Raw genomic sequence first — 105,402 nt, forward strand, 5'->3', positions numbered from 1 at the left:
GCCGACGGGGATGTGCGGGCCGACGGGGATGTGCGGGCCGACGGCGGTTCGCGGTCCGTCGAGGGTACGCAGGCGGACACCCCTCGGCGCCGCATCGGCCGGCCGCTCGCCCACCCACCCGAGGAAGAACGCTCGATGATGATTCGGGCGGCGTACCGGGTGCTGGCCCGCGCGGATTCGGGCTCCGTCACCGTCAGCGAGATCCTCACCGAGGCGCAGCTGTCGACCCGGGCGTTCTACCGGCACTTCACGTCGAAGGACCAGCTCCTGCTGGCGATGTTCGAAGAGGAGAGCGAACGGGCCACGGCCCAGCTCACGCAGCGGTTGGCCAGCACACCCGATCCGTACACGGCGGTCGGCGCCTGGATCCGCTTCCACATCCAGCTNGCCTTCGAACCCCGGCGGCATCGCCGGACCCTCGTCATGCAGACGCTCGAGCTTCACCGCGTCGCCGGCTATGCCGAGGCGCTCGCGCGGCATCAGGAGCTGAACAGGGCTCCGCTGGTCCGGGCCCTCGAGGCCGGCGCCGCGGCGGGCATCTTCCGGCACACCCGGCCGACCACCGATTCGATCATGATCCAGGACATTGTGAACAATGTCCTCCTGCGGCGTCGCGACGGGATCGAGACCAATGACGGCGAAACCGTCAGGGCCACGATCCACGAGTTCCTGAGCCGGGCCATCGGCGTGCAGCACCGGCCCGATCCCGGAAAGGACGCGACCTAACCAGGACGATCGAGAGGCGGACCCATGAAGTTCGGCGTGCAACACGGCATCGGTGACCCGCGGTGGCGGCCCGAGGTGCTGGACCAGCGGAACATCACCCCGTGGGTGCGGGCGGTCGAGGAGAGCGGGTGGTCCGGCATCGCCTTCACCGATCACCCGGCCCCGTCCACGAAATGGACGCACGCCGGCGGCGAGGGCAGTTCCGAACCTTTCTCGTCCCTGGCCTTCTGCGCCGCGCTGACCGAGGACATCACGTTGATCACACTGGTCACCGTGCTGCCCTACCGTAATCCGTTATTCACCGCGCACCAGATCCGCACGCTGGACCGGCTCAGCGGCGGGCGGCTCGTCGTCGGCGTCGGCACCGGCTATCTGCGCGGTGAGTTCCGCGCCTCCGGCGCCGATTTCGACCGACGGCGCGAGCTGTTCGACGAGGCGCTGGAGATCCTCACGGCGGACACCGACATCGAGGAGATCTCCCACCGGGGAATCGGCTTCGAGACGTCCGGCACCGCGCTGCGGCCGCCGTCGATCCAACGACCGCACCCGCCGCTGTGGGTGCACGCGAACAGCAGGTGGGGCCTGGAGCGGGCGGCCCGCTTCGGCGGCGGCGCCCTGTTCACCCTCACCACCGAGACGCTGGCCGGCACCATCCGCACCGCCCACGTGCCCGATGCGGCCGCCGTCGGCGAGCGCATCGACAGGCTGCGCGACGCCACGACCGCCGCGGGCCGCGACCCGCAGGAGGTCACCGTCGTCCTCGGCGGGGTCCTGTCCCTGATCGACGTCCGGCAGGGCTGGAACACCGAGCAGGTCCGGGCCGAGGTCGCCGCCTACGAGCGTCTCGGCGTGGACTGGCTCATCTTCAACGTGATCGGCGACGATCCCGGGGCGTCCGAGGAGACGGTGCGCCGCTTCGGCGAGGAAATCATCCTCGCCAAGGACTGACCGCCTACGAGCGGCTAGCCGGTGACCCAGTAGTCGGCGTCGTCGGCGGAGCCCTGGAGCGCGTCGGACGACGGGCGCGGGCGGGGGGCCGCGCCGACCAGCCGCATCCGGGCCGACCGGTGGTTACGCCGGCCGGCCCCCACTTCCCCGGAACCGGGCCCCCAGGCCGGCACGGCCCGCAGGACACGCGGCGGGGCCGCGGCGATCACGGCGTCGGCGAATGCGGCGAGNTGCGCCGGGCGGTGCCGGTTGCCCGCCGCCGCCCGGGCGGCAGCGGCGGCGGGCTGGGCGGCGCGACCGGAACGGTGCGGGCCGTCGAAGGTCACCATGCCCCGGGCGCCGATCAGCGTCGCGAGCTCGGCGACCTGCGCGGCCGGCTGCGGACCGACCGCCTCCGCCCCGCCGAGCCGCGCGCCCGCGCCCTGCGATCCGGCCGGGGCGCCCCACTCGGCCGGCCCGCTCGGCCCGCCGTGGCTGCCGGGCCAGGTGACGGCGGCGTCGGCGCGCGGGTCGCTGCTGACCAGCCACACCGGTAGCCGGGACAGCCCGGCGCGGCGCCGGCGCACGAGCCGGCGCGCGTCGCAGGCCCACCGTCCGGCGAACAGCGCCCCGGCGACGATGACCGCGTCGTAGGACGCCACCTCCCGCACCTGCCGCGCCGGCATCACGTCGGCGTCGAGACCGCGGGCGCTCAACGCCGCACCGATCATCGCGGCCAGGTCGCCGGCCCCGCCACACCCGGTTCCGAACGCCACCAGAGCTCGCGTCATGGCACCCCTCCCAACCTTGCGTCCAGGGCCGTCGAGGTGGACCGCACGCGATCGACTCGAGCCCGTAACCCAGTGGACATCCGTGGCGGGGCACACACCATCAGTCGAACGTCACGTCCGGCGGGCCATCCGGACCCGGTCCGACGGGCACGGTCGGACCCCGGTGCACGCCACGCACCGACCCGCGGTCACCACGGGTCGGCGGTGGTCGCCCCGGTCACACCCCCGAACAGCCGGCGCCGGCCGGCCGGGACGGCGGCCCGGACGGTCCCGCCCGCGCCGACTGCCGCGCATCGCAGCGGCCGGCGTCAGCCCGCGCCGACGACCGGCCCGGACACCGCCGGACGGCACCTCCGTGCCACCCGTCCCCGCCCTCGCCGCCTGTTCCGCCCCGGCGCGGGCCAGGCCAGGGGTTGCGGTGCGTGCAGCGCGGTCTGAGCCGAGCAGACCGCACCGCACCGCAATGCAACGCAGCGCAGCGCAACGCAGCGCAACGCAGCGCAATGCTCTCGGCGTAACGGTCAGCCGCGCAGCCAGCGACGCAGGCGGGGGCGCGAGGCCCGCGCCCAGGTGGCGTCGAAGGTGGCCCGGGTGGCGGCCGCGCGGGCTCGCTCGTCCCCGGCGAGCAGGCCGTAGGTGAAGGACGACTCGCCCGCGAGGTTCGCGGCGACGGCGAAGGCGCGCAGGCGGGTCTGCGCGACGACGCAGTCCTGGTGCTCGCCGAGCTCGTTCTGGATCCGCTTCGCCGCCGTCGCGAGCGCCGCCGCGTCGCGGCCGTGGACGGGCACCATCAGCTCGCTGGCGTAGCGCAGCCGCTTCGCGGCCTTGCGGGCACCGTGGTAGGCGAGGTCGCGCTCGGAGCCCGCGGGGGCCCGCCGGGCGCGTGCGACCCGCCGGGTGAGCTTACGGTCCGCCTTGGCGACGAGCTTGGGCAGCGCCGTGCCGGCGGGGCGGCGGGCCCGCTCGGTCTGCCCGACGTCGGCGACGAAGGCGAGCAGCGCCTCGATGAACCCGAGGTACCGCTCGCCGCGCAGGTAGGCCAGCGCCTCCTCCCGGCTGCGCAGCCGCTCGCCGAGCAGCGACTCCTGGACGCGGGCGGCCACCGGGCCGAGCAGCAGCTCGACGGGCTGCCCGGCGAGCTCGCCGGTGAAGCGGGCGAGCTGCACCTCGGCGTCGCGGGGCCGGCCGAGCACCTCGCCGATCTCGCGCAGGCCGGCTTCGATCTCGGCGGCGCGCTCGGCGTCGAACAGCGGCCGGAAGGTCTGGACGGTGCTGCGCAGCCGCCGGGCCGCGACCCGCATGTCGTGGACGGCCTCGGGTGCGTCGACGCGCACCGCCGGGTCGCGGTCGAGCAGCGCCGCGGTGTGCTCCGCCAGGTAGGCGTGGACGACCTGGGCGGCGGTGTCGGAGGCGGCGAGCCGGGCCGGGCCGGGCTGGACGTCGGGCGCGCCGAGCTCGACGGCGAGGGCGCGCCGCAGCTTCGACGGCGACGGCGCGGGCCGCGCACCGGCCCGGTGCAGGGCCTTGCTGGCGGCGGGCAGCACGTCCACCCCGGCCGGGACGAGCGCCTCGAGTTCGACCTCCCGCCACCGCGACACGATGGTGCGCTCCCCCATCGTCCGCGCGTTGACCTGGTCGTCGGCGACCTCGACGAGGTCGTGGCCGGNGGCGTCGCGCAACCGCCGGGTGCGCCGGACCGTCGTGATCGACGCCACCGGTCGAAGCGCGGCGCCCCGCAGCCGCACGGCGACGAGGTCCAGCAGCTCCGGCGGGATCTGCGACGGTTCGCCGAGCGGGCGGCCGATCTCGTCGCGGGCCCCGTCGGCGGTGGGGATCTTCAGATGCCAGCCCTCGTCGGCGCCGCCCTCCCGGCGGCGCAGCGTCAGGCTGTTGCGGGCCAGGCGCAGGTCGTCGGTGTCGTAGTAGACGGCGTCGAGGTGCCGCTCGTCCGGCTCGGCGACGGAGGCGACCCCCCGCACTCTGTCGAAGGCGGGGAGCGCGAACATCTCGTCCACCGCGAACTTGCGCTCGACCTCATGCGTCACTGCCACGACTGGGCCTCCATCCGGTGCGATCAGCGCACTGATGCCCGGCCCGCGGCCGAAAAACCCTGCCGGCACGAGGTGGGACCGCGTGGCGAGCCACGGCGGTCAGGCCAGCGCGACCCGGTGGGCGCCGGTGTAGATGTTCATCGAGTCGCCGCGGACGAACCCGGCGAGGGTCATCCCCGCCTCCTCGGCGAGATCCACCGCCAGCGTCGAGGGCGCGGACACCGCGACGAGCATCGGCACGCCGGCCATCCACGCCTTCTGGACCAGCTCGAACGACGCCCGGCCGCTGACGACCAGCGCGTGGCCGCTCAGCGGCACCAGACCGTCGCGCACCGCCGCGCCGATCACCTTGTCGACCGCGTTGTGCCGGCCGACGTCCTCCCGCACGGCCCGCAGCACGCCGTCGACGCCGGCGAGCGCCGCCGCGTGCAACCCGCCGGTGGTGGCGAACAGCCGCTGCCCCGCCCGCAGCGCGTCGGGCAGGCCGGTCACGGTCGCCGCGTCGAGCAGCAGCGGGTCGTCGGCGACGGTGAACCGGCTGCGCAGCCGGACCGCGTCGATGCTGGCCTTCCCGCACAGGCCGCAGGAGCTGGTGGTGTAGAAGTTGCGGGTCACGTCGACCTCGGGCGGGNCGACCCCGGGGGCCAGCGCCACGTCGAGCACGTTGTAGGTCGGCCGCCCGTCGGCGTCGACCGCACCGTCCCCGCCAGCCGCCTCGCCCTTCCCGGACGCCTCGCCTCTCCCAGACGCCTCGCCTCTCCCAGACGCCTCGCCTCTCCCAGACGCCTCGCCTCTCCCAGACGCCTCGCCTCTCCCGACGCAGTAGCGCATCGAGGCCACGTCGGCGGCTCCGGCGATCATGCCTTCGCCGAGCAGGAAGCCCAGCGCCAGGTCCATGTCGTCGCCGGGGGTGCGCATCGTGACCGCCAGTGCCCGCCCGCCGACCCGGATCTCCAGCGGTTCCTCGCCGACCACCGTGTCCGGGCGGACCGCCGTCGCGACCCCGGCCCGGACCCGGGTCACCCTGCGCCGGGCTGTCGCCCGCCCCATCAGCGCGCCCCTGCCACCGGGCCGCGCGCCGGCTCCAGCCGGATGAGCAGCGACTTGGAGGTCGGGGTGTTGCTGCGGGCGGCGGTGGAGTCCAGCGGGACCAGGACGTTGGTCTCGGGGAAGTAGGCGGCGGCGCAGCCCCGCGCGGTCGGGTACGCCACCGCCCGGAAGTTCTCCGCCCGCCGTTCGCCGTCCGTCCACACGCCGACGAGGTCGACGTGCACACCGTCGGCGAGGCCGAGCGCGGCGAGGTCGTCCGGGTGGACGAGGACGACGCGACGGCCCCGGCGGACCCCGCGGTAACGGTCGTCCATCCCGTAGATCGTCGTGTTGTACTGGTCGTGGGAGCGCACCGTCTGCAGCAGCAGGTGCCCGGGCGGGACGCGCAGCACCTCGCAGACGTTCTCGGTGAACGCCGCGCGGCCGTCCGGCGTCGGGAAGGTGCGGCTGTCCCGCGGCGGATGCGGAAGCTGGAAGCCACCCGGGGCGGCGAGCCGGGCGTCGAAGTCCTCGAACCCCGGCACGACCCGGGCGATGTGGCCGCGGATCCGCCGGTAGTCCCCGGCCAGCCCCGCCCAGTCCACCGAGTCGTCGGCCCGGCGGGCGAGGGTGGCCTCGGCCAGCCCGCAGACGATCGCGACCTCCGAGCGCAGGTCCGGCCCGGCCGGCGGCAGCGTGCCCCGGGAGGCGTGCACCATGCCCATCGAATCCTCGACGCTGACCTGCTGTGCCCCACCGGCCCGCACGTCGACCTCGGTGCGCCCCAACGTCGGCAGGATCAACGCCGCCCGCCCCGTCACCGCGTGGGAACGGTTCAAGGTCGTCGACACCTGCACCGTCAGCCGACACGCCCGCATCGCCGCCTCGGTCACCGCCGAATCCGGCCCGGCCGCGACGAAGTTCCCACCGAGGCCGAGGAACACCCGCACCCGACCGTCGCGCATAGCCCGGATCGTCTCCACCACGTCGTGGCCGTGCGCCCGCGGCGGAGCGAAGGAGAACTCGGCGCCCAACGCGTCGAGAAACGCGTCGGGCATCTTCTCCCAGATTCCCATCGTGCGGTCACCCTGGACGTTGGAATGCCCGCGCACCGGNCACACCCCCGCCCCCGGCCGGCCGATGTTCCCCCGCAGCAGCAGGAAGTTCACGACCTCCTGAATCGTCGCGACCGCGTTGGCGTGCTGGGTCAGGCCCATCGCCCAGCACACCACCACCCGGTCGGCGGCCAGCACCCGGCCGGCCAGCTCGTCGATCTCGGCGGCGGCGAGCCCCGTCGCCGCGGCGACGTCGGCCTCGGACAGATGCCCACGAACGTGTGTGGCGAACTCGGTGAATCCGCTGGTGTGCTCGGCGAGGAAGGCATGGTCGAGCACCGTGCCGGGGGCCGCGTCCTCCGCGTCGAGCAGCCGCCGCGACAACGCCTGGAACAGCGCCATGTCCCCGTTCAGCCGGATCTGCAGGAACTGGTCGGCCAACGCCGTGCCACGCCCCACGATCCCCCGGACCTGCTGCGGGTTCCGAAAACGCAGCAGGCCCGCCTCCGGCAACGGGTTGACTGCGACGATGCTGCCGCCGGCCCGCTTCACCCGTTCCAACGAGCTGAGCATCCGCGGATGATTCGTCCCCGGATTCTGCCCCACCACCAGCACCAGGTCCGCGGACTCCAGATCGGCCAACGTCACCGACCCCTTACCCACTCCGATCGTCGAGGTCAACGCCGCCCCCGACGACTCGTGGCACATGTTCGAGCAGTCCGGCAGATTGTTCGTCCCGAACATCCGCGCGAACAGCTGCCACACGAACGCCGCCTCGTTGCTGGTCCGCCCGGAGGTGTAGAACGCGGCCTCGTCCGGGCTGTCGAGCCCCGCCAGTTCGGCGGCGACGATCCCGAACGCCTCGTCCCAGCCGACCGGGACGTAACGATCCGCACCCGGCGCCCNGTACATCGGCTCCACGATCCGACCGCGGCTGCCCAACCAGTGACCGGAGCGACCGGCGAGGTCGGACACCGGATGCGCGGCGAAGAACTCCCGCGTCACCCGGCTGCGGGTCGCCTCCTCCGCCACCGCCTTCGCGCCGTTCTCGCAGAACTCGACGACGGNCCGCTCCCCCGGCGCATGCTCCGGCCACGCACACCCCGGACAGTCGAACCCGTGGTCCTGGTTGACCAGCCGCAGCGTCCGCACCGCCCGGCCCGGCCCCATCCGCTCCCACGACTGCGCGAGCGCGTGCCCCACCCCCGGCAGCCCCGCCGCCGACGACGCGGGCGCCCCCACCCGCAACCGGGCGTCGTCATCCTCCAGGTCCCCACCGCCGCTACCCATGACCTCCACCATCCTCGCGATCGACGCCGGACACCACCAGCACCAGCGCCTGCCGGGCCGGGCCGGCGGCCACCGCGCGGCCACCCCGCCTCCGCCGCCATGACTGCCGGGCGGACGTACACTNGCACCTACGTACAACTTTTTGTACAAAGGAGGTCCGGTGAAGACGATGAGCTACTCGGAGTCACGAGCACGCTATGCCGAGGTCCTCACCGCGGTGGCGGACGACCGGGAGGAGATCGTCATCACCCGGGCCGGTCACGAGCCGGTCGTCATCGTCTCTCTGGATGACTACCAGTCCCTCAAGGAGACGGCGTACCTTCTCCGCAGCCCCGAGAACGCCCGCCGGCTGNTGGCCNCCATCGATCGNCTCGAAAACGGCGCCGGCACCGTACGCGACCTCGCCGAGTGAAGCTCGTCTGGGACGAGAACGCGTGGCAGGACTACGTCTGGTGGCAGACGGAGAACCGTAAAATCCTCAAGCGCATCAACATGTTGATCCAGGACACAGCCCGGNACGGCAACGACGGCATCGGCAAGCCCGAACCGCTCAAGCATGGCTTCCAGGGCTACTGGTCTCGGCGCATCAACGATGAACATCGACTGATCTACAAGATCAGTGACGATCAGATTCGCATAGCCCAGTGCAGGTACCACTACTGAGGCTCTGGTGGCGAGAGCTCCTGAGGAGACCCGCTTCCGGTGGCCTACCGGCCGGTCCAGGCGGGTGGGCGCTTCTCCAGGAACGCGCGGACGCCCTCGGCGGCGTCGGCGGAGTCGCGGATCGCGTCGAGGGCGCCGGCGGTGGCCTGCCAACCGGCGGCGTCGGCGGCCGGGGCGACCGCGGCGTCGACGGCCGCGAGGCAGGCCCGCACGGCGGTCGGCGCGTTGCGGCAGATCCGCTCGGCCAGCGTCAGGGCGGCGTCGAGTGCCCCGCCGGACTCGGCGAGCACGTTGACGAGGCCCGCCTCGTAGGCACGCCGGGCATCGAAGGGATCGCCGACGAGGATGAGCTCGCGGGCCAGGTTCAGCGGCAGGGCCCGCGGGCCGCGAAACAGCGCGCCGCAGGTGGGGACGACACCGATCGTCACCTCCGGCAGGCCGAACCGGGCGCCCGCGCCCGCGACGACGAGGTCGCAGGCCAGCACGATCTCCAGGCCGCCGCCGAGCGCCGGGCCCTCAACCGCGGCGATGAGCGGGGTGCGACGACGCCGGCGGACAACGCCATATTCCCCGCCCCGCTCGGTGACGTAGTCGCCGCCGGCGGTCAGGTCGCTGCCCGCGCAGAACACCGACGGGGTGCCGGTGAGCACGCCGACCCAGAGGTCGTCATCGTCGTCGAGCAGGTTCAGCGCGGCGTCGAGCGCGTCNGCCATCGCCCGGTCGACCGCGTTGCGCCGGCTCTCGCGGCGCATCGACACGATCAGCACGTGGCCCTCGCGGTGGACGTCCACCCGTTGCGCGTCCCGGTCCGTCATCGCCCGCTCCACGCCCCGTCCCGTCAAGCTGCCCGTCCCGTCAAACTGCCCCGCCCGTCAAACTGCCCGGCCGGTCCGGCTCTCCGGGCCGTCGCCGAGCGGATGACCGGCGCCGGCTGGAGACACAGAATAGCCTTCTGGCCTTGCAGGAACGATGTTTGCGCTCCGGCCGCGGTCGGCGCGGTCCGCCCGAGAGGATGTGCGCATGCAGGAACAGCGACGCGGCCGGAAGATCGCGATGGAGCGGGCGGAGATCGACGCCTTCCTCACCGAGGAGCGGGTCTGCCGGGTGGCGACGGCCAGCCCCGANGGCCCGCACCTGACGCCGCTGTGGTTCGTGTGGGACGGCCAGGCGCTGTGGCTGTGGTCGATNGTGCGCAGCCAGCGGTGGACCGACCTCGCCCGCGACCCGCGCGCCGCCGTGCTCGTCGACGCGGGGATCGGCTACGGCGAGCTGCGGGGGGTGGAACTGCGCGGCCGGTTCGCCCCGGTCGGCGAGGCGCCGCGCGCCGACGTGCCGAACCCCGACCTGGAGGTCCCGGAGCGCCTGTTCGCCGCCAAGTACGCCGGCGGCGGCACGACCGAGCCCGACGGCCGCCACGGCTGGCTCCGCCTCACCCCCGAGAAGATCACCAGCTGGGACTTCCGCAAGCTCTGACGGACGACGGGCCCCCTGGTGCCCGGGGCGGGCGGTTGAGCATGACGACGCGGCGGTGGGCGGCATCGAACGTCGCCTTCGTCGTGGCCGCGCGGCTCGGCCGTCGCCAGGCGGTTGCCGGGCTTCTCCGGGCCCTTACCGCCGGCCGGGACTCACACCGGAGCGAGGTCGAGGGCTTCCCGGGCCTTGGCGAGGAGAAGATGTTCGGAGAAGGGCTTCTCCAACAGGATGACACCGGGGTCGAGTTTTCCCTGGGTGGTGAGAACGGGGTGCGCATAGCCAGACATGTAGAGCACTCGGATACCCGGCCGGACGGTGCGGATGNGGTCGGCGAGTTCCTTTCCCTGCATGTGCGGCATGATGACGTCGGTGAGGAGCAGATGTATCTCGCCGGGGTACTCCGCGGCGATGGGGATGGCATCGTGGGCGGAGCCTGCGGTGAGAACCTGGTAGCCGTTACGGGTGAGCAGGCGCCGGGTGACCTCGAGGATGGCGGACTGGTCCTCGACGAGGAGAACCGTCTCCCCGTCGCGCGCGGGGGTTATGGGGGTGGCCTCCTCGTCGACGGTGACCGTCCTGGCGGTGGTAGCAGGAAGGAGACATCTGATGGTGGTGCCGACTCCGGGCTCGGAGTAGATCGCGGAGTGTCCGCCGGCCTGACTGATTATTCCGTAGACAGTGNCCAGTCCGAGGCCCGATCCCTCACCTTTCGGCTTGGTGGTGAAGAACGGCTCGAAGACCCGGGCGACGAGTTCGGGTGACATGCCGGTTCCACTGTCGGACACGCGGAACTGTGTGTAGCGGCCGACTTTCACGTCTGGCCGTTCGGCAGCGTACTCGTAATCCGCGTCGACGTTGGTGGTGTCGATGGTCAGGACGCCGCCGCCGAACATGGCGTCGCGGGCGTTGACCGCGAGGTTGGTCAGGACCTGCTCTATCTGGCCGGGGTCGGCCATGANAGGCCACAGGTGGGGATGGAGACTGGTCTGCAACACTATGTGTTCGCCCAGGGTACGGCGCAGCAGGTGCTCCATGTCGGTGACGACCTGATTCAGGTCGATGACCCTGGGCTGTACGGTCTCGCGGCGACCGAAGGCGAGGAGCTGGTGGGTCAGGGTGGTGGCGCGATCGGCGGCACGTAGGATCTCGTCGATATCGCGCTGGACGTCGCTCCACCGCTCTTTGTCTGCGTCCGCCGCCGCGGCCTGAGNGATCTCCTCGGCGACGAACGTGGCGTAGTTGATGACGACGCCGAGCAGGTTGTTGAAGTCGTGCGCCACCCCACCGGCGAGCTGACCGAGGCTCTCGAGTCGCTGCGACTGGTGGAGTTGGCTCTCAAGGCGGCCGCGCTGCGCCTCGGCGCGCAGCCGTTCCTTTTCGAGGCGGGCATCCAGGCGGCCGGTCACATCCCGCACGGCCGCGGCGACGATGAGACCGTCGGGGGNGTCGATGGAGGANAGCGAGATCTCCGCGGGGAACTCACTGCCGTCACGGCGACGCGCAGCCACGTCGAGGCCGACGCCCATCAGCCGTGGCTGCGGATCGGCCAGATAGTCACGACGGTGTGCCGGATGCGCGGCGCGGACGGCGTCGGGCACCAGAATCTCGATCGACTGACCGACCAGCTCATCACGAGCATAGCCGAACAGACGCTCGGACTGCGCGTTGGCCAGAACAATCCGCCCATCCGGCCGTACTCCGATGATCGCATCCGGCGCCGCCTCCAACAGACCGCGAAACCTCGCCTCCGCGCGAATACGATCGGTCACATCCCGCACGGCCGCGGCGACGATGAGACCGTCGGGAGTGTCGATGGAGGACAGNGCAATCTCCACGGGGAACTCACTGCCATCACGGCGACGCGCAGCCAGCTCCAGGCCGGCCCCCATCAGCCGTGGNCGCGGATCGGCCAGATAATCGCGACGATGTGCCGGATGCGCGCCGCGGGCGGCATCGGGCACCAGAATCTCGATCGACTGACCGACCAGCTCATCACGGCCATAGCCGAACAGACGCTCGGTCTGCGCGTTGACCAGAACAATCCGCCCATCCGGCCGGACCCCGACAATCGCATCCGGCGCCGCCTCCAGAAAGCCGCTTGCCAGGTCAGTCGGTGAATCCTCCATCACACTCCACCCTCAGGTATCCGCGCACCTACTTCACGTGGACGGCGATCGACGCTAGCAGGTGCGTAGACGATTCGCCGCGCGTCGGGAGCGGCGCCGAGCCATCCTTCTGGACCGGCCACGGCCTTTTCGATGTTCATTGACCAACGATCGGAGTTCGTCGATTTCGGCTGCCATTTCCCCTGCGGCCACAGCAGAGGCGGGTAGATCAAGTTGTGGTACGCGAACAGATGGTTATGCTCGAAGAGCGGTAGCCGCCCGATCAGTTGGAGGTCGCGATGTCGGACGAGGATCAGCTAGGCAAGAGCCTTGCCGATCTCTCCGGGGTAGCCCTGACGGAGCCGTTGCGGGCGGTCCTGACGAAAATTGCAATGTTTGCGGCGCAGGCGATTCCCGGCGCCGACGGTGCCGGCCTGGCNCTGATAGAGGAGCGCCAGCCGGACACCGTGGTGGCGAGTGCGCCGTTCGTCCGCGATGTCGACGACGCGCAGTACAGGCTGGGAGAGGGGCCATGCCTCCAGGCCTGCAAGGACCGGCGCACCCAGATCTCGACCAGGCTCGGGGCGGAACCACGCTGGCCCCGTTTCGGTGTCGAGGCCGCCCGCCTGGGGGTGGAAAGCGCGCTTTCGTTGCCGCTGGAGGTGGAGGGCGACCTGATCGGGTCCCTGAACGTGTATGGGACAGGACGGGACGCGTTTGCCGAGGACGCGGTCCGGGTCGGGGAGTTGTTCGCCGATCCGGCGGCTGTTTCGGTGGCGAATGCCCGGCTGCTTCTGCAAAATCAGCGGCTGCTCGAGGATCTCACGAAGCGACTGTCCGACCAGGCATCGGCCCTGCAGACCATCAGCACTGTGATGAGCCGAGTCGGCGACAGCGCCGCCCGTGCGCTCGAGACTGTTCAGGCGATGAACAAGGAGGGGGCCAGGATCGTGGCCAGGGCCCACCAGGTGTGGAACCTGTCGAACCTGGACGTAACCAAGAAGAACGCGGACGTGACCAACAAGTAGGCCGACCCGGCCACCATCCTGTTGTGGGNTGTCCGGTCACAGGTCACGTGGAGGCGGGTGGCGATCCGTCGAGCACCTCTCGTACCTTGTCCAGCAGGACCGGTCCGGTGAAGGGCTTCTCCAGCAGGTAGACGTCTGCCTCCAGTTTTCCCTGCGCCGTGAGGACGGGGTGGGGATACCCGGACATGTACAGAACGCGGATGGCCGGCCNCCCGGCCTTGATCCGGTTGGCCAGTTCCCTGCCCTGCATGCGCGGCATGATGACATCGGTGAGGAGGAGATCGATCTCACCGACATGTTCGATGGCGATGGTNCACGCCTCGACCGCGGACGGGGCAGTAAGAACGTGATATCCGTTGCGGGTGAGGACCCGGCGCATGATCTCGCGCATGGCGTCTTCGTCATCCGCGANGAGAATCGTCTGCCCGCTCCGCTTCGGGGCCGGCTCCGACCGTTGCTGGGCGGTCGACGGCCCCGGCGACGTGACATTCGTGGTCATCTGTCGCGGCTCGCACGCAGTTCGGTCGGCGGGGACGTGCCGGGTATGTACCACGATTGGCGTCCGTCGTCCCAGCGGACCACGTACGGAGCCTTCCCCCCTTCCCCCCGAATTTCAAGGATCACACCGTGGCGCTCGCCATGGCCCGGCCTGCCCTGCTGAATCAGCCGGTCCCCGACCCTGGCATACATGGTGTTTCCGGTATAAATCATCGCCATCGACTCGCTAACTCCTCGCAACGCCGCCCCCCGCACCGAACGGAGTCTTCCGTTCGGCTACGCTCCCACCCGATGATCNACCTGTGTATGACAACGGGAGAGATTCNAGGCCGTTGCTCCGGATGACATCACTCTACCCGGACACGGAATTCCGCACCACTTCGTGGCGACCCGGGTCCGGCGGACAAGGGCGTCTCCTGCAGAGTGAAAAGCACGACCAACCCGACGTCCTGCGCGGTCCCCTGTATGTGCCGGCGTTTGAGGACAAGAGCGTCTCGCTCTCCACAGGGCGCTGTTCGGCCCCCGCGGCCCCACGTTGACCGTGGCCTAGCGGACAGGGACCGACTGGTGACCGAGGCGGGTGGCGAGCTCGATGACGGAGCGGTGGGCGGCGTCGAGTTCCGCCTTCGCCGTCGTGCGCAGCTCGGCCATCGCCGGCACCCGGAAGGCCAGCGTCGCATCGGTCGACACGACCGTCACCGCCATCCCGAGGGAGNGGCCGAGGACCAGCTCGACGGGCGGGACCGCGTGGTCCCAGCCCGCCGTCGGGCTGCCGGGGCCGTACTGCGCACCGCGGGCGGAGACGACGACGGCCGGGCGGCCGGCCAGCGGCTGCTCCCGGTTGTCGAACGGCGCGGTGACGCCGAGGACGTGCACCTGATCGATCCACGCCTTGAGCGTCGACGGGATCGACCAGTTGTACATCGGCGCGCCGATGACCAGCACGTCGGCGGCGAGCAGCTCGGCGAGCAGGCGCTCCTGCGTTGCCGCGGCAGCGGGATCGGGCGTCTCCCCCGGACGGCGCAGTCGCGGCGCCCAGTGCAGCGCGGCGTCGCTGAGATGCGGCGGCGGATCGGTGTGCAGGTCGCGGTAGGTGACCGTGTGCTGCGGGCCGAGCCCCCGCCAGGTATCGGCGAAGGTCCGGGTCAGCGCCCGCGTCGTCGAGCCGGTGAGGTCGGCGGAGGAGTCCAGGTGCAGCAGTCCGGGCATGCGCGCTCCTTGCTCGCGGGCGGCGGGCACGCCTGCACGTCCCGGCCCTGGCGGCCCTCGACGTTCCCGCCCCGCCACGAACCCCGCCGTTCCCGCCCCGCCACGGGATCCGACCGCGTGACCGCGGCCGACGCAGCGCCGACTTTACGCCAGCAACCCGCCCCGAAGCAGGCGCTCCCCGCGACACCGACGCCCCGTCGCCGATGCCGTCGCCGTTGCCGTTGCCGTCACCGTTGCCGCCGCCGTCACCGTCGCCGTCGCCGTCGCCGTCACCGTCGCACCGTACGGCCAGGTTCACCTGATGGTCCCGTTGTCGCCATGTGCACGTCCGCTCACCGTCCGCCGGACCCGACAGCATCACGGCCCATGGACGCGAACCCCACGACCAGCTCGGCCGGGCCGTCCCGGCGCACCATGCTGCGCACGGCCGCGATCGGCGGCGGGCTGACCGTCGCCGCCGGCCCCACCCTGTGGCGGCAGCCGGCGTTCGCGGGCACCGGGCCGGACACCGCCCCCGAGCAGGTGCACCTGGGGTGGGGCGACGACCCGGCGACGGCGGTGACGGTGTCCTGGGTGTCGCCGGCCGCCGTGCGCCGGCCGCGGGTGCGGCTCGGCACCGCGGCCGGCGGGTTCGGCCGGTTCGTCGACGCCGAGGAGCGGACCTACGTCGACGGCCTGAACGGCCAGCGGGTCGTGACCTACCACGCGAAGCTGCGCGGCCTCGACCCGGGCACCGCCTACGTCTACCGGGTCGACACCGCCGACGCTCCGGTCCCGGCCGGGCCGTCCACCGCCGGCCCTGCCGGCCCCGGCGGCCCCGGCGGCCCCGGCGGGACGTTCACCACCGCTCGCCGCGGCCGGTTCCCGTTCCGCTTCACCAGCTACGGCGACCTGGCCACCGACAAGGCGTGGACCATCTCGTCCCCCAACGCGTTTCACGCCGTGGACGCGGTCGAACGCTTCGCGCCGCTGTTCCACCTGCTCAACGGCGACCTGTGCTACGCGAACCTGACGTTCGCGCAGCAACCGGCGGTGTGGCGCGACTTCGGCGTCAACGTGGCCCGCTCCGCGGCGAACCGGCCGTGGATGCCGGCGCTGGGCAACCACGAGATCGAGTTCGGCAACGGCCCGCACGGCTACGAGTCGTATCTGACCCGGTTCAGCCTGCCGTCGAACGGAATCCGCGGCCTGGCCGGCAACTTCTACAGCTACCGGGTCGGCTCGGCGCTGTTCGTCTCCCTGGACGCCGACGACGTCATCTACCAGGACGGCGGCGCCTTCGCGGCGACCGACGTCGTCCCGCCGAACGGCGCTGCGACGATCCCCGCCGGTCACAGCCAGTACAACCGGCTGTACACCGGCCCGCTCGCCGCCGGCCCGAACGGCACGCTCACCCCCGGCGGCAACCTGCAGACCCGCTGGCTGGAGCGCACCCTCGCCGCCGCCCGGGCCGACCGCACCATCGACTGGATCATCGTCCAGACGCACCAGTGCCCGCTGTCGAGCTCCGCCACCGGCAACGGTTCCGACCTCGGTCTGCGCGAGGCGTGGCTGCCGCTGTTCGACCGCTACCAGGTCGACCTCGTCGTCTCCGGGCACGACCACGACTACGAGCGGACGTTCCCGGTCCGCGGCTTCGACCGCGACCGCGGGACCGAGGTCGCCGGCGGCGCGACCGTCGACACCCTGCGCCCGCGGCCCGTCGTCACCGACCCGACCGCCGACACCTTCGACACCGACGCCGGCACCGTCTACCTGGTCCTCGGCGGCGGCGGGACCAGCGGCCCCACCGACAGCTACGGCGCCACCCCGACCGGCGCCCGACAGGGCAAGGTGATCACGAGGCGGACGGAGATCACCCGCAACGCCTCCACCGGCACCTACGCCAAATCGCCCGCCGACGCGGTCGAGGAAGCGGTGTGGTCGGCCCGCCCGGACGCCAGCGGCCACCCGTACGGCATCGCCGTGTTCGACCTCGACCCCGGCAGCCGCCCCGGCGGGCCCACCACCATCACCGTGAGCTATCACCACGCGCCCCGCGTCCAGGCGGGCGACCCGGCGCCCGCCTACACCCTGTTGGAGCGCTTCACCCTGCGCCGCCGTCGCTCCGACTGACGGCTGGCCGACGAACGGCAACCAACGACCGACCGCGCCACCGCGCCACCGCGCCAGCCATGCGAAGGTGTGGCTTATGCGGAAAACGGCGCTAGGCTCGCGGGCGTGGAGCTGCGTGAGGTGATGCGCACCGCCGGTGCCGTGCGGGAGTTCACCGCCGAGCCGGTGCCGGACGAGGTGCTCGAACAGGTTCTCGACGCCGCCCGGTTCGCCCCGAGCGGCGGCAACCAGCAGCCGTGGGCCGTGCTCGTCGTGCGCGACCCCGAGCTGCGCCGGCAGCTGCGTGACCTGGTTCGCGAGGGCTGGCGGGAGTACGTGGCGCAGCAGCGCGCCGGGGTGCGGCCGTTCGCGCCCGGCCCGGACGGCCGCTGGCACGGCCCCGCGATCGACCTCGACGCCGCCGCCCGAACCCCCGCGCCGAGTGCGTTCGTCGACGCCTTCGACCAGGTGCCCGTCCTGCTCGTCCTCGCCGTGCGGCTCACCGCGCTCGCGGTGACCGATGTCGACCTCGACCGGCAGAGCGTCGTCGGNGGCGCGTCGATCTACCCGTTCGCGCAGAACATCCTGCTGGCGGCCCGCGACGCCGACCTCGGCGGGACGCTGACCACCTTCGCCGCCCGGCGCGAGCCCGCGGCGGCCGCCCTGCTGCACCTCCCGCCCGACCACGGCATCGCCGCCGTGCTCGCCCTCGGCTATCCGGCCCGGCGCACGACCCGGCTGACCCGCCACCCGGTCGGCACCTTCACCCGCATCGACACCTTCGACGGCCCCGCGTTCGGCTCGGCGAGCGTGGTGCCGCCGGGTGGCCGACCGGACTCCCGGACAGCCGGCTGAGGTTCACGGTCGTGGCCGGCATCGGCGGCCCTGACGAGGAGTGAACCCCGCCACACCGGGGTATGATCCTACTTTGTCGCGTCCCGCCCAACGACGTGCCGGGGCTGATCTCATTGGCGGATCACAAAGGTGGCGGGTATTATGACCGATATTGTCACGATGGTCGCCTCGATCGATGAGTTTCCCACCGTCGAGGAAACTGACGCGATGCTGAACGAACTGCGGCGNCTTTCTCGCGACACGACCACGGCCAAACTGATCGACGACCTGCTGGAGTTCCGGTCGTTGCTCGGGGNGTCGAGCAGGGGCCGCACGTCGAGCAGCGAACCGACCAGAGTGCAGCAGCCCTGTCCCACGGTCCCGGACGTGTCCCGCGTCGAGTGACCGGTCGGGCCGTGGTCCACGCGCACGGAATCGTCAGACGGGTCGGCCAGCCGGCGCCGTCCCCGCCTCCGCCCGAGCCACGCGGCCCGGCGGGCAGGGCCAGCGCGTCGGCGGCCGGGNTGTCCGGCGGCGTCGTGNCGTCACACCCCACAACCATCACAATGTGGGCGAACGGCTCGGATGCGACCAAATCCGTACCGGTAGGCACCGAGATGGCCGCCAAAGGCCGACCACGCGTACCGTAGGCGACATTTTTCGCCCCCATCCGCCGCCAGATCTAATGTGATTCCTGTCGAATCCCGCCAGCCCGTTCCCTACCTCGGCACGCGCGCCGACCAGGAGGGTTCGGGTCCGGGAAACNTCGACGCGCAGATCTCCGCCGATCGAGGAATCGGTATTTCGACGGCTTTCGACGAACGCCGTCAGGCCGCCGGCGGCGAGCGCGCCGTAATGCCCGCAGAGCGGGCGGAATCACACGGAGCGGAGCGGAAATGTCCAGTGCAATCGGGGGACGGGGCGGAAGCCAGGCAGACGACGGCCCGGGCCCGAGCCCGGGCTCGCGTCGCGGGCCGAGCCGGCGTGCCGCCGTCGGCCTCGCTGCTGTCGTCGCCGGGGCCGGCACCGCGGTCGTCGCCGGAGCCGGCGCCGCGGCGGCGGCCCCGGTCGCGGCGGCGACGACGACCAGCACCGGAACGACCGACACCCGAACAACCGGGCCCGGAACGACCGAGGCCGGCACGGCCGACCACGCCACCAGTGGGGCCACCGGGCGGATCGACGTGCACCATCACGCGATGCCGGCCGAGGTGCGCGCCTGGCTGGTCGAACACGGCCAGCTACCGCCAGTGGGCGGACCGCCGTTCGCGCACTGGTCCCTGCCGGCCGCGCTCGACACGATGGACCGCGCCGGCATCGCGACGGCCGTGCTGTCCGCGGCGATCCCGAGCGAGTTCACGCCGACGCCCGCGCTCGCCGCGCAGCTCGCCCGGCTCGCCAACGACACGATCGCGGGCGTCGTGCGCGGCCACCCCACCCGGTTCGGTCTGCTCGCGTACGTTCCCCGGGCCACCCCGCAGATCGCCGTCGCGGAGATCCGCCACGCCTACGACGACCTGCACGCCGACGGTGTCCTGCTCATGGCCCACGACGGCCTGACCTATCTCGGGGATCCCACGCTGGAGCCGGTGATGGCCGAGCTGAACGCGCGCGGCGCGGTGGCCCTGGTGCATCCGTTCGCCCTGCCCGGAGTGACCGGCATCGCCGTTCCGGCGTTCGTCGCCGACTTCCTGGCCGACACGACCCGCGCCGCCGTCCAGCTCGTCGTCAACGGAGTGCTGGACCGGTATCCGCGGATACGGTGGATCCTCGCCCACGGTGGTGGCTATTTTCCGTACCAGGCGGCCCGGCTCGCCCTTGGCCGCAGCCTCGGCTACGGCACCGACCTCGCCACCGTCGACCGGACGTTGCGCCNCTTCTTCGTCGACACCGCCGGGCCCATGTCCCCGTACAGCACGCCGTCCCTGCTGGCCGCCATCGGAGCCGGCCGGATTTTGTACGGCTCGGACTACAACGCCGTGCCCGCCGACACCGTGTTCGCGGGCCGCGACGCGTTCCTCGCCGACCCGGTGCTGAACCCGGCGACCCGCCGCGCCATCGCCCGCGACAACGCACTCGCCCTGTTCCCGACGATCGCCGCCCGACTCGCCACCGGCCGCCACTGACCGCACGGGAGTACCTGACCGGACGGGAACACCCGAACTCAGGGGAACACCCGAACGCAGGGGAGCAACCGACCGAGNGGGAGNGGCCGGCACGGCCACCTCCGACGGCGGTGGACTACCACCGTCCGCGGTGGACGACCTCGTCGTAGGGCCGACGGTCGAGGCGTTCCACCGGCCGCAGCGGCCCGTCGTCGGGGTAGCCCAGACCGATCATGTAGGCCACCCGGTGGGTGGCGGGCACGCCGAGAATCCGGCGGGCGGCCTCCTGGTCACCGACGGCCGAGTGCCCGCCACCGATGCCGAGATCCGTCGCGGTGAGCAGCATCAACATGGTCGCCTGGCCGAGGTCGTACTCGTCCATGAGCCGGTAGCGCTCCGACTCCGGCTCGGGAAGCACCAGCACGATCGTCGCCGCCGAACTCGCGATGTGACCGGCGCCGCNCCAGATCGTCGCCAGCTCGCCGAGCACCGCCCGATCGGTNACGAGCACGAAGTCCCACCGCTGGCGGTTCGACGCCGACGGCGACCGCCAGCCGGCCTCCAGGATCCGCTCCAGGTCCTCGGCCGGCACCGGCCGGTCCTGGTAGCTGCGGACGTTGCGACGAGCACGGATCGCATCCCAGGTCTCCACGCCGTCGACCCTAGTGGACCAGGGGTGCGGCGGGTTGCGGCACGTCGTGCACGGTCTGAGCCCACAGACCGTGCACAACGCACCGCACCCGACGTCCCGGGGCACCCGTGGGTGCCGTGCCGGCGGGCCGACGGCGCTCATCCTTGGTTGGATGTGTAAGGACGCTCCCTGCCGCCGACCGGTCGGTGTCGGCGGTGCGCGGGCATGAGGAGGACGTGGTGGAGGCGTTGGCGCCGTCCGGGCGGCAGGTGGAGCTCGTGCACGGCGAGAGCAGCGTGACCATCACCGAGGTCGGCGGCGGGCTGCGCGAGTACCGGATCGGCGGCGTGCCCGTCCTCGACGGCTACGGCGCCGACGCGATGGCCAGCCGCGGGCGCGGGCAGTTGCTGCTCCCCTGGCCCAACCGGATCGCGAACGGCCGCTACACGTTCCGTGGCACCGACCACCAGCTCCCGGTGAACGAGGTGGCGCTCGNCAACGCCAGCCACGGGCTGACCCGCTGGTCGGCCTGGCAGCTCGACCGCCTCGGCCCGGCCGCCGCCCGCGCCTCGTTCATCCTGCGCGCCCAGAGCGGCTACCCCTTCACCGTGAGCTTCACCGCGGAGTACCGCCTCGGTGACGACGGCCTGGCCGTCACGATGACCGCCACCAACCTGGGCGGCCAGCCGGCGCCCGTCGGGATGGGCGCCCATCCCTACCTGATGACGGTCGGGGCGGACGGCGCCACGGTGCGGGCCGACGACGTCGAACTCACCGTCCCNGCGACGACGTGGCTGGAGACCGACGACCGCTCGATCCCGGTCGGCGCGCGCGAGGTCGCCGGCGCACCCGTCGACTTCCGCCGCCCCCACGCGGTCGGCTCCCTCGCCCTGGACACCTGCTACACGGCCCTCGCCCGCGATCCGGACGGGCGGGCGCGCGTGCGGCTCGGCGCACCCGGCGGCGGCTCGGTGACGGTGTGGATGGACGAGACCTGGCCCTACGTGCAGGTCTTCACGGGAGACACGCTGAGCCCGCAGGAGCGTCGGCGCAGCATCGCCGTCGAACCGCTGACCTGCCCGGCGAACGCGTTCAACAGCGGGGACGGTCTGCGCGTCCTCGAGCCCGCCGAGACCGTCGGCGGCACCTGGGGCATCCAGGCCACCGCCGGCTGACCCGCGCCCGGCGGTGGAGGCACCCGCCGGGCTGGACCGCCAGGTTGGCGAAGGTCGGCCGTGGGCGCGGGCCGCGGACGCGGGCCGAAGGCGCGGACGCGGGCCGAAGNCGCGGACGCGGGCCGAAGGCGCGGACGCGGGCCGAAGATGCGGACGTGACGTCCCGTCCGGCCCGTGCGCGCGGCGGACCCGAGGCATCGTCAACGGCGACCATCTTGTCCTGGCCGGACGAGAACGGGATCGAACACATCCCGGACTATCCCGCTGTGCACGTTACGTTCAGCGCACTCGTAAAAAACGAATTTGTTACGCGTCACGCGACCGTCACACCAGGACAGCGGCGACAGGTCGGCCACATACCGTGAGATCTTCGGTCCAGGTGACAGATGACCGCAGTTCATCTTCCTATGGATCCGAATCTGGAAAATTTTTGGCGCGATCCGGCCTGCCACCCTCATCTGCCGGGACCGCCCCGGACCAGCACCGCAGCTACCCGAGCCCCGCTTCTGCTCGGCAGCAGTCCGGCTAGTTCCGCAGATCAGGGTTCCTGTCTGCGTGACAGGCGCACATGCGGGGGCTATGGTGCATTCCAGCCGCTTCCGCGGAGTCCTGGTGCGCCGAAGCATCGCCCGCTCGTTCGTGGTTGGCATCGTTGCACACACCGTCCGTGTGCAGGTAATTACGTTTCGTTTCCAGAAACCTATTCGCCCGGCGGGGGNAGAACGTGGCATCACGCTCGGCAGTGTTTTCGCGACGCATCATGACGGGTTTGCCGACCCATCGCGGCGGTCCCCACGGCTCGCCTCATCTCCCGTCCAACGAGCCTCACCCCGGCAGCGGTCGCACCGGCACGCCGGGATCGGCGACCCGCGCCCTGTTCCGGCCGGTCGCGGCCTGGCCGGTCGCGTCCCGGCAGGTGCTGGCCCTGGGAGTGGCGGCCACGGTGGCGGCGCTGGCCGCCGGCTGCGGCAGCTCCTCCTCGGACGCCAGCCCGCCCGCGCCCACCACCCAGGTGGTGACCAGCGTGTCCGGAGAGAAGACGACCATCCCGCTGAAGGTCGACCGGATCGCCGAGCAGTTCCCCGCCCATACCGTCACCGACATCATGCTCGGCGCCGGCGACAAGCTGGTGGCCATCCCGCAGAATGTCAAGACGATCCCGTTCCTGCGAAAGGTGTTCCCGGGGGTCAACGACCTTCCGGAGCTCTTCCGGAACGGCGGCAAGGTGAACATGGAGGAGCTTCTCAAGCTCAAGCCGGACGTCGTCTCCACGATCAGCGGCGGCGACACCATGACGCCGTTCACCCAGGCCGNACTGCCGGCGGTCAACATGGCATTCGNCACCTTCCCGCAGCTCGCCCCGTCCATTCAGCTCGCCGGCAGGGTGTACGGCGGAACGGCCGTCACCAAGGCCAAGGAATACGCCGACTACGTGAACGCGAAGCTGGCCATGGTGCAGTCCCGGCTGGCGAAGCTGCCGGAGACGGACAAGCCGAGCGTGGTGCACATCGCCAGCTACCCGCCCGTGGTCGTCGACGGCGNGAAGTCCCTCATCGACGGCTGGATCAAGATCGCCGGCGGTACCGACTCCGCGAGCGGAGTGAAGGGCACGCACGTCACGGTGTCGATGGAGCAGCTCCTGCAGTGGAACCCGGATGTGCTGATCATCGAGACACCGGGTGGTGACCAGGGACTGGCGGCCAACTCCGCCCAGTCCGTCGTCGACAACCTGGCGAAGTCACCGGGCTGGGCCGACCTGAAGGCGGTCAAGGCCAATCGGGTCTACCTCAACCCGCAGGGTCTCTACCCGTGGGACCGGTTCGGTCCGGAGGAGGCCCTGCAGATCCAGTGGGCGGCGAAGGTGCTGCACCCCGATCTGTTCGCCGACGTCGACATCCGCTCCGAGACCCGCAGCTTCTACCAGAAGTTCTTCAACTACCACACCACCGAGGCGGATCTCGATCAGATCCTCCAGGTCGGCAGCAAGTAGTCGCGCCGATCTCGGCCACGGCACAGCTCGTCGCCACGGCACCACTCCTGGACCTGAAAGGACCGCGCCCGCCGGCGCAGTGATGACCATCTCCATGCGATTCGGCCTGCCCGGAGGGCGCGGCGATCTGGACGGGGCTGGTGCCACCTCCACGGTGGAACTGGCCCGCGTCGCCGAGACTCTCGGCTACGAAAGCCTGTGGTTCACCGACGGCCACCTCAGTTCCGTCGGTTCCCGGACGATGAGAGCCCGCTCCTCGCCGATCCCGTTGGCCGCCGCCGTCGCCGCGTCGACCAGCCGGATCCGGATCGGTTTCACCGCCCTGCACCTCACCCTGCACGACCCGATCCGGCTGGCCGCCGACCTCGCGACGCTCGACCGGCTCTCCGGCGGGCGGGTCACCCTCGGGGTCGGCTGGCCGATCGCCCCCTACACCAGGGCCTACCAGGGCGCCGGCCCGCCCCAGGTCGACCTGCCCGACGCCCTCGACACACTCGTCGGCTACTGGCGGGGCCGCACCCGCGCGGCCGACGGCGCGCAGTTCCGGGTGGAGCCGACCCCCGCCCAGCATCCCCACCCGCCGATCGAGGTGGCCGCCCACACCGACGAGTCCATCGTCTGGGCGGCCAGCCGCGGCTACGGGCTGCTGCTGTCCGCCACGCAGACCGTCGCCTCCCTCACCGCCTGCCTGGAGCTCTACACCTCGCACGGCGGGAAGGCCGGCGACGTCCGGGTGGAACGGTTCTGCCTCGTCGCCGAGTCGGATGCCGCCGCCCGGGAACGCGCCACCCCGATCGTCGTCCGGTTGACCCGGCGGCTGGCCGCGCTCGGCAGCGACGAGCACGGCCACCAGTCGGTCGGGACGTCCGACCTCGACCCGTTCCGCTTCCACGACGAGACGGCCGTCATCGGCGGGCCCGCGACGGTCGCCCGCCGGTTCGCCGAGCTTCGCGACGAGCTCGGCGTGCAGCAGGTGAACCTGCGCCCGTCGTTCAGCGGCACCGCGTCGCTGGCTCTGCAGCAGAGCACCCTGCGGATGTTCGCCGCGAAGGTGGCCCCGATGCTGGCGCAGCCCGCAGTCCGGAGGGTGACCTCGTGACCCGTCCCGCAGTCCCGGTCGGCACGGTCCCGGTCGGCACGGACCCGGTCGGCACGGACCCGGTCGTGACGAGCGAGCAGGACGGTGCCGGCGCGAGCACCGGCGGCGGTGCCAGCCCGGCCGGTCGTGGCCGCGGCGGGCCCGGTGTCCGGGCGGCCGCGACCGCTCGGGTCCGCGCGACGCTCGGCGACCACCTGCGGGTCGTCCTGCTCGCCGTGGGCCTGCTCGTCCTGATCATCATCTCCTTCGGGTTGGGCCGGTACTCACTGAGCCCGGCGACCGTCGTGCGCGTTCTCNCCCACGAACTGTTCGGCCTCGGCAACCCCGTCGCCGGCCAGGACCGGGCCGTGGTGATGGACATCCGGATGCCCCGGATCCTCGCCGCGCTGCTCGTCGGGGCGGCGCTGGCCTCCTCCGGTGCCNCCTACCAGACGATGTTCCGCAACCCGCTGGTCTCCCCCGAGATCCTCGGGGTGGCGGCGGGGGCCGGCTTCGGCGCCTCCGTGTCGATCCTCGTCGGCCTGGACACGACGCTGCTGCAGGTCATCTCGTTCGGCTGCGGGTTGCTCGCCGCGGTGCTGTCGCTGACCATCGCCCGGGTGGTCGGGAAGGGATCACTGATCATCCTGGTCCTCGGGGGCATCATCATCGGCGCCATGTTCAACGCGCTCATCTCCAGCGTGCAGTACTTCGCCAACCCGGAGACGACCCTNCCGGAGATCACCTTCTGGCTGTTCGGCAGCCTGGCCCGGGCCAGCATGCACGGCCTCATCGTGCCCGCGATCATCGTCGNGGTGTGCCTCACCCTGCTGTACGCGGTGCGCTGGCAGCTCACCGTCCTTGCGACCGGCGACGACGAGGCCCGCTCGCTGGGGGTCAACCGCACGCGGATCTGGGCCCTGACCATCGGCGCGTCGACGCTGATGACGGCGACCGCGGTCAGCGTCGCCGGCATCATCGGCTGGGTCGGGCTCGTCGTCCCGCACCTGGCGCGGTTCACCGTCGGACCGTCGTTCAACCGGCTGCTGCCGGTGACCGCCCTNATCGGCGCCGGCTACCTGCTCGCCGTCGACGACGTCGCCCGCACCGCCTCCTCGCTCGACCTTCCCCTGGGCATCCTCACCGCGCTCATCGGCGCCCCGTTCTTCGTGGCCCTGCTCGCCAAGGCGGGTCGTCAATGGCTGTGAGCGACCCGGCAGACGTCGAGGTCACGGGGCTGTCCTTCGGCTACGGCCGCGGCGGCCACCGCATCACCGACGTCTCCCTGAGTGTGCGGTCGACCGAGGTCTGCTGCCTGCTCGGCCCCAACGGTGCCGGCAAGACCANGCTGCTGCGCTGCCTTCTCGGCCTGCTGCGCCCCGAGAGCGGCTCGGTGCGCATCACCGGCCGGGACATCGACACCCTGGCGCCGCGGGAGCTCGCCCGGCGGGTGGCCTACGTTCCGCAGAGCACCTCCTCGCCGTTCCCGTTCACCGCGCTCGACATCGCCGTCATGGGGCGCACGCCCCACCTCGGCCTGCTGGAGGCGCCGGGTGCCGCCGACCGCCGCGGTGCCCTGGCGCAGCTCGACCGACTCGGGATCGCGCGCCTGGCCGACCGCTCGTTCGCCGCGCTGTCCGGCGGCGAGCGCCAGCTCGTCCTGCTCGCCCGCGCACTCGTCCAGGAGGCGGCGATCCTCATCCTCGACGAGCCGACCGCCGCGCTGGACTACGGCAACGAGGTGCGCACCCTGCATGTCGTCGCCGAGCTNGCCCGGGAGGGGCATGCCGTGATCATGACCACCCACCAGCCCTCGCACGCCCTGACGTACTCCAACCGGGCGGTGCTCATGNGCGACGGCCTGGTCATCGCCGACGGNCATCCCGACGACGTCGTGACCGGCGAGCGCCTCAGCGACCTCTACGGCGTGCCCGTCCACGTCACCGGCGTGACCCTGCCCCCCGGCCACGACCGCCGCGAGGTACGGACCTGCGTCCCCATCCCCGCGCCCCACTCCGCCCCTCTCCTCAGCCACTGAGCACGCATCCCCACCCACCGAGTCCACCCACCGAGTCCACCCACCGAGTCCATCCGCTGAGCCCACCCACCCAGCCCATCCGGATCCCGACCCGTTGAGCCCGCACGCCGTGCCCGCCCTCCCCGGACACGGATCACGCGGCCCTGCCCCCGCCGCCGGTGCCCCGCAATCCGCCCAAGGACAATCGTGTGACCGGAGTAATCCCGCCCCGTCCCGGGAATTTCTTCGAAAGAGCTTCCCGGGCACCTGGCGGCACGTTATAGTTTCACTCTGCCGGTCCGTTCCGGTCCACGGACCATGGCGGCAGGCGCGGCAATCCGTCCGGTCAACGGGTTGCGTCGGGCGCCGCCCCCCACATCATTCATCGTCACCGTGAAATCTCGTCTGGCACGGAACTCCACGTACCAGCGCACCGTCTTCACGAGGCCCTCCGGGACTATTTCGGGACCATCCTCCGGCACTCGAACCGGCCCGGCCTCGCCCGACATTCCACCGGCCCCCGCGGCATCCAACGCCCAGGCCCGTGCGCGTCAGGAGGAGCACAAGATGCCCGAGTCCGAGCTCGTCGTCGATCCCGCCAGGATACGGCAGTTCGGGGATCCGACCGACACCGTGTTCTGTCTCGTCACGAACGCCTCCCTGCTGGACGACATCCGGCTCGTCCGGACTGCTCCGTACCTGGACTACCGAATCCTGGAGTTCCGCGGAGGTGAGGACGAGTTCGCCCGGCTCATGTGGGAGGAAGTCCCGGAGCAGGCCCACGTGCTGGTCATGTCGCCCGACTGCTTCTTCCAGTCGCCGCCGGTGGACGTCCTCGGCCCCCGCCGCAAGCTGCTCGGGATGGCCTGCAACTCGACCCCGACCGACCGGGCGACGCTGCGGCACTTCCTGCGCTGCGTCGAGGCCACTGACCCACAGGCCCAGGAGGACTTCTCCGACCGGTTCTTCGAGCTGGCCGAGCGGGGCGAGACGCTGGAGTACCACGACGCGCGCCACGGCACGGTCGCGACCCTGCGCCTGTTCGACCGCGAGCTGGTCTGGAACCAACAGGCCGGTCTCGTCGGCTGGGGCGAGCAGCAGATCGTGCCCGCAGGCGAGATCAGTGTGCTCCCCATCGAGATCCGGGAGTTCGAGGACTATCTCCGGTTGCCCCTGGACGGCGAGATCGTGATCCAGGGCTACCCGATTCTGCATTCCGGCACGCCGTCATTCTCCCGGCGCGACCAGGAGCGCATCCACAGCGAACTCTGGCCGCTGCACGAGTACGCGGTCGTGTGCCGGGTCGAAAACGGTCTCATCACCGAAATGACTTCCCCCGAGCCCCCCGGCCATGCTATTGTGGAGATGTTCGAGGCGCTCTNCCAGGTAGATTCCCGGTACCNCATAGTCTGGGAGATCGGCCACGCGCTGAACACCACCCTCGATCTGCTTCCCGGTAATCACGCGATGAACNAGGTCTACGGGTCCACCCAGGGCTGTCTGCACTGGGGAATCGGGCTCACGCCGTTCACGCAGTACCACCTCGACATCATCTCTCCCGGAACGTTTGTCACGAACGACCAGGGTGATGTCCTGCTCGGCACGCGGATTCCGTCCGCGATGCCCCTCAAGAGTCCGGTCGGCCTGGCCAACTGATCGGTCCGGACGAGGAACGTTCTCGTCTGNCCACCGCATTCCAACGGATTGACGGAAGGAGGTGATCACTGTGGAGAAGGTCGCGCAGAAGAAGATCCAGGTGAAGAAGAACGACCGCTACCTGGNCACCCTCCTCGGCTAATGCCGTTGAGAAGGGGTGGGTCGGCTGGACCGGGCCGACCCACCCCGACCAGGCCGCCTGCCGGCCGACGTCCCCACCAGCACCAGCACCGGTCGGTTCCCTCGTTATCCCGCCAAACCAGTCCTCTCGCGCCGCGCCCCCTGGTGGTCCCCATGGCACAGTTCCTCGTGCGTCCCGACCTGCATCGGGAGTTCACCGGCCCGCACTCGACGTTCTGCCTGCTGACCCAGGCCGACCGGGCCACGGGCTTCACCCTCGCGCCCAGCAGCCGCTACGGCAGCGTCGTGCACCGCACCCTCGAGGCCGACGAGAGCCTCCAGGACGCCCTGGGCGACCAGCGCATTCCCGCCGACGCCGACGTGTTCGTCGTGTGCCCGGACCGCTTCCTCGTCTCCCCCGAGCCCGCGCTGGTCGGGGCGCAGCGGCGGATCGCGGTGATGCCGTGCGGCTCGACGCCCGTCACCGACGCCCAGGTCGCCTACTTCCTGTCGGTGGTCGAGCAGACCGACCCGGCCGATCTGGAGACCCGCGCCGACACGCTGTTCGAGGCGCTCGGCGAGGCCGACCACGTCACCCTGGCGGACCTCGCCGGGCACGCCTCGGCCCGGTTCGTCATCTCCGGCGACTACGAGTGGAACCAGCAGGCCGGCGCGCTGGCGGCGGGCGAGCAGCAGATCGCGCCGGCCGGCGAGGCCAGCGCCGTCCCCACGGATCTCTACCGGTTCGACACGAGCCGCCGGCTGGGACTGGACGGGCAGATCGCCCTGCGCGGCGCCCCCATCGTGCACCGCGGTGACGACCCCGCGGTGCTCGCCGAACAGGCTCGGCTCTTCGACGACCTCGACGTCCTGCGCACGGCCACGGTGGTGCTCCACCTCGCCGACGGCATGGTCACCGACTGCCACGCGGTGGACGCCGCGGGCAAGCGCGCGGTCGACGCTCTGGCGGAGCTGTTCGCCGCCGACGAGGCCTACCGGGTCGTGTGGGAGTTCGGCATCGGGCTCAACCCGGTGTTCGAGCAGCAGCCGGGCAACTGCGGGATGAACGAGATGTACGGCGCGGCCGACGGGATCGTCCACCTCGGCTTCGGGCTGACCCCGACAACCCGCTACGCGCTCACCTTCACCTGCGCCGACACGGTCCTGTCCGACCCCGCCGGGACCCGGCTCGCCGGCCCCGCCCCGCGGCGGATGCGCCGGCGACGCACCCCGACCTGCGGCTGCTGACCGGCCGACGGTCACCCCCNCCNCCACGACGCCGCCCGCCGCGGACATGCCGATGCCCCGGCGAACCGGCCGCACACCGCCCAACGGGAAGGAGCCCAGCGATGACCGACGACCCGCGCACCTGGTACGGGGACCCGAGGGCGGCCGCCGCCGCCCGCACGGCCGACCTGTCGGACCTGCGCACGCAGGTCGACACCATGCTCGACACGATGATCGAGAAGTTCTACGCCGAGATCCCGTACGCGGACCACCAGGCCCGCGGCGAGGAGATCAACATGGCGTACTACAAGCGCCACAACATCGAGACCATCCTCCGGCTGCGCNNCAAGCGCACCATCGACGCCCTCGCCATCGGCTACTTCACCAAGCGCGACCCGGTGCGCGGCGCGGCGTGGGCGCACTACGTCGAGGACGAGATGCTCCACGACGAGTGGTTCGCCGGCGACCTCGGCAAGGTCGGCGTGACCAAGGCGGAGATCTACGCCACCGAGCCGTTCCAGNCCACCAAGCTGCTCACCGGCTATCTGCAGTACGGCATGGAGTTCGAGGGCAGCCCGCTGGCCCTGCTGTGCAGCGTCTACTTCGTCGAGTACACGACGACGAAGACCCAGCCGTCGTGGGTGAAGAACCTCGAGGACCAGCTCGGCCGGGAGAAGCTCGCCGGTGCGCGGCGCCACGTCGGCACCGACATCGCCGACGAGCACGCCGACTTCGTCTGGGGGGTGCTGACCTCGCTGGTGGGCTCGCCCGAGGACGAGGCCAAGGTCATCGCGCACGTCAAGACGGTGGCGAACCTGTGGGTGGCGTACTTCATCGAGCTGTACCAGGCGGTGGTGGCCCCCGCGACCGGCGCGCTCGAGGCCGCGGGCAGCGTCGCGGCCCGGTTCGCCTGAGCATCACGGCGCCGTACGGAAACGGGGGAATCATGTCCGTACCGCCGTCGACCGCATCGCCTGCGGCGGCATCTCCCGCGGCGGCATCTCCCGCGGCGGCATCTCCCGCGGCCGCGTCGGCCACGGCCGGGGCGGCCACGGCCGGGGCGGCCACGGGGGGCGCGCCGGACGGCCATGCGGTCGTCCGGTTCTCCCGGGACTGCGAGCTGCGCCCGTCGGAGGACCGCTGGTTACAGGCGGGGCTCGCGGCGGCCCTGCCCGATCTGCGGATGGCGGAGCTGTTCGCCGCGCGCCCCAACCTGTTCCGCGAGGCCGACCATCTCATCGTCGGCGTCGACCGGGTCAGCGGGCAGCCGGTGTCCGCCCTGGGCGCGAGCTGGACCGCGACCNCGGCCGGCGATCGATTCCTGCATATCGGCGTGCAGTTCGTCGATGCCCGGCTGCGCCGCGGCCCGGTGTTCAGCACGAGCTGGCTGGCGCTGCTCGAGGACGTCGTCGCCGCGGGTGGATTCCCGCTGCTGTCCGCGCTGCGCACCTACAACCCGGTCGCCTACTGCGCGATGCGGGCCTACGGGCGGCTGCCCGGCGCCGTGATGTACCCGGAGGTCGGGCCGGTCGACCAGGACCCCGACGTGACCCGGCTGGCCGGCGAGATCTCGGCGACGCTCGCCCCGGGCGCACCGTTCGACCCCGCCAGCGGCCGCATCGCGGGGATCGGTGTCCCGCGCGACCTCTACCGCGGCCGTCCGCGCTGCGACGACGAGGCCGTCAACGAGCATTTCGAGCGGCACACCGTGCCCGGCGACCGCATCCTCTGCGTGGTGCACATCCGCGAGACGGCGACGGTGGACGCGATCGTCGACAACTTCGTCCGCCGCACGACGCGCTCGGCGCCGGGCGTCGCCACTCCGGCCGATCCGGCCGCGCCGCCCCCCTGACGGGACCCCTGCGCGCGAACCCCTACCCNCCGACCGCGGCGGACCCATCACGAGACCGAAGGCTTCGGGAGCTGTAGATGCTGGAACTGACAGACAGGGTCGCGGCCGTCGTCGGCGCGGCGTCGGGCATTGGCCAGGCCATCGCGATCGCCCTGGCCGAACAGGGCGCCGTCGTCGAATGCGCCGACGTCGACACCACCGGCGTCGAGGAGACGGTGGCGGCCATCGTCGCCGCCGGCGGCACCGCGAAGGCGTCCACCGTCGACGTGCGTGTCTCCGCCGAGGTGGACGACCTGTTCGCCCGTGTGGTCGCGGACCGGGGCCGCCTGGACATCGCCGTCGGCACCCCCGGCATCAACATCCGCAAGCCCCTGGTCGACTACACCGACGACGACTACACCGCGGTGACCGACGTCAACCTGCGGGGCAGCTTCCACGTCCTGCGCGGCGCCGGACGGATCATGGCGAAGCAGGGCGGCGGCAGCATCATCGTCATCTCGTCGATCAGCAGCCGGGCCGTCGAACCCGGCCAGGTCATCTACGCGGGCACCAAGGCGGCCCTGGCGCAGATGGTCCGCGTGCTCGCCGCCGAGCTCGGGCCGTCCGGCGTGCGGGTCAACGCGATCGCCCCCGGACCGGTCGAGACCGCGCTGACGGTGCCGATCCGCTCCAGCGCCGCCTGGGCGGACGCGTACGCGCAGAAGGTCGCCGTCGGCCGCTGGGCACGGCCCGCCGAGATCGCCGGCCCCGCGGTCTTCCTGGCCTCNGACGCCGCCACCTACGTCAACGGCGAGGTCCTGTTCGTCGACGGCGGCTGGGTGGACCTCGACGCGCAGTTCGCGGACGAGAGCGCCGTCGGCTCCCCCTGAACCCGCGGCGCGGCGGACCAGCGCAAGGACGAGTAGAGCACGCGCAGTAAAGGGGGAAAGCGCAGTGGACATCGCCGTCATCGGCGCGACCGGTGTCGTCGGCCGGGAGTGCCTGGCCCTGCTCGACGGGGGGATCCTGCCCGACGTGGGCCGGGTCGTCCCCGTCGCGTCCGCGGCCTCGGCGGGCCGCGATCTCGGCGCCGAGCAGGGGCTGGACCTGAAGATCGAGCCGGTCGTCGCGCTGGAGGACGTCGATCCGGCGGGCGTCGACGTCGCGATCTTCAGCGCCGGCGCGCCGATCAGCACCCGGCTGGCGCCGGTCTTCGCCGCGGCGGGCGCGCTCGTCGTGGACAACAGCTCCGCCTTCCGGATGGACGACGACGTCCCGCTCGTCGTCCCCCAGGTCAACCCGCAGATGCTGGAGGCGCGTCCGGCCCGGGGCATCGTGGCCAACCCGAACTGCTCCACGATCCAGCTCGTCCGGGCGCTGCACCCCCTGCGCGCGATCGGCGAGATCGACCGGGTGATCGTGTCGAGCTACCAGTCCGCCTCCGGCGGCGGCCTGCGGGGACTCGAGGAGCTCGCCGACACCACCCGGGCGCTGCTCGACGGCNCCGACCCCGCGGCCGCCCGNCCCGGGAAGTTCGGCCAGCCGCTGGCGTTCAACCTGATCCCCGAGATCGGCCTGCGCGACGCCGACGGGCACTCCCACGAGGAGCGCAAGCTGCGCCGGGAACCCCGCAAGATCCTGGGCATGCCGGGGCTGCGGGTCGCGGCCACCGCCGTTCGGGTCGCCGTCGTAAACGGCCACTCGGAGGCGGTGCACGTCAGCTTCACCGCCCCCGTCAGCCCCGACGACNCCCTCGCCGCGCTGCGGGACACCCCGGGCCTGCGGGTCTACGGCAACGACCCCGCGGACGGCTACCCGATGCCGCAACCGGTCTGCGCGTCACCCACCGAACGCCGGCTGGTGCACGTCGGACGGGTACGGGCCGACGAGGACGACCCCTGCGCCCTGTGGCTGTGGGTCGTCGCCGACAACCTCACCGTCGGTGCGGCGCTCAACGCGCTGGAGATCGTGAGCCTGGCCGCCGGGAAGTCCTGGCTCTGATGGGGCCAGCAGATGTGCCGGTGGCCGGGGACGTCGTCGTTCTGAAGTTCGGCGGGGCGGCCTTCGCGGCGCCCGGCGCCCACCAGGGCATCGCCCGCCACGTCGCCGACCGGCTGCGCGCCGGCGGGTCGTCCGCCTCGCCCGGCGGCGCGCGGGCCATCGTCGTCGTCAGCGCGGTGGCCGGCGAGACCGACCGGCTCGGGACGGCCCTGCGGGCGGTCAGCCCCGCTCCCGACCGCGACCTGCTCGCCGCGGCACTCATGACCGGCGAGACCGTCAACGTCGCCCTCATGACGGCGGCGCTGCGCGACGCCGGGCTCGCGGCGGTGGCGTTGACCGCGGCCGACACCGGCTTCGTCGGCGCCGGCGAACCGCACTGCGCCGACCTTCGCCGCATCGACGGCAGCGTGCTGGCGAGCCTCGTCGAGCCCGCCGGCACGGTGCTCGTCGTCCCCGGCGGGCAGGCCGTGGACGGCGACGGCCGGCCGATCATGCTGGGCCGCAATAGCTCGGACCTCTCGGCGATCGCCGCCGCGATCGCCGTCGGGGCGCGGGCCTGCGAGATCTTCTCCGACTCGCCGGGGATCTGCACCGCCGACCCGCGGCTCGTGCCGGGCGCGCGCACCCTGGCCGCGGTCGACTACGACACGATGANCACGATGTCGCGGCACGGCGCGAAGGTGCTGCACCACTCGGCGGTCGCCTGGGCCCAGCGACACGGCGTGGAGATCCGCTGCCGGTCCCTGCTCCCGGACGGTGCGGTGTACTCGGTCGTCCGAGCCGGTCGGACGAGCGCCGCCGCGGTCCTGGTGCACGGCACGGGCACGGTCTGGGCCGGCGATCCGGACCTGGTGCGGGCGACGCTGGCCGAGCTCGGCTCGGACGCCGTCGCCATCCCGGAAGCCGCCGCCGTCCCCGAAGTCGCGGTCACCGAAGTCGCCGCCGTCCCCGAAGTCGCCGCGGTCACCGAAGTCGCCGCCGTCCCCGAAGTCGCCGCCGTCCCCGACGTCGCGGTCACCGAAGTCGCGGTCACCGAAGTCGCGGTCACCGAAGTCGCCGCCGCCGCGGCGACCGCCGGCATCGCGGGGACCGCGGCCGTCGGCGAACCGGTCGGCGGCACCGTCGCCCATCTCGTGCTGGCCGACGCGGCGCGTGATCTGCGTCCCCGGGGCCTGCGCCACCGGGCGGACCTCCGCCTGGTCACGACGCTGTTCCCGGACGGACGGCTCCAACACCGACTCGTTCCCGCCGCCGAGGCGCCCACCGTGGCCCGCGCCCAGCACGACGTGGTCGTGGCGTAGAGCGCCACTCGAAGGTTGGAGCGCGTATCCACCTGTGCCACAGCGTGATCACGGTGCCGTGTGGCCGCGCCGTGCCGTGGGACGCGAGCCCGGCGTCGCGACGAACCCAAGACCCATGATCACGACGTCTTCCCACCTCCGCTCCTCGACGACCCGGATCACGTGACGCAAAAAAGCCGTCCGATCACAGTTGAACACACGATCTGGTCGGCCGGTGTCGCCTGCCGACGAGTCACGATCTCCGCGGCGGGCGGCGCGGTTCGGTAGAACAGCGGGCGGCGCGGTTCCGCGGAACCGCGAGATCGATGCCGCGTGGCGGCCAATCGATGCCGCGTGACGGCCACCAGCTGCCGGAGGCGATTCCGGTCCGCCGGTCTCCGACCTTCATCAGACTCCAGCAGTTCCCGGCCGACACCGCTGTCGCGTTCGAGTGGNGGCGTTCCTCGGGGTTGGGCCGGCCCACCAGTCACCAGACCCTCAGTAACTCCCCGCGATCAGAAGCGAACGGATTCGAGCCGAGGGGTAAGCACGGTTTTCGGGCCAAAAACCGTGCCGAAGCCTCGGCATGATCTGGCCGCAATGTGGCCGGAACCCAGGCTGGCGGGCAGGACGGCGGGGGCCGCGGCGGCGGGAGCCGCGGCGGCGGGGGCGGGGCGGGCGTTGGCAGCGCGGGCCGCGCGATCCGTCAGCTCCCGATCGACTCGGCGAGGACCCCTGCAGCAGCCTGGCCGATCACAGCCGTCCCCCGGTCGAGCACCTCGGTGCGCCACTGCTCGTCCGGCGGGTCGAACGCCTCGCGCATGAGCAGCCCGATCCGGGCGACCTGCTCGGGGTCCACCGGGCCGCTCTGCTCCGGATCATCCTGCTGCTCCGGGCCGCCCTGCCACAGCGGGCCGCGCTGCTGCCAGAGCCAGTTGTCGGCCTGTAGGGCGCGCAGCACGGTCAGGCCGTCCTGGGTGCCGAACTCGCAGGTGATGGCCGTGATCTCGGCGTCGACGAGATCCTGGAGCAGGGCGCGGGCGGAGTTGCCGCCGATCGGCGTCGAGCTCGACGTCCCCTCGTCGGAGTTCGTCAACGCGTCGCCGTACCAGGCCCGGGCCCGCCGCGGGGCGCCCGGGTCCACCCCTCCGCGGAAGATGGGCTCGGCGGCGCCGCGCTCGCCGAGTCCGGTGTGCAGGTCGATGTAGGCGACCCGCTCGTAGCCGGTCAGGTACTCGTTGATGATCGTGTGCCAGGTCCGGTGGGACCAGCAGGGCGCCGAACCGCCATAGAACAGGCCGTCCGGGTGGGTGTACTGACCGGACGTGACGATCTGCTGCACCTCTCGCACCCCCAGCCGGCCGGCGTGCGCCAGCAGGGCGGCATCGGCCTCGGCGTGCGCGGGCCCCTCCCAGTCGGCGGGCAGCAGCGTGGGGTGCAGCTCGCCGTAGCCGCGCTCCGGCGGCAGCGAGGCGTGGTCGACGAAGTTGCGGTTGACGTCGATGTTGTCCTCGTTCACCCGGCGGCGGTGGGAGAAGCCGAAGGGGTTGAGCGCGTGCACCAGGACGACCGGCAACCCTGTCCAGGCGGNCTCGTGCAGGGCCCGAAGCTGGCAGGNCGACCCGGCGAATCCCTCCGCGCCGTGGGTGCCGCTGACCAAGACAAGCACGGACCGCCCGCGGCNGGCGCCGATGCGCGCCACGTCCGTGCTCAGGGACTCGCCCCGGGCGCCCCGCAGCTCCCCGAGCGGGAACGACTCGAGGTGCGCGCCACGATCACGGGCGGCCGCGAGAAAGCGCTGCCGCGCCTGTTCGTAGTTCGCGGAGAAGTACATCTGTCCCCCTGCGCCGTGGTTGGTTCAGTGTTCCGACGGACTCGTGGCCGGCACCGCGGCCGCCTCGGCGCCGTCGCCGCGTACGCCGACCCCGGCTGCGTCGCCGCCTGCCGGCCGGAATGCGGGCCGGGGCCGGCCGCGAACCTGGCCGAGCGCCATCACCACGCTCGTGATCACGATGAGCAGCACGAACAGCCCCCGGTAACCGGAGGTGTGGACGACCGCGCCGGCGACGAGCGGAAAGACGCAGATCGCGACCTCGAACAGCAGGCCCGCCATCGGCAGCATCCGGACGCGTTCCGCGGGCCCGGCGAGGTTGACCGCACGGGCCTGGAAGGCCGGCAGGCCCAGGCCGTAGGTGCACCCGAGCAGCAGCGACGCCAGGCCGTACAGCACCGCACTCGACCCGACGAAGACGAACGCCACCGCCGCCGCGGTCATCCCCACCGTCGTCACGGCGACCACCCGGTCGGAGGCACTGTCGGGCAGGATGNGGGCGAGCCCCAGGCGCACCGCGATGACCGCCACCGTGTAGGTCACGTAGAAGACGTCGAAGTCAAGATGCCGGCTGTCCGCGAAGGTGGTCTGGAAGCTGTTCATGGTGGTGAACACGCACGCGCTCAGCAGCACCATCGCGAGCGGCACCACGCTGGGCGATCGCAGCGCGCCCCGCCAGCCGGTCTCCGCCACGCGCACAGGCCCACCCGGGTTGTCCAGACTGCCCGGGCTACCCAGGGGGTTACCTGGGCTGCCCGGCTCGGATGCCCGCAGAGGCTCCGCGTCGGCCGGATCCCGCTGCGGGCCGGGCGAGCCGCCGCCGGGCAGGCGCCGCAGCTCGACGGTGAGCGGGATGACCAGCACGGCGGCGGCGGCCGCGAGCGCGGCCCCGACGGCGAACACCTGTTGGTAGCTCAGCCCCGCGTCCCGCAGGGCATTGCCGAGGACCGGGCCGATGCCGAACCCGGCCTGGATGGTCCCGGTCGCGTAGCCGATGAGCGTGGCCCGGTTGCGGTCGGTGGCAAGATCGGAGGCGATCATCGGCGCCGCCGTGTAGGTGACCGCCCAGGCCGTGCCCAGCACGATCGCCGCGACCACGAGCACGGCGTTGCGGGAATGCACCCCGGTCATCAGGAGCGCGGCGCCCGCGTACACCAGGCAGGAGCCGGCCAGCAGCAGGTTCGGCGGCACGGTGCGCGGGAATCGCAGCAGCAGGGCGAGCGCGACCGCGGTCGGCACCGCCGCGGCGGCGGTCAACGCGCCGTAGGTCGCCTCGCTGCCGCCGACCGTCTTCACGAACGGTCCGAGCAGCAGCAACACCCCGTAGGCCGAGGACGCCAGCAGCACGACGGTCACCAGCAGGACGAGCACGGCCCGCTCACCGTGGACGGATCGCCGGCGCGGCGACCCGCCGGCATTCGCGACGCCGTCGCCCAGTCCGCGTTCGATGACCCGCCCACCCTCCGGCCGCACCAGTAACCAGAATCTGCGGAGCCGAGGAGGCACATTGTTCCGCAGGTGCGGAAGAAAAGTAGCACGCAGACCGAATGCTCGGAGAGGGAACATCGCCGATACCGGCAGCCGGCGGGCGGTGCAGTGCGGTCCGCGGACGGGGCGGTGCGGTGGGCGGGGGGCGGTGGACGGGGCGGGGCGGTGCGCGGACGGGGCGGTGGACGGAGCGATGCGCGGACGCGGCGGTCAGCGGACGCGGGCGAGGTAGCCGTGGGCGAGCAGCCAGGTGACGTCCACCCGGGCGGGCGCGCCGGGGATGAGCGACCCGTCGAGCTGGTACTGGACCCCTCCGCCTGGCTGGCCGAACCAGGGCGCGATGGGTCCGCCCCAGACGGTGAACGGGCGCAGCACCCGGTACTCGTGGTAATCGCACGCGGCGGNGGGCACGCCGACCAGGTTCGACGGCGGGATCGCCCGACGGGCGTAGGGCGTGTCGTCCGGGGCGAGGAAGCGGCCGCCCTCGGCGCCGTAACGGTCTATCTCCTGCCCGGGCCGTAGATCCGTGGNTGCCTTCTGCGGCGTCGCGTCCGTCCGCAGCACGAACCCGTCCTGCGGGGGGTAGCGCCAGCTGCGGCTCGCCGGGTCCCAGAAGAGGTCGAGGAACTGCGCGGGCTGGTAGGGACCGGTGCGCCACCACGGCCGTAGCTGGCGGCCGACCTCACCGAGCAGGGGCAGGTCCGCCGGTCCCAGTCGGGGATCGCCGCGAAACGGCTCCGCCGAGCAGGTGTCCAGCGGGCCGCGCGGCGCCGGCCCCACGACCTTCTTCGGAGCCGCCACCGCCCCGGTCGACGCCCCCACCGCCCCGGTCGACGCCCCCGGCGCCCCGGTCGACGCCCGCTCCGCCCCGACCGACGCCCGCACCGCCGCGGTCGCGGGCCCCGCGGACGCCGCGGACGCCGCCGACGCCCCACCGACCAGCAGGATCACCGCAGCGGCGATCGAGCTCAGGAACCGTCTCATCCGCCCGCCACACCTTCCGACAGTCACGGTCCGCATCTGATCGCGACGTACGGTAACAGTCGGGGGTGTCGAAACCGAGCACCTCGCGGCGAAGCGGCGGGCGAGCCACGGGAAGCGGGATCATCCGGGGACTGCCGGTCCGACTGCCCGCTGGCTACTCTGCAGGACATGACCGCCGAGATCCCCGATCCCCCGCCGGCGCCGGACCTCCGCGTCTCCGACGCGGAGCGGGAGGAGGTCGCGCAGCTCCTGCGCCAGGCGCTCGCCGAGGGCCGCCTGACCTTCACGNAATACGACGAGCGGGTCGGAGCCGCCTACGCCGCCCGGGCCCGCGCGGACTTTGCCCCTCNGACGATCGACCTGCCGAACCAGCCGAACCTGTTCGCCGCGGTGGCCCAGCCCGCGCAGCCGTCCGCGCCGAGCACGGTCGGCGACGGTGCGACCAGGCCGGGCGGGGCCGGCCGAACGCCCGATCCGGCCCGGCGCGAGCCGGGCGGGGTGGACTGGACGGTCGCCGTGATGAGCGGCAACGAGCGCGCCGGCCGGTGGCGTCCCAGCCGCCACACCCGCGCCGTCGCCGTGATGGGCGGATGCGAGCTGGACCTGCGGGAGATTGCCTTCCCCACCGACACGCTGCTGATCACGGCGGTCGCCGTCATGGGCGGCATCGAGATCATCGTTCCCGAGGGCGTGGAGGTCGAGGTGACCGGCGTGTCGGTCATGGGCGGCCGCTCCGTCAAGGTCGCCGACGCGCCGCGGCGGCCGGGAACGCCCGTCGTGCGCGTCCGGGCGATCGCGGTGATGGGAGGTGTCGAGGTGCGCAGCAAACCGCCGCGGCGGACGAAGGCCACCGGGCACACGGGAACCGCGCACAAGAGTCTCGATGGGGGCCGCGACGCCGGGCACCCCGACCGGGATCCCGATCGGGACCGACCGGAGGATCGCGGATGAGCCGCCCGTTCCGTCAGGTGGACGTGTTCACGACCACCCCGTACCAGGGCAACCCGGTTGCGGTGGTGCTGGACGGGACGGGGCTCGACGACGACGCCATGCGCCGGTTCGCCCGCTGGANGAACCTGTCGGAGACCACCTTCGTCCTGCCGCCGACCTCACCGGCGGCCGACTACCGGGTCCGCATCTTCACCCCGGCGTTCGAGCTGCCGTTCGCCGGGCATCCCACGCTCGGCACCTGCCACGCCTGGCTCGCCGAGCAGCCGGCGTCGGCTCGACCGGCGGAGATCGTCCAGGAGTGCGGGGTGGGCCTCGTGCACCTGCGGCAGACGCCGGACGGGCTCGCCTTCGCGGCGCCGCCGCTGCGCCGCTCCGGGCCGGTCGAGGCCCCGCTCGTCGCGCGGATCAGCACGATGCTCGGCATCGGCCCCGCCGACGTCGTCGCGGCCGAGTGGGTGGACAACGGTCCGGGCTGGGTCGCGGTCCTGCTCGCCGACGCCGACGCGGTCCTGGCCCTGCGACCGCGCGGCGTCGACCTGCCCGTCGGGGTGGTCGGGCCGTGGCCGCCCGGCTCGGCGGCGGCGTTCGAGGTGCGGGCGTTCGTGCCGATGGGCGACGTGACGATCGAGGATCCGGTGACCGGCAGCCTGAACGCCTCGCTCGCGCAGTGGCTGCTGGGCTCCGGGCGGGCGAGCGCGCCCTACACGGCCAGCCAGGGCTCCGCGCTGCACCGGACCGGCCGGATCCACCTCTCGACGGACGCCGACGGCACGATCTGGGTGGCCGGTGCGACGGTCACCTGCCTGTCCGGCACCGCCGAGCTGTGATCACCCCCGCGNGCTGACCGGACGNTCCCGGATCCTGCCGCCCGACGCCGGAACGCGCCACCGGTCAGTTCTCCACCCAGCCGTACTTCTCGGCGATCCGGATGAGTTCACTCCTGATCCGGATGATCTGCGTCCCGGTCAGGGTGGGTTCGATCCGCAGCAGCGTCTCGGTCACCTCCTGCGTGAGTTCACCCACCGGAAGGACGTCGCAGAGCCCGTCGGAATCATCGGCGTGCACGGCCACCCGCGGTGCGGCGGAGGGAGCCGGGGAAGCGGAACCGACGATACGCGCCGAACTGGCTTTCAGGCCACGCTCCCCCTCCTCCACCTCGAACTCCATGAAGGTTCCGGGAACGACGAGATTCTTCTCGACGAGCAGGTCGTTTGCGTGCAGAAAAATATCGTCGCCACCGTCACTGGGCGCGATGAAACCGTAACCCCGCACGTGATCGAACCTAAGGACCTTACCTGTACTCACGACTCACCTCAACAGCACCAGAAAGACCATCATCTNGGCAATGACGCCCCCGTCCACCCAACAGCCACACGGCAGAACCGGGACCAGGCCGCCAATCATACCCGGCGCCGCACCACACGGACCCCGACCCACCGTGCCCGGCACCGGGCGGCGAAAACCGACCGCCAGCCCAGGTAGGGCAGCGCGGGGTTCATCGCCGATCGGCCGACGAATTCTTCGCCGACACAACCACTTCCGCGAGAAAACAACCCCGGAGCGCGTTTCCCGGTCTCCACCGCCTCAGCAGATTCGCGGAAGCTCCGAGCCCGTCGGCAGATCAATCACGCGGCTTCCGCCGAGCCCGGTCCTGGCGACCACCATCGGTGCGTCGTCCTCGGTGACGGTGCCGATCGCGGCGGCGTCCCGGCCGTGCGGATGCGCCCGCATCACCTCCAGTACCCGATCAGCGTCCGCCGCCGGGACGACGGCCACGAGCTTCCCCTCGTTGGCGATGGCGAACGGGTCCAGGCCGAGGACGCTGCAGGCATCCGCGACCGACGCCGCCACCGGGACGTCCCGTTCGGTGACGGCGATGCCCACCCGGGCGCCGCGAGCGATCTCGTTGAGGGTCGCCGCCAGGCCGCCGCGGGTGGGGTCGCGCAGCGTGTGGATGTCGACGCCGGTGGCGAGCATGGCGGCGACGAGGCCGCCCAGCGGCGCGGTGTCGCTGCGGACCAGCGTGGCGAACTCCAGCCCCTCGCGGCAGCTCAGGACGGCGACCCCGTGCGCCCCGATCTCGCCGCTGACGAGGACGACGTCCCCCGGGCGAGCCCGTCCCGGTCTGATGTCGACGCCGTCGGGCACCAGTCCGAGGCCGGTCGTGTTGATGTAGACCCCGTCACCGTGGNCGGCGTCGACGACCTTCGTGTCCCCGGTGACCAGCCGGACCCCGGNCGCCCTGGCCGCCGCGCCCAGGGCGTCGGCGACCCTGGCGAGTTCGGCCAGCTCGATGCCCTCCTCCAGGATGAAGGCGGTCGACAGGTAGCACGGGGTCGCGCCCACCATGGCCAGATCGTTCACGGTGCCGTTGACGGCGAGATCGCCGATGGAGCCGCCGGGGAAGAACAGCGGGCGGACGACGAAGGAGTCGGTGGTGAAGGCCACCCGCGCGCCGCCGAGCGTGACGACCGCGGCGTCGGCCAGCTCGGTGGCGCCGGCCAGCCCGGTGGCGCCGGCCAGCCCGGTGGCGCCGGCCAGCCCGGTGGCGCCGGCCGGCCCGGTGGCGCCGGCCGGCCCGGTGGCGTCGGCCGGCCCGGTGGCGTCGGCCGGGCTCCGGAAGGCCGGCAGGAACAGGTGCTCGACGAGCTCGGCGGACATCGCACCGCCGCCGCCGTGCCCCATGACGATCGTGGGGGAATCCGCCAGCGGGGCGGGACAGGTCCAGGCGGCGAGGTCAGGCACAGGCCACCTCCCGCGCGGGCCGGACGTCCGCCGGAGCCGCCGCGGCCGACGTGGCCGCCGGGGCAGCCGGGGCAGCCGGGGCAGCCGTCGCAGCCGTCGCAGCAGCCGCCGGGGCCGTCGTGGTCGACTGGCCGAGCCGCCGGTAGAGGTAGTAGGCCGCGCAGGCACCCTCGGCGGACACCATCGTCGCGCCGAGCGGCGTCCGCGGCGTGCACCGGTGTCCGAAGGCGGCGCACTCGTGCGGCTTGATCAGGCCCTGCAGCACCTCGCCGGAGCGGCACACCGAGGACTCCTCGGTGTGGATGTCGCGGACGGCGAAGCGGGTCTCCGCGTCGAACTGCGCGTAGGCCGCCGACAGCCGCCAGCCGCTGTCCGGGATCACCCCGATGCCGCGCCAGGCCCGGTCGGTCACCGTGAAGACGTCCCGCAGCATCGCGATGGCGGCCGGGTTGCCCGCCGCCGGCACGGCCCGCGGGTAGGCGTTGTCCAGCTCGTGGCGGCCTTCCTCCAGTTGCGTCACGGTCCGGCGGATGCCCTCGAGCAGGTCGAGGGGCTCGAAGCCGGTGACCACGATCGGCACCTGGTACCGGCGGGCGAGCTCCGGGTACTGCCCGGTGCCCATCACGCTGCACACGTGGCCGGCGGCGAGGAACCCCTGGACCCGGCAGCTCGGCGATTCCATGATCGCGGCCATCGCCGGCGGGACCAGGACGTGTGAGACGAGCAGCGAGAAGTTGCGCACCCCGCACCGCTTCGCCTGGTAGACGGTCATCGCGTTGGCCGGTGCCGTCGTCTCGAAGCCGATCCCGAAGAACACCACCTGCCGGTCGGGGTTGCGCCGGGCGATCGTCAACGCGTCCAGCGGCGAGTACACCACCCGCACGTCGGCGCCGGTGCTCTTGACCCGGAACAGGTCCCGGCCGCTGCCGGGAACCCGCAGCATGTCGCCGAACGAGCAGAAGATGACCCCCGGNCGGGAGGCGATCTCGAGCGCCCGGTCGATGATCTCCAGCGGGGTGACGCAGACGGGGCAGCCGGGGCCGTGGATCATCTCGACGCCCGCGGGCAGCAACTGGTCGATCCCGTGCCGGATGAGCGAATGGGTCTGCCCGCCGCAGACCTCCATGATCGCCCACGGCCTGGTCGTCACCGCATGGATCTGGTCCAGCAGTCGANCGGCCAGGGCGGGGTCGCTGAACTCCTCGAGGTATTTCACCGGTGCACCCCCTCAGGCTGGGCGTCGCCGGCGGACGTGACCGACCCGCCGCCGAGTTCCTCGGCGAGCAGGCCCATCCGNGCGATGGTGTCCAGCGTTTCCAGCGCGGACTGTTCGTCGAGCCGCTGGATGGCGAACCCGACGTGGACGATCACGTATTCGCCTACCGTGGTGTCCGGCAGGTACTGCAGGCAGACGTCCTTGCGCACCCCCCCGAAATCCACCTCGGCCATGCGGGTGCCGTCCCGTTCCCCGATGGCGACGACCCGTCCCGGAACCGCGAGACACACGGCGCTCACCCCCTCGCTTCCTGGTCATCCGCTCCCCCGCGCGCCGGNCGCGCCGGCCGCGGCGATCACGAGCTGGCCCAGCGCGATACCGCCGTCGTTCGGCGGCACCCGTCGGTGCCGCAGCACCGTGAAGCCGGCGGCGCGCAGCGCCCGGGCGGCCGCCGTCGCGAGCAGCACGTTCTGGAACACCCCGCCGGTCAGTGCCACGACGTCGAGCCCCCGCTCGGCCCGGGCCCGCCGGGCCAGGTCGACGACCAGGGCCACCACGGCGCCGTGCAGGCCGGCGCTCATCGCCTCGACGGCGAGCCCGCCCCGCAGGTCGCGGACGAGCCCGCGGATCACGGGCGCCGCGTCGGCCACCAGCGGACCGCCCGGCGGCTGCGCCCGGTGGACCGCGAAGGCGTACCGGTGGCGCCAGGCGTCGGGGCCGTCCGGGCAGCGGCGGGCGCGCGCCTCCAGCTCGATCGCCGCCTGGGCCTCGAAGTCCGCGCGGTGGCGGACGCCGAGCAGGGAGCTCACCGCGTCGAACAGCCGCCCCATGCTGGCGGTGGGCACGCAGGCCAGCCCGGTGGCGAGCTGATGGGTCAGGACGCGCCGCTCCGCCGCCGGGCAGGCGGCCACCGGCGGCAGGTCCTCGTCCCAGCAGACACCCCCGTCCCCGTCCCCGCCGACACCGGCATCCCAGCCGATGCCGGCGGCCCACAGGTGCGCCAGCGCCATCCGGTAGGGGCGGCGCACGGCGGCGTCCCCCCCGGGCAGCGGGACGTAGGCGAGGTGGGCGAACCGCGCGAAGCCGCGGTAGTCGGCGATCAGCGCCTCGCCGCCCCACACCGCCCGGTCGGTGCCGTAGCCGGTGCCGTCGAAGGCGAAGCCCAGCACGGGACGGTCGCCGGCCAGGCCGTGCTCGGCCATCACCGCCGCGACGTGCGCGTGATGGTGCTGCACCGAGCGCACCGGCCGGCCGGCCGCGTGCCGGCGCGCCCACTGTCGGGAGCGGTAGCCCGGATGGTCGTCGGTGACCAGAACGGCGGGTCGGATGCCGGTGAGCCGTTCGAGGTGCTGTTCGGCGGCGGTGAAGGTCCGCAGCGTGTCGGGGTCGTCCATGTCCCCGATGTGACCGCTGAGCCAGGCGGAGCGGCCGGCGCCCAGCGCGCAGGTGTTCTTCAGGTCGGCGCCCACCGCCAGGGTCGGCTCCACGGCGAACGGCAGCCGCACCGGCAGGGGGGCGAAGCCCCGGGAGCGGCGCAGCGGCAGCGGCTCCCCGTCGACGACCCGGATGACCGAGTCGTCGCAGGGCACGTGGATCGGGCGGTCGTGGCGCAGCCACGCGTCGGCGAGCGGGGCGAGCCGGCGGCGGGCGTCGGCGTCGTCGGCGGCGATGGGTTCGCCGCCGAGGTTGCCCGACGTCATCACCAGCGGCGCCGGAGCACCACCGGCCGCCGCCACCGCGGCGAGCAGCAGGTGGTGCACCGGGGTGTACGGCAGGAGCAGACCCAGGTCGGGGCTGTTCGGCGCGACCGCAGCGGCGAGCGCGGGACGGCCGTCGTCGCGCCGGGAGGCCAGGACGATCGGGTGGGCGGTCCCGGCCAGCAGCGCCGCTTCCGCCTGGTCCACCTGGGCGAGGCGCCGGGCGGCGGTGAGGTCGGCGACCATGACGGCGAACGGCTTGTCCCCCCGCCGCTTGCGCCGCCGCAGCGTCGCCACGGCCGCCTCGTCCGTGGCGAGGCAGGCCAGGTGGTAGCCGCCGATGCCCTTCACCGCGACGACACCGCCGCCGGCCAGCAGCCGGGCCGCCGCCGCCAGGGCATCCTCGCCGACCGGCGTCTCGCCGGGGACCGCCGGTGCCGTCGAGGGGACGAACTCCAGGCGGGGCCCGCACTGCGGGCAGGCGATCGGCTGAGCGTGGAAGCGGCGGTCCCCCGGATCGCGGTACTCCCGCGCGCAGGCGGGACACAGGGGAAAGCCGGCCATCGTCGTCGCCGGCCGGTCGTACGGCAGCCCGATGATGATCGTGAACCGCGGTCCGCAGTTGGTGCAGGTGATGAACGGGTGGCGGTGGNGGCGATCGGCCGGATCGGCGAGTTCACGCAGGCAGTCCGGGCAGGTCGCGACATCCGGGGAGACCATCGTGTGCGGGGCGTCGCCCGCGCGGGAGCCGGCGATCGTGAACGCCGCGTCGCCGCGGGGCGCCAGGTCGGTCGCCGTGACCTGCTCGATCACGGCCAGGGGCGGCGCTTCGGCGGTCAGCCGGCGGCCGAACTCCGCCACCGCGCCGGGCGCGCCCTCGACCTCGACGATGACCCCGTCGCTGTCGTTGCACACCCAGCCGGACAGCGCCAGATCGGTCGCGGCCGCGTGGACGAAGGGCCGGAAGCCGACGCCCTGCACGAGGCCGCGCACGGTGATCCGCCGTCGCCGCCGACCGTCGGAGCACCCGGACCCGGCCGGGCCGGCCGCGCGCCCGGCGGGCATGGCCGGCGCGGGGGCGGGGGCGGGGCGGGGCGGGCTGCTCACCGTCACATCCGCTTGATGCGCAGGTACCGGACGATGGCGGGGTACTCCCGCCACATCATGCCGGCCACGCCGGCGCCGGTGGCGGCCAGGAACTTCGTACGGTTGCTCATCGGCTTCCCTCCTCGGAGACGACCCCGGACGACGTCGCGGTGCGCGACGCCTGCGCCGCGCGCCGGCTAGCCCGGTGACAGGTTGGGCATGCTCGGCAAGATCGGGTCGCGGTCGTGTGGTCGGATGCCGGTCGAGCGGCGGGCGTCGGCGGTGCCGTCGCCGTGGTGACCCGGCTCCCTCTCGTAGGAACCGACGGCGTTGCCCTCGCGGACGCCCGCCACATGCGCGGTCGCATCCGGACGGACGTCCGGCTCGCCGACTCGGATCGGTGCCATGGTGTCCTCTCTCCCTGGTCTGTCGCCCCCGCTGGGCCGGTCGCCCTCGCGGGTCAGTTGCCCGCAGCGCCGCGGCCCAACGGGGAGCCGCGGCGGGAACGTGCGGGCAGCGCGGCGAAGAAGTCGTCCACCGCGGGCCAGACCCGGCTGCCCCCCGACAGCCCCGTCCACTCGCGCCGGACGATCGCGACGAGCCGATAGCAGTCGTCGATCGGGACGATCCAGAACTCCCGGCGGCCCCGCGCGGTGTTCGCCAGCAGCGCCTCGACCCGGGGGGTCAGTCCGGCCAGCACCGGCGCCCGGGCGACGAGCCGGCGCCAGGCGGCCGGCTCCAGGTCCCAGTGGGTGGCGCCGATCGGGCTCGGGTACCGGGCCCGCACCGCGCCGTCGTCGCCGGGCACGACGAACGCCAACCCGACAGGGATACCCAGCGCGCGGGGATCGGACCCGTCCCGGCGCGGGTCGGCCACGCGGTCCTGGTCGGCCAGGCGGTTCTGGTCGGCCGCGCGGTCCTGGTCGGTCACGCGGTCCTGGTCGGTCACGCGGTCCTGGTCGGTCACGCGGTCAAGGTCGACGACGCGGTCAAGGTCGACGACGCGCAGCCGCCGCTGCGGGACGAGCCGGTAGTGGCCGCGCGCGGCGGCGTCCCGGTCGAACAGCAGCGCGCAGGCCCGGCACAGGCACAGCAGCAGGTCGTTCGACTCGTCGAGCAGGTGGCGGTGCTCGCTCGGCACGGGGGCGGCGCACAGGTCGCACCGCTCCCCGTCCGGCCCGGCCCGGACGAGGCCCGCCCGCACCACCCGGTCCAGCGCACCGCCGGCGCCGGGCACGGCAGGCGCGCCGGCTCCGGTGCCGGGCACGGCGCGCGGGCCGCCGCCGGGGCCGGGCGCGGGACGCAGGTCGGTCGTCACGGCCGCGCGCTCCTGGCGAGCGGCGGGGTGAGCGGCGAGGTGAGGACCGCGTCCAGGGGGACGAAGGCGGCCTGGTGCGCGTCACCCGCGACAGCGGCCTGGCGCCGGACGTCGGACAGTTCGGGCGCGACCGCGAGAACCGCCTCGCGGACCGCCGCCAGGACCTCGCCCGCCGCGGAGCCGCACCCGCCGAGCGTGAGGCTGATCTCGGCGACGCCCCGCTCGATGCCCACCAGTTCGATCTCGCCNCCCCGGTCGCGCACAGCCGGTCGCAGCCGCTCGATCGCCCGGGCCACCCGCCGGTCCACCGGCTCGGGGTGCACGTCGTGCAGGACGAGCAGATGGCCGACCAGCTCGTCGGCGGTCAGCGCGGCGGTCACGTCGGGGGCGCCGGCGGCGTACCCGGCCACCCGGGCGAGCGCCTCGCCGTACACCGACGCGAGCGTGGCCACCGCGTCCAGGGCCAGTTCGCCGCTCGGCCCCGGGATTTGCTCCACCTCGGCGAGCGCCTCGTCGAGGTGGGTCAGCCGGGCACGCACCNCCCGGTCGTCGAGGCGGTGCCCGCCCTCGGCGCGTGGGCCATCCTCGCCGCGTCGGCCGTCCTCGCCGCGTCGGCCATCGTCGCTGGCCGGATCAGCCATGGCTCGCCCCGAACATCGGCGCGTGCACGGTGCGCAGTGTGCGGCCGTGTCCCAGGTACATGTGCACCCCGCAGGGCAGGCAGGGATCGAAGCTGCGCACCGCGCGCATCACGTCGACACCCTTGAACGACTCCGGGCCGTTCTCCTCGAAGATCGGCATGTTCTGGACCGCGTCCTCGTAGGGTCCCGGCGTGCCGAACGAGTCCCGGGGGCTGCCGTTCCACGGCGTCGGCGGGNAGGGNTGGNAGTTGGCGATCTTCCCGTCCCGGACCACCATGTGGTGCGACAGGACCCCGCGGACGGCCTCGTGGAAGCCGCAGCCGATCGTCTCGTCCGGCACCTCGAAGTCGGTGAAGGTCCGGGTGTCGCCGGAGCGCACCCGTGCCATCGCCCGTTCCAGGAAGTGCAGCGCCATCCCCGCCGCATAGGCGACGAAGTACACCCGGGCCCGGTCTCGCTCGATCGCGTTCGACCAGGCGGGCGGGGACCACTTCAGGTCCATGGCGGGCAGGGTGCGGCTGCGCGGCAGCGAGATCTTCACCGCGCCGTCGCCGGCGGTCACGTACGGCGTGTCGACCAGGCCCGCGAGCGCCGTGACGTAGAGGCGGGCGAAGGGGCCGCCGCCGGTGTCGAGCGCGAGATGGTCGCCGGTGCCCTCGTCGAGCCAGCGCGGGCTCATCACCCAGCTGTACTTCTCGCCGAAGTCACGCTTCTGCGGCTCGGGGAAGGTCGTCTGGTTCCACGGGTGGCGCATGTCGACGGGATTACCGAGCGGGTCCCGCTCGACGAACGGCTCCTCGTTGACCCAGTCCTTGTAGAAGGAGCTGCCCAGCAGGATGCGGATACCCAGGTTGATCTTCACGAGATCGGTGGTGAGCAGTTTTCCGTCGACGACGATGCCGGGGGTCACGAACATCGCGCGGCCCCAGTCCGTCATGTTCTCGTACCGGTAGTCGACGACGTTGGGATCCTGGAAGGCCCCCCAGCAGCCCAGCAGGACGCGCCGGCGGCCGACCTCCTCGTAGCCGGGCAGTGCGTCGTACCAGAAGTCGAACAGGTCGTCGTTGAGCGCCACGGCCTTCTTGACGAAGTCGAGAATCTCCATCAGTCGGGTGAGGTAGTCGGTGAAGACGGTCGGTTCGGGCATCGTGCCGACCCCACCCGGATACAGCGTCGAGGGATGGACGTGCCTGCCCTCCATGAGGCAGAACATCTCCCGGGTGATGCGGCTGACCCNCAGCGCCTCGTTGTAGATCTGGCCCTCGAACGGGTTGAGCGCCCGCATGATGTCGGCGATCGTCCNCAGGCCGTGCACCTCGGCGTGCGGGCAGGCGGTGGCCTCGGCCCGCGCGAGCACGCCGGGGTTGGTCTCCTTGACCATCGCCTCACAGAAGTCCACGAACACCAGGTTGTCCTGGAAGATCGTGTGGTCGAACAGGTACTCGGCGGCCTCCCCGAGATTGATGATCCACTCCGCCATCGGCGGATTGGCGATGCCGTAGGCCATGTTCTGGGCGTAGACCGAACAGGTGGTGTGGTTGTCCCCGCAGATGCCGCAGATCCGGCTGGTGATGAAGCCGGCGTCGCGTGGATCCTTCCCCTTCATGAACACCGAGTAGCCACGGAACAGCGAGGAGGTGCTGTGGCACTCGGTCACCCGCCGGTTGGCGAAATCGATTTTCGTGTAGATGCCGAGGTTGCCGATGATGCGCGTGATGGGGTCCCACGCCATCTCGACGATCTGGCCGGGCTTCTCCGCGGCCCGCAGCTGTTCGGTGGCCGTCATCACACCCGTCCCTTCGGCCGATAACTCGGGTCGTAACCGGTGGTCAGCAGATCCCGGTTGTGCCGCCACCTCGGCTCCCGGTTCACCGTGGCGTTGGTGATGCCCCGCAGCCGCCGGATGANCGACCCGTACGGCTTCACCGCGAGCGAGGACAGGCTCGCCCCCGGCGGCATGTCCATGAACGGCATGAACTTGTCGGGGAACCCGGGCATCGTGCAGGCGATGCAGATACCCCCGACGTTCGGGCACCCGCCCACGCCGCCCATCCAGCCTCGCTTGGGGACGTTGCAGTTCACCACCGGGCCCCAGCAGCCGATCTTCACCTGGCACTTCGGCGAGTTGTAGTCCTTCGCGAAGTCGCCCTGCTCGTAGTAGCCCGCGCGGTCGCAGCCCTCATGCACCGTTCGACCGAAGATCCACTGGGGTCGGTGCTGGTCGTCCAGCGGCGGCGGCGGGGCGGTGCCGGCCGCGTGGTACAGCAGCCAGGTCAGCGTCTCCATGAAGTCGTCCGGCTGCACCGGGCAGCCCGGGACGTTGACGATCGGCAGGTTGCCGGCCGAGGTGAAGTCGCGCCCCAGGTAGTCGAGCAGGCCCATCGAGCCGGTCGGGTTGCCCGCCATGGCGTGGATGCCGCCGTACGCGGCGCAGGTGCCGATGGCGATGACCGCCCAGGCCCGTGGCGCGAGCCGGTCGATCCACCAGTTGATGGTCAGCGGCTGGCCGGTGTCCGGGTCGTTGCCGAACGACGTCCAGTAGCCCTCACCGTTGATGTTCTCGTTGGGGATGGAACCCTCGATGACGAGGACGAACGGTTCCAGCTCGCCGCGGGCCGCCGCGCGGAAGGGGGCCAGGAACTCCTCGCCCCCCAGCGTCGGCGAGAGCACCTTGTTGTGCAGGTGGACCGTCGGCAGGCCCGGGATGACACCGGTGATCACGTCCTCGATGGCCGGCTGCGAGGCCGCGGTCACCGAGACCGTGTCGCCGTCGCAGCTCATCCCCTCGGAGATCCAGAGGATGTGNACCTCGTCGACGCCACTTGGCCGCGCCTGCCCGGCCGGCCGTTCGTCCGTGGCTGTCATGTCGACCTCTCCCTTCCCTCACATGCCGTGTCCGGCTCCCACGAGTCGGGGGTGCCGGAGGATGTCGCCGATGAGGTCGACCGCCCCGTCGACGGCGGCGCGCACCGCGCCGGAGAGCTCCATCCGGTCCGCCACCACGGCGGGTCTGCACCCGACGACGACGACCTGGCCGATCTCGCCGCCGAGATCGCGCACCAGCCGCAGCACGACGTCCGGGGACATGCCGTGCGCGTCCACCACCGCCGCCGCGTCCCCGGTCGGCGCGTCGCCGACCTCGGGTCGCAGGACCGTGAGGGTCCCCGGGGGCTCGTCGGACGGCAACGCGTCGACGAGGATCACCGTGTCGTACCGGCCGTCGAGCAGCGCGAAGGCAAGGTGCAGGCCCCGGATGCCGTAGTCGGCGACGTCGACCTCGCCGGGCAGGTTCGCCGGGTCGAGCCGGCGAACCACCTCGACCCCGAATCCGTCATCGCCGAGGAAGATGTTCCCGACGCCGGCGACCAGCGTCCTTCCCTCGCGCGGGCGGGAGCCGGCGGCGCTCACGGCGCACCCGCCCGATCCGCGTCCGCCGGGTCGGCCGCCACGTCGTCGAGCGCGTCGTCCGCCGGGTCGCCGAGCGGGTCGAGCTCGTCGGGAGCGAAGTAGAAGTAACGGCCGGCCGCCCGGTGCAGGTCGNCGGTCTCGTCGCCGTCGAGGGTCACCGCGGCGTGCCGGCCGCCGTCGACATCGAGGAAGATCGCCTCAACCCGGGCGATGCGGCCGGCGAGGAACATGTCATGGGCGTCGGAGCCCCGAGCGCGCGGACGCAGCCGGACCCGACTGCCACGGGCGACGGTGACGCCGCCGACCCGCACGCTGTCCCGGCCCGGATGGACCGACCTGTCGGCCTCCGGTTCCCACCACGCCGGCTCCGGGCCGGATGGCGACGCCGGACCACATGGCGGCTCCGGACCACATGGCGATTTCGGGCCGGACGCCGGCTCCGGTGCGGACGGGACGGTCGGTGGCTCGACCGGCCGCAGCGACCGCACGGCGCCGTGCAGTCGGTCGAGCATGGCGCGCGGGATCCCGTCGACCCGGTCGATGATCTCGGCGGCCCGCGGGTCCGTGGCCCGCGCCTCCCGCTTCTCCTCGTCGGTCAGCGCGCGGGTGCGCAGCGAGAGGATCTCGTCGATCTCGGTGGCGTCGAACAGATCCCCGGGGCTCTCCGGAGCCGTTCGGGGATCGTCGTAGAGGATGATCGGTGAACACAGCATGACGTCCCGGGCCCCGCCGGCCAGGACGGGGAAAACCCGCAGGTTCTCGCATCCGCGGGCCGCCCCCGCCGCCCAGACGGGCGGGTCCAGCAGCGACAGGAACCGGCCGCCGCGCACGCCGAGCAGGCTGTGCGCGGCGACGAGCGAGCGGCGCAGCGCCTCGCCGCGCGGCCGACCCGCGCCGAGGTCTGTCACCGTGTTCTCCACAACCGCCCGCAGGCGATGGAGCCGGAACGGTGCCTCGGCCCGCGTCACGGACAGGTGGACGGCAGCCGTCACGGGCCAGCGGTGGCGGACCACCCGGGCCGCCGCGGGCCGCGGACCCAGCGGTTCGACGTCGACGCCGCCCGAGGCGCGCAACGGCACCGACAGCCGGNCGGCCCGGTCGGTCAGGTCGGACAGCGACACGGCGAGATCGAACTCGCACNGCCGCGCCTCGTCGAAACTCAGCTCGCGGGTGTCGCCCAGCTCCAGCTCGTCGACCGGCGCAAACCGCCCGTCCGCCGCCCGGCGCTCGACGCGACGCCGCATCACCTGGAGGAACCGCAACCGCAGGAACACCGTCGCCGAACCCGTCGCCTCCACCAGGCATTCGGCCTGCTGGAACGATCCGTCGGCCGAGCCCGAGACACCCGGCGATCCCGACGAGGGCTGTTCGGCGATCCATCCCGGCGGTGCCAGCACCCCGAACTGCCAGCGCACCCGGTTCTTCCCGGAGGAGCGCCGGTAGGGGTAGAGCAGGTAGCCCTCGTAGAGCACCGCGTCGGCGACCGCCCGCGCCGCGTCGAACCCGGCCGGTACGTCGGCCGACCGCGGGCCCGATCGGGTCGTCACGCCGGTCGCCGTCATCGCGGCCGTGACCCGCGACAGGCTGGCTCCAGGCTGCCCATGACGGTGTCCCTCCCGGTGGGGTCGCGACGCGGCCGACCTGCGCACCTCCACCACGTAAGACTCGGTCGAGTAATAACTCGATGTGTCCTTCAAAGCACTCTTAGTCGTTCCCAGACGAGCTGCCCGGGACCGGCCGCGTCAAACCCGTCCCGCCGCCCCCGCCCGCGGTCGGGCGTCGGGGCGATCGCGCCGCGCACGCAGCCAGGCGTACCAGGCGGCCAGGCCGGACTCTGGTTCGACGCCGGCAGTGTCGGCCGGCCGGTGAAGTCCGGACAGGGCGAGCACGTGGGCCGCGGGGTTGATCCGGCGAATCAACCCGACGCAATGATCGAGGTCGACCGCGAGAAACGGAACGAGGTCACATTTGGTGAGCAGGATAAGATCCGCTTTGGCGAACATGTGCGGATATTTCAGCGGCTTGTCCTCGCCCTCGGTGACCGAGGTGAGGACCACCCGAGCGCTCTCCCCCAGGTCGAACAGCGCCGGGCAGACCAGGTTGCCGACGTTCTCGACGAACACCACCGCCTCCGCGGGCGGGTCGAGGGCGCGCAGCGCGCGGTCGACCATGTCCGCGTCAAGGTGGCAGCCACGCCCGGTGTTCACCTGCACGACCGGGACGCCCGCGGCCCGGATCCGCTCGGCGTCGCGCACACTCTCCTGGTCGCCCTCGACCACCGCGAGCGGNCACCGCCCGGCGAGGTCGCGCACGGTCCGTTCCAACAGGGTCGTCTTGCCGGAACCGGGCGAGCTCATCAGGTTGACCGCGAGCACGTCGCGGGCGGCCAGCCGCCGGCGGATCTGCCCGGCCAGCTCGTCGTTCTTCGCCAGCACCCGCTGCTCCAGCAGCAGCTCACGTCCCGGGCTCCCCGCCGCCCCCGTGTCCGCCGCGGCCGCCCCGGTGTCCGCCAGGGCTGCCACGGTCGCCCCGGTAGCCACCGCCGCCGCCCCGGTGTCTGCCGGAAACGAGGTCAGCCGGGGCGCAGCGGTCGGGTCGTCGCAGCCGCACGTCTCGCACATCGGTCAGTCCCCCCATCAGTCAGTCCCCCTGCCCTGTGGGCACCCCCTCCGCCGTGGGCACCAGGCCCACCGAGGCGATCCGCAGGTCGTCACCGCCGTCCACCGCCACATCCGCGCAGCCGCAGCCGCAGAGCACGAGGACGTCGTCGGCCACGAACTCGGCGCCGCACCGCCGGCAACGGGCCCGGCCCGCGGGTTCGTCGATCGTCAGGGCCGCACCCGCCAGCGGCGTGCCGGCGGTCACCAGGTCGAAGCAGAACCGGATGGACTCCGGCACGACACCCGACAGCCGTCCGACGACCAGCCGGACCGCGGTGACCCGCGCCGGGCCGGTCCGCTCCACGATCGCGTCGACGACGCTCTGCGTGATGGCCAGTTCGTGCATGCAGGCTCCCCGACGGCGTCGGCGCGCCGGGCACGCGGNGGTGGCGCCCGGCGTGCGTCGAGGGGTCCGTACCCCGCGGGGACGCCTCGCAGACGCGGCCGGCCGATGCGGCCTCCCCGACCCGCCGCACGGGGGTCTCGAACCTGGTCCCGCGGAGACGAGGGGGGCTGCGTGGGCGCGGAGCCCGTCGGCCGCCTGGCGGCGAGAGTGGGCGGGGCCGGCCGAGAGAGGATTACCACCGTGGTCGGCCGGGGATCGGATACGGCGGCGTATTCACACCGTACTCACGGTAACCACGCGACCAGCCTGCGGGAAACCAGCCAGAAATCAGCCGGAAACCATCGTCGGGCCGATCGGTTCGGAACAGCGGCCCGTAGGAGGGCGGACGGACGCCGTTGTCCGACCGTCCCTGTGGATCAGGCCGCGGCCGGCGACGCCGGCGCGGCCATCCAGGTCAGGTCTGCCACGGTGACGACCAGCCGCCCGGCGATGGCATCGGCCGGCACACCGGAATCCAGCGCCGCCCGAAGTGCGATGCCACGCACTGTGCGTAGCTCAAGGCGCCGAGGATGGTCCGCCCACATCAGTTTGTCGGCGAGCGCTGCCCGCTCCACCGGATCAGAGATCGCCACCACGTCTTCATAGGACATCACGGGGCTCATGGTTACGGCTGGGCGGACGTTTCGCAACATTCGGATGGCGCCTTTTTTGCCATAGTCCCCGACGGGCCGGCGGGCCATGGCCGAATACTGTCCCGATCTTGTCCCGCCGGTCACGTCAGCACTGCTCGGGTGCGTGGGACCGGGTGTCCGGGGTGACCCCGTCGCGGGCCCGCGACGGCGTCGGCGGCGGCGCGGACCGCCGGCGGGGCAGCAGCGCCGCGGCGATCGCCGCGGCCACCACGAGGGTGAGGGCGGCGTCGACCACCAGGGCCAGCCGGATGCCGGCCAGCGTGGCCCGGACCGCGGACAGGTGGCCGGCCAGGGCCGACGACCGCGCCGTCGCGACCGTGCTGAGGATCGGGATGCCGACGGTGAGCGCGACCTGCTGCGTCATGGTCGTCAGGGCGGTGGCCAGCCCCTGCTCGTGATCGGGCAGGTCACCGGTGGCCGTCGCCAGGTAGGCGACGATGCCGTGGACGTGCCCGAAGAAGCCGATCGCCGAGGCCGCGAGGACCAGGTACACCCAGTTGCGGTCCGGTCCGACGAAGGCGAGTGCGGCGTTGGACAGGCCCTGCACGGCGAGGCCGGCGACCAGGCTCACGGCGCTGCCGCGGCGGCTCATCAGCCGGGGCGCAACCATGCCGGAGACGAACGCCGCCGCGCCGGGCAGGCCGAAGACCAGCCCGGCCGTCGTCGCCGAGAAGCCGAGGACCTGCTGCAGGTAGAGGGTGAGCAGGAACACCACCGAGGACTCCAGCGCGAACACGGCGAAACCACCCGCGTTGCCCCAGCCGACGGNGCGCCGGCGCAGGATCGCCACCGAGGCCAGCGGATGGGCACTGGTCGTCTCGATCCGCCAGAACGCGGCGAGCAGCACCACGCCGAGGGCGGTGCAGCCCCACACGACCGGGTCGGCCCACCCGTCGTTGCCGCCGGTGGCGATGCCGTAGACGAACGCGAGCAGCCCGCCGGTGACGGTGAGTGCGCCGGGCACGTCGAGGCGGACCGGGCCGGACGCGCCCCCGGCCGGCAGCAGCCGCGGCGCCGCGAGCAGGATCGCCGCGGCCACCGGCACGTTGACGAGGAACGCCCAGCGCCAGCTCAGCAGGCCGGTCAGCAGTCCGCCGGCGAGCGCACCGGTGGTGAACCCCGCCGAGATCAGCGCACCGTTCATGCCGAGCGCGCGCTGGCGCAGCCGTCCCGGCGGGAAGCTCGTCAGCAGCAGCGCGAGGGCCGCCGGGGTGGTCATGGCGGCGGCGAGTCCCTGGCCGACGCGGGCGCCCAGCAGCACGGCCGGGCTGGTGGCAAGGCCGCCCACCAGGGACGACACGACCAGCAGGGCGAGGCCCGCGAGCAGCATCCGTCGCCGCCCGGCCAGGTCGGCCACCCGGCCGAACAGCAGCGTGAAGCCGGCCGCCGGCAGTGCGAACGCCGTCGCCACCCACTGCAGGTGCGCGTCGGTGAGTCCGACGCCGGCGCCGATCGAGGGCAGGGCGACGTTGAGGATGGAGAAGTCGACGGCCAGCATGAACTGGCTGCNGAGCAGCAGGACGAGGATGACTCGCTGGCGGGCGGTCATCACGTCGTNGGCCACCACCGGGGGAACCCGGGTCGCGGCGGCGGCGTCGGTCGAAACACTCATGCCGGCCACGCTCGGCGAACATCGCCGATCCGCCCAGACCACCTGGTTGNCACCCATCGCGTGACTAGCACCGGCGAGGTGTGGTTCACCGCGACCGCGCCGGCAACACTGCACGGATGACCGAACTGGGAGATTTTCTGCGTTCGCGCCGCGCCCAGCTCACCCCCGAAGACGTCGGGCTGTCCCGGTACGGCGAGCGGCGGCGGGTGCCGGGCCTGCGCCGCGAGGAGATCGCGCAGCTCGCCGGGGTCAGCGTCACCTACTACACGCGGTTGGAGCAGGGCCAGAGCCGCAACGCCTCCGACGCGGTGCTCGACGCCCTCGCCCGGGTGCTGCGCCTCACCGACGAGGAGACCGCCTACCTGCACGGGCTGACCCGGCCGGCCGCCGCCCGGCGCGCGAGCCGGCCCGAGCACGTGCGGCCGAGCATCCGCCTGCTGCTTGACGAGCTGCGCAACTCCCCCGCGCTGGTGATCGGCCGGCGCAGCGACGTCCTCGCCTGGAACCGGCTCGGGCACGCCCTGCTGTGTTCGCATCTGCCCGNCGACGCCCCGCAGCGCTGCCACGGCCGGCCGAACCTCGCCCGCGAGTTCGTCCTCGAGGCCCACGCCCGGGAGCTGTTCGTCGACTGGCGGCGCAAGGTCGACGACGTGGTCGCCTACCTGCGACTGTCCTCCGGCATGCACCCGGACGACACGAAGCTCAACGCCCTCATCGGCGAGCTGTGTGTGAAGAGCGAGCTGTTCGCGACGCTGTGGGCGCGCCACCCGGTCCGGGACTGCACGAACACCGTCCGCGAGTTCCGGCATCCGCTCGTCGGCCGGCTGACGCTGTTCGAGGAGGTCATGCGGCTGCCCGACGCCGGCCAGCGGATCGTGGTGATGACCGCGGAGCCCGGTTCGGCGTCGGCGGAGAACCTCCAGCTGCTGGCCAGTCTCGACCTCACGGCCGCGGCGCCGGGCCCGCAGCGCCTCCCCGCGGACCCGGCTCCCGGAGGCGGGCCAGGAACCGGCGGGTCCGCTCCTCGTGGGGGTCGTCGAGAACCCGTCGCGGCGCGCCCCGCTCGATGACCGTACCGCCGTCGAGGACGAGCACCTCGTCGGCGATCTCCCGCGCTAACGCCATCTCGTGGGTCGCCAGCACCATCGGCAGGCCGTCGCGCTTGAGCTCGCCGACGAGGTCGAGCACCTCACCGACCAGTTCCGGGTCGAGCGCCGAGGTGATCTCGTCGAGCAGCAGCAGGTCCGGCCCGGTCGCCAGCGCCCGCACGATCGCCAGCCGCTGCTGCTGGCCGCCGGAGAGCCGGTCGGGGTAGACGTCGAGCTTGTCGGCGAGCCCGATGCGGGTGAGCAGCTCGCGGGCCCGGTCGCGGGCGGCGGCGCGGGGCACCCGGTGGACCAGGACCGGCGCGAGGGTGACGTTCTGCAGCACCGTCAGGTGCGGGAACAGGTTGTATGCCTGGAACACGACGCCGATACGGCGGCGGATCCGATCGGCGTTCACCCGCGGATCGGTGATCTCCTCGCCGGCCAGCAGGATCTCGCCGTCGTCGACGGTCTCCAGCAGGTTCAGGCAGCGCAACAGCGTCGACTTGCCCGACCCGCTGCCACCGACGAGTACGACGGCCTGGCCGGGCCCGACGTCGAAGCTGACATCGCGCAGCACGACGGCGTCCCCGTAGAGCTTCACCAGCCCGCGCACGCTCAGCACCGCCGCCGCGTCGGGCGACGCCGGCCCGCTGGGCGCCGCCGCGGGCGGCCCGACCCCGTCGCCGGCCGCCGTCACCGCACGCTCCCGGCCGTGCCGCCGGCACCGGGGCCGGCTCCGGCTCCGGCACCGGGGCCGCCGCCGCGGCGGCGGGCGGAGCGGGCGGCGAGATGGTCGGTCACCCGGGTCAGCGGCACGGTGATCGCGAGGAACATCAGGCCGGCCAGCACGTAGGGCGAGTAGTTGAAGTTCGCGGACGTGGCGATCTGCGCCGCCCGGACCGCGTCGACGACCCCGAGCACGGAGACGAGGCTGGAGTCCTTCTGCAGGCTGATCGCGTCGTTGAGCAGCGGCGGCGTCACCCGCCGGACGGCCTGCGGCAACACGACGCGGCNCATCGTCTGGGCGTGGGTGAGGCCGAGCGACCGGNNCGCGGCCACCTGGCTCGGATGCACCGACTCGATGCCCGCCCGGAACACCTCGGCCACGTAGGCCGAGTAGGTGAGCACGAGCGCCGCGCCGCCGAGGACGAGCGGATCGGTGGGCAGGCCGCGCAGCCGCAGGGCGGGCACGCCGAACCCGACCAGGTACAGCACGAGGATGACGGGAAGGCCGCGGAACAGGTCGGTGTAGGCGGCGGCCAGCAGCCGCACCGGCAGGAACACCGGGCCGGTCAGGGTCCGCAGCAGCGCCACCAGCAGCCCGAGGGCACCCGCCGCGACCCCGCAGACGGCGAACAGCTCCAGGTTGACGATCATCCCGGTGCGCGCGGCCGGCCAGGCGTCGGCGATCTCCGACCAGGAGAAGAACCGCTGGCGCACCCGCGGCCAGCCCGACGTGTGGGTGATCCCGACGCCCGCGGCCGCGGCGACCATCGCGGTGCTGGCGGCGGCGATCACTCCCGCGCGCATCCGGGCGCGCCNCCGCAGCCGCCGGCGGTCCCGCTCGCGTTCGCTGGGCTCCCAGGCGACCGTCACCGCAGGACGGGGGCCCCCGCCTGGGAACCGAGCCACTGCTCGGTGATCCGGCGCAGCTCCCCGCTGCTGGTGAGCTGGGCGAGGGCGTCGTTGACCTTGCCGACCAGCGGATTGCCCTTCTCGAACAGCAGCCCGAACTGCTCCGGCGCCCCGACGGTGNGGAACTGCCCGACGATCAGCGAGTCGGGGATCTCGGCCGAGGTCAGCTGGAAGGCGGTCGGCAGGTCGACGACGATGCCGTCGATCGGCCCGTTCTCCATCGCGGTCTTCGCGTCGTTGAGGTCGTTGAAGACCGCCGGCTGCTGTACGGGCGCCACCTGCCGGGTGACGGCGTCGAGGCTCGTGGTGCCGACGGGGGCGCCGAACTTCGCGCCCTTCAGCCCGGCGAGGGTCGTCACGTTCGCGATCCGGGAGGACTTGAGCGCGACGACGGCCTGGCTGACGTCGTAGTAGCCGGTGCTGAAGTCGACGGCCTGCTGACGCTGCGGGGTGATCGAGATTTCGTTGATGTCGAAGTCGAACTTTTTCGGGCCGGGCGCGAACGAGCTGGTGAACGGCTCGGTGACCCAGTGGACCTTGTCCGGGGTGAAGCCGAGCTTGGCGGCCACGGCATAGGCGACCGCACTCTCGAAGCCCTTGCCGTTCGCCGGCTTGCCGTCGGAGAACCACGGCGCGTAGGCGGGCGAGTCGGTGGCCACCGTCAACTGCCCGGACTTGACCAGGTGCAGGCCGTCCGGCGAGGAGCCGCCGCCCGACGAGCCGGCACAGGAGGCCAGCGCGAGCAGCGCCGCGGCGGCCAGGGCGAGGACGGGGAGACGCCGTGGGCGTGGCATCGGAGACCTCCGAGGGAGCCCCACCCGGGTGGGGGCGCGCTGAGCAGGCAAGAAGGCTGAGCGGTGGGGCTGGCACACACTACCGCCGAACCATGACAAAGCGATCACCGGGGAGCCCCCCTCCGGTTTCCGGCCGGAACGCGGCCACATCATGCCGAGGCTTCGGTACGGTTTTTTGCTCGAAAAGTGGCATTACTCCTCGGCGCTATTCTGCACACAGACGGCCACGGAGAGATACGAAGAAGCGTGGTGGCTCGTGACCCACCGGTGCCGCGGGTGCCGGGGTGCCGCGGCGCCGACGGGTCAGGCCTGTGGACCGGTGATCGGCGGGCCGGCGTAGACGCCGCGGGGGCGCAGGCGCAGCGGCGTCTCCTGGTACTCCTCCAGGGCGTGGGCGAGCCANCCGACCGTGCGGGCCACCGCGAAGATCACCTCGCCGGCCTCGGCGGGCATGCCCGCGGCCATGGTGAGCACCGCGAGCGACAGGTCCACGTTCGGCCTCAGCGCGCGCTCCCGCCCGGCCACCCGGGCGATCTCGCCGGCGGCGGCCAGGAAGGGCTCGGCGGCCGGCAGCGCCGCGAGCGCCGCGAGCAACGCGCGGGCACGCGGGTCGCCGTCGGGGTAGAGCCCATGGCCGAATCCGGGGATCCGCTGGTCGGCGCGCAGGTGCTCGGAGACGACGACCACCGCGTCCCCCCGGTCGAGCACCTCGGCGAGCAGCCGGTATGCCAGCCGGCTGGCGCCACCGTGCAGGGGCCCGTCGAGGGCGGCGAGCCCGGCGGAGACGACGGCATACGGGTCCGCCCGTGCCGAGGCCGCGACCCTGGCGGCGAACGTGGACACGGCGAGATCGTGATCGGCCAGCAGGCCGAGAGCCCGGTCGAGGCACGCGATCGCGACCACATCGCCCGCCCCACCGGCCAGCCGGCCCCACAGCCGCGTGGCGATCCCCGCCCGCTCCCCCACCGACTCCGCAGTACCCGTCCTCTGCGACGCCCCGGCCGTCGCGCGCCCCCCGACTGCCTGGGACGCCTCGGGTGGCGCCGGAAGAGCCTCGACGAGCGACGCGACGAGGGTGCAGGCGGTGAGCAGGACGCTGTCCTCGCGCAGGTCGAAGCGCAGCGGGTCACTCGACGCGGCGACCGAGACGGCCACCCGCATCCGATCGGTGAGCCTGGAGCGGGCGGGCAGGATCCCGCCGACCCGTTCCAGGGTGGCGGCGAGATCCGGCGGGACGATGAATACCGGCGCCGGGTCCGTCCGGCCGCGCCAGAGCCAGCCGGCCACCTCCTCGAAGCGGTGCCGGGCGACGAACTCGACGGCGTCGACACCGCGGTAGTAGAGGTGCCCCTCCGCGACGAGGGTGAGCCGGGTGCGCACGGCCGGCAGGTCCCCGCCGCGCGGGGCATCAGCCTCCCGCGCACGATCGTCGGCTGCGACGAGCCCGCCGGCCGCGGCCGTCCGGTCGACTGCGCCCGTCCGGTCGACTGCGGCGATCCCGCCGACCGCGGCCGTCGCGTCGACTGCGACGGTCGCGTCGGTCGCGACGAGCCCCCCAGCCGCGACGAGCCCGCCGGCAACCGCGGCACGGCCTCGCGGGTGGCCCTGGGTGCGTAGCCGTTCGACCTCGGCCGGGTCGAAAGTGCTGCCCCGGCCGCCGGCAGCCCGCTGACTGTGCAGCAGGCCCCGGCTGGCGTAGGCGTAGACCGTCTCGAGCTTCACCCCGAGCCGCTCGGCGACCTCGCGCGACGTCAGCCGCTCACCATGAGCCATCCACGCCCCCTTCCGCCCCGCCGAGTGTACTGGTTCACGTTGATTGAAATCAACGTTGACAATGCATCCATACAGGATCAACCATGGACGACAAGGAGGCTAACCATGGTGATCATGACTGGCAGCACGGCCCGCACCGGCTCGGCGGACGGGGCGGACGCGGCGAAGACGGCGGCATCNCNGCCCACCCCGCCGGCGGGCACCGACGTCCCGCGGGGNCTGAAGGGGGTGGTCGTCACGCAGACGGCGCTCGGCGACGTCCGCGGGCGCGAGGGCTTCTTCCACTATCGGGAGTACTCGGCCGTGGAGCTGGCCGAGCGCCGCTCGCTGGAGGACGTCTGGCACCTGATGGTGTTCGGTGAGCTGCCGGACACCGCGACGCGAGCAGCGTTCGCCGCCCGGGTGGCGCCGCTGCGCCGGCTCCCGGCCGGTCTCGGCGAGCTGCTGCCGGGGCTGGCCCGGGCCGGTGGGGCCGGGGGCGCACTCGACGGTCTGCGCACGGCCCTGTCGCTGGCCGGCGCCGCCCGTGGCACCGCCCCGCTGTACGACACCGAGGAGGCGGCCCGCGTCGACGACGCCCTGTTCGTCGGCGCGGTCACCCCGACGATCGTCGCCGCGCTGCACCGGCTGGCCCGCGGGCTCGCCCCGGTGGCGCCCCGCGACGACCTGCCGTTCGCGGCCAACTACCTGTACATGGTCACCGGTGCGGAGCCAAGCGCGGCGCAGGTGCGCGCGATCGAGCGCTACCTGATCTGCACGGTCGACCACGGCTTCAACGCCTCGACGTTCACCNCCCGGGTGATCGCGTCGACCGGGGCGGACCTGGTGGCCTGCGTGGTCGNGGCGATCGGCGCGCTGTCCGGGCCGCTGCACGGCGGCGCCCCGAGCCGGGCGCTGGACACCCTCGACGAGATCGGCAGCCCCGAGCGGATCGATCCGTGGATCCGCGAGCACGTCCTCGCCGGCGATCGGATCATGGGCTTCGGCCACGCCGTCTACCGGACCGAGGATCCACGGTCGCGGCTGCTGCGCNCCGTCGCCGAGGACTTCGGCGGCGACCTCGTCGCCTTCGCCGTCCAGGTCGAGCGGCGGGTGGTGGAGCTGCTGGCCGAGCTGAAGCCGGGCCGGGAGCTGCACACGAACGTCGAGTTCTACGCCGGGGTGGNGATGGAACTCTGCGGGCTGTCACGGGACATGTTCACCCCGACGTTCGCCGTCGCCCGCACGCTGGGCTGGACGGCGAACATCCTCGAACAGGCCACCGACAGCAAGATCATCCGACCCTCGGCCCGTTACGTCGGCCCACCCGCGCCACAGCCGGTCCCGTCGCCGTAGCCGGTCCCGTCGCCCGAGTCCGCAACGCGTACGGATGGGCTACGGAATCCGCATGCCGCTTTTCGGTGCGCCAATGCCGTCGCCTGGGCGACACTGCCCGCCGAAACCGCGGACTGTTCATCCCGGTGTTTACCCGGGTAGGATCGGTTCTGTCGACGACTCGACCACGGCGGCCGGGCGTCGTTCCTTGCCGGGAAGCGAGACGAAAACCGGTCGGGGAATTTACGGACGGGGGCGGTCTGGTGAGCGATCCTATGCTGATCTGGAAGGGCAAGAACGCCGACCAGCGGCTTTTCTGGTCCCGGGCGCATTCGGATGGCAGTTGGCGCGACCAGCAGCAGGTGCGGTATTTCGCCACCAACAGGGGTGGGATCGGGGCCGCCTCCGACGGGAGACTGACCGGCCGCGCGACGTGGCGCGGCGCCGACGACGACAGCCGGATCTGGACGGCGGACTGGTATGGCGACAGCTGGTCCGACCAGCAGACCCCGGCGGACGCCCCCCGCACCGAGGACCGGCCCGCGCTGGCCTTCCATGACGGTCGCACGGTCATGGCGTGGCGCGGGGTCGGCCCCGACCAGACGATCTGGTTCTCCGAGAACCTCGGGCCGCAGCGAGTCGCCGGCGGGCTGGCCTCGTCGACCCACGGGCCGGCGCTCGCGTCGTACGGCGGGTTGCTGTACATGGCGTGGAAGGGGTCCGGCGGCGATCAGGGGCTTTACTGGACGACGTACGACGGGCACACCTGGGCGCAACCCCATCCGTTTCCCGGCGGCTCCACCCACGGCCCGGCGCTCGCCGCGTCACCGCAGGGCCTTTTCCTGGTCTGGAAGGGCTCGGGAAACGACGCGGGAATCTGGCATGCGGAGTTCCAGAACGGACGCTGGTCGGCCCAGCGGCCCTCCCCCGGCGGAACGAGCACCGGACCGTCGGCGGCCTACGTGGGCAACACCGTGATCACGGCGTGGAAGGGCGTCGGCGCCGACGCGCGGATGTGGACCTGCCGGAATTTCCGCGAACCGCAGACCGCCGTCGCGAACGGCGCCTTCGGCACCAGCGACACCCCGGCCATCGTGAGCACCTTCGTCACCGAACTCTGATCGCCCGGTGCGGGCGGCTGCGCGCCGTCGCGTCCGACCCCACGACCTGCCACCGGGGCGCGGACGGCAGGTCACACCCGGCCGGCGGTCTGCCGGCACCCGGCCACGGGATCTTCCACGATGCATATATCGTGTGCTGATTAGTTCTGGGGGGCTGGGGGCCAGTGCACGTAGAAGTAGAGCATCGGGGCGACTGGCCGGCGCCTGCTCCTGATCGGACCCTCACGCCGAGCGAGCAGATCCTGGCTGCCTCCGACCGGGCCAGCGCGCCGCTGACCTGCGNATTGTTCGTGCAGACCACGGGCACCGTGGAAGTGACGCGACTTCGGCTCGCGGTGCGTGCGGCGATCGACCGTCATCCCATGATGCGAGCGAGCCTCTACGGCGCGCGCCAGCATGCATGGCGGTTCACCGCCGCGCCGTCGGCAGATCCCGTCTGGCGGGTCGACGGCGGAGGCGACGGCTGGCGCATCCACGAGATGCTGATGTCGGCGCCCTTCGACCTGCGCGCCAGCCCGCCCCTGCGTATAGCGTTGGTGCACCGGCCGGACGGCGACCAGCTCTCCGTCGTCGCGCACCACCTCGCGGTCGACGNCATGAGCCTCGCCGCCGTCGTGGCCGAGATCTTCTCCGCGTACGGGGTCACCGAAGAGTCCGCGGTGGCCGACGAGACCGCGGTCGCGGCCCGCACCGGTGGCGGTCCCGCCGGTGTGCCGCCCGTTCCCCGGGCGGCGGCCCACGGCTGGACCGCCTTCAGCCAGCGCTCCGGCCGGCACATCACACCCATGGATGCGAGCCGGGACGCCGGCTATGGCTACCACCCCCTGACCCTGCCGGTGCCCGCGCGGCGCGTGCTGCTGCCCGGCGGTCGTCGGATGACCGTCAACGACCTGCTCGTCGCGGCGGCCCATCTCGCCATCGACCGGTGGAACCGTCGGCGCGGCGGGGAAGCCGGGACACTGCGCGTCAGAATGCCCATCAGTCTGGGAATCGCTCCCGGCACGAGTGGCAACAACACCGGCCAGGTGGTGATTGTCAGCGAGCCGGCCGACCGGGCGGACCTGGTCAGACTGGCTGTCCGGATCGCCGATCAGACCGAGCGCGCGAAGCAGGAGTCCGCCGCGCCCGCCATCGCGGGAGTCGCCGGCAGGGTCGGCGCGGCCACCACCGCACGGATCCCCGGACCCTGGCGAGGGTCGCTGCTGCGGTGGGGGGTGCGCACGGCGCGCCCGCTCATCACCCCCTCCGCCGCCGTCAGCAACCTCGGGCCGCTCGCCGCCATCGCCTCCGACAACCCGAAGATCTCCTCGGTCTTCTTCACCGGCACCGCCGGCATGCCCCAGGGGCTGTTCATCGGCGCGACCAGGTACGGCGCCGGTCTTCACCTCGCGTTCGGCTACCACCGACAGCTCTTCGGCCGTGCCGCCGCCGCGGCCTTCGCCCAGATCTTCCAGGCGGCTTTTGCCGAGTTGGCCGCTGTCGACGGTGAGGCTCGGCAGCCGANCTGACCGTCTGCCGATCGTGATCGACGCATCCGAGACCCGGGAGCGGACCAGAGGGGGTCGGGTGCGAAAGTCGAGGGACGCAGGTGCTCACGTCTTTCGCAGCCTCTCAACATCGTGGTTCGCGGGTCTGTGTACAGCGTTGACAGCGGTTATTGCCGGCGTCGACAGCAGGCACATGGTACATGAGTNTCCGAGCGAGTACTCCTGCACCATGCCCTTTGTGTATCTTGCGGGGGCGACCTTCATCTGGCGTACCGGGGTTCACGCCTGCGTAATCGCAACCGAGACATCCCTGACGATCAGGAATCCACTGAGATCCTACCGGCTTCGCTGGAGCGAGATAGCAGGCCTTCGACTCGACGATCGAATCTACGTCCAGCCCGCCGGCCGACCCGAAATCCGGTGTTCGGCGATCGTGCGGTCGAACATCAGCATGATGTTGCGGCGGGCTGGATTCATGGAGGCTGTCTTCTCGGACCTCGAATCACTCCTCACGGAACGGCGCCAGGTGCAGGAACCACCGACGCCGCACTGACCTCCGGCGAGCCGGCCCCCGTGGACGGCACGGTCAGCCACGNNGGATCCCGCAGCAGTTGCCGCAACCACGGCGTAAGCAGGCCGGATCCCGCTATACTGATCGAATCGCCTGTCCACGACATCTGCAAACGACGCCGATACAATGCAGCCACGATCTTGTTGTGCCGCCACGGAGACCCGGCGAAGGGATGCAAGGGAGATGGAATCGACAGGCAAAGAGCCCAGAAAAGGCAGCCCTCACCAACAGAACTGAACACTAGCAGCCACTTACCCGTTCAGAGAAGGAAGGGCTTCCGGTGCGGGCACACGAAGTTCTGGTGGCACTGCAGGCCGCGCTGGTCGACCCGCAATCAGCGGNCAACTCACTTGCCAGCTGGCTTGACGGTGAGAGCGAGGCTTCAGCGGTCTGCGTCGTCTTTCGAAGCTGGTCATACGTCAGCCGAGACGTGCTGGTCGGAGTCAGGTGGGAGGTTCACAGAAATCCGAGGAACAGCGATGATGATTCCCTCGAATCGCCAGCGGAAATGGCCTTCGAACTAGTATCTCAGTTCGTCGAGGAGCCCCTCGACTGGAGGGCTTTCCGTCTTGTACTCGATCGACATGGAATCGGCTGGATGGGCACCGTCGAACAGGGTCCACCAGCCGTNCCGGACTGGGTGTTGGAACGCGTCCGAAGGTCCNGCTAGACGCATCACAGCAGCATTGCAATCCCAAGGCGACGACAACGCCGAGTCTNCCGGCCTCGTCTACATGGGAATTCGGTCCGCGCCGCGCCGCCGACGGGCCATACTGGTGGGATGGCGTACACCCTTGGGCTGTCGCCCGTACTTGGCGCGGTCGCTCTTTACTCTCTCATCGAGGTGATCCGAGGGCGACCCATTGTCGGTGGAGCCCGGAGATCGACATCGCTCGCGAGGGCATTTCTGTGTGCCGGCCTGNCACTCAATCAGGTCGAGCTCTCGCCTGGAGGGCGACGTTGGACATCGATCGTCCCTTTCGCAGCGGGCATGGTTCTCATCGTTGTAGCCCTGTGCGTCTGGATCTGGCAAGGATGGAGCGAGGGCCCGCGTAATCAGTCCTCGACAGCGGCCGAAGAACGCCCGTCACCGCCTTCCGCAGCTGACTCCGCGCACGACGGCGACAGCAGGAACCCAGCGCGACACCAGAATTCCACCAAACACAATGATGCGGATTGACCCTTTTTTCGACGGATCGCATCGCAACTGACGCCCAGGNACTGGAAGGGCTTCGAGCTGAGGTCAGAACACTGTGTGCCCTGCGCAACCTCGACCAGGAATCATGGCGGAGATGGGAACAGAAGGCCGGCCTCTTCAAAGCATCGGTAAGAGACTACTATGCGCCTTTCGAGGCTGCCGCAGCCGCCCTCCGAGCCGGTGCTCCGACGGAGCTGGAGACGGCAGTCCTGTTCCTCGAAGCCGATCCGTGGTGTTTTCGGTCGGGATACATGAAATCGAAGCTGATGTCTCGAATCGCAAATTCCGTCGACATCGAAGCGTATCGTTCCCGGCTGCAGAACATTGTGGTGTGCCTCGTACGAAACCCGCAGCCACGTCTGCTGCGTCCCACCGTCCGTCTCGCCGCGGCGGTGTGGGATGAGAACCTCCAAGGCCAATTGACTTCCATCCCGGAAGACGATTCTGTGACAGCCGAGCGGCTCCGCGCTTTTATGCGCCTTGTTGGTCATCAGATCCGTACGATGCGAGGACTCAGGTTCTAGTCCGCGCTGCTGGGCGCGCCGCCGCGGCGGCCGAAGCCCTCGGCGCCACCCACCTCGGCGACGTGGTCGAGGACGACACCAGCGGCGTCCTCGTCCTGGCCGACCCGGAGAGCAACGAGTTCTGCTTCGTCACCGGCTGACGTCGGCAGCGGCCACGCGACCTCACGCCTGACGCTGGCGTCTCCCCTGCGCCCCGCCGCCACGGATCGCGGCCGGTCGAGTCGGGCGGGACGTCCGAGCTGGGCGTAGCGGCGCACCCCCGATGCGCGGAGCGAATCGGAGCAGGCCTGACTGTCGCGGCGTATAGCGTCGAACCCGTCGCGACGGCGCGAAACCTCGGGGTGGCTCTCGGCCGGCCCCCGCGCCGCTCGGNGGCGGCGCAGGAGAGGACGCGCGATGTTCCCGCTGGGGATGCTGTCGGGCTTGGCCATACTCACCGCGGCGGCGCTGGTCGCCGCGCTGTTCTGGTCGGCGGGCTGGTGGGTGGCGGTCGCGGTGTTCGCCGCGCTGCTGGCGCTCGCGGTCCACGACGTCGTCCAGCGCCGGCACGCGATCCTGCGCACCTACCCGGTGGCCGGGCACTTCCGCTTCCTGCTGGAGAGCATCCGGCCCGAGATCCAGCAGTACTTCGTCGAGCGCAACGTCGACGGCCGTCCGTTCGATCGGGAGATCCGCACGACGATCTACGAGCGGGCCAAGGGCATCCACAGCGATCAGGCCTTCGGCACCGAGCGGGACGTCAACGCCGTCGGCTACGAGTTCCTGCCGCACACGACCGTCCCGGTCCCCGTCCCACCGNGCGCACCGCCACCGCGGGTGNGCGTCGGCGGCCCGGACTGCACCCAGCCGTACGACATCGCCCTGCTCAACGTCTCCGCGATGAGCTTCGGCTCGCTGTCCGGCAACGCGGTGCTGGCGATGAACCGTGGGGCCGCCGCCGGGGGGTTCGCCCACGACACCGGCGAGGGCGGGCTGACCGACCATCACCTGCGCTACGGCGCCGATCTCGTCTGGGAGATCGGCAGCGGCTACTTCGGCGCGCGCACCCGGGACGGCGACTTCGACCCGGCGATGTTCAAGGACAAGGCGGCGCTGCCGGCCGTGAAAATGGTGGAGCTCAAGCTGAGCCAGGGCGCGAAGCCGGGGCTCGGCGGCATCCTGCCCGCGGCGAAGGTCAGCGCCGAGATCGCCGCGGCCCGCGGCGTGCCGGCCGGGGTGACCTGCGAGAGNCCGCCCGGGCACCGGGTGTTCGCCACCCCGCGGGAACTGGTGCTGTTCGTGGCGCGGATGCGGGAACTCGCCGGGGGCAAGCCGACCGGGTTCAAGCTGTGCGTGGGGTCGCGCCGGGAGCTGCTCGCGATCTGCCGGGCCATGCTGGCCGAGGGCGTCACCCCGGACTTCATCGTCGTCGACGGCGCCGAGGGCGGCACCGGTGCCGCGCCCCTGGAATACGAGGACAACGTCGGCACCCCGCTCACCGAGGGGCTGATCATGGTGCACAACGCGCTGGTCGGCGTCGGGCTGCGAGACCAGATCCGGATCGGGGTGAGCGGCAAGGTCGCCACCGGCACCGACATCGTCAAGCGGCTTGCGCAGGGCGCGGACTACACCAACTCGGCCCGCGCGATGATGATGGCGGTCGGCTGNATCCAGGCGCTGCGCTGCCACACCAACACCTGCCCGACCGGGGTCGCCACCCAGGATCCGCGCCGCGCCCGCGCCCTGGACGTCGCGGACAAGGGCGAGCGGGTTCGCCGCTACCAGCAGGCCACGGTCGCCACCGCCGTGCAGCTCATGGCCTCACTGGGCTGTNCGCACCCGGACGAGCTGCATCCCGGGATGCTGATGCGCCGGCTCACCCACACCGACACCCGNAGCTACGCCGAGCTCTACTCCTGGCTGGAGCCCGGCGAGCTGCTCGCCGAGCCGCCCGCGGGCTGGNCCGTCGACTGGGCCGCGGCCGACCCCGACCACTTCCGGGTCGTGGTGTAGGCAGGGAGCCGGGAGGTGGCCGGATGGACGGCTTGCGGGTCGACAGCCCGGCCGGCCGGTGGGTCCTTGCGGCCACGGTGCTCGGCTCGGNGATCGCCTCGATCGACGCGACCGTGGTGGGTATCGCGCTGCCGGCGATCGGCCGTGACCTGGGCGCCGGCCTGTCGTCGCTGCAGTGGGTCGTGACCGGGTACACCCTGACCCTGGCCGGACTGCTGCTGGTCGCCGGGGACCTCGGAGACCGCTACGGGCGGCGTCGGACGTTCCTCGTCGGCGTGGTGTGGTTCGTCGTCGCCTCGATGGGCTGCGCTGTGGCGCCGAGCGGGCCGGTACTCATCGGCTCCCGTGCCCTGCAGGGGGTGGGGGCTGCCCTGCTGACCCCGGGCAGCCTGGCGATCCTGGAGGCGAGCTTCGCGCCGCAGGACCGCAGCCGGGCGATCGGCACCTGGTCGGGGCTCAGCGGGGTGGCGACCGCGGTCGGTCCGTTCCTGGGCGGGTGGCTGGTCGAGGTCTGGTCGTGGCGGCTGATCTTCCTGATCAACCTGCCGGTGGCCGCCGCGGTCATCGTGCTGGCCTGGCGGCACGTGCCCGAGTCCCGCGACCCNCAGGTCGGTGGGCGGGTCGACGTGGTCGGCGGGGCGCTGGTCACCCTCGGCCTGGTCGGGCTGACCTACGGGCTCATCGAGGGACCGGGCGTCGGCTGGACCGGGCCGCCCGTGCTCGTCGCTCTGGTCGGCGGGGCGCTGCTGCTCGTCGCCTTCGTCGGCTGGGAACGCCGGACACCGGCGCCGATGCTGCCGCTGGAGCTGTTCGCCGCCCGCCAGTTCGCCGCGACGAACCTGGTGACCTTCGCCGTCTACGCGGCGCTCGGCGGCACCCTGTTCCTGCTGCCGATCCAGCTCCAGCAGGTCTGCGGCTACAGCGCGCTGCGGTCCGGGGTCGCGCTGCTGCCCGTGACGGTCATCATGCTGCTGCTGTCGGCCCGGTCCGGGGCGCTCGCCGCCCGGATCGGCCCGCGGCTGCAGATGAGCGTCGGGCCGGTGCTCGTCGGCGTGGGCCTGGCGCTGCTGCGCCGAGTAGACGCGGCCGGGAGCTACCTGACCGACGTCCTACCCGCCGTGGCCGTGTTCGGCCTGGGCCTGGCCGTGACGGTGGCGCCGCTGACCTCGACCGCCCTGTCCGCCGTGCCCGCGCGGCATGCGGGCATCGCCTCGGCGGTGAACAACGACGTGGCCCGCGCGGCCGGTCTGATCGCCGTCGCGGTCCTGCCGGCCGCCGCCGGCATCACCGGCGCGTCCTACCTGCGCCCGGCGGAGTTCTCCCGCGGCTTCCACACCGCGGTGCTCCTCGCGGCCGGGCTGTGCGCGCTCGGCGGCGTCATCGCCGCACTGACCATCCGCAACCCGCCCCGGCCGGCCACGGCGGACGCGGCGACCCGCCCCGCCGCGCCGCGGGAACCGCTCACCCCGGTGCCGCGGTGGAGCCACTGCTGTCTGGATGCGCCACCGCCGCCGCATCCGGACTCGCGGCGCCTCACCGGCGGGCCGGCGGCGGCGTCGGCGACCGGCCCAGCACCCGGCGACGACCCCGGGCGGCGCCCTGGCGGCGGGTCGGGGGGAGCACGCGGGCCGCGCTGACCCGACCGGGGCCGATGTCGCCGGCGCAGCCTGGCGAAAACTGTCGGTGGGGGTGGCTACGGTTCCGGGCTGTGGGACGCATCGCCGGCGAACGGCGTGCGCCGCCGCCGTCGTCCACCCGGCCACCCGGTCACCCGGTCACCCGGTCACCCCGGTCCTACAGAAGGGCTCAGCCCATGTCCTCCATCACCCCGTGTCTGTGGTTCGACGATCAGGGCGAGCAGGCCGCGGAGTTCTACACGTCGATCTTCCCGAACTCGAAGATCACCAACATCGCCCGCTACGGTCCGGGCGGCATGCGTCCGGAGGGCACGGCGATGACGGTCCAGTTCGAGCTCGACGGGCGNGAGTACGTCGCGCTCAATGGCGGGCCCGCGTTCACCTTCACGGAAGCCATCTCCCTGCAGGTGTTCTGCGGTTCCCAGGCCGAGGTCGACGAGTACTGGGCGCGGCTCACCGACGGCGGCGAGGAGAGCCAGTGCGNCTGGCTCAAGGACCGCTACGGGCTGTCCTGGCAGATCGTGCCGACCGCGCTGGGCGAGCTGCTCGGCGATCCCGATCCGGACCGGGCGCGACGGGCGACCGAGGCGATGCTGCGGATGAAGAAGATCGACATCGCGGAGCTCCGCCGCGCCGCGGAGGGCGCCTGATCTCCTAAGATCGGCCGAGTGTCCAGAATCCTCGTCCTCGGCGCGTCCGGCTCCGGTAAGAGCACGTTCGCCCGGCGGGTGGCCGCCACGCTCGGCGTCCCGCACGTCGAGCTCGACGCCCTGCATCACGGTCCCGGCTGGACCGTGCGGCCGACCTTCGCCGCCGACGTGGACGCGGCGACGGCGGCGCCCGCCTGGGTCGTCGACGGGAACTACTCCGCGGTCCGGGAGCTCGTGTGGGCGCGGGCGGACACGATCGTCTGGCTGGACCTGCCGCGGTGGCTCGTGGAGTGGCAGGTCATCCGGCGCACGGCCGGCCGGCTGGTGCTGCGCAGGCCGCTGTGGAACGGCAACCGGGAGCGCTGGCGCTCGCTGCACCGGGCCAGCCATCCCATTCGCTGGTCCTGGCGCAAGCACGGCGAATACCGCATCAGCTACGGCGGTCGTTTCGCGGCCGGTGATCCGGACGGCCGGCAGCTCGTCCGACTGCGCAGCCGCCGCGAGACGAAGGCATGGTCCCCCGTCCGGTCAGCGTGACGCTGCGAGCGGCACCACCAGTTCGGACGGGTCTGCGGCGGGCGAACTGATCGCCGCGGTCCCGTCAGCGCGGTTCATGTCGTAGAACAGCGCGTCCCGGGTGTCGACGACCAGCGACAGCCGATGGCCGAACGACAGATCGTGCGCGACCGGGTCGAAGGTCAGCCGCAGCGGCAACGCGACGTTCGGGGTGGCCTCCTGATAGCTGTCGACCGCCTTGGCGATCAGCGTCGAGCGGCCCTGGCCGTCGGTGTCGTACAGGTAGGCGACCAGGGTGCCGGCGTCCGAGTTGGGGGTGACGGTCAGGTGCAGTTCCGGCGCGCCGCGGACCTGCTGGGTCNCGAAGGTCGGCGCCGCCTGNCACACCGCGCCGTGCTTGCGGTCGACCGTGCCGAGGTTCAGCTCGTCAGGCCGATGAGTGAGTCCCTCCAGGAACTTCGTGACCAGGATCGTGCCGGCGTTCGCCGTGGTGTCCGCGTCCGCGCTGAACGTCGTCGACCAGTCCCCGGTCGGGGCCGAGGCCGAGAGCTCACCCGTGCCGAGCACCGCGGGGCCGAGCTGCAGGGTCGTGTGGTTGCCGGTGATGCCGGCCACGCTCTGGTAGGTCTCGACGGNGCCGCCGTCGGTGAGCAGCCGGACCGGCGCGGGAGCCGTTCCCTTCGCGGCGGCCGACGTGGGGATCAGGAAACGGTCGAACCAGTTCCAGGCCGCCGTCCAGGTTTCGTTGGGAATGCCGAACAGCCCGCCGATCTCGTTCGTGGCGTGGTCACCGGGGCTGAGGCGGATCGTCTTGGGCCCGGTCAGCTGGTCGAAGAAGGCAAGCTGGGAGGCCGGCGGGAAATAACCGTCGCTGTAGGAGGTCGACATGAAAATTGCCGGCCGGCGGGCGTTGAACCGGTCGAGGTACGCCGTGGCGCCGCGCGTCCTCGCCCAGGACAACACCCGCGGGATGTTGCGGAAAGCCCGGTAGTCGTCGACGATCCCGCGGAACTCCGCGCTGCTACGGCCGGATTTCTCCTGCAGCGACGTCATCAGGTCGAGCGCCGCCTTGTGCCGGGTGTTCGCGTCGTAGAGGGACGTGCCGAAGTCCACCCAGCCGCTCAGTGAGGCGACCGCCCGGATGCGGGTGTCGGCGGCCGCGGCCAGCAGGGCGATGNCGCCGCCGTAGGACAGGCCGGCGACGCCGATCCGGTCCCCGACGACGGCGAAGTGGTTGCTCGCCCACGTGATGACGTCCGAGACGTCCGAGACGTCCAGCGGACCGGCGACGTCCACCGTGCCGCCGGAGCCGTAGAAGCCGCGGGTCGTGTAGGCGACGGNGGCGTAACCGCGCTGCACCAGCAGGTCGACCTGCGTCTGCATGCTGGTGTCCTGGAATCCCCAGGCCGCGGGGATCACGACGAGGGGATGCGCGCCGCCGCCGGACGGCACGCCCGTGATCGCGGTCAGGGTCGTGCCGTCCGCGGTCCGGATCGTGACCTGGTTCGTCGGCGCGGTACTCGTCGGCGCGGCGGGCGCCGCGGTGGGGATCAGCGATCCGCCCGGCGGCCGGGCGTTCGGGGCGGCGGCCGTCGACGGGTCGAGCGTGGAGGACGGTGCCGCCGGGACGCCGGCCATCGGCGCCGCGGCGGGAACCAGGCCGGCGGGAGACGCATCATGCCCGCGACCGAGGCCGACGGCCACGGCACAGAGAAGGAGGCCCAACACCAGCGCCGTCGACAACAGTGCGATGGACGGCCGGAATTGGCGAGGGGGCGGTCGGTGGTCGNCGCGCCCGTGNCACGAAGGCATTTTCTCAGGTCTCCCATCGGTCATCCCCACCCCTGACGGGCCCTGGTCTATCCGTTTACGTCCGATATGCGCAAGTAACTCCCCGGGGACGTATGGCGCCTTCAGGCCAGTGCGATCGCGTGACGTGGGGATTCCGCCCGGAAATCAAATCCGCGCGGCTGCGGGCAGACCCGCGCGCCGCACCCCGCGGACCGCCGTGAGGACCGTGCGGTGACGACATGACCGCCGGCCACTCCGGGCACGGCGGACCGATTGCGAGGCGCACCGCACCGTGCACCCCCGACTGCGCGCATCCGTGACCGTCCGAACCGTCCGGCTGGCCTGCCCGGGGCGACCGGGGCGACCGGGGCGACCGGGGCGACCGGGGCGACCGGGGCGACCGGGGCGACCGGGGCGACCGGGGCGACCGGGCGTTGATCTCACGAAACGGGCGTCAGGGTCCGCTATTTGCCATGATGCGAGTCGAGCCGCACGGACCAGAACGGGAGCCGACCTGTGAAGCGCACGATCTTCGAGCCCGAGCACGAGGAGTTCCGCGAGCTGGTCCAGACCTTCATCACGAAGGAGTGCCTGCCNCACATCGACGAGTGGGAGCGCAACGGCATCGTCGACCGTGNGGCCTGGACCAAGGCGGGCGAGATGGGCCTGCTGGGCCTTCGGGTGCCCGAGGAGTTCGGCGGCGCCGGGATGACCGACCCGCGCTACGATGCGGTGATCACCGAGGAGCTCGCGCTCGCCGGCGTCAGCGGCCTCGCGTTGCAGCTGCACAACGAGCTGCTCGCCCCGTACATGCTCGACCTGACCAACGACGAGCAGAAGGCCCGCTGGCTGCCGGGCTACGCCTCCGGGGAGATCATCACCGCGGTCGCGATGAGCGAGCCCGGCGCGGGCAGCGACCTGCGCGGCATGCGCACGACGGCGATCCGCGACGGCGACCACTTCGTCCTCAACGGCGCCAAGACGTTCATCAGCAACGGCCTGATCTCGGATCTGGTCGTCGTCGCGGTCAAGACGCAGCCGCAGGAGCAGCCGACCAAGCTCAGCCTCATCGCGGTCGAGCGCGGCACCCCGGGCTTCGAGCGTGGCCGCAAGCTCGACAAGGTCGGCGCCCACTCGCAGGACACCTCCGAGCTGTTCTTCTCCGACGCCCGCGTGCCGGCCGCGAACCTGATCGGCGAGGAGTTCCGCGGGATGAACTACCTCATGCGCAACCTCGCCTCCGAGCGGCTGTCGATCGCGATCAGCAGCGTCGCGAGCGCCCGGCGGGCCCAGCAGCTCACCGCCGAGTACGTGCGCAGCCGCAAGGCGTTCGGCACCACGATCGGCAGCTTCCAGAACACCCGGTTCGTCCTCGCCGCGCTGCACGCCCGTACCCAGGCGGTGCAGAGCTTCGTGGACACCTGCCTGCGCGGCAAGGTCGACGGCGACCTGACCATCGAGGAGGCCGCCGCCGCGANGCTGNTCGCCACCGAGCTGGAGTTCGACGCGGTCGACGCCGGCGTCCAGCTGCACGGCGGCTACGGCTGGATGGAGGAGTACCCGATCGCCCGGATGTACCGGGACGTGCGGATCAGCCGGATCCTCGGCGGCAGCAGCGAGATCATGAAGGAGGTCATCGGCCGCTCACTCGCGCTGGAGGGGCCCGCCTGAGCGGCCGTCTTCTCCCATGCGACTGACGACCGGGCAGGGCCGGACCATCGCCGTGCACGATCTCGGCGGCGCCGGCCCGGCCATCCTGCTCTGCCACGCCACCGGGTTCTGCGGGCGCGCCTACGAGCCGCTGGCCCGCGTGCTCACCACGGCGCGGCGGGTCTGGGCAGTCGACCTGCGCGGGCACGGCGAGTCCCCCGCCTCCGACGACGGCGACGTGACCTGGGCGAGCATGGTCGACGACGTGCTCACCGCGGCGCTCGCGGTGGCCGCGGCCGTCCCGGCCGCGGATGGCTCCCCCGGTGCCGTGCACCTGGCGGGTCATTCCATGGGCGGTGCGGTCGGCCTGCAGACCGAGGCGGACCATCCCGGGACGTTCGCCTCGGCCTACGTCTACGAACCGGTGATCGCCCCGCCCGTCCCGCCCCCGGCCCGATCGACGCTGATGGCCGCCGCCGCCCGCCAGCGGCGGGAGGTGTTCCCCTCCCGGGAGGCGGCGCTGGCCCGCTACGCGGCCAGGCCGCCGCTGCGCGAGCTCACCGCCGGCGCGCTCGCCGCCTACGTCGAGCACGGCTTCGAGGACCTTCCCGACGGCACCGTGCGGTTGCGCTGCCGGGCCGAGCAGGAGGCGCGCTTCTTCGAGGCCAGCGGCCGCATCACCTGGACGACGGTGGCGAAGGCGGCGCTTCCCACCGTCGTCGCCACCGGTGCGCTGTCCGACTCGGAGCTGATCCCCGCGGCCCCCGGGCTGGCCGCGGCGCTGCCGGCCGCCCGGCACGTCTCCTACGGCCATCTCGGCCACTTCGGCCCGCTGCAGGACGCCGTCACGGTCGGTCGGGACATCCTGGCGCACACCGAGGGTCGCTGACCCGTTCAGGTACGCGACGCGGCGGGATCCGGGGCCCCGAGCAGGGCGATCCGGATCCCGCCGCGGTGCGGAGCTCAGACGTGGGCGACGGCGTTGCCCGCGTTCTGGCCGGGGCGGATGAACAGCGCCAGCACCATCGCCACGCCGGACAGCACCGCGCCGATCACCATGGCGACGTGCAGCCCGCTCATGAACGCGGCATGGCTGCCGGCCTCGATCGCGCCCTGCACGCTCGCGGACGAGCCGGTGGCCGGGGGCACCAGACCCTGGCCGACGAGTTCCTTGGCCTGCGCGAGCCTGCCGGCCTGCTCCGCCGGCACCCCGGCGCCGACCAGCCGGTCGACCAGCACCGATCCGACCCGGCTGGCGAGCACCGAGCCGAGCACCGCGGTGCCGAGCACCCCGCCGAGCTGCGTCGCCGTGGACTGCAGGCCGCCGGCGACCCCGGAGTCCTCGATCGGCGCGTTGCCGATGATCGCATCGGACGCGGCGGTGATGATGAGTCCGACGCCGACGCCGACGGCGACGAACGGCGGCCACAGCAGGTTGAAGGACGAGTCGGGTTCGAGCTGGGTGAGCACGACGAACGACGCGAGCATCAACGCCATCCCGATGGTGATCGGGACCCGCGGGCCGAAGCGGCCGTTGAGGGCGGCGCCCAGCGGGCTCGAGACCATGAACACCGCCGACAGCGGCAGGGTGCNCACGCCGGCCTGGACGGCGGAGTATCCGTGCACGTTCTGCAGGTACAGGGTGAGGAAGAACAGCACCCCGAACATCGCGAAGAAGGTCAGCGTCACGATGAGCGTGCTCAGGCTGAGCGAGCGGTTGCGGAACAGCCGCATCGGCAGCAGTGGCGCGCGGACCCGGGTCTCGATGACCACGAACAGCACCAGCAACACGACGGCGGCGACCAGGAAGCCGATCGTCCTGCCGGAGCCCCAGCCCCAGCCCTGCGCCTTGATCATCCCGAAGACGAGCGCGAACAGGCCACCGCCCAGGGTGAGCAGGCCGGGGGCGTCGAAGCGCTGCGACCCCGACTCGTCACGGCTCTNGGCGAGCACGAACAGACCGACGATCAGCGCGATCGCGCCCACCGGGACGTTGATGTAGAAGACGGATTCCCAGGACACATGTTCGACGAGTAGACCGCCGATGATCGGNCCGCCCGCGATCGAGATCGCCGAGGCGCCGCCCCAGATCCCGATGGCCGAGTTCAGCTTCTCCGGCGGGAAGGCCGAGCGCAGGATCGCCAGCGTGTTCGGCATGAGCAGGGCTCCGGCGACGCCCTGCAGCGTCCGGAAGATGATCACACCTTCGATCGACCCGACGAGGCCGACCGCGAGCGACGTCAGGGCGAACCCGACCACGCCGATCAGGAAGATCAGCCGCCGGCCGAACCGGTCACCCAGCTTGCCCGCCGGGATGAGCAGCACCGCGAGCGCCAGCAGGTAGGCGTTGGTCACCCACTGCAGATCCGACAGCGACGCGTGCAGATCCTCGGCGATCCGCGGGTTCGCGATGGACACCACGGTCCCGTCGAGACCCACCATGATCACACCGAGCGCGACGCTGACCAGGGTGAGCCATGGATGTCCTCGCCTGCTGGTTTTCCCCCCAGCCGAGCCGCTCCCGCCGGCCGCGTGGCGCGGCGCCTGCGCCGCGTCCGTAGCTGTTGCCATGTTCTGACCCCCTCCACCTCGGCCGACGGTGATCGGCTCACTGACATTCAATGCCACAATGTCAGTTCTGCCAATCTGTCAGAGATGACAATCACGTTCCTCCGCGCTACGATCACACCCGTGACGACGAGGATCGGGGAGGCGCCGGCGTCGGGCTCCCTCGAGGTCGCCTCCGAGGTCGGCGACGGTGGAGCCGAGCGGACGCGGGCCGAGCGGCGGCGCGCGCGGATTCGCGCGACCATTGCGGACGCGGCCCTGCGCATGTTCATGTCCCGCGGTTACGACGCGACCACGGTCGAGGATGTGGCGGCCGCGGTGGATCTGAGCCCGCGCACGGTGTTCCGCTACTTTCCGTTCAAGGAGGACATGCTCCGCGAGGCCGTGNACTTCGAGCTGACCGAGCTCATCGCGGCGCTGCGGGACCGACCGGCGCACGAGCATCCCGCGGACGCCCTCGGCCGGGCGATGGTGNACATGTGGTCGAACATGGAGAAGGACCCCGAGGAGGTCCGCACCCTGCTGCGGCTCATCTCCGAACTTCCCCGGATGCGGGGGCTGCTCGTCGAGGCGTNCCGTAGCGGCCAGTACGCCCTGGCGGAGGCCCTGGCGCCCCGCCTCGGCCGGCCCGCCGCGGACCTGTCCACCCAGGTGGCCGCCGGCTGCGCCCTGGCGGCGCTCAACATCGTCCTGGAGGCCTGGGCGACGATGCCCACCGGTACCGATCTCACCCCCCTGATCGACGACGCGATGGCCGCCGTGAAGGCCGGCCCCCTCGGCCCCGGCTGCTGACCAGCCCGCCTCCCCGCTCGATCACCGCTCCCCCACGCGATCACTGCGGTTGACAGCCGCACCCGTTCGACCTGCACTCATAGGCAGGGCGTCCGCCGCTGGGCGGCCGCGCGGGCCGTGCCACGGGCGCCCGCCACGGCACGCGCAGGCGGCAGGAGGCTGCATCAGATGACGACACTGCACCGCGATCCGGTCCTCGACGGCCCGGTCGACCTCATCCCGACCGAGACCGAACTGATCGAAGCGGCGATGCGCTGGCACTTCGACCCCGCGACCGGTTCGCCCTTCTGGCTGGAGCAGGCCGACACCCTCGGCTTCGACCCGCGCGAGGACATCCACACCGTCGACGACCTGGCCAGGTTCCCCAACATCGTCGATCGGCTGCGGCACGTGCCCGCCGCGGACCTGATCCCCCGGGGCTACGCGGGCCAGGACGACACGGTGTACGGCGTCTACGACTCGGGCGGCACCACGGGGCCGCCGAAGCGCGTGGTTGTGATGACGGACTGGATGACCCGCCTGCTCGTCCACACCGACCAGGAGATGGACGCACGCGACTACCCGCANGGGGTCGACTGGCTCGCCGTGGCGCCGAGCGGGCCGCACATGTTCGGCGCGATCGTCCGCGAGACGGTCCGGCTGCGCGGCCGGCTGAGCTTCACCGTCGACCTCGATCCCCGCTGGGTGAAGAAGTGCATCGCGGCCGGGCGGGCCGAGCAGGCCGACCAGTACGCCGACCACATCGTGGCGCAGGCCCGCACCGTCCTGGAGACCCAGGAGATCGGCGTGCTGATCACCACTCCGCCGCTGCTGGAACGGCTGGTCCGCGACGAGGAGCTGCGCCGGCTGATCGCCGACCGGGTGCGGCTCGTCGAGTGGGGCGGCGCGCACATGGACCCGGACACCCGGTACCTGCTGCGCACGGAGGTTCTCCCCCACACCCGGCTCGTCGGCCGGTACGGCAGCACGATGATCCTCGCGAGCGCCGTCGAACGCCAGGGACTCGCCCCGGACGACCCCTGCGTGTTCGACTCGTTCTCCCCGTTCGTCACGTTCCGGGNGGTCGACCCGGAGACCGGCGAACCGGTGCCCTACGGCAGCCGCGGGCGCGTGGTGATGAACCACGTCAGCAAGTCGGCGCTGCTGCCCAACAACCTCGAGCGGGACGAGGCGACCCGGATCCCACCGCCACCCGGGCGAGTCGGCGACTCCGTGGCCGACGTCTCGCCGGTCGCCGTGTTCGGCGACTCCCCCGTGATCGAGGGGGTGTACTGATGCCGGCCGGGAGCCCGGCCGCCGCGCCCACCGCGACCACCCGGGCCGAGCTGATCGAGCTCGACGCGCTGGGCCCCGCCGGTCCCTTCCGGTCCCGCAACCGGCTGCCGATCACCGACGTGGCCGGCGTCGCGCTCGCCGAGCTGAGCCTGGTGCCGTCGCTGTACGTGCACCGCACCATCGCCGCGCTGCGCGCCGCCGAGCCGCTGCCGGCCGCCGACCGGCTCGCCGCGCTCGCCCGGGCCGGGGAGGCGTTCGCGACCGAGACCGTCGCCGGGCTGTCCGTCGAGGAGTACTGCCACGCGGTCAGCCGGATCTCGGGGATGCCGATCTCGGTCGTGCGCCACGCCACCGAGACGACCTGGCGGGCGCTGCTCGGCGCCGGCCGCGACGCGCGCCAGGCCCGGCCCCGGGCGAGCGTCGACGACTGGCACGACCCCGCCACCCAGGGCGGACGGGCGGTGTGGACGCGGCGCGGGGAGGTCTTCGCGGTGCACGCGTCCGGCAACCATCCCGGCGTGCACGCCCTGTGGCCGCAGGCGCTGGCGCTGGGCTACCGGGTTGCGGTGCGCCCGTCGCGGCGTGAACCGGTCACCGCGCACCGGCTGATCACGGCGCTGCGGGCGGCCGGGTTCGGCGCCGACCAGGTGGCGTACCTGCCCACCGACCACGCCGTCGCCGACGAGATCATCTCCGCCGCCGACCTGTCCATGGTCTACGGCGGGGACGACGTGGTCGCCAAGTACGGCGCGGACCCCACGGTGCTCGTGCAGGGACCCGGGCGCTCGAAGATCCTGCTCGCCGGCGAGGACTGGCACCGCCATCTCGACACCCTGGTCGACTCGGTCGGCGACGAGGGCGGCACCGCCTGCGTCAACGCGACGGCGGTGTTCACCGACGCCGACCCCGGCGGTCTCGCGGCGGCGCTCGCCGAGCGGCTCGGCGCCATCCCGACCCTGCCTCCCGAAGACGACCGGGCGGTGCTGCCCTGCCAGCCGGCCGAGCAGGGCGCGGCGCTGGAACGCTACCTGCTCGACCACGCGGCGGGGACGACGCCGCGCCTCGGCGGCGGCGGCATCACCGACCCCGTGCCCGGCGGCGGCGTCGCGCTGCGCCCGGCGGTGTTCCAGGTCGACCGGGCGGACGCGGCGCAGACCGGCATCGAGCTCGGCTTCCCCTGCGTGTGGGTGGCCCCCTGGTCGCCCGCCGACGGGATCCGCCCGCTGCGCAACTCCCTCGTCCTGACCGCCCTCACCGACGACGACCACCTCCTCGACCAGCTCGTCGCCGATCCGACGATCAGCAACGTCTACGTCGGCGACCACCCCACCTACTGGATGCGCCCCGACGTCCCGCACGACGGCTACCTCGGCGAGTTCCTGATGCGCACCAAGACCGTCCTGCGCGACTGAGCCCGACCGCGTCCGTCGATCGCAGCCTGCTGGCGCACGCGGAGCACGGCGCACGCGGAGCACGGCGCACGCGGAGCACATTGCGGTGCGTTCTGCCCGGACTCACGGCTGGGACCGTGCAGAACGCACCGCAACCGGCTCCGCGCGGCCTCGGCCCAGGCCGGCTACACGCGGCCGACGGGTGTGACGGGTATGACGGCCAAGGCGGGTGGTGGATGGCGGGTCAGAGCCGGACGAGGGCGCGGGGGCGCTTCGTCAGGTAGTCGGTGTAGGCGACGGTGGTGAAGAACTCGGGCAGCGTCTCGCCCAGGGCGGTCTCGACGAACACCTCGCGGGCCTCGTCGAGGCGGTTCGGGGCGCTGCCGCGCTCGGCGCACAGCACGGTCAGCTCCTCGGCGAGCAGGCGCTCGGCGAGTTCCCGGGTGACCGGGCGGCCGTCGGCGAGCCGCGTGCCGTGGTGGATCCACTGCCAGACCTGGCAGCGGGCGAGCTCGGCGGTGGCGGCGTCCGTCATCACGTCGAAGATCGCCACCGCGCCGGTGCCGCGCAGCCACGCATCGAGGTAGCGCAGCGCCACCGCGATGCTGCCGCGCAGCCCCGCCTCGGTGACCGTGCCGGCGGCCGAGGCGACGTCGAGCAGGTCGGCCGCGGTCACCGGCTCGTCGTCCGGACGCGGCCGGTCGCGCTGGCGGGGCACGGCGCCGAGGCGGGCGTCGAGGCGGGCGTCGAACGCCGCCTCGCACACCGCCACCAGCCCCGGATGGGCCACCGAGGAGCCGTCGAACCCGTCGTCGGCGTCCCGCTGCGTGTCCCGGCGGAGCTGGTCGAGCGCGCGGGCGTCGACCTCGGGATCCCGGCCGGGGACGAACGCCGCCGTCGCCCCGATCGCGTGCGCGCCGCGGCGGTGGCAGGTCCGCACGAGCAGCGCGGTGTGGGCCCGCAGGAACGGCGCCGTCATCGTCAGCTGATCCCGGTCGGGGAGCACGAACGCCTCGCCCCGGGCGCCGACGGTCTTCAGGAGGCTGAACACGTAGTCCCAGCGTCCGGCGGCGTTCAGGCCGGCGCAGTGCTCGCGCAGCTCGTAGAGGATCTCCTCCATCTCGAAGGCCGCGGGGACCGTCTCGATGGGCACGGTCGCCCGGATCGTGCCCCGCGCCAGGCCGAGCCGCTGCTGGGCGAACACGAACACGTCGTTCCACAGGCGGGCCTCGCGATGACCCTCCAGCTTCGGCAGGCAGAAGTACGGTCCGCTGCCCCGGGCGAGCTGGCGGCGGGCGCAGTGGAAGAAGTACAGGCCGAAGTCGACCAGGCTCGCCGACATCGGTCGGCCGTCGATGAGCAGGTGGTGCTCGCTGAGGTGCCAGCCACGAGGGCGGACGACGATCGTCGCCGGATCCGGCCCGACCCGGTGGCGCCGGCCGGTCGGCGTGGTGACCTCGAGCCGGCCCTCGATCGCGTCGAGCAGGTTGAGCTGGCCCGCGATCACGTTGAACCAGGTCGGCGCCGTGGTGTCGGCGAAGTCCGCCAGCCACACCCGGGCGCCGGAGTTCAGCGCGGTGACCGTCGCCGTCCGCTGCGTCGGCGCGATGATCTCCACCCGCCGGTCGGTCAGGCCGGGCGCCGCGCCCGCGACCCGCCATGACTCGTCGGCGCGGATGGCCGCCGTCTCGGGCAGGAAGTCCAGGACGGCCGCCCCGGAGGCGAGCAGCAGGCGCCGCTCGCGCCGGGCGGCGAGCAGGCCGGCCCACCGCGCGGCGAAGACGGTGTCCAGCGCGATGAGGAATTCCAGCGCCTGCGGCGTCAGGATCTCCCGGAAACGCTCCCGAGGTTCACCGGGCTCGCCGATGACCTCGATCCGACCGCCGCGCGGTGCCGGCATCTCAGTGCCCCGCGCCGGCGCCGGTCGCGGTGAACTGGGCTTCCTCGGTGGAACCGCGCAGCGCGACGGTGTCACTCGTCGGGTTGATGGCGGTGCTCACCAGGTCGAAGTAGCCGGTGCCGACCTCGCGCTGGTGACGGGTCGCGGTGTAGCCGTCGGCCTCGCTGGCGAACTCGCGTTCCTGCAGGTCGACGTAGGCGGTCATGCCCTCGCGGGCATAGCCGTGGGCGAGGGAGAACATCGAGTGGTTCAGCGCGTGGAATCCGGCCAGGGTGATGAACTGGAACTTGTAGCCCATGTGGCCGAGTTCGCGCTGGAACTTCGCGATGGTGGCGTCGTCGAGGTGCGCCCGCCAGTTGAACGACGGCGAGCAGTTGTAGGCGAGCATCTGGTCCGGGTACTGCGCCTTGATCGCCTCGGCGAACTGGCGGGCGATCTCCAGGTCCGGCGTGGAGGTCTCCATCCACAGCAGGTCGGCGTAGGGGGCGTAGGCCAGGCCCCGGGCGATGCACGGCTCGACGCCGTCACGCACCCGGTAGAAGCCCTCGGCGGTGCGCTCGCCGGTGACGAAGGGCAGGTCGCGCTCGTCGACGTCGCTGGTGATCAGGGTCGCCGCCTGCGCGTCGGTGCGGGCGACGATCACCGAGGGGACGTCGGCGACGTCGGCGGCCAGGCGCGCGGCGTTGAGGGTGCGGATGTGCTGCCCGGTCGGGATGAGCACCTTGCCGCCGAGGTGGCCGCACTTCTTCTCCGAGGCGAGCTGGTCCTCCCAGTNCACCCCGGCGGCACCGGCCGTGATCATCGCGCTCATCAGCTCGAAGGCGTTGAGGACGCCGCCGAAGCCGGCCTCGGCATCGGCGACGATCGGGACCAGCCAGTCGGGGGCGTCGGCGACGCCCTCGGCCCAGGTGATCTGGTCGGCGCGCAGCAGCGCGTTGTTGATCCGACGGACCACCGCCGGGACCGAGTTCNCCGGGTAGAGGCTCTGGTCCGGGTAGGTCTGGCCGGACAGGTTCGCGTCCGCGGCGACCTGCCAGCCGGACAGGTAGATGGCCCTGAGCCCGGCCTTGACCTGCTGCACGGCCTGGTTGCCGGTCAGCGCGCCGAGGGCGTGGACGTAGTCGGTGTCGTGCAGCAGGCCCCACAGCTTCTCCGCGCCGCGGCGCGCCAGCGTGTGCTCCTCCAGGACGCTGCCGCGCAGCTTGATCACTTCGGCGGCGCCGTAGGTGCGCTCGATGCCCGCCCACCGCGGGTCCGTCGCCCACCGGGCGGCCAGCTCCTCGGCCGCCTGCGTCGCCCCGTTCGCCCCGTTCGCCGCGGTAGTCGTCCCCGTCGTCGCCGTCNTCGTCNTCGCCTCGGCCATGTCGATCTCTCCCTGCCCTGGAGTCGGAATAGCGCGGATCGCCCTCCCTCTCGAAGCTGTCACAGCGATTCAGCCTGGTCGAGCGGCCCAACGAGCCAAGTCCTGCGAATCTTCCGGGCCGCCTTTGCGAACCCTGCGAATGGCATGTTGGCAGCTGGTCGGCTATCCTCCCAACCAGCGAGGGAGAGCGGATGCAGAAGACTTTTGTCGGGACCCGGTTACGGGAACTGCGCGAGGAACGGGCCATGAGCCAGGTCGAGCTGGCGCGCCTGCTCGGCATCTCCCCCAGCTATCTCAACCAGATCGAGCACAACTCCCGGCCGCTCACCGTACCGGTCCTGCTACGCATCACCGAGGCATTCGGCGTCGACGCCGGCTTCTTCGCCGCGCACGACGTGACCCGGCTGATCGCGGAGGTCCGGGAGGTCCTCTCCGACGGCACGATCGGCCTGAAGGTGCCGGCCACCGACGCCGCCCAGCTCGCCGAGCAGCTCCCGCAGACCGCCCACGCGCTGATCACGCTGCACCGCCGCTACCGCCAGGCCAACGAGCGCCTGGCCGCGCTCACCGGCGCCCGCGGGCCGGAACCGGCGGGGCCGGCACCGGCGCCGATGCCGGACGAGGAGGTCCGGGACTTCTTCTACCAGCGCCAGAACTACGTCGGCGAGCTCGACGACGCCGCCGAGCGGCTCGCCGGCGAGATCGGCCTGACCCGCGGCCGGGTGCACGCGGTGCTGGTCGAGCGGCTGGCCTACCACGGCATCCGCGTGCACAGCCGCGAGCCCGGCCCCGACCTCGCCGGCCCTCGCGACGACGGGCGCGAAGGCGGGCGCGACGGGCGCGAGGACGGGCGTGACCTCGACCGCGAGCTCGACGTCGACGTGCTGCACCGCTTCGACCCGCAGACCCGGGTGCTGACCCTTTCCAGCCACCTGCGGCCCGGCCAGCGGGCCTTCCGGATGGCGCTGCAGCTCGCCTTCGCCGAGTTCGACGACCTGGTCACCCGGCTCACCGACGAGGNCATGCTCAGCGGCCCCCCGGCCCGCACGCTGACCCGGATCGGGCTGGCGAACTACTTCGCCGCCGCCCTCATCCTGCCCTACAATGTGTTCCACACCACGTCCGAACGGTTCCGCTACGACATCGAACGGCTCTCCGAGCATTTCGGCATGGGCTTCNAGACGATCTGCCACCGGCTGAGCACCCTGCAGCGCCCCCGGGCCCGGGGCGTTCCCTTCTCCTTCATCCGGGTGGACCGCGCGGGCAACATGTCGAAACGCCAGTCGGCCACCGGATTCCATTTCTCCCGCGCCGGCGGAACGTGTCCGCTGTGGAATGTGTACGAGGCGCTCGCCGCCCCCGGAAGAATCCACACCCAGATCGCCACGATGCCGGACGGACGCAGTTACTTCTGGATTGCCCGCACGGTCAGTCGGGGCTATGGCCGTTTCGGTCGCCCGGGCAAGACGTTCGCCATCGGGCTCGGCTGCGAACTGCGCCATGCCAGCCGGCTGGTGTATTCGACCGGGCTCAATCTGGATGATCCGGCGGCCGCGGTACCGATCGGAATCGGCTGCAAGGTGTGCGAGCGCGTCGGCTGCGCGCAGCGGGCCTTCCCGCAGATCGGCCNCAGCCTCGCCCTCGACGAGAACCGCGGCACCTTCGCCCCCTACCCGGCCGACATCAACTCCTGACCCAGACAAACTCCCGACCCGGACGAGTCGGCGCCCGCATGCGAGACTGAGCCCTCACGGGATCGGTTGCATCGACCCAGTGCAACGCGGCATTCCGTCGCCGTGGATCGTTCTGGACCAGGTGCCCGCGGGAAGAGGGAGGCATGTCGACGGATTCCGGTGAGTCCGATCGCNCCGACCCCACAGGACACGCCGACCTGTCGGAGCACGTGATCGTGGCCGGGCTCAGCGCGATGGGGCTGCGCCTCGCCGAGCAGTTGCAGGCGTCCGGCGTCGCGGTGGTCGCGGTCGACGACCGGCTCTCCGCCACCGCGCGGCGCCGACTGGAACGCTGCGGGGTCCGCGTCCTGCGCGAAAGCCCGCACCTGCCCGAGGTGCTGCGCGAGGCCGGCATCGCCGCGTCGCTCGCCGTGGTGATCTGCCACGAGGCCGACCTCGACAACCTGGAGACGGCGCTGCTCGCCGCCGATATCGCCCCCGCCGTCCGGCTGGTCGTCAGCGTCCACAACCCGCAGCTCGGCGGCCAGCTCGCCGACGCACTCGCCCAGGTCCGGGTACTGAACCTGGGGGAGCTCGCCGGGCCGAGCTTCGTCGAGGCCTGCGTGCGCTCCGACGTCACGCACGCCTTCACGATGGACGCCCGCGCCGACGCCGAGGTGTTCGCGGTGATCGAGGAGGAGATCACCGGACGGGGCGACTTCCGGGCCCGCTACGGCGACCTCACCCCGATCGCGCTGCGCCGCGCCGGCGCCCGACACGCCGAGATGCTCCCGCCGCGGGACACCTCGCTGCGGCCGGGTGACCGACTGACCGTCCTCGGCCGCCTCGCCGAGTTCGACGAGCGCGGCATGACCGTCTCCGGTCTGCACGACGCACGCCTGTTCGCGACCCTCGGCGCCGGCACCGCCGAACGCGGTGGCGTGTCCCGGGCCCGGCGCGGCACGACCGCGCGGCTGCGGGAATTCCGGTCCATCATCCGCGGGGAACTGGACCGGCCCTTCCGGCTCGCCCTCGTCGCCGTCGCCGCGATCCTGCTGGTCAGCACCGTGGTGCTGTCGCTGACCTACACCGATCACAACCAGGCCGCGCCGCCCGACTTCGGCCCGCTCGACGCCCTCTACCTCACCGTCGAGACGATGGTCACGGTCGGCTACGGCGACTTCAACTTCGGCGCCGCCGACAAGTGGCTGCAGGTCTTCGGCATCGGGCTGATGCTGGCCGGCGCGCTGTCGATTGCGGTCGTCTATGCCTTCATCACCAACGTGATCATCAGTCGTCGACTCGAACGCGCGCTGGGCCGCGGCCGGGCCGGCGCGGTACGCGGGCATGTCATCCTGTCCGGCCTCGNCTCGGTCGGGGTCGCGACGATGGACGGCCTGGTCCGCGCCGGCCGCCAGGTGGTGGTGATCGAACGGGACGAGAACAACCGGTACCTGCCCGTGGCCCGCGAACAAGGGGTCCCGGTGATCATCGGGGATGCGACGGTGCGGTCCACCCTGCTGGAGGCCGGCCTCGCCCACGCGACCACGGTCGCCGCCCTGACCAGCGACGGGGTGGCGAACCTGGAGACGGTGCTGTCTGCCCGGGAGGCCCACGTCGAGCTTCGCGGCGCTCGCGCGNCCAGGGAGGCGGCGCGCCGCGCCGGCGGTCGCTCCTACGGCCGGGGCCGGTCGCCCGAGGCGCAGCCGCGCCAAGCCGGCCTGCGGGTGGTGCTGCGGATCTTCGACACGACGATGGCCGACGAGGTCGAGCGCCGGTTCGGCATCCACACCGCCCGCAGCGCCTCGGCGCTGGCCACCCCGTACTTCGTCGGCGCCGCGCTCGGTTACGACGTGCTGAGCACCTTCTACGTGGAGCGCACCCCCTTCCTCGTCGCCCGGATGACCGTCAACGCCGGCGGGGCACTCGTCGGCCCTACCCTGCGGGAGCTGTCCACCGGCACCCGCGTCCTCGCGGTCACCACAGCCACAGCCAGTGTCGGCGCCGACGACAGCCGCAGCGACGATGACGGCCGCGGAGATGACGGCCGTGACGATGACCGCCGCGACGATGACCGCCGCGACGATGACCGCCGTGACGATGACCGCCGTGACGATGACCGCCGTGACGATGACCGCCGTGACGATGACCGCCGTGACGATGACCGGGCGGTCGTCGAGCCGGACTACCGGCCGGGCCGGCACACCCGCCTGCGACCGGGCGACGAGCTGCTCGTCGTCGGCCCCGTCACCCAGATCGTCGACATGGTTCGGCGCAACCAGCGTGTCGACGTCCCGGCGCGGCACCGCCCGGCACCGACACGGGCCTCCGCGACGGCCACGCGGGGCGAGTCCGACCGCGCGGCCGACCCCACGGACGCCACCGGGAACTGACGCGATCAGTCGGTGAGGCCCACGAACACCGGCGGCCCGTGCCGCAGCTGGCTCTCTTCCGCGCACTCCCTGGCCAGGGTCGCCGCCAGGTCGGCGTCCGCCGGTTCCGGGGTGCCCCCCGGCAAGTTGCAGACTCCCTCGTCCTCCTGAAGAACGACCCGCCCCAGCTCGTCGAGGACAAAACCGTGGACCTGGCGGACTGCCATGCCCGCGGGTACCGCGTCCCGAAACCAACGACGCGGGACCGGCCACCACCCTCGGGCGCCCGTTTCGTCCTGGCCACCGGTTGTCGCGGATGGCCCGGTCACGGGTGCATGCGGGCGCCCTTGAGCGCCTTGTCGACGGCGTTGCGCGGGCCGTGCAGGGCGAGGCCGACCAGGTCGAGGGCGTCGCGCGGCACGGCTCGGACGGCGGCCCGGTTGTCGCGGTCGTTGCCGGTGGCGAACAGGTCGGACGTGAANATCGACATGGCCAGGCCCCGGCCGGCGACGCGGGCGAACGACGAGGTCAGCGTCTCGCGCGAGCCGGCGAACACGAGCACCGGTTGGCGGAACATGGGCAGGTACCCGTGGCCGTCCGCGTCCGCGTAGGGCTCGCCGACCAGCTCCGGGTTGCTCGCCGCTATCCCGCTGACGAGGAACGCCGTGACGTTGAGCCNCTGCCAGTCCAGCAGGTCGTCGCGCAGGAGCACGGCGATCTTGGTGGTGAAGCGTACCGGGGCAGGCTCCGACGACCCGTCGCCGTCCATGGCGCGGTCGCGGTGAAGATCAGCATCCACACCGCCGAGTCTCGGCGGCAGCCGGCATGACGGTCTTGTACGTTCCTGACGTGTCCGAGGCGCACACGCCCGCGGCGGACCTCGCCGCGGCGGGCAGGGTCGGGGAAGGTCAGACGGTCGCCGCCTGGCGGCCGGCGGTGGCGGGCGTCCGCGAGGTGTTCCACGCCCGGTTCATCTCGCACGTCTACCCGCCGCACACCCATGACTCGTGGACGCTGCTCATCGTCGACACCGGCGCGGTCCGCTACGGCCTGGACCGCCACGAGCACGGCACGCTGCGCTCGCAGGTGACGCTGCTGCCGCCGGACGTCCCCCACGACGGCCGCTCGGCCCGGCCCGGCGGCTTCCGCAAGCGGGTTCTCTACCTCGATCGGGACCTCCTCGGCGACGAGCTGATCGGCACCGCGGTCGACGCCCCGACGCTGGCCGACCCCGCCCTGCGCCGGCGCGTCGGGCGGCTGCACGACCTCCTGCTGACCCCCGGCGAGGACCTCGCCGCCCAGAGCGGCCTCGCCCTCGTCGGCGAACGGCTGCGCGCCCACCTGGCCCGCCGCGGCAGCTCGCCCGCTCGCCGTGACGGTGCGCCACCACCCCGCCGGGACCCGACCGTCGCCCACGCGCTGCGCGACCTCATCGACAGCCGGATCGCCGAGGGCATCACGCTGGCCACCGCCGCGGAGCTGCTCGGAGCCCATCCGACCCACCTGATCCGCGCCTTTCACCAGGAGTTTGGTCTGCCGCCCCACCGCTACCTCACGGGCCGGNGGGTGGACCTGGCCCGCCGCCTGCTGCTCGCCGGCCACCGCCCGGCCGAGGTCGCCACGCTCGCCGGCTTCTACGACCAGGCCCACCTGACCAGGCACTTCCGCCGCATGCTCGCCACCAGCCCCGCCCGCTACGCCCGCCCGGCCTGACGCCGCCGCGGGACGTCGTCTCGAAAGGTCGCCTTGCACATGCCCGATGTCGTCGTGGCCGGGGTGGTGAACGTGCAGCAGATGGTGCCGGTGGACGGGTTTCCCGTCGCCTACGCGCCGGTGCGGTATGCGACGGGACGGCTGCGGCTGGCGGTCTCCGGGGTGGGGCTGAACGTCGCCCGGACGCTGGACGCGCTCGGCACGCCTGCGTCCCTGGCCACCCTCGTCGGGAACGATCCGGCCGGGACGATGATCCGGGCCGAGCTGCGGCGTCTCGGCCTGCTCGGCCCGCCCGGCGAGGACGAGGAAGACGACCGGGGCGCCGGGGTGCTGCCGACGGCGAACAGCGCGATGTCCGCCGTCCTGGTCGATCCGCACGGCACCCGGCAGGTGCACACCGACCTCGCCGATCTCGCCACGGCCCGCTACCCGCCGCCGGTGTTCCGTGACCTGCTCGCGGGGGCGCGCCTCGCCGTGCTCACGACCGCGGGCTTCGTCCGCGACCTGATCCCCGTCGCCCAGGCCGCCGGCGTGCCGATCGCCGTCGACGTGCAGACCATCGAGGACGCGCACGACGCCTACAGCCGCCTGTGGTTGGCGGCGGCGACCATCGTGTTCTGCTCCGCCGAGCGCCTGGCGGCCAGCCCCGCCGACACCGCCGCCGCGCTGCTGAGCCGCTACCCGGCCCGGATCGTGCTCGTCGGGATGGGCGGCGACGGCTGCCTGCTCGCCGTCCGGGACCGTCCGCCGTGCCACCTGCCCGCCCGCGCCCCGCACGGCGTGCTCGACACCACCGGCGCCGGGGACGCGCTGTGCGCCGGTTTCCTGCACTACTGGCTCACCACCGGCGATCCCGACGCGGCGGCCCGGCGCGCCGTCCTCGTCGCCGGCTGCGCGGTCGGCTCCGCCGGCACGGACGTCCACGTCAACACCGGGCACATCGACGACCTGCTGCGCGCCCCGGACGGGCGCCCGTCGGACGCCGGCTGACGCGCGACGGCTGATGGACGACGGGCCCGGTCCGATCCGACCTGCGGTGTTCGTCGCGTATCGGCTGCTCGACAGCGGCGGCGACGGGGCGCGGTTGCGCACTACGCTCCCCCACGGCGTCGCGTGGCGCCCGTGGAGATCAGCAGCGAGGGAACGATGACGGCGAGGACGATTCCGATCCGTTTCACCGACGACGCCGGAGTGACCGACATCGCGGAGTCGCTGTCCGCCCTCAAGGGCGACGGGCGCCATCTCTGGCTCGCCGGCGACGAGACGATCACCATCGAGCGGACGACGTTGTCGCCGAGCGGGGACGGCTTCGTCGACCATGTCAGCTTCTCGGTCGCGGACTTCCTCCCGCTGCCCGAACCGCCGGAACCGGACGGCAGCCAGCTCGAGATCGACATCGAGGGCATCGACCGGCACGGCGACTACCTCTGGTTCGTCGGTTCGCACGCCCGGACCCGTAAGCGGGTCAAGCCACACCACGCCACCGAGCAGGCGCTGGCCCGGCTGGCCAGGGTGAGCAGCAACGCCAACCGCTACCTGCTCGGCCGCATCCCGGTGGTGGACATCGACGGGGCGCCGACCCTCGTTCCCAGCGCCCCGGCGCCGGCCTCGCCGAGCGGGGAGAAGCTGACCGCCGCCGCGCTCGGCCTGTCCAAGCGCAACCGGCTCACGCGGGCGCTGCGGGACGACGAGCACCTCGGCCTGTTCCTGAAGATCCCGAGCAAGGACAACGGCCTGGACGTCGAGGGGCTCGCGGTCGTCGGCGAACGGATCTACCTGGGGTTGCGCGGTCCGGTGCTGCGCGGCTGGGCGGTGGTGCTCGAGCTGCGCCTCACCGAGGGCGACGGCCAGGACCTGGTGCTCGCCCCGCTCGGCGACGGCAACGGCAACGGCGATGACGGCAACGGCGGCGACGGCAACGGCGGTCCCCGTTACCGCAAGCACTTCCTCGACCTCGACGGGCTCGGCGTGCGGGACATCCTCGCCCACGGCGACGATCTGCTGCTGCTCGCGGGCCCGACGATGGATCTCGACGGGCCGGTGCGGATCTACCGCTGGCGGGGCGCCGCGCACGCGCGCACAAGCGTCGTCGTCACGGACGAGGCGATCGAGCCCGTGCTGGACCTGCCGGTCGGGGTCGGCGACGACCATCCGGAGGGGATCGCGCTGCTGCCCGGCGATCCGTCGTCGTTGCTGGTGGTGCACGACAGCCCGGCCCCGCGGCGGCGCTGGCACCGGCACGAGATCCTCGCCGACGTCGTACCGCTGTCTCACGGCTGAACCACCCGGGCGACGGCNGAACCGCCCGGGCGANGGCTGACCGGGCGGGACGAGGGCTCACCGGGCGGGACGAGGGCTGACCCGGCGGGCGCCCGACCACGGTTTTCGCTCCCGACGATCGCCCGGCGTGTTCGAGGGGCCGGCGGTCTATCCGCCATCGACCGACCACGGCAAGATTGGCGCACTGCATCACGATCCGCCCCGCTCACCGCCCTGCACCGAGGTTCGCGCGTGTCCGACGAGTTCGACCTGACCGCCGTCACCACCTGCGCGGAGTTCGGACGTGTACTGACGGTCGTCCGGGAGCGGGCGGGGCTCAGCGTGCGCGACGTCGCCCGCAGGGTGAACGTCCCGCCCAGCACCGTCGGCGGCTACTTCGGCGGATCGCACCTGCCGGGGCTGAAGCCGGCGAACCTCGTCGAGAACATGCTGCGCACCTGCGGGGTCACCGACCCCGTCGAGCTGCGCCGCTGGGTCGAGACCTGGAGCCGGATCCGGCGCACCCGCCGGGGCTCGCCCGACGACGAGCGGGGCACCACCGATCGCGACGCCACCGAGCGGGACGCCACCGAGCGGGACGCCGCCCGTGGCGGGTGGGGTCCCGGCGCCGTCGCCGCCCGGAGGCTCGACGACCATGGTTCCCCGCGGGGGCCCGTCGACCGGGTCCGCGGCGACGAGCACGCGGCCGCCCTGACGATCGCACCACCCGTGGCCCGGCTGGACCGGCTGCCGGCCGTGCGCGGCCGCGAGGAGATCCTCACCCTGCTGACCGGACGGCTCCCCGCCGCCGGTCATGCCACCGGGGAGGGGCCGACGAGGCCGGTTGGGCCGGTCGGGCCAGGTAGACCGGCGGGGCTGGCGGGGTCGGGCAACGACACGCGGGTTCGCGGGCGGGTGCACGTCCTGCACGGGCTCGGCGGGATCGGCAAGAGCACCGTGGCGCTCGCCCTCGCCGCGGCCGCGCTCGATCGCGGCGTGCGGACCTGGTGGATCAGCGCCACCCGTCCCGGCGCGGTGCCCGCGGCGATGGGGGCGCTCGCCGTCGAGCTTGGCGCCACCCATCATCAACTGCGCCGGGCAAGCCTGCCCGACCTGGTCTGGCGGCTGCTCGGTGCCCTCGACCAACCATGGTTGCTGGTCGTCGACAACGCCGACAATCCCGCCGACGACCTGGGCCCGTCGGCGGGCGATGTGCTTGACGGAACCGGTTGGCTGCGCCCCGTCACCGGGGCGCAGGGGATGGTCGTGGTGACCACCCGCGACGGCGCGGCCTGGTCGCTCGGCTCCGCCGGGGATCGGGTCCCGCCCTGGCTACGCCTGCACCGGCTCGCGCCCCTCACCGACCGCGACGCCGGCCAGGCGCTGCTCGACCTCGCCGGTGACGGCCCGGGGTCCGCGCAGGCCGCGCAGAGCCTCGGCCGCCGCCTCGGCGGCCTGCCCTTGGCGCTCTCGCTCGCCGGCCAGTTCCTGGCCGAGGCGCGGCGGATGCCGCCGGGCTTCGGCGGCGCGGTCATCCCCCGGACCTATCCGGCGTACGAACAGTTCCTGCGTACCGGTGGGCCGTGGTCGCTGCTGCCGGACTTCGCGGCAGCGAACCCACGGTCCGCGGCCCCGCATCCGCGCCCGCAGCCCCCGGCCACGCCGCCGGACGTCCGCACTCCGACCGATCCCCACACCCGGGCTGACCCCGGCACGGGCCTGAGCGGCGGGGCGGCGGCGGGGATGCCCGGCCGGCGTCGGGAGCGCGAGCTCGTCGGGCCGACCTGGGATCTCTCGCTGAACCTGCTCGCCCTGCGCGGGCACGACCGNGCCCAGCAGCTGCTGACCCTGTTCGCCTGCCTCGGCGGCGATCCGATCCCCGTCGACGTGCTTGTCAACGCCGAGGTGCTCACCGCCTCGCCCCTGTTCGGCGCCCTGACGGCGACCGAGCTGTGGGGGTTGGTCCGGGCTCTCGCCGGCCAGGGCCTGATCGAGCACACCCTCGACCCGACCAGGTCAGCCGGCCCGGCGGCCCGGGCCGACGCGTCGGCGCCCGGCGAGGCGGACACCGCGCACCGGATCTGGTTGCATCCCCTGGTGCGGGACAGCTTCGGCCGGGCCGCGCACGTCTCCGGTCGGGTCGAGGACTACCTGGAGACGATCACCGCGTTGCTGGTCCACGCCGCCCGCCGGCTCGACCCGCGCGACCCCGAGACCTGGCCCCACTGGACGATGCTCGCCGGGCACGCGGACGCGGGCCTGGCGATGCTGCGNGCCCGGCACCGGTGGGGACTGCCGGCGTTGACCGAGGGGCGGCTGCCGCCGGAGCTGCTGGTACCCGCCACCGTCGCCGCCCGCTTCCTGCGCGCGACCGGACGCCTCGCCGAGGCCGCCGAGGCCTACGAGGGCGTGCTGCGCACCGGGCGGCAGCTGTTCGGCGACGACCACGCCGACGTGCTGTCCGCCGCCCACGACCTGTACCGGGTGCGCGCCGCGCAGGGCCGGCCCGGCGACGCGGAGGAGGGGCTGCGGGCCGTCCTCGACGACCGGGCCAGGGTCCTGGGCGCGGAGCACCCCGACACCCTGACGACGCAGCACTACCTGGGCCGCACCCTGCGCGAGTCGGGCCACCACCCCGAGGCGCTCGGGTGGCTCAGGCGAACGCTCACCAGCCGGGAACGGGTCCTCGGCCACCGTCACCGCGACACCCTCACCACCCGTAACAACGTCGCGGACATGCTCGTCGACGAGCAGCAGTGGACTGCGGCCGAAGACCTGCTGAGCGCCGTGTGGANCGATCGGGTCGACACGCTCGGACCCGAGCATCCGGCGACCCTCGTGACCCGCTACCACCTCGCTCGGCTCGACCACCGTCGCGGCGAGCATGCCCGGGCCGCGGGCCGGGCCGCCGAGCTGGTGGCGGTCTGCCGGCGCGTCCTGGGCCCCGATCATCCCCGCACGCTGGCGGCGATCTGCCTGCACGGCGAGATCGAGCAGGAGCTCGGCCGGCTCGCCGCGCGGCGCGCCGACGTGGCGGACGCGTACCGGCGCAGCCTGCGGGTGCTGGGCCCGGAGCACGGGACCACCCGGCGGCTTCAGCGGCTCGTCGGCCGCTCACCGTCGTCCTGACGCGCCCCGGCCGGGGCGGACGCGGCCGCGGTCGAGCCGGCGGGCAGCGCCGGGAGCTGCGGGGTGCCGGCCGCGCGCACCGATGGGAACCCGCCGCCGTTCCGCTCGGCCAGCAACCGCACCGGCAGGCCGACCGCCCAGCCGCCGAGGGCGGGCAGCAGGGCCCACAACGGCAGCCCGGACGGCTCGGTCAGCAGCCAGGCGACGCTCGCAAGCTGGCAGGCGAGCAGGTTCGCCAGGACGAAGCCGCCGCCGCGGGGACGGGGTGACCGGATCGGATCGAGGCCCGGGGCGCCCGACCGGACCAGCCGGATCAGCCCGGCGGTGGCGACCAGCGCGGCGAGGACGGCCGCGGCCGCGGCGAGCCCTCGGCCGGCCAGGCAGACGTGGCCGTCGGAGGGCCCGGGCGTCACCGGGGCGAGCGCGGCCGGCCCTCGGGGCACGGCCGCCGACAGCGTGGGGGCGCCGTCGACGTCGGCGGCGGCGTCGGCGGCGGCGTCGGCGGCGAGGGCGAGCCCGCCCACCGTGGACACGACGGCGACGATCCCGACCTGCGCGGTGAGCACGATCGCGACATACCGCCGCGGGAAGACGAAACCGCGAGGTCGGCGCAGGTGCACGCCGGTGGCCAGCGCCGGCGTGCGTCGCCCGCAGACCCGGTCGATCGGCAGATCACGCAGGTCGGTGACCGTCCAACCGGCGACGATCACCGCGAGGCCGAATCCCGCGGTGAGCACGCCCGCGCCCACGCCCACCTCGCCCCCGGTGGCGGCGACGCCCAGCGGCAGCCCGCCGGCGAGCGTGGCGGCGACCAGCGGGCGGCGCAGCGGTGGGCCGAACCGCGACCGCCCTCGGGACAGGGCCAGCCAGGCCCGCAGGCCGATGAGCGCCACGAAGCCGATCCGGGCGGGCAGGGACGCCGCCCACAGCCAGCCGCCGCCCACCACCGCAGTCCCGGCCAGCACCGCCCAGCCGGTGGCCCAGCCGGGTGCGACCCTGCCCTGGACGAGGGGACCGTCCCGGCGCACCGGGTTGATCCGATCGGCGTCGAGCCCGGCGACCGCGTCGAGCAGGCGACCGCACACCGACACCAGCACCCCGGCGAGGACGAGCAGTAGCACCGCACCGACCCGCGGATCCGCCACCGCGAGGCCGCCGGCGGCGAACGGGACGGCGTCCGCCAGCGCGGTTCCCGGCCGGGTCAGCGCCCGGACGTCCGCCAGGCGGCCGGCCGTGGGCCGGCGCCGCCGCGCCGTCCCTGCCCGGCCCGCCGGCGATCCGGCGGCACGGCTTCCCATCCGACCTCACGACCGTTTCTCGCGTCCCCCGAGCACTGCGCTCACGGGCGATCGCAGCCTGTCGAGGAAAACCCATTGGGGACAGCGAGGAAAGGCGGTCGCGCATCGCCGTACAAGGTCGTACAGACAGCGGCGAGTGCGCGCCGCAACACCTCGCGTGCGTCCCACCGGAAGTGGCGACGAGCCGAGGCTTATTGCAGTAAGGTGACCGCTTCGATACGCGCCGCCGATCATTCGCCGGGTTCACGGGCGCTACCGAAGAAGACCGCGGGTCGTGGCAGTGTCCCGGCCTGGCAATGTCCCGGCCGGACGTCTCGCTGCAAGGTCCGCGGCGACGGCGAACATCGACCCGGTCGCCGCAGCGCGGCCGCGGCGACCGTCGACGCCGACCGCCGGAGCGGGCCTCCCCCCGAAGGCAGGTCCGCTCCGGCGGCGAACCGAGGGCGCGGCCGTCGACCAGCCACCTCCGGTGCCGCGGAGGTGCAGATCATGCGGCTGCGGCGGCAGCGACCCTTCGGNGGCTCCAGACAACCGCGTGCCGGACTGCTCGAAAAGACCCGGGCGGCAAATCCGTACAACGTCGTACACGACGGTTCGATGTTGCGAACAAGTTCGGAAGGACGGCCGCCAGGAAGAGGCGGCCGGTAACCATCACGGCCGACCGGGAACCCGTCGTATACGGCGGGCGGTCACGTGAGCCGACCCCACACGCCCGGTTGTCCCGCCGTCACGGCTGGCTTCCACCGCTGTCACCCGTCGCCGGAAAAACGGCCAGCGGGGACGTCCGTGATGAGCGCCAAAAACTGACCTGTCGCCGATCGCGGGGCGGCGACCGAGAATCCGGGCGGTATTCTCGGCGCGTCACCAGGAAGCAATCCCGTAATCCGCGAACACGTGTTCCCAGGAGTCATGGTGTCCTCCCGTTGGCTGGACGAGCCACTGCAGACCGAGCTGGACGACGCCGCCGTGACCGCGCTGCGGCAGTGGTGCTCCCAGACCGAAACCACCATGCGGCTGGTCCGCTGGCTCATCGGCGGTCGGTCCGCGGCGCTGGTCGCCGCCGTCCTCGCGGAGGACCCCCACGAGGGCGCCCGCCAGCTGATCATGAAGCTGGACCGGGCGCCGGGCACCGCGGAGGATCCCCAACCCGGCGAGTTCGCCCGCCACCGCCGCGCATTGACCGAATCCCGGGACTTCGCCCGGAACCACCTCACCCAGCCCGTCCACCAGCCCGTCCCGGTCGGCGACGGGCGCTGGTTCGTCTTCCAGCGGGTGGCCGGCGGCAGCCTGCGCGACCCGATCACCCTGCACACGGTGCTGGACGCCGTCCTGCATCCGCCCCGCCCGGTCCGCGGGGCGGGGCCGACCCGGTCCTGGGGCCCCCAGCCCGCCTTCCCCCGGCCGGCCNCCAACGCCGCCGCCGCCTTCGCCGACGTCAGCGCCGCGGTCGTCGGATCCGTCCTCACCGACTGGGCGGGACGGACGCACCTGCCGTCGATGGACGTGCCGACCATCCTCGGCCGCCAGCTCGGCGACCGGCTGGNCCCCGGCAGNCGGCTGCACCGCCTCGCCGCCGCGCATCCCGGGCCCACCATCACCGTCGAGGCGGAGGACCACCCCCTGCCCAACCCGTTCGCGCTGGTCCTGGACTCCAGTCGGACGGCAGGCCTGCGGCTGCCCACGTTCGTCGGCCGCGCCCACGGGGACCTGCACGTCGAGAACATCCTCATCCCGACCGACCTGCGCGACGCGAACGCGGCCTTCCAACTCATCGACCTGTCGCGCTACGCCGCCGACGCCGTGCTCACCCGCGATCCCACCCATCTCGTGCTGCACGTCCTCGCCCGGACGCTCGTCGAACTCTCCCCGGCCCAGCGCACCGCCACGATCGATGTGCTGCTCGACCCGGACCTCGACGGGGCCCTGCTGCCCCAGTGGCTGTGGCTGTTCATCGACCGGGTCCGCGCCGCCGGGCAGCGGTGGGCCCGAGCGGCNGACCTGGTCGAGCAGTGGCGCGACCAGCTACCNCTGTCCCTGCTGGCCTGCGCCCTGACCTGTCTCGGCCGGACGTCGACCCGCGAGGAGGACCGAGGCTGGTTCCTGCGCCTCGCCGCGAACGCCGCCGCCGCCTTCCTCGACCAGCACACCCTCGACCAGCACACCCTCGGCCGGCCCAGCCCCGACCAGCCCAGCCCGGCCCCGACCGGCCCCGACCGACACACCCTCGACCTACCAGGCCAGGCGCAGCCAGCCGACCCGGACAACGCCGACCCGGGCAACGCTGGTAACGGGCGTTCCCGCCGCCAGCCCTGCGCCCCGGAGAACATCGATCGGGGGCAGCACAGCGTGCCGCGGGCCGCCGCGGACGGGGCCGCCCCGCCAACCCCCGAACCGCCGGTCGCCCGCACCGCGAACGGCGGACCCGAGGGCGCCGCCATCGGCGGATTCCGCTCATCCCCGCCCAGCGCGGACGGCGTCGCGGGCAGCGCGCGTGCCGGCGGATCCTCGGTCGACCTGCTCCTCTCCCATGCCCGGGCCGATGCCGCGTGGGCGGACTGGATCAGCTGGCATCTCGAGGCGGCGGGCTGGCGAGTCCTGCCGCACCCCGACCTCGATGACACCGACCCCGATGACGCCGGCTCCGACGGCCCCGACGACCCCAACCACGATGATCACGGCAGCCCTGGCGGCGCGGACGAAGACCTCGGGTCGGGCACCGCCGTCTCCCTGGCGGACGCCGTCGCCCAGGCGCCGCGAACGCTCGTCGTGCTCTCCCCCGCCTATCTGCGCGAGGTGCAGGGCAGCGCCGAGTGGCGGGAGGCCTTTCCGGCGACGACCACGGCCCGTGGCAGCCGGCTGGTCACGATCCGGGTCGAGCACTGCGATCCGCCGGGCTGGCTGGGCCTCGTCGCGTCGGTGGACCTCGTCGGGCTCGGTGAGGACGAGGCCCGCGCAACGCTCGTCGACCGGATGACCGCTCTGCGCGACGGCGACGAACGCACCGGGCGCCGGGCAGGCTGAACGAGCAGGTCCGAAGTCGTTCCAGCGGTCAGGGAATCGCGGCGGACGGATCGGGGGAATCCGGTGACGCCGAGACGACCGCCAGAACCTGGTCGACAGCGACGAGGTCGCCGGGGCGGACCAGTACCGTGGCGACGACTCCGGCGGTCGGCGCCGAGACGGGATGCTCCATCTTCATCGCCTCGACGACGACCAGCGACTGCCCGTCGGTGACGGACATGCCCGGCTCGACGAGGANGGCGATCACCGTGCCCGGCATGGGGCTGCGCGCCTGGCCGCCCGCGGCCGAGGCCACCTCCGCTCCGGCCACGGGCACCGCTTCGGCCAACTCCCAGGCCCGTCCCTCCCGCCCCAGCCAGAGCAGCTCCCCGGCGGGGGAGGGTCCGCCCGTGGCGGCGTTCAGTCCGCGGGCCCCGGCCCCGGCCGGGGCGGAGTGCAGGGGATCCGCCGGACCCTGCTCACCCTCGGTGGCCGCCCACGCGAACGCCCAGCGGGTGGTGACCGAACCGATCGTGACCAGCAGATCGTCGCCGATCTGGCGAACCGACGCGGCGACCGGTGGCCCGTCGGCGAGGCGGACCCGCGCGGCGCCCGGCGTGCCCCGGGCGCTGACCCGCACGGTCGCCGCCCGCGGCCCGGCCACGGCACCGCCGGGCTCGACGCCTCCCGGCGCGGCACCACCGGGCACGACACCTCCCGGCGCGACTCCACCGGGCACGGCGCCATTGGCCGCGGCGCCACCGGGTTGGGCGCCACCGCCGGTCGGCCTCAACGCCGCCGGATCACCCTCCCCCACCGGGACGGCCGGGACGGCTCCAGCGAGAAGCCGACCTGCGCCGGGTCCCGGCGCTGCACCGTCGACGACGATGCCACCGCCGACAGAGCCGTTACCCGCGAAGCCACCACCGCCAGGGCCACCACCGGCGGCACCGCCGCCCGCCAGGACCTCGCCGGGGCCGCCCCCAGCAGCGGCGCCGCCAGCCGGGCCGAACCCGCCAGCAGCGGCGCCACCGACCGGGCCCGACCCGCCAGCCAGATCGGTGCCACCAGCCACATCTGTGCCACCAGCCAGATCAGTGCCGCCAACCAGATCAGTGCCGCCGCCCGGGTGGGAACCGCGACCCGGGATGAGCACGTCCCAGCTCAGCCACGCGGGCTCGCCGGGGCGCCAGCCGGAGGGGATGTCCCAGGGGTCGATGAGCGGGCCGACCGGCTGCAGCGCGAGCAGCCGGGCCAGGGCGTAGCCGAGGATGGCCTCGCCGGGCAGCTCGTCGACGGTGAGCGCGACGAGGTCGCGTTCGACCAGACCGGTGTCAAGGCGGCCGGCGACGACGTCGGGATGGCCGAGCAGCGCGCGCAGAAAGCCGATGTTGGTGGTCACGCCGAGCAGCACGGTGGCGGCGAGCNCGGCGTCGAGCCGGGCGATCGCGGCCGGCCGGTCGGGCCCCCAGGCGATGATCTTGGCGAGCATCGGGTCGTAGGCAGTGCCGACGGTGTCGCCGGCGGCGATACCGGCGTCGACGCGGATGGCCTGCCCCGCGGGCTCGCGAAAGGCGAGGACGACCCCGCCGGTCGGCAGGAAGCCGCGTGCGGGGTCCTCCGCGTAGACGCGGGCCTCCATGGCGTGGCCGGTGAGGCGGACGTCGGCCTGAGCGAAGCGCAGCGGCTCGCCGGCCGCGATCCGGATCTGCTCGGCGACCAGGTCCACCCCGGTGACCAGTTCGGTCACCGCGTGCTCCACCTGCAGGCGGGTGTTCATCTCCATGAAGTAGAACTCGTCGGGCGCGTCGGCGGACAGGATGAACTCGACCGTGCCGGCGCCGACGTAGCCGACGGCGCCGGCCACCGCGACGGCCGCGGCACCGAGCCGTTCCCGGGTACGCGCGTCGAGCAGCGGCGAGGGCGCCTCCTCGACGATCTTCTGGTGGCGCCGCTGCAGGCTGCACTCGCGTTCCCCCAGGTGCAGCACGNTGCCGTGGGTGTCGGCGAGGACCTGCACCTCGACGTGGCGGGGACGGGCGATGAGCCGTTCCACGAACAGGGTGTCGTCACCGAAGGCGGCGCTGGCCTCCCGGCGGGCCGAGGCGAGGGCGGCGGCCATCTCCCCCGGTGCGCGCACGACCCGCATGCCCTTGCCGCCGCCGCCGGCCGACGGCTTGACCAGGACCGGGTAGCCGAGCTGGCCCGCGGCCTCGGTGATGGCGTCGTCGGTCATGGCGGGCGACGACCGGCCCGGCACCACGGCCACGCCGACCTCGGCGACGGTCCGCCGCGCAACGATCTTGTCACCCATCACCTCGACGGCGGCGACCGACGGGCCGATGAAGAACAGGCCGGCGTTCTCGCAGGCCCGGACGAAGGCGGCGTTCTCGGCGAGGAAGCCGTAGCCGGGATGGACGGCCTGCGCCCCGCAGGCCTGCGCGGCCTCGACGATCGCGTCGATGTCCAGGTAGCTTTCCCGGGCCGGCGTGGGCCCCAGGCGCACCGCGACGTCGGCCTCGCGGACGTGGCGGGCGCCGGCGTCCGCGTCCGAGTACACGGCGATCGAGCGGATGCCGAGATCGCGCAGGGTGCGGATGATCCGGACGGCGATCTCCCCGCGGTTGGCGACGAGCACGGACGAGAACGCCAGCCCCGGCAGTCCGGCGCCCCGGGTGGACGGGCCCGGTCCGGCGCGGCGCTGTGCGGGGGCCGGACCGGTCGCGACGGCGCCCGCGTGGTTCCAGGTCGACGGGTCAGCGGCTGACACCCTTGATCCTCACGTCTGTAGTCCCCTCGCCCACCGGCCGACCACGTCCTCGCCTCTTCGTTCACATCCGAAACACGCCGTAGCGGACCGGCTCCAGCGAGGCGTTCGCGGCCACCGACAGCCCCAGACCCAGCACCATACGGGTGTCGGCGGGGTCGATGACTCCGTCGTCCCAGAGCCGTGCCGTCGAGTAGTAGGGGCTACCCTGCTCCGCGTAACGGTCCAGGACCGGCCCGCGGAACGCGGCCTCGTCCGCGTCGCTCCAGTCGACGCCGGCCGCCGCGACCTGGTCCCGGCGGACGGTGGCGAGCACCGCTGCGGCCTGCTCCCCACCCATCACCGAGATCCGCGCGTTCGGCCACATCCACAGAAACCGCGGCGAATACGCCCGCCCACACATCGAGTAGTTCCCCGCACCGAAACTNCCCCCGATNACCACNGTGAACTTCGGCACCCGCGCACACGCCACCGCCGTCACCATCTTCGCCCCGTGCTTCGCAATACCACCCGCCTCGTACTCCCGCCCCACCATGAACCCCGAGATGTTCTGCAGGAACACCAACGGAATCCCCCGCTGGTCACACAACTCGATGAAATGC

General features: G+C 72.7%; 66 protein-coding genes and 106 pseudogenes. 88 read left to right on the forward strand and 84 right to left on the reverse strand.

Annotation, left to right across the window (positions count from 1 at the left end; all coding sequences use genetic code 11):
* Nucleotides 1–138: 138 nt before the first annotated feature.
* A partial coding sequence (locus tag UK94_RS57360; RefSeq protein WP_235488665.1) for a helix-turn-helix domain-containing protein occupies nucleotides 139–386 on the forward strand: 248 nt, incomplete at its 3' end.
* 364 nt (nucleotides 387–750) lie between these two features.
* Nucleotides 751–1,674 carry an LLM class F420-dependent oxidoreductase gene (locus UK94_RS18770; protein WP_011603606.1) on the forward strand — a complete coding sequence of 308 codons (924 nt, stop codon included), beginning with the start codon at nucleotides 751–753 and terminating at the stop codon, nucleotides 1,672–1,674.
* Between the two features lie 14 nt (nucleotides 1,675–1,688).
* Here the strand turns inward: UK94_RS18770 and UK94_RS57365 are convergent.
* The 10 genes and pseudogenes from UK94_RS57365 to UK94_RS57405 all read right to left on the reverse strand — a co-directional run.
* Nucleotides 1,689–1,904: pseudogene (locus tag UK94_RS57365) on the reverse strand (hypothetical protein); the annotation flags it as partial.
* Between the two features lies 1 nt (nucleotide 1,905).
* Nucleotides 1,906–2,444, reverse strand: a pseudogene (locus UK94_RS57370) (flavodoxin domain-containing protein); the annotation flags it as partial.
* Between the two features lie 521 nt (nucleotides 2,445–2,965).
* Nucleotides 2,966–4,110: CHAD domain-containing protein (locus tag UK94_RS18780; protein ID WP_235488610.1), on the reverse strand; the 1,145-nt coding region annotated here is incomplete at its 5' end.
* 1 nt (nucleotide 4,111) lies between these two features.
* Nucleotides 4,112–4,564 (reverse strand): annotated as a pseudogene (locus UK94_RS57375) (CYTH domain-containing protein); the annotation flags it as partial.
* Between the two features lie 30 nt (nucleotides 4,565–4,594).
* Nucleotides 4,595–5,126, reverse strand: a 532-nt coding sequence (gene fdhD / locus UK94_RS57380; protein WP_235488613.1) for a formate dehydrogenase accessory sulfurtransferase FdhD, incomplete at its 5' end; no start/stop codon positions are given.
* A gap of 1 nt (nucleotide 5,127) precedes the next feature.
* Nucleotides 5,128–5,545, reverse strand: a pseudogene (locus UK94_RS57385) (formate dehydrogenase accessory sulfurtransferase FdhD); the annotation flags it as partial.
* The coding region (locus UK94_RS57390; protein WP_313949545.1) for a molybdopterin dinucleotide binding domain-containing protein at nucleotides 5,545–6,639 on the reverse strand (1,095 nt) is incomplete at its 5' end. The pseudogene UK94_RS57385 and the gene UK94_RS57390, both read right to left, overlap by 1 nt.
* A 1-nt stretch (nucleotide 6,640) precedes the next feature.
* Nucleotides 6,641–7,484, reverse strand: a pseudogene (locus tag UK94_RS57395) (molybdopterin-dependent oxidoreductase); the annotation flags it as partial.
* Between the two features lies 1 nt (nucleotide 7,485).
* Nucleotides 7,486–7,646: pseudogene (locus UK94_RS57400) on the reverse strand (hypothetical protein); the annotation flags it as partial.
* 1 nt (nucleotide 7,647) lies between these two features.
* Nucleotides 7,648–7,881 (reverse strand): annotated as a pseudogene (locus UK94_RS57405) (hypothetical protein); the annotation flags it as partial.
* A 157-nt stretch (nucleotides 7,882–8,038) separates the two neighbouring features.
* Here UK94_RS57405 and UK94_RS18795 point away from each other — a divergent pair.
* The 3 genes and pseudogenes from UK94_RS18795 to UK94_RS57415 form a co-directional block, all read left to right on the forward strand.
* Nucleotides 8,039–8,221 (forward strand): type II toxin-antitoxin system prevent-host-death family antitoxin (locus UK94_RS18795; RefSeq protein WP_235488667.1); only part of this gene is annotated, 183 nt, incomplete at its 3' end.
* 56 nt (nucleotides 8,222–8,277) lie between these two features.
* The coding region (locus tag UK94_RS57410) for a type II toxin-antitoxin system YoeB family toxin (protein WP_235488670.1) at nucleotides 8,278–8,385 on the forward strand (108 nt) is incomplete at its 3' end.
* Nucleotide 8,386: 1 nt separating this feature from the next.
* A pseudogene (locus UK94_RS57415) lies at nucleotides 8,387–8,532 on the forward strand (Txe/YoeB family addiction module toxin); the annotation flags it as partial.
* Nucleotides 8,533–8,576: 44 nt separating this feature from the next.
* On the opposite strand, the gene UK94_RS18805 reads toward UK94_RS57415, so the two are convergent.
* Nucleotides 8,577–9,239: enoyl-CoA hydratase-related protein (locus UK94_RS18805; RefSeq protein ID WP_235488616.1), on the reverse strand; the 663-nt coding region annotated here is incomplete at its 5' end.
* Nucleotides 9,240–9,552: 313 nt separating this feature from the next.
* Between UK94_RS18805 and UK94_RS57425 the strand changes: the two are divergent.
* From UK94_RS57425 to UK94_RS57435, 3 pseudogenes are all read left to right on the forward strand, one after another.
* A pseudogene (locus tag UK94_RS57425) lies at nucleotides 9,553–9,656 on the forward strand (pyridoxamine 5'-phosphate oxidase family protein); the annotation flags it as partial.
* A 1-nt stretch (nucleotide 9,657) separates the two neighbouring features.
* Nucleotides 9,658–9,719 (forward strand): annotated as a pseudogene (locus UK94_RS57430) (pyridoxamine 5'-phosphate oxidase family protein); the annotation flags it as partial.
* A 1-nt stretch (nucleotide 9,720) separates the two neighbouring features.
* Nucleotides 9,721–10,005, forward strand: a pseudogene (locus UK94_RS57435) (pyridoxamine 5'-phosphate oxidase family protein); the annotation flags it as partial.
* Between the two features lie 152 nt (nucleotides 10,006–10,157).
* On the opposite strand, the pseudogene UK94_RS57440 reads toward UK94_RS57435, so the two are convergent.
* The 12 genes and pseudogenes from UK94_RS57440 to UK94_RS18830 form a co-directional block, all read right to left on the reverse strand.
* Nucleotides 10,158–10,329 (reverse strand): annotated as a pseudogene (locus UK94_RS57440) (response regulator); the annotation flags it as partial.
* Between the two features lies 1 nt (nucleotide 10,330).
* Nucleotides 10,331–10,686, reverse strand: a pseudogene (locus UK94_RS57445) (response regulator); the annotation flags it as partial.
* Between the two features lies 1 nt (nucleotide 10,687).
* Nucleotides 10,688–10,963: pseudogene (locus tag UK94_RS57450) on the reverse strand (ATP-binding protein); the annotation flags it as partial.
* Nucleotides 10,964–11,216: 253 nt separating this feature from the next.
* A pseudogene (locus tag UK94_RS57460) lies at nucleotides 11,217–11,449 on the reverse strand (hybrid sensor histidine kinase/response regulator); the annotation flags it as partial.
* 14 nt (nucleotides 11,450–11,463) lie between these two features.
* Nucleotides 11,464–11,828 (reverse strand): annotated as a pseudogene (locus tag UK94_RS57465) (PAS domain S-box protein); the annotation flags it as partial.
* A gap of 1 nt (nucleotide 11,829) precedes the next feature.
* Nucleotides 11,830–11,903: pseudogene (locus UK94_RS57470) on the reverse strand (hypothetical protein); the annotation flags it as partial.
* Between the two features lies 1 nt (nucleotide 11,904).
* A pseudogene (locus UK94_RS57475) lies at nucleotides 11,905–12,131 on the reverse strand (PAS domain-containing protein); the annotation flags it as partial.
* A 1,050-nt stretch (nucleotides 12,132–13,181) separates the two neighbouring features.
* Nucleotides 13,182–13,348 (reverse strand): annotated as a pseudogene (locus UK94_RS57480) (response regulator); the annotation flags it as partial.
* Nucleotide 13,349: 1 nt separating this feature from the next.
* Nucleotides 13,350–13,451, reverse strand: a pseudogene (locus UK94_RS57485) (response regulator); the annotation flags it as partial.
* Between the two features lies 1 nt (nucleotide 13,452).
* Nucleotides 13,453–13,549, reverse strand: a pseudogene (locus UK94_RS57490) (response regulator); the annotation flags it as partial.
* A gap of 84 nt (nucleotides 13,550–13,633) precedes the next feature.
* Complete coding sequence (locus tag UK94_RS32805) at nucleotides 13,634–13,855, reverse strand: DUF1918 domain-containing protein (protein ID WP_306282743.1); 222 nt, start codon at nucleotides 13,853–13,855, stop codon at nucleotides 13,634–13,636.
* A 497-nt stretch (nucleotides 13,856–14,352) separates the two neighbouring features.
* Nucleotides 14,353–14,845, reverse strand: a pseudogene (locus UK94_RS18830) (NAD(P)H-dependent oxidoreductase); the annotation flags it as partial.
* A 366-nt stretch (nucleotides 14,846–15,211) separates the two neighbouring features.
* On the opposite strand from UK94_RS18830, the gene UK94_RS18835 reads away from it, so the two are divergent.
* From UK94_RS18835 to UK94_RS57510, 5 genes and pseudogenes are all read left to right on the forward strand, one after another.
* Nucleotides 15,212–16,960, forward strand: a complete 1,749-nt coding sequence (locus UK94_RS18835; RefSeq protein WP_055750878.1) for a metallophosphoesterase family protein — start codon at nucleotides 15,212–15,214, stop codon at nucleotides 16,958–16,960.
* A gap of 123 nt (nucleotides 16,961–17,083) precedes the next feature.
* Nucleotides 17,084–17,490, forward strand: a 407-nt coding sequence (locus UK94_RS57495) for a nitroreductase family protein (RefSeq protein ID WP_235488672.1), incomplete at its 3' end; no start/stop codon positions are given.
* A gap of 1 nt (nucleotide 17,491) precedes the next feature.
* Nucleotides 17,492–17,794, forward strand: a pseudogene (locus UK94_RS57500) (nitroreductase family protein); the annotation flags it as partial.
* A gap of 875 nt (nucleotides 17,795–18,669) precedes the next feature.
* Nucleotides 18,670–19,648, forward strand: a 979-nt coding sequence (locus UK94_RS57505; protein WP_268761467.1) for an amidohydrolase family protein, incomplete at its 3' end; no start/stop codon positions are given.
* A gap of 1 nt (nucleotide 19,649) precedes the next feature.
* Nucleotides 19,650–19,899: pseudogene (locus tag UK94_RS57510) on the forward strand (amidohydrolase family protein); the annotation flags it as partial.
* Between the two features lie 115 nt (nucleotides 19,900–20,014).
* On the opposite strand, the gene UK94_RS57515 reads toward UK94_RS57510, so the two are convergent.
* Together UK94_RS57515 and UK94_RS57525 are read right to left on the reverse strand one after the other, a co-directional pair.
* On the reverse strand, nucleotides 20,015–20,326 hold the full coding sequence (locus UK94_RS57515) for a nitroreductase family protein (protein ID WP_235488676.1): 312 nt from the start codon (nucleotides 20,324–20,326) through the stop codon (nucleotides 20,015–20,017).
* Nucleotides 20,327–20,381: 55 nt separating this feature from the next.
* Nucleotides 20,382–20,671: pseudogene (locus UK94_RS57525) on the reverse strand (nitroreductase family protein); the annotation flags it as partial.
* A gap of 77 nt (nucleotides 20,672–20,748) precedes the next feature.
* Here UK94_RS57525 and UK94_RS57530 point away from each other — a divergent pair.
* The 23 genes and pseudogenes from UK94_RS57530 to UK94_RS57630 all read left to right on the forward strand — a co-directional run.
* Nucleotides 20,749–21,004: pseudogene (locus UK94_RS57530) on the forward strand (aldose epimerase); the annotation flags it as partial.
* Between the two features lies 1 nt (nucleotide 21,005).
* Nucleotides 21,006–21,290: pseudogene (locus tag UK94_RS57535) on the forward strand (aldose epimerase); the annotation flags it as partial.
* Between the two features lies 1 nt (nucleotide 21,291).
* Nucleotides 21,292–21,684, forward strand: a pseudogene (locus UK94_RS57540) (aldose epimerase); the annotation flags it as partial.
* Between the two features lie 760 nt (nucleotides 21,685–22,444).
* Nucleotides 22,445–22,997, forward strand: a pseudogene (locus UK94_RS74320) (hypothetical protein); the annotation flags it as partial.
* A 28-nt stretch (nucleotides 22,998–23,025) separates the two neighbouring features.
* A pseudogene (locus UK94_RS57555) lies at nucleotides 23,026–23,225 on the forward strand (iron ABC transporter substrate-binding protein); the annotation flags it as partial.
* Between the two features lies 1 nt (nucleotide 23,226).
* A pseudogene (locus UK94_RS57560) lies at nucleotides 23,227–23,674 on the forward strand (ABC transporter substrate-binding protein); the annotation flags it as partial.
* 82 nt (nucleotides 23,675–23,756) lie between these two features.
* A complete protein-coding gene (locus UK94_RS18870; RefSeq protein WP_055750883.1) occupies nucleotides 23,757–24,773 on the forward strand; it encodes an LLM class flavin-dependent oxidoreductase in 1,017 nt (338 codons plus the stop codon).
* Nucleotides 24,770–25,069: pseudogene (locus UK94_RS57565) on the forward strand (iron ABC transporter permease); the annotation flags it as partial. The gene UK94_RS18870 and the pseudogene UK94_RS57565, both read left to right, overlap by 4 nt.
* Before the next feature lies 1 nt (nucleotide 25,070).
* Nucleotides 25,071–25,195 (forward strand): annotated as a pseudogene (locus tag UK94_RS57570) (iron chelate uptake ABC transporter family permease subunit); the annotation flags it as partial.
* Between the two features lies 1 nt (nucleotide 25,196).
* Nucleotides 25,197–25,485 (forward strand): annotated as a pseudogene (locus UK94_RS57575) (iron chelate uptake ABC transporter family permease subunit); the annotation flags it as partial.
* Between the two features lies 1 nt (nucleotide 25,486).
* Nucleotides 25,487–25,565 (forward strand): annotated as a pseudogene (locus UK94_RS57580) (hypothetical protein); the annotation flags it as partial.
* Nucleotide 25,566: 1 nt separating this feature from the next.
* Nucleotides 25,567–25,815 (forward strand): annotated as a pseudogene (locus UK94_RS57585) (iron chelate uptake ABC transporter family permease subunit); the annotation flags it as partial.
* Between the two features lies 1 nt (nucleotide 25,816).
* On the forward strand, nucleotides 25,817–25,960 hold the full coding sequence (locus UK94_RS57590; protein WP_235488678.1) for an iron chelate uptake ABC transporter family permease subunit: 144 nt from the start codon (nucleotides 25,817–25,819) through the stop codon (nucleotides 25,958–25,960).
* Nucleotides 25,951–26,098, forward strand: a pseudogene (locus UK94_RS57595) (ABC transporter ATP-binding protein); the annotation flags it as partial. The gene UK94_RS57590 and the pseudogene UK94_RS57595, both read left to right, overlap by 10 nt.
* Before the next feature lies 1 nt (nucleotide 26,099).
* Nucleotides 26,100–26,522 (forward strand): annotated as a pseudogene (locus UK94_RS57600) (ABC transporter ATP-binding protein); the annotation flags it as partial.
* Between the two features lie 2,197 nt (nucleotides 26,523–28,719).
* Nucleotides 28,720–29,793, forward strand: coding sequence for a hypothetical protein (locus tag UK94_RS18890; RefSeq protein WP_055750887.1), 1,074 nt, complete (start codon nucleotides 28,720–28,722; stop codon nucleotides 29,791–29,793).
* A 101-nt stretch (nucleotides 29,794–29,894) separates the two neighbouring features.
* Nucleotides 29,895–30,116 (forward strand): annotated as a pseudogene (locus tag UK94_RS57605) (hypothetical protein); the annotation flags it as partial.
* Between the two features lie 602 nt (nucleotides 30,117–30,718).
* The coding region (locus tag UK94_RS57610; RefSeq protein ID WP_235488619.1) for a hypothetical protein at nucleotides 30,719–31,075 on the forward strand (357 nt) is incomplete at its 3' end.
* A 626-nt stretch (nucleotides 31,076–31,701) separates the two neighbouring features.
* Nucleotides 31,702–32,390: SDR family oxidoreductase (locus UK94_RS18905; RefSeq protein ID WP_235488622.1), on the forward strand; the 689-nt coding region annotated here is incomplete at its 3' end.
* A gap of 1 nt (nucleotide 32,391) precedes the next feature.
* Nucleotides 32,392–32,493: pseudogene (locus UK94_RS74325) on the forward strand (3-oxoacyl-ACP reductase); the annotation flags it as partial.
* A gap of 64 nt (nucleotides 32,494–32,557) precedes the next feature.
* Nucleotides 32,558–33,106 (forward strand): Asd/ArgC dimerization domain-containing protein (locus tag UK94_RS57615; RefSeq protein WP_268761468.1); only part of this gene is annotated, 549 nt, incomplete at its 3' end.
* Nucleotides 33,107–33,127: 21 nt separating this feature from the next.
* Nucleotides 33,128–33,352: pseudogene (locus UK94_RS57625) on the forward strand (Asd/ArgC dimerization domain-containing protein); the annotation flags it as partial.
* A gap of 1 nt (nucleotide 33,353) precedes the next feature.
* Nucleotides 33,354–33,604 (forward strand): annotated as a pseudogene (locus UK94_RS57630) (Asd/ArgC dimerization domain-containing protein); the annotation flags it as partial.
* Between the two features lie 1,459 nt (nucleotides 33,605–35,063).
* Here UK94_RS57630 and UK94_RS57635 read toward each other — a convergent pair.
* The 3 genes and pseudogenes from UK94_RS57635 to UK94_RS57645 form a co-directional block, all read right to left on the reverse strand.
* The coding region (locus tag UK94_RS57635) for a hypothetical protein (RefSeq protein WP_235488624.1) at nucleotides 35,064–35,339 on the reverse strand (276 nt) is incomplete at its 5' end.
* A 3,074-nt stretch (nucleotides 35,340–38,413) separates the two neighbouring features.
* Nucleotides 38,414–38,607 (reverse strand): TNT domain-containing protein (locus UK94_RS57640; RefSeq protein WP_235488627.1); only part of this gene is annotated, 194 nt, incomplete at its 5' end.
* A 1-nt stretch (nucleotide 38,608) separates the two neighbouring features.
* A pseudogene (locus UK94_RS57645) lies at nucleotides 38,609–38,733 on the reverse strand (TNT domain-containing protein); the annotation flags it as partial.
* 622 nt (nucleotides 38,734–39,355) lie between these two features.
* Here UK94_RS57645 and UK94_RS57650 point away from each other — a divergent pair.
* From UK94_RS57650 to UK94_RS18945, 5 genes and pseudogenes are all read left to right on the forward strand, one after another.
* The coding region (locus tag UK94_RS57650; protein WP_235488680.1) for a DUF1707 domain-containing protein at nucleotides 39,356–39,475 on the forward strand (120 nt) is incomplete at its 3' end.
* A gap of 1 nt (nucleotide 39,476) precedes the next feature.
* Nucleotides 39,477–39,536: pseudogene (locus UK94_RS57655) on the forward strand (hypothetical protein); the annotation flags it as partial.
* A 170-nt stretch (nucleotides 39,537–39,706) separates the two neighbouring features.
* The gene (locus UK94_RS57660) at nucleotides 39,707–40,138 is read left to right on the forward strand and encodes a LiaF-related protein (RefSeq protein ID WP_268761490.1); all 432 of its coding nucleotides are present in this window, start codon (nucleotides 39,707–39,709) and stop codon (nucleotides 40,136–40,138) included.
* Nucleotides 40,135–40,258 (forward strand): PhzF family phenazine biosynthesis protein (locus tag UK94_RS57665; protein WP_235488684.1); only part of this gene is annotated, 124 nt, incomplete at its 3' end. The genes UK94_RS57660 and UK94_RS57665, both read left to right, overlap by 4 nt.
* A gap of 1 nt (nucleotide 40,259) precedes the next feature.
* A pseudogene (locus tag UK94_RS18945) lies at nucleotides 40,260–40,965 on the forward strand (PhzF family phenazine biosynthesis protein); the annotation flags it as partial.
* A 64-nt stretch (nucleotides 40,966–41,029) separates the two neighbouring features.
* On the opposite strand, the gene UK94_RS18950 reads toward UK94_RS18945, so the two are convergent.
* From UK94_RS18950 to UK94_RS57735, 25 genes and pseudogenes are all read right to left on the reverse strand, one after another.
* Nucleotides 41,030–41,443: a cold shock domain-containing protein gene (locus tag UK94_RS18950; protein WP_011603562.1), complete on the reverse strand. Its 414-nt coding sequence runs from the start codon at nucleotides 41,441–41,443 to the stop codon at nucleotides 41,030–41,032.
* 279 nt (nucleotides 41,444–41,722) lie between these two features.
* Nucleotides 41,723–42,329: AIR synthase-related protein (locus UK94_RS57670; RefSeq protein WP_235488629.1), on the reverse strand; the 607-nt coding region annotated here is incomplete at its 5' end.
* A 1-nt stretch (nucleotide 42,330) separates the two neighbouring features.
* A pseudogene (locus UK94_RS57675) lies at nucleotides 42,331–42,375 on the reverse strand (hypothetical protein); the annotation flags it as partial.
* Between the two features lies 1 nt (nucleotide 42,376).
* Nucleotides 42,377–42,883: pseudogene (locus UK94_RS57680) on the reverse strand (AIR synthase related protein); the annotation flags it as partial.
* On the reverse strand, nucleotides 42,876–43,856 hold a 981-nt coding region (gene hypD / locus UK94_RS18960; protein ID WP_235488631.1), incomplete at its 5' end, for a hydrogenase formation protein HypD. The gene hypD and the pseudogene UK94_RS57680, both read right to left, overlap by 8 nt.
* Before the next feature lies 1 nt (nucleotide 43,857).
* Nucleotides 43,858–44,058: pseudogene (locus tag UK94_RS57685) on the reverse strand (hydrogenase formation protein HypD); the annotation flags it as partial.
* A 122-nt stretch (nucleotides 44,059–44,180) separates the two neighbouring features.
* Nucleotides 44,181–44,398, reverse strand: a pseudogene (locus UK94_RS57690) (HypC/HybG/HupF family hydrogenase formation chaperone); the annotation flags it as partial.
* A gap of 39 nt (nucleotides 44,399–44,437) precedes the next feature.
* Nucleotides 44,438–46,448: pseudogene (gene hypF / locus UK94_RS18970) on the reverse strand (carbamoyltransferase HypF); the annotation flags it as partial.
* A 1-nt stretch (nucleotide 46,449) separates the two neighbouring features.
* Nucleotides 46,450–46,861, reverse strand: a pseudogene (locus UK94_RS57695) (acylphosphatase); the annotation flags it as partial.
* Between the two features lie 218 nt (nucleotides 46,862–47,079).
* Entirely contained in the window at nucleotides 47,080–47,289 is a 210-nt protein-coding gene (locus UK94_RS18975; protein WP_055750900.1) for a hypothetical protein, read from the reverse strand.
* Between the two features lie 53 nt (nucleotides 47,290–47,342).
* Complete coding sequence (locus tag UK94_RS18980; protein WP_055750901.1) at nucleotides 47,343–48,200, reverse strand: DUF5947 family protein; 858 nt, start codon at nucleotides 48,198–48,200, stop codon at nucleotides 47,343–47,345.
* A pseudogene (locus UK94_RS57700) lies at nucleotides 48,197–48,448 on the reverse strand (NifU family protein); the annotation flags it as partial. The gene UK94_RS18980 and the pseudogene UK94_RS57700, both read right to left, overlap by 4 nt.
* Nucleotide 48,449: 1 nt before the next feature.
* Nucleotides 48,450–48,739, reverse strand: a pseudogene (locus UK94_RS76245) (NifU family protein); the annotation flags it as partial.
* Between the two features lie 94 nt (nucleotides 48,740–48,833).
* Nucleotides 48,834–49,077 (reverse strand): nickel-dependent hydrogenase large subunit (locus tag UK94_RS57705; RefSeq protein ID WP_235488633.1); only part of this gene is annotated, 244 nt, incomplete at its 5' end.
* Nucleotides 49,078–49,087: 10 nt separating this feature from the next.
* A partial coding sequence (locus UK94_RS57710; RefSeq protein ID WP_268761491.1) for a nickel-dependent hydrogenase large subunit occupies nucleotides 49,088–50,077 on the reverse strand: 990 nt, incomplete at both ends.
* Between the two features lie 67 nt (nucleotides 50,078–50,144).
* A pseudogene (locus UK94_RS57715) lies at nucleotides 50,145–50,627 on the reverse strand (nickel-dependent hydrogenase large subunit); the annotation flags it as partial.
* Nucleotides 50,627–50,748, reverse strand: a pseudogene (locus UK94_RS57720) (hydrogenase expression protein HypE); the annotation flags it as partial. The pseudogenes UK94_RS57715 and UK94_RS57720, both read right to left, overlap by 1 nt.
* Before the next feature lies 1 nt (nucleotide 50,749).
* Nucleotides 50,750–51,646 (reverse strand): annotated as a pseudogene (locus tag UK94_RS18995) (hydrogenase expression protein HypE); the annotation flags it as partial.
* Between the two features lie 78 nt (nucleotides 51,647–51,724).
* Nucleotides 51,725–52,249: a hydrogenase maturation protease gene (locus UK94_RS19000; RefSeq protein ID WP_055750904.1), complete on the reverse strand. Its 525-nt coding sequence runs from the start codon at nucleotides 52,247–52,249 to the stop codon at nucleotides 51,725–51,727.
* A 1,742-nt stretch (nucleotides 52,250–53,991) separates the two neighbouring features.
* On the reverse strand, nucleotides 53,992–54,537 hold a 546-nt coding region (hypB, locus tag UK94_RS19010; RefSeq protein WP_235488635.1), incomplete at its 5' end, for a hydrogenase nickel incorporation protein HypB.
* A gap of 1 nt (nucleotide 54,538) precedes the next feature.
* A pseudogene (locus UK94_RS57725) lies at nucleotides 54,539–54,870 on the reverse strand (hydrogenase nickel incorporation protein HypB); the annotation flags it as partial.
* 19 nt (nucleotides 54,871–54,889) lie between these two features.
* Complete coding sequence (locus UK94_RS19015; RefSeq protein WP_055750907.1) at nucleotides 54,890–55,255, reverse strand: hydrogenase maturation nickel metallochaperone HypA; 366 nt, start codon at nucleotides 55,253–55,255, stop codon at nucleotides 54,890–54,892.
* A gap of 416 nt (nucleotides 55,256–55,671) precedes the next feature.
* Nucleotides 55,672–56,031, reverse strand: a complete 360-nt coding sequence (locus tag UK94_RS19020; protein ID WP_235488638.1) for a hypothetical protein — start codon at nucleotides 56,029–56,031, stop codon at nucleotides 55,672–55,674.
* 1 nt (nucleotide 56,032) lies between these two features.
* Nucleotides 56,033–56,715, reverse strand: a 683-nt coding sequence (locus UK94_RS57730) for an MFS transporter (RefSeq protein WP_235488641.1), incomplete at its 5' end; no start/stop codon positions are given.
* Between the two features lies 1 nt (nucleotide 56,716).
* A pseudogene (locus tag UK94_RS57735) lies at nucleotides 56,717–57,456 on the reverse strand (MFS transporter); the annotation flags it as partial.
* Nucleotides 57,457–57,675: 219 nt separating this feature from the next.
* Here UK94_RS57735 and UK94_RS57740 point away from each other — a divergent pair.
* Nucleotides 57,676–58,102: helix-turn-helix domain-containing protein (locus tag UK94_RS57740; protein WP_235488643.1), on the forward strand; the 427-nt coding region annotated here is incomplete at its 3' end.
* A 1-nt stretch (nucleotide 58,103) separates the two neighbouring features.
* Nucleotides 58,104–58,476 (forward strand): annotated as a pseudogene (locus UK94_RS57745) (transcriptional regulator); the annotation flags it as partial.
* A 25-nt stretch (nucleotides 58,477–58,501) separates the two neighbouring features.
* Here the strand turns inward: UK94_RS57745 and UK94_RS19035 are convergent.
* The 7 genes and pseudogenes from UK94_RS19035 to UK94_RS19050 all read right to left on the reverse strand — a co-directional run.
* Nucleotides 58,502–59,344, reverse strand: coding sequence for an amino acid ABC transporter ATP-binding protein (locus UK94_RS19035; protein WP_055750910.1), 843 nt, complete (start codon nucleotides 59,342–59,344; stop codon nucleotides 58,502–58,504).
* Nucleotides 59,341–59,660, reverse strand: a pseudogene (locus UK94_RS57750) (amino acid ABC transporter permease); the annotation flags it as partial. The pseudogene UK94_RS57750 and the gene UK94_RS19035, both read right to left, overlap by 4 nt.
* Nucleotides 59,661–59,697: 37 nt before the next feature.
* Nucleotides 59,698–60,177, reverse strand: a pseudogene (locus UK94_RS57760) (ABC transporter permease subunit); the annotation flags it as partial.
* A 62-nt stretch (nucleotides 60,178–60,239) separates the two neighbouring features.
* Nucleotides 60,240–60,402 (reverse strand): transporter substrate-binding domain-containing protein (locus UK94_RS57765; protein WP_235488689.1); only part of this gene is annotated, 163 nt, incomplete at its 5' end.
* Nucleotide 60,403: 1 nt separating this feature from the next.
* Nucleotides 60,404–61,229, reverse strand: a pseudogene (locus UK94_RS19045) (ABC transporter substrate-binding protein); the annotation flags it as partial.
* Between the two features lie 150 nt (nucleotides 61,230–61,379).
* Nucleotides 61,380–61,478, reverse strand: a 99-nt coding sequence (locus tag UK94_RS74335; RefSeq protein WP_268761496.1) for a hypothetical protein, incomplete at its 5' end; no start/stop codon positions are given.
* Between the two features lies 1 nt (nucleotide 61,479).
* A pseudogene (locus tag UK94_RS19050) lies at nucleotides 61,480–62,849 on the reverse strand (citrate/2-methylcitrate synthase); the annotation flags it as partial.
* A gap of 228 nt (nucleotides 62,850–63,077) precedes the next feature.
* On the opposite strand from UK94_RS19050, the gene UK94_RS57770 reads away from it, so the two are divergent.
* The 18 genes and pseudogenes from UK94_RS57770 to UK94_RS19090 form a co-directional block, all read left to right on the forward strand.
* A partial coding sequence (locus tag UK94_RS57770; protein ID WP_313949548.1) for a citrate/2-methylcitrate synthase occupies nucleotides 63,078–63,641 on the forward strand: 564 nt, incomplete at its 3' end.
* A 1-nt stretch (nucleotide 63,642) separates the two neighbouring features.
* Nucleotides 63,643–63,690, forward strand: a pseudogene (locus UK94_RS57775) (hypothetical protein); the annotation flags it as partial.
* Nucleotide 63,691: 1 nt separating this feature from the next.
* Nucleotides 63,692–63,881, forward strand: a pseudogene (locus UK94_RS57780) (citrate/2-methylcitrate synthase); the annotation flags it as partial.
* A 1-nt stretch (nucleotide 63,882) separates the two neighbouring features.
* Nucleotides 63,883–64,014, forward strand: a pseudogene (locus UK94_RS57785) (citrate synthase/methylcitrate synthase); the annotation flags it as partial.
* A 1-nt stretch (nucleotide 64,015) separates the two neighbouring features.
* Nucleotides 64,016–64,184: pseudogene (locus tag UK94_RS57790) on the forward strand (citrate/2-methylcitrate synthase); the annotation flags it as partial.
* A gap of 242 nt (nucleotides 64,185–64,426) precedes the next feature.
* Nucleotides 64,427–65,284, forward strand: coding sequence for a hypothetical protein (locus UK94_RS19060; RefSeq protein ID WP_011603539.1), 858 nt, complete (start codon nucleotides 64,427–64,429; stop codon nucleotides 65,282–65,284).
* A gap of 290 nt (nucleotides 65,285–65,574) precedes the next feature.
* Nucleotides 65,575–65,878: pseudogene (locus tag UK94_RS57795) on the forward strand (hypothetical protein); the annotation flags it as partial.
* Nucleotide 65,879: 1 nt separating this feature from the next.
* Nucleotides 65,880–66,787 (forward strand): annotated as a pseudogene (locus UK94_RS74340) (hypothetical protein); the annotation flags it as partial.
* Nucleotides 66,788–69,460: 2,673 nt separating this feature from the next.
* Nucleotides 69,461–69,862, forward strand: a pseudogene (locus UK94_RS57800) (FMN-binding glutamate synthase family protein); the annotation flags it as partial.
* Nucleotides 69,863–69,884: 22 nt separating this feature from the next.
* Nucleotides 69,885–70,293 (forward strand): annotated as a pseudogene (locus UK94_RS57805) (glutamate synthase-related protein); the annotation flags it as partial.
* Nucleotide 70,294: 1 nt separating this feature from the next.
* Nucleotides 70,295–70,710: pseudogene (locus UK94_RS57810) on the forward strand (glutamate synthase-related protein); the annotation flags it as partial.
* Nucleotide 70,711: 1 nt separating this feature from the next.
* A pseudogene (locus UK94_RS57815) lies at nucleotides 70,712–70,876 on the forward strand (glutamate synthase-related protein); the annotation flags it as partial.
* A gap of 271 nt (nucleotides 70,877–71,147) precedes the next feature.
* A pseudogene (locus tag UK94_RS57820) lies at nucleotides 71,148–71,660 on the forward strand (MFS transporter); the annotation flags it as partial.
* 1 nt (nucleotide 71,661) lies between these two features.
* Nucleotides 71,662–72,693 (forward strand): annotated as a pseudogene (locus UK94_RS57825) (MFS transporter); the annotation flags it as partial.
* Nucleotides 72,694–72,869: 176 nt separating this feature from the next.
* Nucleotides 72,870–73,039 (forward strand): VOC family protein (locus UK94_RS57830; RefSeq protein ID WP_235488691.1); only part of this gene is annotated, 170 nt, incomplete at its 3' end.
* Between the two features lies 1 nt (nucleotide 73,040).
* Nucleotides 73,041–73,176, forward strand: a pseudogene (locus tag UK94_RS57835) (VOC family protein); the annotation flags it as partial.
* A 1-nt stretch (nucleotide 73,177) separates the two neighbouring features.
* Nucleotides 73,178–73,343 (forward strand): annotated as a pseudogene (locus UK94_RS57840) (VOC family protein); the annotation flags it as partial.
* Between the two features lie 18 nt (nucleotides 73,344–73,361).
* Nucleotides 73,362–73,880, forward strand: a complete 519-nt coding sequence (locus UK94_RS19090; RefSeq protein ID WP_011603528.1) for an adenylate kinase — start codon at nucleotides 73,362–73,364, stop codon at nucleotides 73,878–73,880.
* On the opposite strand, the gene UK94_RS57845 is transcribed toward UK94_RS19090, so the two are convergent.
* The 5 genes and pseudogenes from UK94_RS57845 to UK94_RS57870 all read right to left on the reverse strand — a co-directional run.
* Nucleotides 73,872–74,220 (reverse strand): CocE/NonD family hydrolase C-terminal non-catalytic domain-containing protein (locus tag UK94_RS57845; RefSeq protein WP_313949546.1); only part of this gene is annotated, 349 nt, incomplete at its 5' end. The two genes, UK94_RS19090 and UK94_RS57845, sit on opposite strands and share 9 nt — an antisense overlap.
* A 21-nt stretch (nucleotides 74,221–74,241) precedes the next feature.
* A pseudogene (locus tag UK94_RS57855) lies at nucleotides 74,242–74,474 on the reverse strand (ABC transporter ATP-binding protein); the annotation flags it as partial.
* A 21-nt stretch (nucleotides 74,475–74,495) separates the two neighbouring features.
* Nucleotides 74,496–75,036: pseudogene (locus tag UK94_RS57860) on the reverse strand (ABC transporter ATP-binding protein); the annotation flags it as partial.
* A gap of 1 nt (nucleotide 75,037) precedes the next feature.
* Nucleotides 75,038–75,199 (reverse strand): annotated as a pseudogene (locus tag UK94_RS57865) (CocE/NonD family hydrolase); the annotation flags it as partial.
* A 1-nt stretch (nucleotide 75,200) separates the two neighbouring features.
* Nucleotides 75,201–75,497 (reverse strand): annotated as a pseudogene (locus UK94_RS57870) (ABC transporter ATP-binding protein); the annotation flags it as partial.
* 669 nt (nucleotides 75,498–76,166) lie between these two features.
* On the opposite strand from UK94_RS57870, the gene UK94_RS74345 reads away from it, so the two are divergent.
* From UK94_RS74345 to UK94_RS19105, 4 genes and pseudogenes are all read left to right on the forward strand, one after another.
* Nucleotides 76,167–76,246, forward strand: an 80-nt coding sequence (locus UK94_RS74345; protein WP_268761497.1) for a hypothetical protein, incomplete at its 3' end; no start/stop codon positions are given.
* Nucleotides 76,247–76,288: 42 nt separating this feature from the next.
* Nucleotides 76,289–77,127 (forward strand): annotated as a pseudogene (locus UK94_RS19100) (acyl-CoA dehydrogenase family protein); the annotation flags it as partial.
* A gap of 6 nt (nucleotides 77,128–77,133) precedes the next feature.
* Nucleotides 77,134–77,321 (forward strand): annotated as a pseudogene (locus UK94_RS57880) (acyl-CoA dehydrogenase family protein); the annotation flags it as partial.
* 16 nt (nucleotides 77,322–77,337) lie between these two features.
* Nucleotides 77,338–78,189 carry an alpha/beta hydrolase gene (locus UK94_RS19105; protein ID WP_011603525.1) on the forward strand — a complete coding sequence of 284 codons (852 nt, stop codon included), beginning with the start codon at nucleotides 77,338–77,340 and terminating at the stop codon, nucleotides 78,187–78,189.
* A 74-nt stretch (nucleotides 78,190–78,263) separates the two neighbouring features.
* Here UK94_RS19105 and UK94_RS57885 read toward each other — a convergent pair.
* The 4 genes and pseudogenes from UK94_RS57885 to UK94_RS57900 all read right to left on the reverse strand — a co-directional run.
* On the reverse strand, nucleotides 78,264–78,892 hold a 629-nt coding region (locus UK94_RS57885; RefSeq protein ID WP_235488646.1), incomplete at its 5' end, for an MFS transporter.
* A 1-nt stretch (nucleotide 78,893) separates the two neighbouring features.
* Nucleotides 78,894–79,243, reverse strand: a pseudogene (locus tag UK94_RS57890) (MFS transporter); the annotation flags it as partial.
* A 1-nt stretch (nucleotide 79,244) separates the two neighbouring features.
* Nucleotides 79,245–79,352: pseudogene (locus UK94_RS57895) on the reverse strand (hypothetical protein); the annotation flags it as partial.
* 1 nt (nucleotide 79,353) lies between these two features.
* Nucleotides 79,354–79,871 (reverse strand): annotated as a pseudogene (locus UK94_RS57900) (MFS transporter); the annotation flags it as partial.
* 120 nt (nucleotides 79,872–79,991) lie between these two features.
* Between UK94_RS57900 and UK94_RS57905 the strand changes: the two are divergent.
* The 7 genes and pseudogenes from UK94_RS57905 to UK94_RS19125 all read left to right on the forward strand — a co-directional run.
* Nucleotides 79,992–80,255 (forward strand): helix-turn-helix domain-containing protein (locus UK94_RS57905; protein WP_235488649.1); only part of this gene is annotated, 264 nt, incomplete at its 3' end.
* Nucleotides 80,256–80,357: 102 nt separating this feature from the next.
* Nucleotides 80,358–80,442 (forward strand): annotated as a pseudogene (locus UK94_RS57910) (TetR family transcriptional regulator); the annotation flags it as partial.
* A gap of 1 nt (nucleotide 80,443) precedes the next feature.
* A pseudogene (locus tag UK94_RS57915) lies at nucleotides 80,444–80,660 on the forward strand (TetR family transcriptional regulator); the annotation flags it as partial.
* 168 nt (nucleotides 80,661–80,828) lie between these two features.
* A pseudogene (locus tag UK94_RS57920) lies at nucleotides 80,829–81,226 on the forward strand (phenazine antibiotic biosynthesis protein); the annotation flags it as partial.
* Nucleotide 81,227: 1 nt separating this feature from the next.
* Nucleotides 81,228–81,720 (forward strand): annotated as a pseudogene (locus UK94_RS57925) (phenazine antibiotic biosynthesis protein); the annotation flags it as partial.
* Between the two features lies 1 nt (nucleotide 81,721).
* Nucleotides 81,722–81,935, forward strand: a pseudogene (locus tag UK94_RS57930) (phenazine antibiotic biosynthesis protein); the annotation flags it as partial.
* A complete protein-coding gene (locus UK94_RS19125) occupies nucleotides 81,935–83,347 on the forward strand; it encodes an aldehyde dehydrogenase family protein (RefSeq protein WP_055750921.1) in 1,413 nt (470 codons plus the stop codon). The pseudogene UK94_RS57930 and the gene UK94_RS19125, both read left to right, overlap by 1 nt.
* A gap of 223 nt (nucleotides 83,348–83,570) precedes the next feature.
* On the opposite strand, the gene aceB is transcribed toward UK94_RS19125, so the two are convergent.
* The 4 genes and pseudogenes from aceB to UK94_RS57945 form a co-directional block, all read right to left on the reverse strand.
* The gene (gene aceB / locus UK94_RS19130; protein WP_055750922.1) at nucleotides 83,571–85,226 is read right to left on the reverse strand and encodes a malate synthase A; all 1,656 of its coding nucleotides are present in this window, start codon (nucleotides 85,224–85,226) and stop codon (nucleotides 83,571–83,573) included.
* Between the two features lies 1 nt (nucleotide 85,227).
* Nucleotides 85,228–86,000, reverse strand: a 773-nt coding sequence (aceA, locus tag UK94_RS57935; RefSeq protein ID WP_235488651.1) for an isocitrate lyase, incomplete at its 5' end; no start/stop codon positions are given.
* 1 nt (nucleotide 86,001) lies between these two features.
* Nucleotides 86,002–86,197: pseudogene (locus UK94_RS57940) on the reverse strand (isocitrate lyase); the annotation flags it as partial.
* 1 nt (nucleotide 86,198) lies between these two features.
* A pseudogene (locus tag UK94_RS57945) lies at nucleotides 86,199–86,502 on the reverse strand (isocitrate lyase); the annotation flags it as partial.
* A gap of 278 nt (nucleotides 86,503–86,780) precedes the next feature.
* Between UK94_RS57945 and UK94_RS57950 the strand changes: the two are divergent.
* From UK94_RS57950 to UK94_RS57975, 7 genes and pseudogenes are all read left to right on the forward strand, one after another.
* The coding region (locus UK94_RS57950) for a helix-turn-helix transcriptional regulator (RefSeq protein WP_268761485.1) at nucleotides 86,781–87,609 on the forward strand (829 nt) is incomplete at its 3' end.
* A gap of 1 nt (nucleotide 87,610) precedes the next feature.
* Nucleotides 87,611–87,767, forward strand: a pseudogene (locus UK94_RS57955) (ImmA/IrrE family metallo-endopeptidase); the annotation flags it as partial.
* Between the two features lie 27 nt (nucleotides 87,768–87,794).
* On the forward strand, nucleotides 87,795–88,218 hold a 424-nt coding region (locus UK94_RS57960; protein ID WP_268761501.1), incomplete at its 3' end, for a short-chain fatty acyl-CoA regulator family protein.
* A gap of 1 nt (nucleotide 88,219) precedes the next feature.
* A pseudogene (locus UK94_RS74350) lies at nucleotides 88,220–88,283 on the forward strand (hypothetical protein); the annotation flags it as partial.
* Nucleotides 88,284–88,480: 197 nt separating this feature from the next.
* A partial coding sequence (locus tag UK94_RS57965) for an NAD-binding protein (RefSeq protein ID WP_235488699.1) occupies nucleotides 88,481–89,630 on the forward strand: 1,150 nt, incomplete at its 3' end.
* 1 nt (nucleotide 89,631) lies between these two features.
* Nucleotides 89,632–89,902, forward strand: a pseudogene (locus UK94_RS57970) (NAD-binding protein); the annotation flags it as partial.
* Between the two features lies 1 nt (nucleotide 89,903).
* Nucleotides 89,904–90,655 (forward strand): annotated as a pseudogene (locus tag UK94_RS57975) (potassium transporter TrkA); the annotation flags it as partial.
* Nucleotides 90,656–90,660: 5 nt separating this feature from the next.
* On the opposite strand, the gene UK94_RS19150 reads toward UK94_RS57975, so the two are convergent.
* From UK94_RS19150 to UK94_RS74355, 4 genes and pseudogenes are all read right to left on the reverse strand, one after another.
* Nucleotides 90,661–90,861, reverse strand: coding sequence for an NUDIX domain-containing protein (locus UK94_RS19150; protein WP_050997064.1), 201 nt, complete (start codon nucleotides 90,859–90,861; stop codon nucleotides 90,661–90,663).
* Between the two features lie 98 nt (nucleotides 90,862–90,959).
* On the reverse strand, nucleotides 90,960–91,115 hold a 156-nt coding region (locus tag UK94_RS57980; protein ID WP_235488701.1), incomplete at its 5' end, for a DUF2000 family protein.
* Between the two features lies 1 nt (nucleotide 91,116).
* A pseudogene (locus UK94_RS57985) lies at nucleotides 91,117–91,312 on the reverse strand (DUF2000 family protein); the annotation flags it as partial.
* Between the two features lies 1 nt (nucleotide 91,313).
* Nucleotides 91,314–91,403 (reverse strand): annotated as a pseudogene (locus UK94_RS74355) (DUF2000 domain-containing protein); the annotation flags it as partial.
* Nucleotides 91,404–91,483: 80 nt separating this feature from the next.
* Between UK94_RS74355 and UK94_RS19160 the strand changes: the two are divergent.
* The 7 genes and pseudogenes from UK94_RS19160 to UK94_RS58005 form a co-directional block, all read left to right on the forward strand.
* Nucleotides 91,484–92,197: AraC family transcriptional regulator (locus tag UK94_RS19160; RefSeq protein ID WP_235488654.1), on the forward strand; the 714-nt coding region annotated here is incomplete at its 3' end.
* A 1-nt stretch (nucleotide 92,198) separates the two neighbouring features.
* A pseudogene (locus UK94_RS57990) lies at nucleotides 92,199–92,347 on the forward strand (helix-turn-helix domain-containing protein); the annotation flags it as partial.
* Between the two features lie 39 nt (nucleotides 92,348–92,386).
* Nucleotides 92,387–93,337, forward strand: a complete 951-nt coding sequence (locus tag UK94_RS19165) for a PfkB family carbohydrate kinase (RefSeq protein WP_055750927.1) — start codon at nucleotides 92,387–92,389, stop codon at nucleotides 93,335–93,337.
* A 156-nt stretch (nucleotides 93,338–93,493) separates the two neighbouring features.
* Nucleotides 93,494–94,627, forward strand: a complete 1,134-nt coding sequence (locus UK94_RS19170; protein WP_055750928.1) for a DUF3616 domain-containing protein — start codon at nucleotides 93,494–93,496, stop codon at nucleotides 94,625–94,627.
* A gap of 231 nt (nucleotides 94,628–94,858) precedes the next feature.
* The coding region (locus UK94_RS57995) for a helix-turn-helix transcriptional regulator (RefSeq protein WP_268761486.1) at nucleotides 94,859–96,435 on the forward strand (1,577 nt) is incomplete at its 3' end.
* Nucleotides 96,436–96,907: 472 nt separating this feature from the next.
* Nucleotides 96,908–97,400: tetratricopeptide repeat protein (locus tag UK94_RS58000; RefSeq protein WP_235488703.1), on the forward strand; the 493-nt coding region annotated here is incomplete at its 3' end.
* Nucleotide 97,401: 1 nt separating this feature from the next.
* Nucleotides 97,402–97,735: pseudogene (locus UK94_RS58005) on the forward strand (tetratricopeptide repeat protein); the annotation flags it as partial.
* On the opposite strand, the gene UK94_RS19180 reads toward UK94_RS58005, so the two are convergent.
* Nucleotides 97,702–99,033 carry a UbiA family prenyltransferase gene (locus UK94_RS19180; RefSeq protein ID WP_055750930.1) on the reverse strand — a complete coding sequence of 444 codons (1,332 nt, stop codon included), beginning with the start codon at nucleotides 99,031–99,033 and terminating at the stop codon, nucleotides 97,702–97,704. The pseudogene UK94_RS58005 and the gene UK94_RS19180 overlap by 34 nt on opposite strands.
* Before the next feature lie 909 nt (nucleotides 99,034–99,942).
* Here UK94_RS19180 and UK94_RS58010 point away from each other — a divergent pair.
* Nucleotides 99,943–100,440, forward strand: a pseudogene (locus UK94_RS58010) (TIR domain-containing protein); the annotation flags it as partial.
* Nucleotides 100,441–101,379: 939 nt separating this feature from the next.
* Nucleotides 101,380–102,054: a toll/interleukin-1 receptor domain-containing protein gene (locus UK94_RS58015; protein WP_235488707.1), complete on the forward strand. Its 675-nt coding sequence runs from the start codon at nucleotides 101,380–101,382 to the stop codon at nucleotides 102,052–102,054.
* Between the two features lie 28 nt (nucleotides 102,055–102,082).
* On the opposite strand, the gene UK94_RS58020 is transcribed toward UK94_RS58015, so the two are convergent.
* The 6 genes and pseudogenes from UK94_RS58020 to UK94_RS58040 all read right to left on the reverse strand — a co-directional run.
* Nucleotides 102,083–102,291, reverse strand: a 209-nt coding sequence (locus UK94_RS58020) for an acetyl-CoA carboxylase biotin carboxyl carrier protein subunit (protein ID WP_268761487.1), incomplete at its 5' end; no start/stop codon positions are given.
* 1 nt (nucleotide 102,292) lies between these two features.
* A pseudogene (locus tag UK94_RS58025) lies at nucleotides 102,293–103,460 on the reverse strand (carbamoyl-phosphate synthase subunit L); the annotation flags it as partial.
* Between the two features lies 1 nt (nucleotide 103,461).
* Nucleotides 103,462–104,024, reverse strand: a pseudogene (locus UK94_RS58030) (carbamoyl-phosphate synthase subunit L); the annotation flags it as partial.
* Nucleotide 104,025: 1 nt separating this feature from the next.
* Nucleotides 104,026–104,671, reverse strand: a pseudogene (locus UK94_RS58035) (biotin carboxylase N-terminal domain-containing protein); the annotation flags it as partial.
* Nucleotides 104,672–104,864: 193 nt separating this feature from the next.
* The coding region (locus UK94_RS19195; protein WP_313949547.1) for a carboxyl transferase domain-containing protein at nucleotides 104,865–105,227 on the reverse strand (363 nt) is incomplete at its 5' end.
* A gap of 16 nt (nucleotides 105,228–105,243) precedes the next feature.
* A pseudogene (locus tag UK94_RS58040) lies at nucleotides 105,244–105,402 on the reverse strand (carboxyl transferase domain-containing protein); the annotation flags it as partial.

Origin of the sequence: Frankia sp. AvcI1 (assembly GCF_001420875.1) — a bacterium.
GTDB classification, from domain to species: domain Bacteria; phylum Actinomycetota; class Actinomycetes; order Frankiales; family Frankiaceae; genus Frankia; species Frankia alni.

Coding starts and splice junctions, on each gene's coding strand:
- UK94_RS18770 (WP_011603606.1), top strand. CDS start 751: ATGAAGTTCGGCGTGCAACACGGCATCGGTGACCCGCGGTGGCGGCCC.
- UK94_RS32805 (WP_306282743.1), bottom strand. CDS start 13,855: ATGGCGATGATTTATACCGGAAACACCATGTATGCCAGGGTCGGGGAC.
- UK94_RS18835 (WP_055750878.1), top strand. CDS start 15,212: ATGGACGCGAACCCCACGACCAGCTCGGCCGGGCCGTCCCGGCGCACC.
- UK94_RS18870 (WP_055750883.1), top strand. CDS start 23,757: ATGACCATCTCCATGCGATTCGGCCTGCCCGGAGGGCGCGGCGATCTG.
- UK94_RS18890 (WP_055750887.1), top strand. CDS start 28,720: ATGGCACAGTTCCTCGTGCGTCCCGACCTGCATCGGGAGTTCACCGGC.
- UK94_RS57660 (WP_268761490.1), top strand. CDS start 39,707: ATGAGCGGCAACGAGCGCGCCGGCCGGTGGCGTCCCAGCCGCCACACC.
- UK94_RS18975 (WP_055750900.1), bottom strand. CDS start 47,289: ATGGCACCGATCCGAGTCGGCGAGCCGGACGTCCGTCCGGATGCGACC.
- UK94_RS19015 (WP_055750907.1), bottom strand. CDS start 55,255: ATGCACGAACTGGCCATCACGCAGAGCGTCGTCGACGCGATCGTGGAG.
- UK94_RS19105 (WP_011603525.1), top strand. CDS start 77,338: ATGCGACTGACGACCGGGCAGGGCCGGACCATCGCCGTGCACGATCTC.
- UK94_RS19125 (WP_055750921.1), top strand. CDS start 81,935: ATGCCGGCCGGGAGCCCGGCCGCCGCGCCCACCGCGACCACCCGGGCC.
- aceB (WP_055750922.1), bottom strand. CDS start 85,226: ATGCCGGCACCGCGCGGCGGTCGGATCGAGGTCATCGGCGAGCCCGGT.
- UK94_RS19150 (WP_050997064.1), bottom strand. CDS start 90,861: ATGGCAGTCCGCCAGGTCCACGGTTTTGTCCTCGACGAGCTGGGGCGG.
- UK94_RS19165 (WP_055750927.1), top strand. CDS start 92,387: ATGCCCGATGTCGTCGTGGCCGGGGTGGTGAACGTGCAGCAGATGGTG.
- UK94_RS19170 (WP_055750928.1), top strand. CDS start 93,494: ATGACGGCGAGGACGATTCCGATCCGTTTCACCGACGACGCCGGAGTG.
- UK94_RS19180 (WP_055750930.1), bottom strand. CDS start 99,033: ATGGGAAGCCGTGCCGCCGGATCGCCGGCGGGCCGGGCAGGGACGGCG.